The sequence below is a fragment of the Kitasatospora sp. NPDC032121 genome (assembly GCF_055580145.1).
Genome location: NZ_JBVILX010000001.1, coordinates 203,943 through 317,637, shown reverse-complemented (window position 1 = coordinate 317,637; position 113,695 = coordinate 203,943). Strand labels below are relative to the sequence as shown.

General features: G+C 73.1%; 101 protein-coding genes, 4 tRNA genes and 2 pseudogenes (1 of these 107 running past the window's edge). 80 read left to right on the top strand and 27 right to left on the bottom strand.

The genetic code is table 11. The features are described from left to right. Window positions 1-470, top strand: the 3' portion of a protein-coding gene (locus tag ACZ5OX_RS01440) for a hypothetical protein (RefSeq protein ID WP_465628057.1). Its footprint begins 145 nt before the window's first position; only the last 470 of its 615 coding nucleotides appear in the window; its start codon lies off the left edge, out of view; it ends in the stop codon at window positions 468-470. A gap of 20 nt (window positions 471-490) precedes the next feature. Here ACZ5OX_RS01440 and ACZ5OX_RS01435 read toward each other — a convergent pair whose 3' ends face one another. Further along, window positions 491-796 (bottom strand): ferredoxin, encoded by a 306-nt coding sequence (locus ACZ5OX_RS01435; RefSeq protein ID WP_392874377.1) that lies wholly within the window; start codon window positions 794-796, stop codon window positions 491-493. Window positions 797-1,082: 286 nt separating this feature from the next. Here ACZ5OX_RS01435 and arc point away from each other — a divergent pair, with 286 nt between their 5' ends. The 23 genes from arc (at window position 1,083) to ACZ5OX_RS01320 (ending at window position 24,199) form a co-directional block, all read left to right on the top strand. Next, the gene (arc, locus tag ACZ5OX_RS01430; RefSeq protein ID WP_402404822.1) at window positions 1,083-2,849 is read left to right on the top strand and encodes a proteasome ATPase; all 1,767 of its coding nucleotides are present in this window, start codon (window positions 1,083-1,085) and stop codon (window positions 2,847-2,849) included. A 227-nt stretch (window positions 2,850-3,076) separates the two neighbouring features. Then, entirely contained in the window at window positions 3,077-4,588 is a 1,512-nt protein-coding gene (gene dop, locus ACZ5OX_RS01425) for a depupylase/deamidase Dop (protein WP_465628055.1), read from the top strand. Between the two features lie 174 nt (window positions 4,589-4,762). After that, on the top strand, window positions 4,763-4,981 hold the full coding sequence (locus ACZ5OX_RS01420) for a ubiquitin-like protein Pup (protein ID WP_188299085.1): 219 nt from the start codon (window positions 4,763-4,765) through the stop codon (window positions 4,979-4,981). 162 nt (window positions 4,982-5,143) lie between these two features. Continuing rightward, window positions 5,144-5,986: a proteasome subunit beta gene (gene prcB, locus ACZ5OX_RS01415; protein ID WP_465628052.1), complete on the top strand. Its 843-nt coding sequence runs from the start codon at window positions 5,144-5,146 to the stop codon at window positions 5,984-5,986. A gap of 31 nt (window positions 5,987-6,017) precedes the next feature. Then, on the top strand, window positions 6,018-6,773 hold the full coding sequence (prcA, locus tag ACZ5OX_RS01410) for a proteasome subunit alpha (protein WP_392874388.1): 756 nt from the start codon (window positions 6,018-6,020) through the stop codon (window positions 6,771-6,773). A gap of 118 nt (window positions 6,774-6,891) precedes the next feature. Beyond that, complete coding sequence (pafA, locus tag ACZ5OX_RS01405) at window positions 6,892-8,253, top strand: Pup--protein ligase (protein WP_449791843.1); 1,362 nt, start codon at window positions 6,892-6,894, stop codon at window positions 8,251-8,253. 154 nt (window positions 8,254-8,407) lie between these two features. Then, window positions 8,408-9,397, top strand: coding sequence for an FKBP-type peptidyl-prolyl cis-trans isomerase (locus ACZ5OX_RS01400; protein ID WP_465628049.1), 990 nt, complete (start codon window positions 8,408-8,410; stop codon window positions 9,395-9,397). Window positions 9,398-9,645: 248 nt separating this feature from the next. Beyond that, window positions 9,646-10,959 (top strand): FKBP-type peptidyl-prolyl cis-trans isomerase, encoded by a 1,314-nt coding sequence (locus ACZ5OX_RS01395; RefSeq protein WP_465628047.1) that lies wholly within the window; start codon window positions 9,646-9,648, stop codon window positions 10,957-10,959. Between the two features lie 146 nt (window positions 10,960-11,105). After that, complete coding sequence (locus tag ACZ5OX_RS01390) at window positions 11,106-11,516, top strand: FKBP-type peptidyl-prolyl cis-trans isomerase (protein WP_449791840.1); 411 nt, start codon at window positions 11,106-11,108, stop codon at window positions 11,514-11,516. A gap of 177 nt (window positions 11,517-11,693) precedes the next feature. Continuing rightward, entirely contained in the window at window positions 11,694-12,668 is a 975-nt protein-coding gene (locus ACZ5OX_RS01385; protein ID WP_449791839.1) for a helix-turn-helix transcriptional regulator, read from the top strand. Between the two features lie 26 nt (window positions 12,669-12,694). Further along, entirely contained in the window at window positions 12,695-13,621 is a 927-nt protein-coding gene (locus ACZ5OX_RS01380; RefSeq protein WP_359901265.1) for a helix-turn-helix transcriptional regulator, read from the top strand. A 27-nt stretch (window positions 13,622-13,648) separates the two neighbouring features. Further along, complete coding sequence (locus tag ACZ5OX_RS01375) at window positions 13,649-13,855, top strand: hypothetical protein (RefSeq protein WP_375876040.1); 207 nt, start codon at window positions 13,649-13,651, stop codon at window positions 13,853-13,855. Window positions 13,856-13,876: 21 nt separating this feature from the next. Next, window positions 13,877-14,089 (top strand): hypothetical protein, encoded by a 213-nt coding sequence (locus ACZ5OX_RS01370; RefSeq protein ID WP_449791838.1) that lies wholly within the window; start codon window positions 13,877-13,879, stop codon window positions 14,087-14,089. Between the two features lie 200 nt (window positions 14,090-14,289). Further along, a complete protein-coding gene (tatA, locus tag ACZ5OX_RS01365; protein WP_392874409.1) occupies window positions 14,290-14,589 on the top strand; it encodes a Sec-independent protein translocase subunit TatA in 300 nt (99 codons plus the stop codon). A 127-nt stretch (window positions 14,590-14,716) separates the two neighbouring features. Beyond that, window positions 14,717-15,610 carry a twin-arginine translocase subunit TatC gene (gene tatC, locus ACZ5OX_RS01360; protein WP_449791864.1) on the top strand — a complete coding sequence of 298 codons (894 nt, stop codon included), beginning with the start codon at window positions 14,717-14,719 and terminating at the stop codon, window positions 15,608-15,610. Between the two features lie 159 nt (window positions 15,611-15,769). Further along, window positions 15,770-16,945, top strand: coding sequence for an NAD(P)/FAD-dependent oxidoreductase (locus ACZ5OX_RS01355; RefSeq protein ID WP_465628044.1), 1,176 nt, complete (start codon window positions 15,770-15,772; stop codon window positions 16,943-16,945). A gap of 89 nt (window positions 16,946-17,034) precedes the next feature. Beyond that, the gene (locus tag ACZ5OX_RS01350; protein ID WP_355250421.1) at window positions 17,035-17,352 is read left to right on the top strand and encodes a (2Fe-2S)-binding protein; all 318 of its coding nucleotides are present in this window, start codon (window positions 17,035-17,037) and stop codon (window positions 17,350-17,352) included. Further along, window positions 17,333-18,733, top strand: a complete 1,401-nt coding sequence (locus ACZ5OX_RS01345) for an FAD/NAD(P)-dependent oxidoreductase (RefSeq protein ID WP_465628042.1) — start codon at window positions 17,333-17,335, stop codon at window positions 18,731-18,733. The genes ACZ5OX_RS01350 and ACZ5OX_RS01345 overlap by 20 nt, the downstream gene beginning before the upstream one ends. A 131-nt stretch (window positions 18,734-18,864) precedes the next feature. Further along, window positions 18,865-19,728, top strand: a complete 864-nt coding sequence (locus ACZ5OX_RS01340) for a dihydrodipicolinate synthase family protein (protein ID WP_449791863.1) — start codon at window positions 18,865-18,867, stop codon at window positions 19,726-19,728. A 104-nt stretch (window positions 19,729-19,832) separates the two neighbouring features. Next, window positions 19,833-20,837 carry a proline racemase family protein gene (locus tag ACZ5OX_RS01335; RefSeq protein WP_392874424.1) on the top strand — a complete coding sequence of 335 codons (1,005 nt, stop codon included), beginning with the start codon at window positions 19,833-19,835 and terminating at the stop codon, window positions 20,835-20,837. A 49-nt stretch (window positions 20,838-20,886) separates the two neighbouring features. Then, window positions 20,887-22,242: an aldehyde dehydrogenase family protein gene (locus tag ACZ5OX_RS01330; protein WP_465628040.1), complete on the top strand. Its 1,356-nt coding sequence runs from the start codon at window positions 20,887-20,889 to the stop codon at window positions 22,240-22,242. Then, entirely contained in the window at window positions 22,242-23,270 is a 1,029-nt protein-coding gene (locus ACZ5OX_RS01325) for a proline racemase family protein (RefSeq protein WP_449791833.1), read from the top strand. The genes ACZ5OX_RS01330 and ACZ5OX_RS01325 overlap by 1 nt, the downstream gene beginning before the upstream one ends. Beyond that, a complete protein-coding gene (locus ACZ5OX_RS01320) occupies window positions 23,267-24,199 on the top strand; it encodes an ornithine cyclodeaminase family protein (RefSeq protein ID WP_392874432.1) in 933 nt (310 codons plus the stop codon). Before ACZ5OX_RS01325 ends, ACZ5OX_RS01320 begins: the two co-directional genes overlap by 4 nt. A 4-nt stretch (window positions 24,200-24,203) precedes the next feature. On the opposite strand, the gene ACZ5OX_RS01315 is transcribed toward ACZ5OX_RS01320, so the two are convergent. After that, window positions 24,204-24,533 carry a hypothetical protein gene (locus ACZ5OX_RS01315; protein ID WP_449791831.1) on the bottom strand — a complete coding sequence of 110 codons (330 nt, stop codon included), beginning with the start codon at window positions 24,531-24,533 and terminating at the stop codon, window positions 24,204-24,206. Window positions 24,534-24,703: 170 nt separating this feature from the next. Further along, on the bottom strand, window positions 24,704-25,261 hold the full coding sequence (locus ACZ5OX_RS01310) for a TetR/AcrR family transcriptional regulator (RefSeq protein ID WP_465628870.1): 558 nt from the start codon (window positions 25,259-25,261) through the stop codon (window positions 24,704-24,706). 239 nt (window positions 25,262-25,500) lie between these two features. Here ACZ5OX_RS01310 and ACZ5OX_RS01305 point away from each other — a divergent pair, with 239 nt between their 5' ends. Continuing rightward, a complete protein-coding gene (locus tag ACZ5OX_RS01305; protein ID WP_465628038.1) occupies window positions 25,501-26,382 on the top strand; it encodes an NAD(P)-dependent oxidoreductase in 882 nt (293 codons plus the stop codon). A gap of 215 nt (window positions 26,383-26,597) precedes the next feature. After that, window positions 26,598-27,314, top strand: coding sequence for a GntR family transcriptional regulator (locus ACZ5OX_RS01300; RefSeq protein ID WP_449791828.1), 717 nt, complete (start codon window positions 26,598-26,600; stop codon window positions 27,312-27,314). A gap of 171 nt (window positions 27,315-27,485) precedes the next feature. On the opposite strand, the gene ACZ5OX_RS01295 is transcribed toward ACZ5OX_RS01300, so the two are convergent. Both ACZ5OX_RS01295 and ACZ5OX_RS01290 read right to left on the bottom strand, forming a co-directional pair. Then, window positions 27,486-28,169 carry an ABC transporter ATP-binding protein gene (locus ACZ5OX_RS01295; RefSeq protein WP_465628036.1) on the bottom strand — a complete coding sequence of 228 codons (684 nt, stop codon included), beginning with the start codon at window positions 28,167-28,169 and terminating at the stop codon, window positions 27,486-27,488. Beyond that, window positions 28,166-29,242 (bottom strand): ABC transporter permease, encoded by a 1,077-nt coding sequence (locus ACZ5OX_RS01290; RefSeq protein ID WP_465628034.1) that lies wholly within the window; start codon window positions 29,240-29,242, stop codon window positions 28,166-28,168. Before ACZ5OX_RS01290 ends, ACZ5OX_RS01295 begins: the two co-directional genes overlap by 4 nt. 163 nt (window positions 29,243-29,405) lie before the next feature. Between ACZ5OX_RS01290 and ACZ5OX_RS01285 the strand changes: the two genes are divergently transcribed. The 4 genes from ACZ5OX_RS01285 (at window position 29,406) to ACZ5OX_RS01270 (ending at window position 32,496) form a co-directional block, all read left to right on the top strand. Next, complete coding sequence (locus ACZ5OX_RS01285; RefSeq protein ID WP_465628032.1) at window positions 29,406-30,611, top strand: sensor histidine kinase; 1,206 nt, start codon at window positions 29,406-29,408, stop codon at window positions 30,609-30,611. Then, a complete protein-coding gene (locus tag ACZ5OX_RS01280; RefSeq protein ID WP_465628030.1) occupies window positions 30,608-31,234 on the top strand; it encodes a response regulator transcription factor in 627 nt (208 codons plus the stop codon). Before ACZ5OX_RS01285 ends, ACZ5OX_RS01280 begins: the two co-directional genes overlap by 4 nt. A gap of 48 nt (window positions 31,235-31,282) precedes the next feature. Next, window positions 31,283-32,305, top strand: a complete 1,023-nt coding sequence (locus ACZ5OX_RS01275) for an NAD(P)H-dependent flavin oxidoreductase (RefSeq protein WP_465628028.1) — start codon at window positions 31,283-31,285, stop codon at window positions 32,303-32,305. Window positions 32,306-32,373: 68 nt separating this feature from the next. After that, complete coding sequence (locus ACZ5OX_RS01270) at window positions 32,374-32,496, top strand: hypothetical protein (RefSeq protein WP_465628026.1); 123 nt, start codon at window positions 32,374-32,376, stop codon at window positions 32,494-32,496. 35 nt (window positions 32,497-32,531) lie between these two features. On the opposite strand, the gene ACZ5OX_RS01265 is transcribed toward ACZ5OX_RS01270, so the two are convergent. After that, entirely contained in the window at window positions 32,532-33,995 is a 1,464-nt protein-coding gene (locus ACZ5OX_RS01265; RefSeq protein WP_465628024.1) for an aminopeptidase P family protein, read from the bottom strand. A 161-nt stretch (window positions 33,996-34,156) separates the two neighbouring features. On the opposite strand from ACZ5OX_RS01265, the gene ACZ5OX_RS01260 reads away from it, so the two are divergent. From ACZ5OX_RS01260 to ACZ5OX_RS01240, 5 genes are read left to right on the top strand one after another with little or no spacing between them, the layout of a single operon-like run. Continuing rightward, entirely contained in the window at window positions 34,157-35,905 is a 1,749-nt protein-coding gene (locus tag ACZ5OX_RS01260; RefSeq protein ID WP_465628022.1) for an ABC transporter substrate-binding protein, read from the top strand. A 13-nt stretch (window positions 35,906-35,918) separates the two neighbouring features. Next, the gene (locus ACZ5OX_RS01255) at window positions 35,919-36,881 is read left to right on the top strand and encodes an ABC transporter permease (protein WP_465628020.1); all 963 of its coding nucleotides are present in this window, start codon (window positions 35,919-35,921) and stop codon (window positions 36,879-36,881) included. Next, on the top strand, window positions 36,878-37,864 hold the full coding sequence (locus tag ACZ5OX_RS01250; protein WP_465628018.1) for an ABC transporter permease: 987 nt from the start codon (window positions 36,878-36,880) through the stop codon (window positions 37,862-37,864). Before ACZ5OX_RS01255 ends, ACZ5OX_RS01250 begins: the two co-directional genes overlap by 4 nt. Beyond that, complete coding sequence (locus ACZ5OX_RS01245) at window positions 37,864-38,865, top strand: ABC transporter ATP-binding protein (protein WP_465628016.1); 1,002 nt, start codon at window positions 37,864-37,866, stop codon at window positions 38,863-38,865. Before ACZ5OX_RS01250 ends, ACZ5OX_RS01245 begins: the two co-directional genes overlap by 1 nt. Further along, on the top strand, window positions 38,862-39,839 hold the full coding sequence (locus ACZ5OX_RS01240) for an ABC transporter ATP-binding protein (protein WP_465628014.1): 978 nt from the start codon (window positions 38,862-38,864) through the stop codon (window positions 39,837-39,839). Before ACZ5OX_RS01245 ends, ACZ5OX_RS01240 begins: the two co-directional genes overlap by 4 nt. Window positions 39,840-39,988: 149 nt before the next feature. On the opposite strand, the gene soxR is transcribed toward ACZ5OX_RS01240, so the two are convergent. Beyond that, window positions 39,989-40,462 carry a redox-sensitive transcriptional activator SoxR gene (gene soxR / locus ACZ5OX_RS01235; RefSeq protein ID WP_449791816.1) on the bottom strand — a complete coding sequence of 158 codons (474 nt, stop codon included), beginning with the start codon at window positions 40,460-40,462 and terminating at the stop codon, window positions 39,989-39,991. A gap of 60 nt (window positions 40,463-40,522) precedes the next feature. Here soxR and ACZ5OX_RS01230 point away from each other — a divergent pair, with 60 nt between their 5' ends. Then, window positions 40,523-41,980: an MFS transporter gene (locus ACZ5OX_RS01230; RefSeq protein ID WP_465628012.1), complete on the top strand. Its 1,458-nt coding sequence runs from the start codon at window positions 40,523-40,525 to the stop codon at window positions 41,978-41,980. A 68-nt stretch (window positions 41,981-42,048) separates the two neighbouring features. Here the strand turns inward: ACZ5OX_RS01230 and ACZ5OX_RS01225 are convergent, their stop codons facing one another. Beyond that, complete coding sequence (locus ACZ5OX_RS01225; protein WP_465628010.1) at window positions 42,049-44,412, bottom strand: immune inhibitor A domain-containing protein; 2,364 nt, start codon at window positions 44,410-44,412, stop codon at window positions 42,049-42,051. Between the two features lie 171 nt (window positions 44,413-44,583). Then, window positions 44,584-46,650 (bottom strand): S9 family peptidase, encoded by a 2,067-nt coding sequence (locus ACZ5OX_RS01220; RefSeq protein WP_465628008.1) that lies wholly within the window; start codon window positions 46,648-46,650, stop codon window positions 44,584-44,586. Between the two features lie 104 nt (window positions 46,651-46,754). On the opposite strand from ACZ5OX_RS01220, the gene ACZ5OX_RS01215 reads away from it, so the two are divergent. From ACZ5OX_RS01215 to cutA, 3 genes are all read left to right on the top strand, one after another. Then, window positions 46,755-47,927 carry an aminotransferase class V-fold PLP-dependent enzyme gene (locus ACZ5OX_RS01215; protein WP_465628006.1) on the top strand — a complete coding sequence of 391 codons (1,173 nt, stop codon included), beginning with the start codon at window positions 46,755-46,757 and terminating at the stop codon, window positions 47,925-47,927. A 162-nt stretch (window positions 47,928-48,089) separates the two neighbouring features. After that, entirely contained in the window at window positions 48,090-50,945 is a 2,856-nt protein-coding gene (locus tag ACZ5OX_RS01210; protein ID WP_465628869.1) for a DEAD/DEAH box helicase, read from the top strand. Window positions 50,946-51,612: 667 nt separating this feature from the next. Next, window positions 51,613-51,924 (top strand): divalent-cation tolerance protein CutA, encoded by a 312-nt coding sequence (cutA, locus tag ACZ5OX_RS01205; RefSeq protein WP_465628004.1) that lies wholly within the window; start codon window positions 51,613-51,615, stop codon window positions 51,922-51,924. On the opposite strand, the gene ACZ5OX_RS01200 is transcribed toward cutA, so the two are convergent. Next, a complete protein-coding gene (locus ACZ5OX_RS01200; RefSeq protein WP_465628002.1) occupies window positions 51,921-53,171 on the bottom strand; it encodes a helix-turn-helix domain-containing protein in 1,251 nt (416 codons plus the stop codon). The genes cutA and ACZ5OX_RS01200 overlap by 4 nt on opposite strands. Before the next feature lie 220 nt (window positions 53,172-53,391). On the opposite strand from ACZ5OX_RS01200, the gene ACZ5OX_RS01195 reads away from it, so the two are divergent. From ACZ5OX_RS01195 to ACZ5OX_RS01175, 5 genes are all read left to right on the top strand, one after another. Further along, window positions 53,392-53,940 carry an ATP-binding protein gene (locus ACZ5OX_RS01195; protein WP_465628868.1) on the top strand — a complete coding sequence of 183 codons (549 nt, stop codon included), beginning with the start codon at window positions 53,392-53,394 and terminating at the stop codon, window positions 53,938-53,940. A gap of 100 nt (window positions 53,941-54,040) precedes the next feature. Then, entirely contained in the window at window positions 54,041-54,991 is a 951-nt protein-coding gene (locus tag ACZ5OX_RS01190) for a hypothetical protein (RefSeq protein WP_465628000.1), read from the top strand. Between the two features lie 29 nt (window positions 54,992-55,020). Then, entirely contained in the window at window positions 55,021-55,629 is a 609-nt protein-coding gene (locus tag ACZ5OX_RS01185; RefSeq protein ID WP_465627998.1) for a P-loop nucleotide/nucleoside kinase family protein, read from the top strand. Then, complete coding sequence (locus tag ACZ5OX_RS01180; RefSeq protein ID WP_465627996.1) at window positions 55,616-56,149, top strand: class IV adenylate cyclase; 534 nt, start codon at window positions 55,616-55,618, stop codon at window positions 56,147-56,149. Before ACZ5OX_RS01185 ends, ACZ5OX_RS01180 begins: the two co-directional genes overlap by 14 nt. Before the next feature lie 13 nt (window positions 56,150-56,162). After that, a complete protein-coding gene (locus tag ACZ5OX_RS01175) occupies window positions 56,163-57,257 on the top strand; it encodes a radical SAM protein (RefSeq protein WP_465627994.1) in 1,095 nt (364 codons plus the stop codon). Between the two features lie 504 nt (window positions 57,258-57,761). Here the strand turns inward: ACZ5OX_RS01175 and ACZ5OX_RS01170 are convergent. The 3 genes from ACZ5OX_RS01170 to ACZ5OX_RS01160 form a co-directional block, all read right to left on the bottom strand. Further along, complete coding sequence (locus ACZ5OX_RS01170) at window positions 57,762-58,694, bottom strand: 5'-3' exonuclease (protein ID WP_465627992.1); 933 nt, start codon at window positions 58,692-58,694, stop codon at window positions 57,762-57,764. Window positions 58,695-58,723: 29 nt separating this feature from the next. Next, window positions 58,724-59,824: a cation diffusion facilitator family transporter gene (locus tag ACZ5OX_RS01165; RefSeq protein WP_465627990.1), complete on the bottom strand. Its 1,101-nt coding sequence runs from the start codon at window positions 59,822-59,824 to the stop codon at window positions 58,724-58,726. Window positions 59,825-60,018: 194 nt separating this feature from the next. After that, window positions 60,019-60,747: a gamma-glutamyl-gamma-aminobutyrate hydrolase family protein gene (locus tag ACZ5OX_RS01160; protein WP_449789555.1), complete on the bottom strand. Its 729-nt coding sequence runs from the start codon at window positions 60,745-60,747 to the stop codon at window positions 60,019-60,021. Window positions 60,748-60,957: 210 nt separating this feature from the next. On the opposite strand from ACZ5OX_RS01160, the gene ACZ5OX_RS01155 reads away from it, so the two are divergent. The 4 genes from ACZ5OX_RS01155 to ACZ5OX_RS01140 all read left to right on the top strand — a co-directional run bounded on the left by ACZ5OX_RS01155 (window position 60,958) and on the right by ACZ5OX_RS01140 (window position 65,868). After that, window positions 60,958-62,361, top strand: a complete 1,404-nt coding sequence (locus ACZ5OX_RS01155) for a glutamine synthetase family protein (RefSeq protein ID WP_465627988.1) — start codon at window positions 60,958-60,960, stop codon at window positions 62,359-62,361. Window positions 62,362-62,409: 48 nt separating this feature from the next. Further along, complete coding sequence (locus ACZ5OX_RS01150) at window positions 62,410-63,783, top strand: aldehyde dehydrogenase family protein (protein ID WP_465628867.1); 1,374 nt, start codon at window positions 62,410-62,412, stop codon at window positions 63,781-63,783. A 7-nt stretch (window positions 63,784-63,790) separates the two neighbouring features. Beyond that, window positions 63,791-64,591: a 3-oxoacyl-ACP reductase gene (locus ACZ5OX_RS01145; protein ID WP_449789552.1), complete on the top strand. Its 801-nt coding sequence runs from the start codon at window positions 63,791-63,793 to the stop codon at window positions 64,589-64,591. A gap of 110 nt (window positions 64,592-64,701) precedes the next feature. Continuing rightward, on the top strand, window positions 64,702-65,868 hold the full coding sequence (locus ACZ5OX_RS01140; protein WP_465627986.1) for a DUF2510 domain-containing protein: 1,167 nt from the start codon (window positions 64,702-64,704) through the stop codon (window positions 65,866-65,868). A gap of 136 nt (window positions 65,869-66,004) precedes the next feature. Here the strand turns inward: ACZ5OX_RS01140 and ACZ5OX_RS01135 are convergent, their stop codons facing one another. The 3 genes from ACZ5OX_RS01135 to ACZ5OX_RS01125 form a co-directional block, all read right to left on the bottom strand. Then, a complete protein-coding gene (locus tag ACZ5OX_RS01135; protein WP_465627984.1) occupies window positions 66,005-66,919 on the bottom strand; it encodes a lytic polysaccharide monooxygenase auxiliary activity family 9 protein in 915 nt (304 codons plus the stop codon). A gap of 242 nt (window positions 66,920-67,161) precedes the next feature. Further along, on the bottom strand, window positions 67,162-67,593 hold the full coding sequence (locus ACZ5OX_RS01130) for a hypothetical protein (protein WP_465627982.1): 432 nt from the start codon (window positions 67,591-67,593) through the stop codon (window positions 67,162-67,164). A gap of 59 nt (window positions 67,594-67,652) precedes the next feature. Further along, a complete protein-coding gene (locus tag ACZ5OX_RS01125) occupies window positions 67,653-68,876 on the bottom strand; it encodes an amino acid deaminase/aldolase (RefSeq protein WP_449789548.1) in 1,224 nt (407 codons plus the stop codon). A gap of 91 nt (window positions 68,877-68,967) precedes the next feature. Here ACZ5OX_RS01125 and ACZ5OX_RS01120 point away from each other — a divergent pair, with 91 nt between their 5' ends. Continuing rightward, the gene (locus ACZ5OX_RS01120; protein WP_449789547.1) at window positions 68,968-69,741 is read left to right on the top strand and encodes an SseB family protein; all 774 of its coding nucleotides are present in this window, start codon (window positions 68,968-68,970) and stop codon (window positions 69,739-69,741) included. A 75-nt stretch (window positions 69,742-69,816) separates the two neighbouring features. Here ACZ5OX_RS01120 and ACZ5OX_RS01115 read toward each other — a convergent pair whose 3' ends face one another. Further along, complete coding sequence (locus ACZ5OX_RS01115; protein WP_465627979.1) at window positions 69,817-70,191, bottom strand: DUF1844 domain-containing protein; 375 nt, start codon at window positions 70,189-70,191, stop codon at window positions 69,817-69,819. Window positions 70,192-70,656: 465 nt separating this feature from the next. Here ACZ5OX_RS01115 and infC point away from each other — a divergent pair, with 465 nt between their 5' ends. From infC to ACZ5OX_RS01070, 9 genes and pseudogenes are all read left to right on the top strand, one after another. Beyond that, on the top strand, window positions 70,657-71,382 hold the full coding sequence (infC, locus tag ACZ5OX_RS01110) for a translation initiation factor IF-3 (protein ID WP_465628866.1): 726 nt from the start codon (window positions 70,657-70,659) through the stop codon (window positions 71,380-71,382). A 143-nt stretch (window positions 71,383-71,525) separates the two neighbouring features. Beyond that, window positions 71,526-71,720: a 50S ribosomal protein L35 gene (gene rpmI / locus ACZ5OX_RS01105; protein WP_030286227.1), complete on the top strand. Its 195-nt coding sequence runs from the start codon at window positions 71,526-71,528 to the stop codon at window positions 71,718-71,720. Window positions 71,721-71,829: 109 nt separating this feature from the next. After that, window positions 71,830-72,225, top strand: coding sequence for a 50S ribosomal protein L20 (gene rplT, locus ACZ5OX_RS01100; protein WP_030055649.1), 396 nt, complete (start codon window positions 71,830-71,832; stop codon window positions 72,223-72,225). Window positions 72,226-72,323: 98 nt separating this feature from the next. Further along, the gene (locus ACZ5OX_RS01095; RefSeq protein WP_465627977.1) at window positions 72,324-73,190 is read left to right on the top strand and encodes a TrmH family RNA methyltransferase; all 867 of its coding nucleotides are present in this window, start codon (window positions 72,324-72,326) and stop codon (window positions 73,188-73,190) included. Window positions 73,191-73,308: 118 nt separating this feature from the next. Beyond that, window positions 73,309-74,412 carry a sensor histidine kinase gene (locus ACZ5OX_RS01090; RefSeq protein ID WP_392874529.1) on the top strand — a complete coding sequence of 368 codons (1,104 nt, stop codon included), beginning with the start codon at window positions 73,309-73,311 and terminating at the stop codon, window positions 74,410-74,412. A 126-nt stretch (window positions 74,413-74,538) separates the two neighbouring features. Beyond that, complete coding sequence (pheS, locus tag ACZ5OX_RS01085; protein ID WP_316520288.1) at window positions 74,539-75,660, top strand: phenylalanine--tRNA ligase subunit alpha; 1,122 nt, start codon at window positions 74,539-74,541, stop codon at window positions 75,658-75,660. Then, on the top strand, window positions 75,660-78,161 hold the full coding sequence (gene pheT / locus ACZ5OX_RS01080) for a phenylalanine--tRNA ligase subunit beta (RefSeq protein ID WP_465627975.1): 2,502 nt from the start codon (window positions 75,660-75,662) through the stop codon (window positions 78,159-78,161). The genes pheS and pheT overlap by 1 nt, the downstream gene beginning before the upstream one ends. A gap of 123 nt (window positions 78,162-78,284) precedes the next feature. Next, window positions 78,285-78,715 (top strand): annotated as a pseudogene (locus tag ACZ5OX_RS01075) (ATP-binding cassette domain-containing protein). Between the two features lie 170 nt (window positions 78,716-78,885). Further along, window positions 78,886-79,728, top strand: coding sequence for a chitosanase (locus tag ACZ5OX_RS01070; RefSeq protein ID WP_465627973.1), 843 nt, complete (start codon window positions 78,886-78,888; stop codon window positions 79,726-79,728). 73 nt (window positions 79,729-79,801) lie between these two features. On the opposite strand, the gene ACZ5OX_RS01065 is transcribed toward ACZ5OX_RS01070, so the two are convergent. After that, on the bottom strand, window positions 79,802-80,671 hold the full coding sequence (locus tag ACZ5OX_RS01065; RefSeq protein ID WP_465627971.1) for a 3-hydroxybutyryl-CoA dehydrogenase: 870 nt from the start codon (window positions 80,669-80,671) through the stop codon (window positions 79,802-79,804). Between the two features lie 304 nt (window positions 80,672-80,975). On the opposite strand from ACZ5OX_RS01065, the gene ACZ5OX_RS01060 reads away from it, so the two are divergent. Next, window positions 80,976-81,794: an SDR family NAD(P)-dependent oxidoreductase gene (locus ACZ5OX_RS01060; protein ID WP_465627969.1), complete on the top strand. Its 819-nt coding sequence runs from the start codon at window positions 80,976-80,978 to the stop codon at window positions 81,792-81,794. A 48-nt stretch (window positions 81,795-81,842) separates the two neighbouring features. On the opposite strand, the gene ACZ5OX_RS01055 is transcribed toward ACZ5OX_RS01060, so the two are convergent. After that, a complete protein-coding gene (locus ACZ5OX_RS01055) occupies window positions 81,843-82,748 on the bottom strand; it encodes a polysaccharide deacetylase family protein (protein ID WP_465627967.1) in 906 nt (301 codons plus the stop codon). Between the two features lie 214 nt (window positions 82,749-82,962). On the opposite strand from ACZ5OX_RS01055, the gene ACZ5OX_RS01050 reads away from it, so the two are divergent. The 3 genes from ACZ5OX_RS01050 (at window position 82,963) to ACZ5OX_RS01040 (ending at window position 85,086) form a co-directional block, all read left to right on the top strand. Then, entirely contained in the window at window positions 82,963-83,847 is an 885-nt protein-coding gene (locus tag ACZ5OX_RS01050; protein WP_465627965.1) for an SAM-dependent methyltransferase, read from the top strand. 135 nt (window positions 83,848-83,982) lie between these two features. Further along, window positions 83,983-84,534: an HD domain-containing protein gene (locus ACZ5OX_RS01045; protein WP_465627963.1), complete on the top strand. Its 552-nt coding sequence runs from the start codon at window positions 83,983-83,985 to the stop codon at window positions 84,532-84,534. A gap of 45 nt (window positions 84,535-84,579) precedes the next feature. Continuing rightward, on the top strand, window positions 84,580-85,086 hold the full coding sequence (locus tag ACZ5OX_RS01040; RefSeq protein ID WP_449789535.1) for an FBP domain-containing protein: 507 nt from the start codon (window positions 84,580-84,582) through the stop codon (window positions 85,084-85,086). A 57-nt stretch (window positions 85,087-85,143) separates the two neighbouring features. Here the strand turns inward: ACZ5OX_RS01040 and ACZ5OX_RS01035 are convergent, their stop codons facing one another. Together ACZ5OX_RS01035 and ACZ5OX_RS01030 are read right to left on the bottom strand one after the other, a co-directional pair. Continuing rightward, entirely contained in the window at window positions 85,144-85,518 is a 375-nt protein-coding gene (locus ACZ5OX_RS01035; RefSeq protein WP_465627961.1) for an RNA-binding S4 domain-containing protein, read from the bottom strand. Between the two features lie 36 nt (window positions 85,519-85,554). Next, entirely contained in the window at window positions 85,555-85,959 is a 405-nt protein-coding gene (locus tag ACZ5OX_RS01030; protein WP_392874567.1) for a VOC family protein, read from the bottom strand. A gap of 79 nt (window positions 85,960-86,038) precedes the next feature. Between ACZ5OX_RS01030 and ACZ5OX_RS01025 the strand changes: the two genes are divergently transcribed. The 16 genes from ACZ5OX_RS01025 (at window position 86,039) to cobA (ending at window position 106,259) form a co-directional block, all read left to right on the top strand. Next, window positions 86,039-87,250, top strand: coding sequence for a methyltransferase (locus ACZ5OX_RS01025; RefSeq protein ID WP_465627958.1), 1,212 nt, complete (start codon window positions 86,039-86,041; stop codon window positions 87,248-87,250). A gap of 94 nt (window positions 87,251-87,344) precedes the next feature. Further along, window positions 87,345-88,373: an N-acetyl-gamma-glutamyl-phosphate reductase gene (gene argC, locus ACZ5OX_RS01020; protein ID WP_465627956.1), complete on the top strand. Its 1,029-nt coding sequence runs from the start codon at window positions 87,345-87,347 to the stop codon at window positions 88,371-88,373. Then, the gene (argJ, locus tag ACZ5OX_RS01015) at window positions 88,370-89,542 is read left to right on the top strand and encodes a bifunctional glutamate N-acetyltransferase/amino-acid acetyltransferase ArgJ (RefSeq protein WP_465627954.1); all 1,173 of its coding nucleotides are present in this window, start codon (window positions 88,370-88,372) and stop codon (window positions 89,540-89,542) included. Before argC ends, argJ begins: the two co-directional genes overlap by 4 nt. Window positions 89,543-89,731: 189 nt before the next feature. Then, window positions 89,732-90,607, top strand: a complete 876-nt coding sequence (argB, locus tag ACZ5OX_RS01010; RefSeq protein WP_449789567.1) for an acetylglutamate kinase — start codon at window positions 89,732-89,734, stop codon at window positions 90,605-90,607. After that, window positions 90,604-91,836 (top strand): acetylornithine transaminase, encoded by a 1,233-nt coding sequence (locus tag ACZ5OX_RS01005; protein ID WP_465627952.1) that lies wholly within the window; start codon window positions 90,604-90,606, stop codon window positions 91,834-91,836. The genes argB and ACZ5OX_RS01005 overlap by 4 nt, the downstream gene beginning before the upstream one ends. A 23-nt stretch (window positions 91,837-91,859) precedes the next feature. Further along, window positions 91,860-92,408: an arginine repressor gene (locus ACZ5OX_RS01000; protein ID WP_360343103.1), complete on the top strand. Its 549-nt coding sequence runs from the start codon at window positions 91,860-91,862 to the stop codon at window positions 92,406-92,408. A gap of 114 nt (window positions 92,409-92,522) precedes the next feature. After that, a complete protein-coding gene (argH, locus tag ACZ5OX_RS00995) occupies window positions 92,523-93,947 on the top strand; it encodes an argininosuccinate lyase (protein ID WP_392874583.1) in 1,425 nt (474 codons plus the stop codon). A gap of 127 nt (window positions 93,948-94,074) precedes the next feature. Further along, a complete protein-coding gene (locus ACZ5OX_RS00990) occupies window positions 94,075-94,332 on the top strand; it encodes a sigma-70 RNA polymerase sigma factor region 4 domain-containing protein (protein ID WP_392874586.1) in 258 nt (85 codons plus the stop codon). A 207-nt stretch (window positions 94,333-94,539) separates the two neighbouring features. Further along, window positions 94,540-95,040, top strand: coding sequence for a GNAT family N-acetyltransferase (locus tag ACZ5OX_RS00985; protein WP_465627950.1), 501 nt, complete (start codon window positions 94,540-94,542; stop codon window positions 95,038-95,040). A 545-nt stretch (window positions 95,041-95,585) separates the two neighbouring features. After that, window positions 95,586-96,626 carry a methionine ABC transporter ATP-binding protein gene (locus ACZ5OX_RS00980; RefSeq protein WP_465627948.1) on the top strand — a complete coding sequence of 347 codons (1,041 nt, stop codon included), beginning with the start codon at window positions 95,586-95,588 and terminating at the stop codon, window positions 96,624-96,626. Continuing rightward, a complete protein-coding gene (locus tag ACZ5OX_RS00975; RefSeq protein WP_449789526.1) occupies window positions 96,623-97,354 on the top strand; it encodes a methionine ABC transporter permease in 732 nt (243 codons plus the stop codon). The genes ACZ5OX_RS00980 and ACZ5OX_RS00975 overlap by 4 nt, the downstream gene beginning before the upstream one ends. Window positions 97,355-97,410: 56 nt before the next feature. Beyond that, window positions 97,411-98,235, top strand: a complete 825-nt coding sequence (locus ACZ5OX_RS00970) for a MetQ/NlpA family ABC transporter substrate-binding protein (protein WP_392874598.1) — start codon at window positions 97,411-97,413, stop codon at window positions 98,233-98,235. Window positions 98,236-98,433: 198 nt separating this feature from the next. Continuing rightward, window positions 98,434-99,096 carry a GNAT family N-acetyltransferase gene (locus ACZ5OX_RS00965; protein WP_465627945.1) on the top strand — a complete coding sequence of 221 codons (663 nt, stop codon included), beginning with the start codon at window positions 98,434-98,436 and terminating at the stop codon, window positions 99,094-99,096. A 138-nt stretch (window positions 99,097-99,234) separates the two neighbouring features. Next, a complete protein-coding gene (cbiE, locus tag ACZ5OX_RS00960) occupies window positions 99,235-100,491 on the top strand; it encodes a precorrin-6y C5,15-methyltransferase (decarboxylating) subunit CbiE (RefSeq protein WP_465627943.1) in 1,257 nt (418 codons plus the stop codon). 483 nt (window positions 100,492-100,974) lie between these two features. Beyond that, entirely contained in the window at window positions 100,975-104,904 is a 3,930-nt protein-coding gene (cobT, locus tag ACZ5OX_RS00955; protein WP_465627941.1) for a nicotinate-nucleotide--dimethylbenzimidazole phosphoribosyltransferase, read from the top strand. A 107-nt stretch (window positions 104,905-105,011) separates the two neighbouring features. After that, a complete protein-coding gene (cobA, locus tag ACZ5OX_RS00950) occupies window positions 105,012-106,259 on the top strand; it encodes a uroporphyrinogen-III C-methyltransferase (RefSeq protein ID WP_465627939.1) in 1,248 nt (415 codons plus the stop codon). 52 nt (window positions 106,260-106,311) lie between these two features. Here cobA and ACZ5OX_RS00945 read toward each other — a convergent pair whose 3' ends face one another. Further along, window positions 106,312-109,053, bottom strand: a complete 2,742-nt coding sequence (locus tag ACZ5OX_RS00945) for a SpoIIE family protein phosphatase (RefSeq protein ID WP_465627937.1) — start codon at window positions 109,051-109,053, stop codon at window positions 106,312-106,314. A gap of 89 nt (window positions 109,054-109,142) precedes the next feature. Between ACZ5OX_RS00945 and ACZ5OX_RS00940 the strand changes: the two genes are divergently transcribed. Next, complete coding sequence (locus ACZ5OX_RS00940; RefSeq protein WP_392914150.1) at window positions 109,143-109,955, top strand: TrmH family RNA methyltransferase; 813 nt, start codon at window positions 109,143-109,145, stop codon at window positions 109,953-109,955. Window positions 109,956-111,086: 1,131 nt separating this feature from the next. Here the strand turns inward: ACZ5OX_RS00940 and ACZ5OX_RS00935 are convergent. Then, window positions 111,087-112,376, bottom strand: a pseudogene (locus ACZ5OX_RS00935) (serine/threonine-protein kinase); the annotation flags it as partial. Window positions 112,377-112,782: 406 nt separating this feature from the next. Here ACZ5OX_RS00935 and ACZ5OX_RS00930 point away from each other — a divergent pair. Further along, on the top strand, window positions 112,783-112,983 hold the full coding sequence (locus ACZ5OX_RS00930) for a hypothetical protein (protein WP_449789519.1): 201 nt from the start codon (window positions 112,783-112,785) through the stop codon (window positions 112,981-112,983). Between the two features lie 307 nt (window positions 112,984-113,290). Here ACZ5OX_RS00930 and ACZ5OX_RS00925 read toward each other — a convergent pair. The 4 genes from ACZ5OX_RS00925 to ACZ5OX_RS00910 all read right to left on the bottom strand — a co-directional run bounded on the left by ACZ5OX_RS00925 (window position 113,291) and on the right by ACZ5OX_RS00910 (window position 113,695). Next, a tRNA-Val gene (locus ACZ5OX_RS00925) sits at window positions 113,291-113,362 on the bottom strand. 41 nt (window positions 113,363-113,403) lie between these two features. Continuing rightward, window positions 113,404-113,475, bottom strand: a tRNA-Val gene (locus ACZ5OX_RS00920). Window positions 113,476-113,519: 44 nt separating this feature from the next. Next, window positions 113,520-113,591 (bottom strand) — tRNA-Val (locus tag ACZ5OX_RS00915). Between the two features lie 44 nt (window positions 113,592-113,635). Further along, window positions 113,636-113,695 (bottom strand) — tRNA-Val (locus ACZ5OX_RS00910).

The window sequence follows — 113,695 nt, the reverse complement described above, 5'->3', positions numbered from 1 at the left end:
CCGCCTCCCCGGCGACCGGCACCCCGGTGCCCACCCACGAGACCCCCAAGGCCCTCGCCGCGACCGCCGCCCCAGACCCGGCCCGGGCCCAACTCCCGCTGGACTGCGGTCCGTTCCCGGTCAAGACGACGCTGGTCGTGCCCGCGCGGCTCGGTGACGGACGCCCCGGCACGGTGGTCACCGCGCACTGCGCCACCGAGACCGGCACCCCGCCGGACGCCGTCTTCCTGCTCGGCTTCGGCCCGGGCGAGCGCCCCGAGGTGGTGGCCACCCTGCTCGCCGAACGCGAGAGCCTCACCGTGAGCCGGATCGCGGTGCGGTCGGACGGCGTCATCACCGGCCACGCGCAGGGGTATTCGAGCGAGGACGTGCCGCGGTTCCGGCCGGACGTCTCGGTCGACCTCACCTGGACGCACCGGGGCGGCGGCTGGGAACGCTCCCAGGCCGCCGCCCCGGTCTCCGCCGTGTGACGGACCGACTACGGACCCGACTACTCCGCGTCCGGCCCGTACACCTCGACCCGGTCGGCGACCCGGCGCACGTGGATGCAGTCGCCGGGGCACTCCTTCGCCGAGTCCACCACGTCCTGAAGGATCGTCAGCGGCACCGGGGCGGTCTCCCCGGGCTGCTGGCGCAGCTCGTCGTCAGGCCCCTTCACGTAGGCCAGCCCGTCGATGTCGAGCTCGAAGACCTCGGGTGCGTACTGCGCACAGATGCCGTCGCCGGTGCACAGATCCTGGTCGATCCACACCTCCAGCTCCTCGGCCGCTGCCGCCGTCTGCTCGGTCACCGACATGGTCCCCTGCCGTTTCTGTCCCGGGTCGCCCCTATTCCTGGAGCAATCCCGCCATTCGTACAACGATCGGACCTCCAGTTGTGGTCGCGATCGGATATCACTTCGCCCGACGATACATCTGGCCCGCTTTGGGCGGTGCGCGGTGGGTATCCCCCTTAGCAGAGGGGAAGCACGCTGGGGCGAAGATCGGACACGCCCGTTCCATCTTTCTTGATCTAGGGGTTTACGGACCCCTGGTCCCAGGTAGGGTCTGGAAGCGTCCAGCTCCCCGGAGGAGGTGAGGACCGTGGCAGCCCACGATGACGACTACAACCGCAGCACCGGCAGGCCCGCTCGTGGTTCCGACGAGGCCGCTCAGGTCTCGTACCTTGAGCAGGAAATCGCCGTGTTGCGCCGCAAGCTCGCCGACTCGCCGCGCAATTCGAGGATCCTCGAAGAGCGGATCGTCGAGCTCCAGACCAACCTGGCGGGCGTGACCGCCCAGAACGAACGGCTCGCCTCCACCCTGCGCGAGGCCCGCGACCAGATCGTGGCCCTCAAGGAGGAAGTGGACCGGCTCGCACAGCCCCCGGCCGGCTTCGGCACCTTCCTCGACGCGAACGAGGACGGCACCGCGGACATCTTCACCGGGGGGCGCAAGCTCCGCGTGAACGTCAGCCCCAACGTCGCCCTCGACGAGGTGCGGCGCGGCCAGGAAGTGATGCTCAACGAGGCCCTCAACATCGTGGACGCGATGGCCTTCGAGAACATCGGCGAGATCGTCACCCTCAAGGAGCTCCTGGAGGACGGCGAGCGCGCCCTGGTCCTCGGTCACACCGACGAGGAGCGCGTGGTGCGCCTCGCCGAGCCGCTGCGCGGGATGACCATCCGGGCCGGGGACGCCCTGCTGCTGGAGCCCCGCTCCGGCTACGTGTTCGAGGTCGTGCCGAAGTCCGAGGTCGAGGAGCTGGTCCTCGAGGAGGTCCCGGACATCGACTACCGCCAGATCGGCGGTCTGAGCAACCAGATCGAGCAGATCCGCGACGCGGTCGAGCTGCCCTACCTGCACGCCGACCTCTTCAAGGAGTACGAGCTGCGCCCGCCCAAGGGCGTGCTGCTCTACGGCCCGCCCGGCTGCGGCAAGACGCTGATCGCCAAGGCGGTCGCCAACTCGCTGGCGAAGAAGGTCGCCGAGGTCACCGGCCGCCCCCAGGGGAAGAGCTACTTCCTCAACATCAAGGGCCCCGAGCTGCTCAACAAGTACGTGGGCGAGACCGAACGGCAGATCCGGCTGGTCTTCCAGCGCGCGCGGGAGAAGGCGGGCGAGGGCACGCCCGTCATCGTCTTCTTCGACGAGATGGAGTCCCTGTTCCGCACCCGCGGCTCCGGGGTCAGCTCGGACGTGGAGAACACCATCGTCCCGCAGCTGCTCGCCGAGATCGACGGCGTGGAGGGCCTGGAGAACGTCATCGTCATCGGCGCCTCGAACCGCGAGGACATGATCGACCCGGCGATCCTGCGGCCCGGCCGCCTGGACGTCAAGATCAAGATCGAGCGCCCGGACGCCGAGGCCGCGAAGGACATCTTCTCCAAGTACCTCAAGGACTCGCTGCCGTTCCACCCGGACGACCTCAAGGAGCACGACGGCTCCGTCGAGACCACGGTGGCCGCGATGATCCAGTCGGTCGTGGAGCGGATGTACTCCGAGACGGAGGAGAACCGCTTCCTGGAGGTCACCTACGCCAACGGTGACAAGGAGGTCCTGTACTTCAAGGACTTCAACTCCGGCGCGATGATCCAGAACATCGTCGACCGGGCGAAGAAGATGGCCATCAAGGACTTCCTCGACCACGGCCAGCGCGGTCTGCGCGTCTCTCACCTGCTCGCCGCCTGCGTGGACGAGTTCAAGGAGAACGAGGACCTCCCGAACACCACCAACCCGGACGACTGGGCCCGCATCTCCGGCAAGAAGGGCGAGCGGATCGTCTTCATCCGCACGCTGGTCACCGGCAAGCAGGGCGCCGAGTCCGGCCGCTCGATCGACACTGTCGCCAACACGGGGCAGTACCTGTAAGCACGCGGTTGTCCGGGCCGGCAGCGGTCCCCGGAGCTGTACGCACCCCGTCCGGCTGTGGCGCCTCGCGGCCCCGCAGCCGGACGGCGCGTCTCCGGGCCCGCTGCTCGGCGCCGGGTTCTAGGCTCGACCCACCGTCCGCGGGCAGAGGCCGGCGTCGGTGTTGTTCGGCGGTACGTCAGCGTGCTCCGCCCGTCGGGGGCGGTGCACCGGGCAAGGAGGGCCGCATGACCGTACGGCGCGTGATGGGCATCGAGACCGAGTACGGGATCTCCGTGCCCGGGCACCCCAACGCCAACGCCATGCTCACCTCGTCCCAGATCGTCAACGCGTACGCGGCGGCGATGCACCGGGCACGGCGGGCCCGCTGGGACTTCGAGGAGGAGAATCCGCTGCGCGACGCACGGGGGTTCGACCTGGCCCGCGAGGTCGCGGACGCCAGCCAGCTGACCGACGAGGACATCGGCCTCGCCAACGTCATCCTCACCAACGGGGCCCGGTTCTACGTGGACCACGCGCACCCCGAGTACAGCTCGCCCGAGGTGACCAACCCGCGTGACGCCGTGCTCTGGGACAAGGCCGGCGAGCGGATCATGGCGGCGGCCGCGCAGCGCGCGCTGGAGCTGCCCAACGGGCAGAAGATCCACCTGTACAAGAACAACACCGACAACAAGGGCGCCTCCTACGGCACCCACGAGAACTACCTGATGAAGCGGGCGACACCGTTCGCCGACATCGTCCGCCACCTCACCCCGTTCTTCGTCTCCCGCCAGGTGGTCACCGGCGCCGGCCGGGTCGGCATCGGCCAGGACGGCTCGGCGCACGGCTTCCAGATCAGCCAGCGGGCGGACTACTTCGAGGTCGAGGTGGGCCTGGAGACGACGCTCAAGCGCCCGATCATCAACACCAGGGACGAGCCGCACGCCGACGCCGAGAAGTACCGCCGGCTGCACGTGATCATCGGGGACGCCAACCTCTCCGAGATCTCCACCTACCTCAAGCTGGGCACCACCTCACTGGTCCTGTCGATGATCGAGGACTCGTTCATCGCCGCCGACCTCGCCGTCGACCAGCCGGTGCGCACCCTGCACCGGGTCTCCCACGACCCGACGCTCAAGCACCTGATCACCCTGCGCAACGGGCGCAAGCTCACCGCAGTCCAGCTCCAGCTGGAGTACTTCGAGCTGGCCCGCAAGTACGTCGAGGACCGCTTCGGCACCGACGCGGACGAGCAGACGGTGGACGTGCTGGCGCGCTGGGAGGACGTCCTGGGTCGGCTGGAGCGCGACCCGATGTCGCTCTCCCGCGAGCTGGACTGGATCGCCAAGCGGGAGATCCTGGAGGGCTACCGCAGCCGGGACGCCCTGCAGTGGGACAATCCGCGGCTGCACCTGGTCGACCTCCAGTACAGCGACGTACGGCCCGAGAAGGGCCTCTACAACCGTCTGGTGGCGCGCGGCAGGTTCGAGCGGCTGCTCACCGAGGACGAGGTCGAGCGGGCCGTCTCCAAGCCGCCGGAGGACACCAGGGCGTACTTCCGCGGGCGCTGCCTGGAGCAGTACGCGGAGCACGTCGCGGCCGCCTCCTGGGACTCGGTGATCTTCGACCTGCCCGGCCGGGACTCCCTGCAGCGGGTCCCCACCCTGGAGCCGTTGCGCGGCACCCGCAACCACGTCAAGGAGCTGCTGGACCGCTGCCGCACGGCCGAGGACCTGCTCCGGGTGCTGGCCGGCGGGTAACTTTTCGATCACCATGGGTGAACGTCCGCCGAATGGGAATCATCCGGGGTGGCAGCGGGTGTTGGACAGGAAGCGCCACCGGCAAACCGGGAGCGGTAGTCGCACCTTGTGTATAGGGTCGGTGCAGCAAGCAACGACCGAACCGTGCCAGACGAATCGAGCGGGGTGAGGGAAATGGCGAGCAAGGACACCGGCGGCGGCCAGCAGCGGGCGAACCGTTCCTCCGAGGAGGTCGAGGAGCAGGCCGCGGAAAGCCAGAATTCCGACGACCTCAAGGAGCGCCAGGAAAAGCTGAGCGACGACGTCGACGCGGTGCTGGACGAAATCGACGAGGTCCTCGAATCCAATGCGGAGGATTTCGTCCGAGGATTCGTCCAGAAGGGCGGGCAATAGTCCGGCCCGGGCATTCCGGAATTCACGGTCGCGATCGTCCCCGGCGGCCGGGCGGAGAACACCGCCCGGCCGTCCGGCACCGGCCCCTCCACGCGTTCACGGTGATCGTCGGACGGGTAGGGTGCGGGCAGCGCGCGCTTCAAGCTACCTGGAAGGAATCGTGTGGAAGCCAACACTCGCGGCACCGGGCGTCTGCCGGCTGCCTTCCTGACCCCGGGGTCGTCGTCCTTCATCGACTTCCTCGCCGACCACCAGCCGGAACTGCTCCCCGGCCGCCGCGGGCTCCCCGAGGGCGTCATGGTCGAGGCCCCGCACGGGACCACGATCGTGGCCGCGGTGTTCGACGGCGGCGTGGTGATCGCGGGTGACCGGCGGGCGACCATGGGCAACGTGATCGCCCAGCGCGACATGGAGAAAGTCTTCCCGGCCGACGAGTTCAGCGCGGTCGGCATCGCCGGCACCGCGGGCCTCGCGATCGAGATGGTCCGGCTGTTCCAGCTGGAGCTGGAGCACTACGAGAAGATCGAGGGCACCACGCTCTCCCTGGAGGGCAAGGCCAACCGGCTCACCACCATGATCCGGGGCAACCTGGGCATGGCGATGCAGGGCCTCGCGGTGGTGCCGCTGTTCGCCGGCTACGACCTGGACCTCGGCCGCGGCCGGATCTTCAACTACGACGTCACCGGCGGGCGCTCCGAGGAGCGCGGCTTCACGGCCACCGGCTCCGGATCCGTCTTCGCCCGCGGCTCGATGAAGAAGCTCTACCGCGAGGACCTGACGGCCGACCAGGCCGTCACCATGGTCGTCCAGGCGCTGTACGACGCCGCGGACGACGACTCCGCCACCGGCGGTCCCGACCTCGCCCGCAAGATCTTCCCGATCGTCTCGCTGATCACCGAGGACGGCTTCCGCCGGCTCACCGAGGCGGAGGTCACGGAGGTCGCCGTCGCCATCACCGACGAGCGCCTGACCCGGCCCAACGGCCCGCAGGCCCCGCTGATCTAGCCACCCCCTCACAGGAAAGGGACGACCGCCGGTGTCGACACCGTTCTACGTCTCACCCCAGCAGGCCATGGCAGACCGCGCGGAGTACGCCCGCAAGGGCATCGCCCGCGGCCGCAGCGTGGTCGTGCTCACCTACGCCGACGGCATCGTCTTCGTCGCGGAGAACACCTCCAGGGCGCTCCACAAGGTCTCCGAGATCTACGACAAGATCGCCTTCGCGGCGGTCGGCCGCTACAACGAGTTCGAGAACCTGCGCATCGGCGGCGTCCGCTACGCCGACCTGCGCGGCTACTCCTACGACCGGGCCGACGTCACCGCCCGCGGCCTGGCCAACGTGTACGCCCAGACCCTGGGCACCATCTTCTCCTCGGTCGGCGAGAAGCCGTACGAGGTCGAGCTGATCGTGGCCGAGGTCGGCCGCACCTCCGACAACGACCAGATCTACCGGCTCACGCCGGACGGCTCGGTCGTGGACGAGAAGAACTACGTGGTGGTCGGCGGCAACGCCGACTCGATCGGCAACTACCTGGGCCAGCGCCACCGGGCCGGCATGAGCCTCACCGAGGCGGTGAAGCTCGCCGTGGACTCGCTCGCCCGGGACCCCAACGGCGGCAGCCCGCGCAGCCTCACGCCGGAGCAGCTGGAGGTCGCGGTCCTCGACCGCCAGCGGTTCCAGCAGCGCAAGTTCAAGCGGATCCTGGGCAACCAGCTGGGCCGGCTGCTCGACGGGGACCAGTCCGCCGAGGCGGACGACGAGGACAACCCGGCGGACGGCACGCCGGTGTAGCAGTTCCTGCGGAGTCCCGTACGGCGGCCTGCCGCCCGTACGGGACTCCGGTGCCCCTGCGGCGGCCCAGTCGTCGTGGAGGCGGTTTCGGACAGCTCCGACAGAGAATGGAGTGCTCATGGACCGCCGGATTTTCGGGCTGGAGAACGAGTACGGCGTGACCTGCACGTTCCGCGGGCAGCGGCGGCTGTCGCCGGACGAGGTGGCGCGGTACCTGTTCCGCCGGGTCGTCTCCTGGGGGCGCAGCAGCAACGTCTTCCTGCGCAACGGCGCCCGCCTGTACCTCGACGTGGGCTCCCACCCCGAGTACGCCACCCCCGAGTGCGACGACGTCGTCGAGCTGGTGACGCACGACAAGGCCGGCGAGCGCATCCTCGAGGGGCTCCTGGTGGACGCCGAGCGGCGGCTGCACGAGGAGGGCATCGCGGGGGACGTCTACCTCTTCAAGAACAACACCGACTCGGCCGGCAACTCCTACGGCTGCCACGAGAACTACCTGGTGGCCCGGCACGGCGAGTTCTCCCGGCTGGCCGACGTGCTGATCCCGTTCCTGGTCACCCGGCAGCTGATCTGCGGCGCAGGCAAGGTGCTCCAGACCCCGCGCGGCGCGGTGTACTGCGTCAGCCAGCGGGCCGAGCACATCTGGGAGGGCGTCAGCTCCGCCACCACCCGCTCGCGCCCGATCATCAACACCCGGGACGAGCCGCACGCGGACGCCGAGCGCTACCGCCGGCTGCACGTGATCGTCGGCGACTCCAACATGTCCGAGACCACCACGCTGCTCAAGGTCGGCTCCACCGACCTGGTGCTGCGGCTGATCGAGGCCGGCGTGGTGATGCGCGACCTCACCCTGGAGAACCCGATCCGGGCGATCCGCGAGGTCAGCCACGACCTCACCGGCACCCACCAGGTGCGCCTCGCCAACGGCCGGGAGGCCAGCGCGCTGGACATCCAGGAGGAGTACTACACCAAGGCCCTGGAGTTCGCCGAGCGCAAGGGCATCAACACCGGGACGGTCGCCCGGGTGCTCGACCTGTGGGGCCGCACCCTGGAGGCCGTCCGCACCGAGCGGCTGGACGGGGTGGCCCAGGAGATCGACTGGATCATGAAGTACAAGCTCATCGAGCGCTACCGCGAGAAGAACCAGATGAGCATGTCCAACCCGCGGGTGGCGCAGATCGACCTCGCGTACCACGACATCCACCGCCGCCGCGGCCTGTTCTACCTGCTCCAGGGCAAGGGCCAGGCGCAGCGGGTGACCACCGACCTCAGGACCTTCGAGGCCAAGTCGATCCCGCCGCAGACCACCCGGGCCCGGCTGCGCGGGGACTTCATCCGCCGGGCGCAGGAGCAGCGCCGGGACTTCACGGTGGACTGGGTGCACCTGAAGCTGAACGACCAGGCCCAGCGCACGGTGCTGTGCAAGGACCCGTTCCGTTCGGTGGACGAGCGGGTGGAGAAGCTGATCGCGGGGATGTGAACCCGCTGAGGCCGTGTGGTCACCAGGAGTGACCACGGTGGTGTGATCAAGGAGGCGTCCGGCCCCGGTGGTGTCTACCGGGGCCGGACGCGTGCCGGGCATACGCTGTCCGTCGAGTCAGGAGAGCCGACTTCGACCGACAGTTAGGACCACCGTGCGCCGCACCGCCGGTTTGCTTCTCACCCTGCCGCTGCTGCTCGCGGTCGCCTGCAGCAGTTCCCCCCCGGCGGCCGGCCCCGCGACGCCGACCACGGCGAGCGCCGCCCCGACGGTGCCGGCGCCGGTCGGCGAGGCGTCACCGATGCCCACCCTTTCGGGTGGCGGGTACGGCAGCAAGGCCACCATCACCATCCCCGAGGGCCAGCAGCCCAGCGGCCAGTTCGTGGTGAACACGGTCACCGAGGGCGAGCGGGCGACCGTCAACAAGGGCGACTGGGTGACGGTCAACTACACCGCCAAGGACTGGACCACCGGCAAGGACCTGCCCAGCTCGTACGACGCCAACGGCAAGCCGCAGCTCTACCAGGCCGGCAGCGGGCAGCTGGTGCCGGCGCTGGACCAGAGCGTGATCGGCAAGAAGGTGGGTTCCCGGCTGCTGGTGGTGGCCCCGCCGGCGGCGGCCTTCGGCGAGCAGGGCTCCGGCCAGCTGGGCGTCAACAAGGGCGACACGGTGGTGTTCGTGCTGGACATCATGGAGAGCCTGCCGCCGGACTCCACGCTGAGCGGGACGATGACCGAGCCGCCCGCGACGATGCCGCAGGTCAAGGACAACGGCAAGGCCCCGGCGACGATCACGGTGCCGGCCGGGCAGGCCCCGCCGACCGAGCTCCAGCAGGCCGTGCTGATCAAGGGCGAGGGCAAGCAGGTCAAGAGCGGGCAGACCCTGGTGGTGCAGTACACCGGGGTGCTGTGGGCCAACGGCCAGCAGTTCGACTCCTCCTGGACGCACGGTGGAGCCCAGGCGGTGCAGATCGGCACCGGCAGCGTGATCGAGGGCTGGGACAAGGGCCTGGTCGGGCAGAACGTCGGCAGCCGGGTCCTGCTGGTGGTGCCGCCGGCGCTCGGCTACCAGGACAAGGCGCAGGGCTCGGTGCCCGCGAACTCGACCCTGGTCTTCGTGATCGACATCCTCGAAGCGGTCTAGCGGCCGGGGGGCTGTGCCTGGGGGGATCCACCGGCACAGCCCCTCGAACTCACCCCGGGGATTCCGTACGCTTGGGCGGACGCTCGTACAACGAAGCGTCCGCCCTCATCCTGAGCTGTCATACTGCCCACGCACTGTGGCAGGCGCCGCCCGGCGCCGAGGCCTGGGGCGGGCGGTGCGACCGCAGGCCGGCGTGCCCACGCCGGGCGCAGACCTGGAAGACCTCGTGGCGAGATGGATGGGGAGTCATGACTGAGAAGACGCCGAGCCCGGGCGGGGCCGGCACCGCGGCGAACGACGGCTCTGCGGACCCGGCCGCCTCCCGTCCCGGCGGCCCGGTCGGCGGGGACCGCGAGTCGATCGTCGTCCCCCCGGCGATCCTGGCGCAGCAGGCCGGCTGGGCGCAGCCCGGCGAGGCGCCGCGCGCCCCGGGCGGCGGGACCAAGACGGACGACGCCCCGCAGATCTTCGCCTCGAGCGTGCGCAAGTCCGACACCTCGGAGGCCGGGTACGACGAGAACCCGCCCGGCGTCGGCAAGCTGGGCGTGATCCTCGGCACGGTGATCGCCCTGTTGCTGGTCGGCAGCGGCGTCACGCTCTACATGGTGAACAAGGACGGCTCCAAGGGCAGCGCCGCGGCCAAGCCGGACGCGGCCAAGACCGCGCAGCCCACGCCGACCGCCGAGCCGGTCCCGCCGATCAAGGACAGCGCCAAGGTGCTGCCGACGGTCGCCGGCGACTTCGGCAAGAAGGCCGAGATCCAGGTGCCGGGCGAGGCCTCCGACGGCTCCTTCGTGGTCAAGGTGCTCACCGAGGGCACCGGCGCCAAGGTCGAGAAGAACTCCTGGACCTCGGTGGACTACACCGCCAAGGACTGGAACACCGGCAAGGACATCCCGAGCTCGTACGACGCCAACGGGAAGCCGCAGATCTTCCAGGCCGGCACCGACTCGCTGATCCCGGCCCTGGACCAGGCCGTGATCGGCAAGAAGGCCGGCAGCCGGCTGCTGGTGGTGGCCCCGCCGGCCGCCGCGTTCGGTGCCCAGGGCAAGGCCGACATGTCGATCGGCCCCAAGGACGACCTGATCTTCGTGATCGACGTGCGCAACGCCAACGCGCCCGACTCCGTGGTGAGCGGAACGGTCACCCCGCCGCCGGCGGACTTCCCGCAGGTCAAGGACAACGGCAAGAAGCCGGCCGAGATCACCCCGGTGGCCGGGGCGAAGGACCCGACCGAGCTGAAGTCGCACGTCCTGATCAAGGGCACCGGGCCGGCGGTGGAGAAGGGCGAGAAGGTCGTCGTCCAGTACACCGGCGCGCTGTTCAAGGACGGCAAGGTGTTCGACTCCTCGCTCAGCAAGGGCCAGGCGTTCACCTTCCCGGTCGGCGGCGGCCAGGTCATCCAGGGCTGGGACCAGGGCCTGGAGGGCCAGACCGTCGGCAGCCGGGTCGAGCTGGTGATCCCCGCCTCGCTGGGCTACGGCGACAAGGGCCAGGGCGACATTCCGCCCGGCGCGACGCTGGTCTTCGTGGTGGACATCCTCGACGCCGGTCAGGGCTGATCCACTTTCGGGTGACAATGGTGCACGTGTGACCTTCGGGTCCGGCCGTGTGGCCGGACCCGGACGGGCGGCGGGTGCGCGTACGGTGGTTCGCCGAGACTTCTGTCGGGGCGGACCCGGTACGGGTGCCCGCCGCTTGGTCGTGAATGCAAGCGAATGTGAGAAGAGGGACTGTGAGCGTCAACCTCAACGAGAAGCCCGAGATCGACTTCCCGATCGGCGACGCCCCGACGGAGCTGCAGATCCGCGACATCGTCGTCGGTGACGGCGAGGAGGCCAAGCCGGGCCAGGTCGTCAGCGTCCGCTACGTCGGCGTGACCTTCGAGACCGGCGAGGAGTTCGACGCGAGCTGGAACCGGGGCACCGCTCCGTTCCAGTTCCCGCTGGGCAAGGGCCGCGTCATCAAGGGCTGGGACCAGGGCGTCGCCGGCATGAAGGTCGGCGGCCGCCGCGAGCTGACCATCCCGTCGCACCTGGCGTACGGTGCCCAGTCGCCGACCCCGGCCATCCCGCCGCACTCGACCCTGATCTTCGTGGTCGACCTGCTGGGCGTCTGAGCCTGCCGTGACCGTGGGCCGGACCCCTCCGGGGGCCCGGCCCACGGGCGTGTCCGGGGGCGTTCGCGGAGGCGGCTTTTGCAGCGCGTACCGCTACCGGTACGGTCGGTCCCGCCGGGTGGAGACCGCCCGGTTGGCGCACCCCGCGCGCGGCGCGGCACACCGGAAGGGTCAGCGATGGCGATCGCCAAGGCAGAGCGGCTGATGAATCTCGCCCTGTGCCTGATGAACACCAGACGTCCGCTCTCCAAGAAGGAGCTGCGGGAATCCATCGAGGCGTACCGCGAGGCCTGGCAGACCAGCAGCGAGGACGCCTTCAACCGGATGTTCGAGCGGGACAAGGACGACCTGCGCGAGCTCGGCCTGGTGATCGACGTCGACGAGAGCGCCCTGGACGGCGAGCTCGGCTACCTGGCCAGGGCCGACCGCAACCGGCTGCCCGAGATCGCCCTGGACGCCGAGGAGGCGGCCGCGCTGACCCTGGCCGCCCGGGTCTGGCAGCAGGCCAAGATGTCCGGCGCGGCCAGCGGCGCCCTGCAGAAGCTGCGCGCGGCCGGGGTGCCGTTCACCGAGGCCGAGGGCCGTACCGCCCTGGAGCCGCGCATCCCCGCCCGGGAGGCCGCGTTCGAGCCGCTGCTCACCGCCGCCCGGGACCGCCGTCCGGTCACCTTCGAGTACCGCAAGGCCGGCGCCGCCGCCGTCGAGCAGCGCAGCGTCGAGCCGTGGGCGCTGGAGTGCTGGCGCGGCCACTGGTACCTGGCCGGGTACGACCGCGACCGGGGCGACGCCCGGGTGTTCCGGCTCAGCCGGATCACCGGTCGGGTGAAGGCTCGGTCCGGGGCCTTCCTCGGCACCGTGCCCGAGCACGTGGACGTCCGGGCCACCGTGGCGAAGTTCGCGGGGGAGGGCGCCACCGCCACCGCGACCGTCCGGGTCCGCCGGGGCGCCGGCTTCCCGCTGCGCACCAAGGCGCTGAGCAGCACCCGGGTGGACGAGGCCTGGGACGAGCTGGAGATCCCGTACGGCAACGGGCTGGGCGCGGACCTGGCCGAGTTCGGGCCGGACGTGCTGGTGCTCGGGCCGGAGGAGCTGCGGGCGGATGTCGTCGACCGGCTGCGGGCGGTCGCGGGGCTTGAAGGAGAGAGCGCGTGAGCAACGCCATCGACCAGACGCGACGGATGCTGTCGCTGGTCACCTACCTGCGCGAGCGGCCCGGGGCCGAGGTCGCCGAGGTGGCCCGGGCGTTCGGGATCAGCGAGCGCGAGCTGATCGCGGACCTCAACGTGCTGCCGATGTGCGGCACCAGCTTCCGCGGCGGCGACCTGCTCGACATCGACACCGACGGCGAGCGGATCTGGTGGCACAACGTCGACGACGTGGCCCAGCCGCTGCGGCTGGCCGCCGACGAGGCGACCGCGCTGCTGGTGGCCGCCCGCGCGGTGGCCGGGCTGCCGGGCCTGCGGGCCGGGGACCGCGAGGCGCTCACCCGGGCCGTCGCCAAGATCGAGAACGCGGCGGGGGAGAGCGCCGAGGGCAGCGCCAGGGTCGGCGTGACCTTCGAGGCGGAGAGCCACGTCTTCGCCGACATCGACCGCGCGCTCAGCGAGGGCCGCCGGCTCTGGCTGCGCTACTACTCGCACGGGCGCGGCGGGATGACCGAGCGGGAGGTCGACCCGATCCGCCTGCTCACCGAGGGCCACACCTACCTCGAGGCCTGGTGCCGCACCTCCGAGGACCACCGGATGTTCCGGCTCGACCGGGTCGCCGAGATCCGCGTCCTGGACGTCCCGGCCGACCCGCCCCGGCGCGAGCCGCGCGACCTCAGCGGCGGGCTGGTCAACCCGGCGGCGGACGACCCGGAGGTGGTCGTCGAGGTCTCCTCCGGCGGACGCTGGGTGGCCGAGTACTACACCCACGACCGGGCCGAGGAACTGCCCGATGGCGGGCTGCGGATCACCCTGCGCAGCGCCGACCCCTCCCAGCTGCGCCCGCTGGCGCTGCGGCTGGGCCGGGACGGCCGGATCGTCTCGCCGCCCGAACTGGCCGAGCAGGCGCGCTCGGCCGCGCGGGAGGCGCTGGCCGCCTACGGGGAGGGGCGGGCCTGAGCGGTGGAACCCGGGACCAGATTCAAGGTGTACTGCTCCGAGTGCCGGGAGAAGGTGGAGCTCCCGGCCGAGGACTTCCGCCTGACCCTCGGCCGCACCCCGGCCCAGGCGCACTACAGCTTCGGCTGCCCGCGGTGCGGGGCGGCGGTGCGCAAGCCGGCCGGGGAGAAGATCGTCGAGGCGCTCACCGGGGCCGGGGTGCGCACCATGCGGCTCGTCCCGGCGGAGGGATGACCCCCGTATAGGGTGGGGCGCATGTCCTGGATGCTCGTCGCCGCCGTCCTGCTCGCCACCGCGGGCCTGCTGGTCCTCGGGGTCCTCGCGATCCGGCTCTGGCTGGACGTGCGGGCGCTGGCCAAGGGCGTGGACCGGGCCTCGCGGGCGCTGGCCGCGGCGGCCGAGGACCTGGCGGAGGCGATGCCGGCGGCGAACGCCCCGGTCGAGGAGCGGACCGTCCCGGTCGCGTAGTTCCGCATGGCACGGCCGGGCCGGCGGTGGTACGGGGGGCTGCTGCGCGGGTGGGGTCGGGTTACGCTCTGAGGTGGCTCCTGAACCGCGTTCCTGGGGCCGCTGTCCTGTTCGGGCGGCCGTCGTCGTGGCGTCATCCGCAGCGGTTACCATCCGCAGCGGACGGCCCGTCGGGCCGCCATGACTGAAGGTGGTCGCGCATGCGCATCTCGATGACCGCGATCGTGGTGATCGTGGTTCTCGCCATCGTGCTGTTCGGAGCCAAGCGGCTGCCGGACCTGGCGCGCTCGCTGGGCAAGTCGATGCGGATCCTGAAGAGCGAGGCGCAGGCGATGCGTTCGGACGGCGAGTCCGAGCAGCCGGCCCGGCCCGCTCCGGCTCCGGTCGACGGTGGTGCGGGCAAGACCATCCAGTCCGCCCCGGGCGCGGCGGCCACGGCCCGTCCGGTGAACGAGTCCGCCGCCGGGGCCTCCGCGCCCGACGGCGACCGCCCGCACTGAGTGCGGCGCACGTGACGTACGCGACTTCGGAGGCCCGTCGACCGGCGGGCCCCCACGCACGAGTTGAGGACCGGGGTTGAGCAAGCTCTCCAAGGCGCCGAAGGCGTCAAAGGATCCTGAGGGGCGGATGGCCCTCGCCGACCACCTGCGGGAACTGCGCAACCGCGTGGTCAAGTCGGTCCTGGCGATCGTGGTGATCACCATCGTGGCGGCGATCTACCACAAGCAGCTCGAGGACCTGCTGCTGAAGCCGCTGCCGCAGTGCAACACCCCGGAGCTGGCCAAGCACTACCACGGCAAGTGCGCCCAGGTCTCCAACATCGGCCTGACCGCCGGTTTCACCTGGATGCTGAAGGTGGCCCTGACGGCCGGTGTGGTCGCGACCGTGCCGATCTGGCTCTACCAGGTGTGGGCCTTCGTGGCGCCCGGCCTGCACAAGCACGAGAAGAAGTACACGTTCGTCTTCCTGCTCTGCGGGACGCCGCTCTTCCTGGCCGGTGTGGCCGTGGCCATCCTGGTGCTGCCGACCACGATCGACGTGCTGATCTCGTTCACCCCGAACAACACCACGCCGATCCTGCCGCCCGAGGACTACTTCGACATCGCCACCAGGATGGTGCTGGTCTTCGGCCTGGCCTTCGAGTTCCCGCTGCTGCTGGTGATGCTGAACGTCATCGGCATGGTCGGCGGCAAGCGGCTGCTGGGCTGGTGGCGCGGCATGGTCATGGGCATCACGGTGTTCGCGGCCTTCGCCACGCCGAGCGCCGACCCGCTGAGCATGCTGGCGCTGGCCGCGCCGATCTGGGCGCTGTACTTCATCGCGGTGGCGATCGCGCTCTTCAACGACAAGCGGAAGGCGCGCCGCAACCCGGACGCGGGGCTGGACGACGAGGAGGCCTCGCACCTGGACCTCTCGGTGCAGCCGGTGGCCGGTGCGGAGTCCGTCGAGGCCTCGGCGGCCCCGGCGGCCGGCGCGGCGGTGCCGGCGTCCCGCCGCGAGGAGATGGACGACATCACCTGAGCCGCCCGAACCGGTAGGCCCTGACGGAGCCCCGGTCCGCCGCTCTGCCGAGCGGTGGACCGGGGCTCCTCGGCGTTCGGGCCTTTCCGCTGGTCGGGGGTGCTCCCGGTTTCGGGCGGCGGGCTTGGCAGCTCTCATGGCATGTGACATATTACTGACGTGCTGAAGACCGAGAGACCTCCCCTGGATGTCGTCGTGGTCGGCGCCGGCGTGGTCGGCGCCGCCTGCGCCTACTACGCCGCCCGTGCCGGGCTCGCCGTCGCCGTCGTGGACCGCGGCCCGGTGGCCGGCGGCACCACCGGCGCGGGCGAGGGCAACCTGCTGGTCTCCGACAAGGAACCCGGCCCCGAACTCGACCTCGCCCTGCTCAGTACGCGGCTCTGGCGCGAACTCGCCGAGCGGCTCGGCCCGGCCATCGAGTACGAGCCCAAGGGCGGCGTGGTGGTCGCCTCCACCCCCGCCGGACAGGACGCGCTGCGGGCCTTCGCCGCCGGGCAGCGGGCCGTCGGGGTCGAGGCCGAGGAGGTGCCCGGCGAGCGGCTGCGCGAGCTGGAACCGCACCTGGCCGAGGGCCTGGCCGGCGGCTTCCACTACCCGCAGGACGCCCAGGTCCAGCCCGCCCTCGCCGCCGCCCACCTGCTGCGCGAGGCCCGCCGGATGGGCGCCCGGCTGATCACCGGGGAGAGCGTCACCGCCATCGACCGGGGCCCGGACGGCGCCGTGCGCGGCGTGCGGACCGACCGGCGCGGTCTGGCCGCCGGCGCCGTGGTGAACGCGGCCGGCACCTGGGGCGGCGAGGTGGCCGCACTGGCCGGGGTGGGCCTGCCGGTGCTGCCCCGGCGCGGCTTCGTGCTGGTCACCGAGCCGCTGCCGCGGGTCGTGCGGCACAAGGTCTACGCGGCCGACTACGTCGCCAACGTGGCCAGCGGATCCGCCGGGCTGGAGACCTCCGCCGTGATCGAGGGCACCCCGGGCGGGCCGGTGCTGATCGGCGCCAGCCGGGAGCGGGTCGGCTTCGACCGCACGCTCTCCCAGGAGGTGCTGCGCCGGCTGGCCGCCCAGGCCGCCGCGCTGTTCCCGGTGCTCGCCGGAGTCACCGTGATGCGCACCTACCGGGGCTTCCGTCCGTACCTGCCGGACCACCTGCCGGCCATCGGGGCGGACTCCCGGGTGCCCGGGCTGTACCACGCCTGCGGGCACGAGGGGGCCGGCATCGGGCTGGCCCCGGCGACCGGGCTGCTGATCAGCGAGCAGCTCACCGGCAAGCAGCCGGAGCTCGACCTCGCGCCGTTCCGGGCGGACCGGTTCCCCGTCGAGGAGAGTTCCGCCGAGTGACGGCCCGGCCGGGTGACGGCCCGGCCGGGCGACCACCGGCCCCACGACCGCCAGACATGAGATTCCGTCCAGGATTGGAGAAGCCGCCGATGCGCCGCCGCACCCCCGCCGGGCTGGTCGAGGCCGAGCCAGGGCCCGCCCACCACATCGAGTTCGACGGGCGGCCCGTCCCCGCGCTGCCCGGGCAGTCGATCGCCGCCGCGCTCTGGGCCGACGGCGTGCTCGCCTGGCGCACCACCCGGGTCGGCGGCAGGCCGCGGGGGGCGTTCTGCGGGATCGGCGCCTGCTTCGACTGCCTGGCCACCGTCGACGGCCGCCCCAACCAGCGCACCTGCCTGCTCCCCGCCGAGCCCGGCACCACCGTCACCACCCAGGAGGGCCACGGCCGTGCCGACCTCGCCGTCTGAGACCTTCGACCTCGTCGTGGTGGGCGCCGGCCCGGCCGGGCTGGCCGCCGCCGTCACCGCCGCCGACCTCGGGCTGCGCTGCGCCCTGCTGGACGGCGGGCAGAGCACCGGCGGGCAGTACTACCGCCACCCGGCGCCCGGCCTCGGCGCGGCCCGCCCCGACCGGCTGCACCACCACTGGTCCGCCTACACCGGTCTGGCCGGCCGGCTCGACGCGCACGAGCGCGCCGGGCGGGCCGCCTTCCTGGCCGGTCACCACGTCTGGGCGCTGGAGCGCACCGGCGACGGCTTCGCGGTGCACGTCACCCGCGGGCCGGGGAGCACCGACCGGGCCACCGTCCGGTCCCGGTCGGTGCTGCTCGCCACCGGCGCGTACGAGCGGCAGCTGCCCTTCCCCGGTTGGACCCTGCCCGGGGTGGTCACCGCGGGCGGCGCCCAGGCCATGCTCAAGGCCGGGCTGGTGCTTCCCGGGAAGCGGATCGTGGTGGCCGGCAGCGGCCCGCTGCTGCTCGCGGCCGCCTCCTCGCTGGTCACCGCCGGGGCCGAGGTGCCCGCGGTGGTCGAGGCCACCGCCTACCTCGGGTACGTACGGCGCCCCGGCGTCCTGGCGGGCGTTCCCGGCAAGCTGGTCGAGGGCGCCGGGCACGGTGGCGCGCTGCTGCGGCACGGGGTGCGGCTGCGCCCGCGCAGCGCGGTGGTCGAGGCGCACGGGACGGACCGGGTCACCGGCGTCACGGTGGCCCGGCTGGACGCGGACTGGCGGCCGGTGCCCGGTACCGAGCGTCGGATCGACTGCGACGCGCTCGCCGTCGGCCACGGCCTGCTGCCGCAGATCGACCTGGCCACCGAGCTGGGTGCGCGGACCGTGACCGGGCCGGACGGCGCCGTCGCGCTGGACGTCGACGCCCGGCTGCGCACCAGCGTGCCCGGCCTCTGGTCGGCGGGGGAGACCAACGGCGTCGGCGGCGCGGACCTCGCGCTCGCCGAGGGCGAGCTGGCCGCCCACGCGGTGGCCGGCGAGCTGCCCGCGGCCGCGCTGCTGCGCCGCCGCTCGCGGCTGCGGGCCTTCGCCGGGCTGATGGCCGCCGCCCACCGGCCGGGGCCCGGCTGGACCGGCTGGCTGCGCCCGGACACCGACGTGTGCCGGTGCGAGGAGGTGCCGGTCGCGGCGATCCGGGAGGCCGTCGACGAGCTGGGCGCGGGCGATCCGCGCACCGTCAAGCTGCTCACCCGGGCCGGGATGGGCTGGTGCCAGGGCCGGATGTGCGGTCCGGCCGTGGCCTGCCTGGCCGGTTCGGGTGAGCCGGGGCCGGACCGGCGGCCACTGGGTTGCCCGGTGCCGCTCTCCCAGTTGGCCGCCGGGCCCGCGCCCGAGGCGTAACGGGTCCGCCGTCGAACGGTGGGCCGGGGACCTTGTCTCCGGCCTGCCCGCTCTTGTAAAATGTCACACCTCATCAAGGAGTTCATGTGTCCATCACCCAGCACGACACCACCCGTCCGTGGCGCGGCATCATGGTCGCCACCACGCTTCCGCTGCGCCCGGACCACTCCGTCGACTACGACGCCTACGCCGAGCACGTCCGCTGGCTGATCGACTCCGGCTGCGAGGGCGTCGTCCCCAACGGCTCGCTGGGTGAGTACCAGACGCTCACCGCCGAGGAGCGCGCCAAGGTCGTCGAGGTCGCCGTCGAGGCGGCCGGCGACGGCTCCCGGGTCATGCCCGGCGTGGCCGCCTACGGCAGCGCCGAGTCCCGCCGCTGGGCCGAGCAGGCCGCCGAGGCCGGCGCCGGCTCCGTCCTGCTGCTGCCGCCGAACGCCTACCGGGCCGACCACGCCTCGGTGCGGGCCCACTACGCCGAGGTCGCCAAGGCCGGCCTGCCGATCGTGGCGTACAACAACCCGATCGACACCAAGGTCGACCTCGTCCCCCCGCTGCTCGCCCAGCTGCACGCCGAGGGCTCGATCGTCGCCGTCAAGGAGTTCAGCGGCGACGTCCGCCGGGCCTACGAGATCGCCGAGCTGGCCCCCGGGCTGGACCTGCTGATCGGCGCCGACGACGTGCTGCTGGAGCTGGCGCTCGCGGGCGCGGTCGGCTGGATCGCCGGCTACCCGAACGCCCTGCCGGCCGCGTCGGTGGCGCTCTACGACGCCGCCGTCTCCAAGGACCTGGAGAACGCGCTGCCGCTCTACAAGTCGCTGCACTCGCTGCTGCGCTGGGACTCCAAGACCGAGTTCGTCCAGGCCATCAAGCTCTCCATGGACATCGCCGGGCGCCCCGGCGGCCCGGTCCGCGCCCCGCGCCAGCCGCTCACCCCCGAGATCGAGGCGGCCGTCCGCGCGGCCACCGAGAAGGCGCTGGCCGACGGCCTGGTCTGATCCCCCCGCCCGGATGATTCCGGGCCCCGGGCCTCCGGGCCGGCTGCGGCGGCAGCCGGCCCGGCCCACCCCCACCATCCGAACCTGTACGGGAGTTGTGACCCATGCGGAGCCGTCACGTGTTCCACGCCGTCGACTCGCACACCGAGGGCATGCCGACCCGGGTGATCACCGGCGGCTTCGGCGTCATCCCCGGCGCCACCATGGCCGAGCGCCGGGTGCACTTCCAGCAGCACCTGGACCACTTCCGCACCCTGCTGATGTACGAGCCGCGCGGCCACGCGGCGATGAGCGGCGCGATCCTCCAGCCGCCGACCCGCCCGGACGCCGACTTCGGGGTGCTCTACATCGAGGTCTCCGGGCTGCTGCCGATGTGCGGGCACGGCACCATCGGGGTCGCCACCGTGCTGGTCGAGACCGGGATGGTCCCGGTGGTCGAGCCGGTCACCACCGTGCGGCTGGACACCCCGGCCGGGCTGGTGGTCGCCGAGGTGCACGTCGAGGACGGCGCGGCCAAGGCGGTGACCATCCGCAACGTGCCCTCGTACTCCGTCGCCCTGGACCGCAAGATCGAGGTGCCCGGCTACGGCACGGTGAACTACGACCTCGCGTACGGCGGCAACTTCTACGCCATCCTGCCGCTCGCCGAGTTCGGGCTGCCCTTCGAGCGCGAGCGCAAGCAGGAGATCCTGGACGCCGGCCTGGCGATGATGGACGCGATCAACGCGAGCCCGGACAAGCCGGTGCACCCGGAGAACCCGTCCATCCACAGCTGCCACCACGTCCAGCTGCTCGCCCCCGGCTCCACCGCCGAGCACTCTCGGCACGCGATGGCCATCCACCCCGGCTGGTTCGACCGCTCGCCCTGCGGCACCGGCACCTCGGCGCGGATGGCCCAGCTGCACGCGCGCGGCGAACTGCCGCTCGGGCGGGACTTCCGCAACGACTCCTTCATCGGGACCACCTTCACCGGGCGGCTGGTCGAGGAGACCGAGGTGGCCGGGCGGCCCGCCGTGGTGCCCACCGTCACCGGGCGGGCCTGGGTCACCGGCACCGCCCAGTACTTCCTCGACCCGAGCGACCCGTTCCCGGCGGGCTTCCTGCTCTGACCCCACCTACCTCCTTCGTCCCCGTACCTCCCTCGAAGGGCTGCTGGCTGTGACCATCACCTCGTACAACCCCGCCGACCCGGACGACCTCGTGGTCGCCGTCGAGGAGCCCGGCGCCGAGGCCGTGCGGGCCGCCGTCGGGCGGGCCCGGGCGGCGCAGGGCGACTGGCTCGCCGCCGGTGCGGGCGCCCGGTCGGCGGCGCTCGGCCGGATCGCGGACGCCGTGGAGGCGCACGCCCACGAGCTGGCCGCGCTGATCGTGCGCGAGGTCGGCAAGCCGTCGGCCGAGGCGCTCGGCGAGGTCGCCCGCACCGCGGCGATCTGGCGCTACTACGCGCAGGCCCCGTACGCGCCCTCCGGGGCCGTGCACGAGCCCGCCGCCGGGCCCGGGCTGCTGCTCACCCGGCGCCGCCCGTACGGGGTGGCCGGGCTGATCACGCCGTGGAACTTCCCGCTGGCGATCCCGACCTGGAAGGCCGCGCCGGCCCTCGCCGTCGGCAACGCGGTGGTGCTCAAGCCGGCGCCCGAGGCGACCGCCTGCGCGCTGCGGCTGGCGGAGCTGGCCGGGCTGCCCGAGGACGTGTTCACCGTGCTGCCCGGCGGGGCGGAGGAGGGCGCGGCACTGGTCGACGCCGTGGACGTGGTCTCCTTCACCGGTTCGACCGGCGTCGGCCGGGCCGTGGTGCGGGCCGCGACCGAGCGCGGGGTGCCGGTGCAGGCCGAACTCGGCGGGCTGAACGCCGCGCTGGTGCTGCCGGACGCCGACATCGCGCAGGCCGCCGGGCACATCGCCGCGGCCATCGCCGGGTACGCCGGGCAGAAGTGCACCGCCACCAGCCGGGTGATCGCGGTCGGCGCCGCGTACGAGCCGCTGCGCGAGGCGCTGGTCAAGGCGCTGGCGGCGGTCGACGACGCGGTCTGCGGGCCGGTGATCAACGCCGCGGCCCGGGAGCGGCTGACCGGCGCCGTCGCCTCGGCGGTCGAGTCCGGGGCCGTCGTCCTGGCGGGCGGCGGGGTGCCCGAGCGGGCCGGCTGGTACGTCGAGCCGACCCTGCTCACCGAGGTGCCGGCCGAACACCCGCTGGCGCGCGAGGAGTTCTTCGGCCCGATCGCGGTGCTGCACGCCGCGGCCGACCTGGACGAGGCCGTCACGCTGGCCAACGACACCCCGCACAGCCTCTCCACCTCCGTGCACACCCGCAGCCTGGACGTGGCGCTGGCCGCCGCCGACCGGCTGGACGCGGGCATGATCCGGGTCAACGCGCCGTCCAGCGGCGTCGACTTCCACCTGCCCTTCGGCGGGGCCAAGGGCGCGAGCCACGGCGACCGCGAGCAGGGGCAGGCGGCCCTGGACTTCTACACCGTCAGCCGGACCGTCAGCGTGCTGCCGGGCGGTGGCGCCTGATGTTCGTCCGCACCGTCGACTACCACACGGCCGGCGAGCCGTTCCGGATCGTGCTGGAGGGCGTGCCGCCGATCCCCGGCGACAGCGTCGCCGAACGCCGCGCCATCGCGATCGGCTCGGGCGGCAGCGCGACCTCTCCCCGGCCGAGCGCGCTGGACGACGTCCGGCAGCTGCTCAGCCGGGAGCCCCGTGGCCACGCCGGGATGTACGGCGGCTTCCTGGTGGCGCCTGACGACGACGAGGCGCACCTCGGCGTGCTGTTCTGGCACAAGGACGGCTACTCCACCGCCTGCGGGCACGGCACCATCGCGCTCGGCGCCTGGGCGGTGGACTCCGGGCTCGTCCCGGCCCCCGCCGACGGCGTGGCGCGGGTGCGGATCGACGTGCCGTCCGGCCGGGTCACCGCCCTGGTGCACCGGACCGGTGGGCGGACCACCGGGGTGACCTTCCGTAACGTGCCCAGCCGGGTGACCGCGCTGAAGCTGCCGGTGGAGACCTCGCGCGGCACCGTGGAGGTCGCCGTCGCGCACTCCGGCGCCTGCTACGCCTCGGTGCCGGCCGCCGCCCTCGGGCTCGCCGTGGAACCGGCCCAGCTGCCCGAACTCACCGCCGTCGGACGGGAGATCAGGGCGGCGCTGGCTGACGCGGAGGCGGTCGCGCACCCGACGGACGCCCGACTGTCGGGCGTGTACGGGGTGGTGCTGTACGACGAACTCCCTTCGGCGGACGGCGGGTTGAACCAGCGGAACGTCACCGTCTTCGCCGACGGCCAGATCGACCGCTCGCCCTGCGGCTCCGGCACCTCCGCCCGGCTCGCGGTGCTCGCCGCCGAGGGCCGGCTGGCCCCCGGCGAGCCGCTGCGGCACGAGTCGATCATCGGCACGGTCTTCACCGGCCGCTTCCTCGCGGGCGGCGACCCGTACGGCGAGGGCGTGGTCACCGAGGTCGGCGGGACGGCCCACCGCACCGGCGAGCACGGCTTCGTCCTGGAGCCGGGCGACGAACTGGGAGCGGGGTTCCTGCTGTGAGCCCCACCGCACCGCCCGGTACGGCCGTCGTGCCGCTCCGGTACGCCGTCGCGGGCACCGGCGGGGTCGGGCCCGCCGACGCGGTGGAGGCGATCGAGCGGGTGCTGCTGGACGGGTTCGACCCGGAGGCGGCACCCGCCCGGTCGGCCGTACCCGTCCCCGCCGGGGAGCTGCTGCTGATGCCGGCCGCCGCCGGGCCGTACGCCGGGGTGAAGATCGCCGGAGTCGCGCCCGCCAACCCCGAGCAGGGGCTGCCCCGGATCACCGGCAGCTACCTGCTGCTCGACGGGCCCACCCTGCAGCCGCTCGCCCTGCTGGACGGCGCCGCGCTCACCGCGCTGCGCACGCCCGCCGTCACCGCGGCCGCGCTGCGCCGACTGGCCGTCCCGGAGGCCGAGCACCTGGTGCTGTTCGGCTCCGGACCGCAGGCGTACGGACACCTGGACGCCCTGCTCGCCGTCCGCCCGCTGCGCCGGCTCACCGTGGTGGCCCGCAACGCCGAACGGGCGCAGGCCCTGGTGGCGTACGGGCGGGAGCTCGGACTGGCGGCCGAGGTCGGCGGCCCGCGGGCGGTCCGCGACGCGGACCTGGTGGTCTGCTGCACCACCGCGCGCACCCCGCTGTTCGACGGTGCGCTGGTGCCGGCGCACGCGGCGGTGGCGGCGGTCGGCTCGCACGAGCCGGACGCCCGGGAGGTGGACGAGCTGCTGGTCCGGCGGGCCGAGCTGTACGTGGAGGCGCGCGGCGTCGCGGCCCGGGAGGCCGGGGACCTGCTGATGGCGGGCGTGGCCGGGCGGCAGCTGTGGAACCTCGCCGAGCTGGTGCGCGGCGACGCGCTGGTGCCGGACGGGCGGCCGCGGTTCTTCAAGAGCGTCGGGATGGCCTGGCAGGACCTGGCCGTCGCGGCGGAGGTGCACCGGCGGCAGTAGCCGCTCAGTCTCCGTGGAAGGCCAGCCAACTGCCCGGGACGGCGGCGCAGTTGGCGAGCAGGTTGCGCAGGTCGCGGACGGCCGCCCGCTGCTCCTCGGTGGTGCAGCGGGCGAGCAGTGCGGTGGCCTCCTCGAAGGCGGCGCCGGCGTCCTGTTCGTTGAACAGCGTGTCGCCGTACGGGTCGATCCGGCCGAGCCGGTGGTGCGCCGGATCGGTGTGCCGGGCCAGGGCGATGGTGAGGGCCTCGCCGGGGCTCGAAAGGTGCAGCATCCGGGGGCGGGTGCGGCGGCCGTCGTTCGGGCGGCCGTCGTACAGCGCCATGTCGATTCCCACGTCGTTGCTCCTGGCTGTGGTCGGGAGTTGTGGAGCCGGAGCCGGCGCAGCGGGAGGGGATCCCCCGCTGCGCCGGCTCCTCACGTTTTCGGCTTCTCACGTTTTCCGGCCGGCTTCGGCGCCCCGGCTTCGGTGCCCCGGCTTCGGTGCCCCGGTGTCCGGTGCCCCGGTCAGGCCCGGTCGGCGGCGTAGGCGGTGACCAGCCGGGCCAGGTGCTTGCCGGTGACCAGCAGCGGCTCCTCGCTGCGGGCGACCTGGGCGGCGAGCTCGGCGCCCTCCAGGGCGCTGATCACCGTGCCGGCCAGCTCGCGGGCGTCCTCCTCGCCGATGCCGGCGGCGCGCAGCCGGTCCGTCACGAGGGCCCGCCAGTTGGCGAAGGCCTCGGCGACCGCCTCCTCGATCACCGGCACCCGGCCGATCGTCTCCAGGGCGGTGCTGGTGATCGGGCAGCCGTCCTGCCAGTCGGACCTGCGCAGTTCGGTGGCGAGCAGCCGGGTGCAGGAGGTCATCGCCGTGCCCAGGTCCGGCGAGGAGCCGAGCCCGGTGCGCAGCAGGACGGCGAACTCCTCGTCGCCGTGCCGGATCGCCTCGGCGGCCAGCTCCTGCTTGCCGCCGGGGAAGAAGTGGTAGACGGAACCGAGGGTGGCCTCGGCCTCGCGGGAGATCTGCTTGATCCCGGTGCCCTCGTACCCCTGGCGCTGCAGCAGTCGGGAGGTGGCCCGGACGATCCGCTCGCGGGTGCCGGGTTTCGCCTCGGCCGTCGCCTTGGTGCCGGCGCCGGTCTTCGCGCCGGTCTTCGGGCCGGTCTTCGCGTCGGTCTTCGCGTCGGCTCTCTCGGGCGTCTTCACGCCGCGATCCTAGCCGAGATTCTGAGTAGAGCGTTCGTTCCAGTCCTGTGCTAGCGTCGGCCCGGCGCTCTGAATAGAGCGTTCGTTCCAGAAGATCGGTCCAGTGGAGGGGAAGACGCATGTCCGTTGAGCGGCAGTCGAAGCGGTCCGTGACGGTGATCGGGCTCGGCCCGATGGGGCAGGCCATGGCCGGGGCGTTCCTGGACGCCGGGTACGACGTCACGGTGTGGAACCGCACGGCCGCGCGGGCCGGGGAGCTCGTCGCCCGGGGCGCGCGGTTGGCACCGAGCGCGGAGGCGGCGGTGGCGGCGAACGAGCTGGTGGTGCTCAGCCTCACCGACTACGACGCGGTGTTCCAGGTGCTGGAGGTGGTCGAGCCGGCGCTGCGGGGGAAGGTCGTCGCCAACCTCAGCTCGGACACCCCCGGGCGGGCCCGCGAGGCCGCCCGTCGGCTGGCCGAGCTCGGCGCCGTCCACCTGACCGGAGGGGTTCAGGTGCCGCCGTCGGGCATCGGCAACCCCGGGTCGTCCACCTTCTACAGCGGCCCGGTCGAGCCGTTCCAGCGGCACCGGGCCGCCCTGGAGGTGCTCACCGGGGCCGACTACCGGGGCGACGACCCCGGGCTGGCTCAGCTGTACTACCAGATCCAGATGGACCTGTTCTGGACCTCGATGGTCGGCTACCTGCACGCCACGGCGATCGCCGAGGCCAACGGGATCCCGGCCGACGAGTTCCTGCCGTACCTGAGCTCGACCGCCGCCTCGATGCCCGGCTTCCAGGCGTTCTACGCACCGCGGATCACCGCCGGGGACCACCGCGGGGACGTCGACCGGCTGGCGATGGCGCTGGCGAGCATCGAGCACGTCCGGCACACCGCGGAGGCCTCCGGGGTGGACGGCGCGCTGCCGGCCGTCCTGGCGGAGGCGGTCCGGCGCGGCGTCGAGGCCGGGAACGGCGCGGCGAGCCTGAGCACGCTGGTGGGGCAGTTCCGTCGGGCGTAGCCCTCCGTGCGGGCCCGGAGGTGGGCCCGAAGATCGTGTGCCGTCGGCCGTTGTCACGGCCGACGGCCGCTGTCACCATGGCTTTCGGGGCCGCGAGGGGGCGTCGCGGCGGGCTCGTGGCGGGCTGGTGACGGGTGTTCGAATCACTGGCTGTTGCGTACGCAACGTAACGTGACATTGTACGCTGGTGTTCTGCACCCACCCGGAGGAACACCATGGCCGACCTCAAATCCCGCACCCTGATCTCCGTACAGGAGCGGCTTCGCGACCAGGTCGCCCACGCACTCCGGGCGGCCCTGATCTCCGGCGAACTGCGCCCCGGCGTCGTCTACTCCGCACCCGCGCTCGCCGCCGACTTCGGCGTCTCCGCGACCCCGGTCCGCGAGGCCATGCTCGACCTCGCCCGCGAGGGCCTGGTCGAGGCCGTCCGCAACAAGGGCTTCCGGGTCACCGAGCTGACCGACCGCGACCTCGACGACTTCACCGAGATCCGCGCCCTGATCGAGGTCCCGACCGTCGGCCGGGTGGCCCGCACCGCCACCAAGGAGCAGCTGGAGCGGCTGCGCCCGCAGGCCGAGGCGATCGTCGCGGCGGCCGGCAAGCACGACCTGATCGGCTACCTGGAGGCCGACCGCCAGTTCCACCTGGACCTCCTGGGCCTGGCCGGCAACAGCCGGCTGGTCGAGGTCGTCGGCGACCTGCGCAAGCGCTCGCGCCTGTACGGCCTCAACCGGCTCGACGAGCGCGGCGAGCTGGTCTCCTCGGCCCAGGAGCACCTGGAGCTGCTGGACCTGCTGCTCGCCGGCGACTCGGCCGGGGCGGAGGCCTGCATGACCCGCCACCTCAGCCACGTCCGCTCCCTGTGGGCCGGCGAGGAGAAGCCCGCCGAGCCGGAGCCCTCGGCCCTGCGGCTCGGGGCCCGCCGGAGCTGAATCACTCGTTCGGGCGAGGCGCCGGGCGATCGTCGACCGGGCCGGACGACGGGTGATGGTGCTGACCGGGCCCGAGGGCGGGGAGTACCGGCAGAGAGTGGTGCGCCGTCCCGGGCAGCTGGTCGCGCTGCCCGGGACGGCGGTGAGGCTTCCGGTGGGGGAGTCGGCGGCTCAGACCGCCGCCGCGGGCAGCGTCAGCCGCCCGTCGTGGACCTCGGCGACCTGGTCGACGGCCGTCAGGTGGGTGCGGTCGTGGGTGACCAGGACGGTGGCGGTGGCCCGGCGGTGGGTGAGGTCGGTGATCAGGTCGAGGACGGCGGCGCCGCGTTCGTGGTCGAGGGCGCTGGTGGGTTCGTCCACCAGGAGCACCGTGGGGTCGTTCATCAGCGCGCGGGCGATGTTGACCCGCTGGCGCTGGCCGCCGGAGAGCTGGTGGGGGCGGCGGGCGGCCTGGTCGCGCAGGCCGACGGCGTCCAGGAGTTCCAGGGCGCGGGGCAGGGCGCTGCGCGGGGAGCGGCCGTCGAGGTGGGCCATCACCTGCAGCTGCTCCACGGCGGTGAGCGAGGGCAGCAGGTTGGCCTGCTGGAAGACGATGCCGATCCTGGTGCGGCGCAGCGCGGTGAGGTCCGCCCGGCTGAGGCCCGTGGTGTCGGTGCCGTCGATGACGACCTGCCCGGAGTCCGGGCCGATCAGGGTGGCGGCCACCGCCAGCAGGCTGGACTTGCCGGAGCCGGAGGGGCCGACGACGGCGGTGAGCGACCCCTTGGGGACGGTCAGCGAGACCTCGTCGAGGGCGGTCAGCCGGCCGTCGCCGTCCGGGTAGGTCAGGGTGATGCGGTCGAGTACAAGACTCATCGGGCGCTCCCCAGGGCGGTCAGCGGGTCGACGGAGGTGATCCGGCGGATGGACAGGGCCGCGCCGATCGCGCCGAGGGCGATCATGACGGCGGCGGGCAGCAGGACGGTCGGGGCGTCCAGCACGAAGGGGACGGCGGAGCCGATCAGCGCGCCGAAGCCGGAGGCGATCGCGGTGCCCAGCAGGGTGCCGAGCACCAGCAGCAGGACGGCCTGGCCGAGGGCGTCGCGCAGCAGGTAGCGGGTGGAGGCGCCGAGGGCCTTGAGGACGGCGATGTCGCCGCTGCGCTGGATCGTCCAGACGGTGAAGAACGCGCCGATCACCAGGGCCGAGATGGCGAACAGGAAGCCGCGCATCAGCTGGAGGGAGCCGTTCTCCGAGGTGTAGGAGCCGATCGCGGCGAGGGCGTCGTCGCGGGTGTGGGTCTCGGTGCCGTGGCGGGCGTCGGCGGCGGCCAGGTCGGCGCCCTTCGCCGTGTCGAGCGCGATGACGGTGGCGTGGCCGGCGCCGCCGGGGGCGAACTGCTGCCAGTCGGTGAGGCTGGTCCAGATCACCGGGGTGTGGCTGTACGCGGCGTCGCCGTCGACGGCGGCGACCCGCAGCGGGTGCCCGGCCAGGGTGAACTCGGCGCCGGCGGTGAGGCCGCCCAGGTTCTCCGCGGCGGTCTTGGACAGTACGGCCTGGCCGGCGGAGATCCGGCTGCCCTGCGGGGCGAGGCCGGAGCCCTCCGGGACGCCGAAGGCGGACAGTGCGGCGGTGCGCTGCCCGGCGGCGGCCTTGGTGGTGGTGATGCCGAGCGGCTGGGCGGAGGTGACTCCGGGCTCACGGGCCCAGGCCTGCCACTGTTCGGGGGTGACCTGGGAGTCGGTGAAGGAGAGCTTCTGCCCGTCGGCGGGCTTGCCGAAGACCAGGTGGTCGGCGGGCAGGCCGGTGATGGCGGAGATGTTCTGCCGGCCGAGCCCGGCGGTCAGCCCGGACAGCAGACCGACCAGGACGGTGATCAGCACGATGACGGTCCCCATCAGGGCGAACCGCCCCTTGGCGAACCTCAGGTCCCTCCAGGCGACGAACACGTTGGGCCTTCCTCTGCGCAGGTTCTCTCGACCCTTCCACCGTCCTGGACGACGGGGCCTCGGGGCATCGCGCGGGGGATTGCATCCTGGGCATCAAAGGGAAGATGCCGAGTTCAACCTTTTGATTGATGCCGGACCGGTGATGCCGACTTAGGCTGGACGGATGGCGACCGAACGATCCAGAACCACCCCCGTCGCCCGCGTCCTCCAGGTCTGCCTGCACCTGCTCGTTGCGGGCCTGCTCGTGCTCGCCGTCGGCCGGGCCGTCTTCGTCGACCGCAGCGGCGATCCCGCGGCCGTCGCCGCGGCGGCCACCGCGATGGCCGCCGTCTACACCGTCGGGCCGCAGCTGGCCGCCGTGCGCCGTTCGCGCCGGGCGGCCGCGCTCTGGCTGGTGCTGCTCGGCGTCACCTGGGCGGGCGTGCTGATCGCCACCCAGGACGGGGTCTGGCTGGCCTTCCCGCTGTACTTCCTGGAACTGCACCTGCTCGGGCGGCGCGGCGGCCTGGTCGCCGTCGGGCTGACCGCCGCCGCGTCGATCGCCGCGTGGTCCTGGCACCAGCACAGCTTCAGCTTCGCCGCCTCCATCGGGCCCGCGCTCGGCGCGGCCGTCGCCACTGCGACCGTGCTCGGCTACCAGGCGCTGTACCGGGAGAGCGAGGAACGGCGCCGACTGATCGACGAGCTCACCGCCGCCCGCGCCGACGCCGCCGCCGCGCACCACGCGGCCGGGGTGCTGGCCGAGCGCGAGCGGCTCGCCCGGGAGATCCACGACACCCTCGCGCAGAGCCTCAGCTCCATCCAGCTGCTGCTGCGGGCCGCCCAGCGGGCCCTGCCGGAGCGCACCGAGGCCGCCGCCGGGTACGTCGAGCAGGCGCGCCAGGCCGCGCAGGACAACCTGGACGAGGCCCGCAGGTTCGTCCGGGCGCTCACCCCGCCCGCGCTGGACGGGGATCCGCTGCCGGTCGCGCTGGAGCGGCTGTGCGCGACGACGACGGCGCACGGCACGCTGCCCGTCCACCTGCACGTCTCCGGCGACCCGGTCCGGCTGCCGGCCGCGCAGGAGGTCGCGCTGCTGCGGATCGCGCAGTCGGCGCTCGGCAACACCATCCGGCACGCGGCGGCGACCCGCGCCGAGGTGACACTCAGCTACATGGAGGGCGAGGTGGCGTTGGACGTGGTCGACGACGGGGCCGGGTTCGATCCGGCGGCGGTCGCGGGCCGCACCAGTGCGGAGGGCGGGTTCGGGCTGCCCACGATGCGGGCCAGGGCGCGGGCGCTCGGCGGCAGCTTCACGGTGGAGTCGGTGCCCGGCCAGGGCACGGCGGTGGCGGTGCAGCTGCCGGTCACCGCGGAGGCCGGCTCGTGATCGGGCTGCTCATCGCGGACGACCACCCGGTGGTGCGGGCCGGACTGCGGGCGGTGCTGGAGTCCGAGCCGGACTTCACCATCGTCGCGGAGGCGGCCACCGCCGAGCGGGCCGTCGAGCTGGCCGCGGAGCCGGGCGTGGACGTGGTGCTGATGGACCTCCAGTTCGGGCCGGGGTCGGCGATGAACGGGGCGCAGGCCACCGCGGCGATCACCGCCAGGCCGGGCGCGCCCCGGGTGCTGGTGGTCACCACGTACGACACCGACGCGGACACCCTGCCGGCCCTGGAGGCCGGCGCCACCGGCTACCTGCTGAAGGACGCGCCGCCGGAGGAGCTGGCCCAGGCCGTACGGGCCGCCGCGGCCGGGCGCAGCGCGCTGGCGCCCAGCGTCGCGGACCGGCTGCTGGAGCGGATGCGGACGCCGGCGGCGGCGCTCAGCGCCCGGGAGACCGAGGTGCTGGGGCTGGTCGCGGACGGGCTGGCCAACCAGGGGATCAGCCAGCGGCTGCACCTGAGCCAGGCCACGGTGAAGTCCCATCTGGTGCACATCTACACCAAGTTGGGGGTGGACTCGCGTACGGCGGCGGTGCGCGAGGCGCGACGGCGGGGGCTGATCCGCTGAGCGTAGGGTGGGAGCGGTCCGTGCCCGCCCGCAGCGTGAGGAGCCCCGATGGCCGTCGGCATCCATGACCTCGCCGTCCCCGTGATCGCCGCCCCGATGGCGGGCGGGCCCTCGACGCCCGAGCTGGTGGCGGTGGTGAACCGGGCCGGCGGGCTGGGGTTCCTGGCCGCCGGGATGAAGAGCGCCGCCGGGATGTCCGAACAGATCGCCGCGGTACGGAAGTCCGGCGACCGGCCGTTCGGGGTGAACCTCTTCGTGCCGGGCCCGCCCGGGGACCGGGCGGCCGTCGCCGCCTACCGGGAGCGGCTGCGGCCCGAGGCCGAGCGGTGGGACGTGACGCTGCCGGAGGAGGCCGAGCCGGACCGGGACGACTGGGAGGCCAAGCTCGCCGCGCTGGTCGCGGACCCGGTGCCGGTGGTCTCGTACACCTTCGGGCTGCCGACGGCCGAGGAGGCGGCGGCGCTGCGGGCGGTCGGGACGACCCAGGTCGCCACCGTCACCACGCCGCAGGAGGCGCGGGCGGCGCAGGCCCTCGGGATGGACGCGCTGTGCGTGCAGGGTCCGGAGGCGGGCGGCCACCGGGGCACCCACCGGGTGGCGGACGAGCCGGGGGACCTGCCGCTGCTCGAACTGCTGCCCGCCGTACGGGAGGTGACGTCGCTGCCGCTGGTCGCCGCGGGCGGGCTCGGCGACGGCCCGGCCATCGCGGCGGCCCTGCGGGCGGGCGCGGTGGCGGTGCAGCTGGGCACGGCGCTGCTGCGCTCCGACGAGTCCGGCGCCTCGGCCGCCCACCGGGCCGCGCTCGTCGAACTCCCGGAGACGGCCGTCACCCGGGCCTTCACCGGCCGCCCCGCCCGCGGCCTGCGCAACGCCTTCATCGACCGCTACGGCCCGTACGCCCCGCCCGCCTACCCCGAGGTCAACCGCCTCACCACCCCCCTGCGCGCCGCCGCCGCCCGCCGCGGCGACACGGACGCCATGCACCTCTGGGCCGGCACGGCCCACCACCTGGCCCGCACGGGCCCGGCGGAGCAGATCGTCGCGGAGCTGTGGCAGGCGGCGCGGGGGTAGTGGGTCGGGGCACGCAGGACGCGGCGTGTTGTCCCTCATCCTGGTCGCCGGCGACAAGAGAGGCGCGGGTGTCGCAGATCGAGCACGGGCAGGTGGACAGCCTGGACAACCTGCGGGCGTATTCGGCGGCGATCGGTGGCGAGGTCGAGGTGACGGTTCGGCGAGGGGAGCGGACGATCAAGGTGGCCTGACCGTCCGCTCCTGGCGATGTCTCCTGGTGATGTCCTTAGCTCAGCAGGTCGGACATCCAGGACTCGACGGCGTCGGCGGTGCGGGGGAGGGCGCCGGACATCAGGTGGGCGCCGTCGGCGGTGATGACCAGGTCGTCCTCGATGCGGATGCCGAGGCCGCGGAGTTCGGCGGGGAGGGTCTCGTCGTCGGGCTGGAGGTAGAGGCCGGGTTCGACGGTGAGGACCATGCCCTCCTCCAGGGTGCCGTCGAGGTAGCGGTCGGCGCGGGACCTGGCGCAGTCGTGGTAGTCGAGGCCGAGCATGTGGCCGCTGCCGCAGAGGGTGTAGCGGCGGTAGAGGCCGTTGTCCTCGGCGAGGGCCTCCTCGGCGGAGACGGGCAGGACGCCCCAGTCGGCGAGGCCCTCGGCGATGACGCGCATGGCGGCGCGGTGGAAGTCGCGGAACCGCGCCCCCGGGCGCAGGGCGGCGATGCCGGCGCTCTGGGCGGCGAGGACGAGGTCGTAGGCCTGGCGCTGGACCGGGGTGAAGGTGCCGCTGAGCGGGAGGGTGCGGGTGATGTCGGCGGCGTAGAGGGTGTCGGTCTCGACGCCCGCGTCCAGCAGCAGCAGGGAGTTCGGGTCGAGGGCGCCGTCGTTGCGGATCCAGTGCAGGACGCAGGCGTGGGCGCCGGAGGCGGCGATGGTGGTGTACGAGGTGCCGTTGCCCTCGGCGCGGGCGCGCAGGTCGAAGACGCCCTCGATCCAGCGTTCGCCGCGGTGGTGGCGCAGGGCGGTGGGCAGGGCGCGGACGACGTCCTCGAAGCCGGTGGTGGTGTGGTCGACGGCCAGTTGCAGCTGGCCGATCTCCCAGGTGTCCTTGACCAGGCGCAACTCGGAGAGGACGGCGGCCAGTTCGCCGTCCCGCAGGCCGTCGGCGGGCCGTTCGGTGGGCCGTCCGGTGGCCTCGTCGACCAGCGGGTCGGTGCCGGCCAGCACCCGGGTGGGCGGCTGGGGGCCGCTGAGCAGCTTGCCGAGGTCGTCGAGGTGTTCGGTGCGCACCCCGGTGAGGCGGGCCGCCTCGGCGAGGTCGGGCCGGGAGCCGACCCAGAACTCGCCGTAGCGGCGGTCGCGGTAGAACTCGCCGCCGTCGCGGGGGGAGCGCGGGCGCAGGTAGAGGATCGGCTCGTGGCCTTCGGGGCCGGCCGGTTCGAGGACCAGGACGTGGTCGGCCTGGTCCTCGCCGGTGAGGCCGGTGAGCCAGACGTACGCGCTGTGCGGGCGGAAGCGGTAGTCGAGGTCGTTGCAGCGGACCTTGAGCCGGCCGGCCGGGACGATCAGCCGTTCGCCGGGGAAGGCGGCGGAGAGCCGGGCGCGGCGGCCGGGGAAGCGGTCGTAGCCGGGGACCCGCCGGTCGGCGGGGAGGGGGGTGGCGGACCAGCTGGTGGCCATGAACGAGGCGAGCGCGGGGGAGACCGGGAGGTCGTGGCTTCCGGTGTTGAGGCCGGTCGTGGGGAGGGTCACCGGTGAACTCCTAGACGGGGCTGGGGAGATGCGGGCACGGACACAGCTCGGTAACGGAGGGCGTCACCTCTTGTGCAGTGCAATTTCACATTACTATGTTACGGGTCACACAGCGCAGCCGGCCAGATCGCTGGATCAGGCCCCCCACAGCGGAGTTGCACATGACCAGGCGCACCCACGCCGCCCTCGCGGCGGCCCTCGCGGCGACCCTCACCCTCGGCCTCGGGGCCTGCTCCAACGACAAGAGCGACAGTGGCGCCGACGCCGCCCCCTCCGACGGCAAGGGCCCGGGCGCGGCGTCCGGCTCGATCATCGGCGGCACCCCGGCCAAGGGCGGCACCCTCAACATCCTGACCAACCAGGACTTCGCCCACCTCGACCCGGCCCGCAACTGGGTGGTGCCGCACATGGACTTCGGCACCCGGCTGATCTACCGGACCCTGACCACCTTCAAGTCCGAGCCGGGCGCGGCCGGCAGCGAGATCGTCCCGGACCTCGCCACCGACCTCGGCAAGTCCTCCGACGGCGGCAAGGTGTGGACCTTCACCCTCAAGGACGGCCTCAAGTACGAGGACGGCTCGCCGATCAAGTCCGCCGACATCAAGTACAACGTCGAGCGATCCTTCTCCCCGGACCTCACCGGCGGCCCCGACTACGCGATCCAGTACCTGGCCGGCGGCGAGAACTACAAGGGCCCGCTGGGCGGCGAGCACCTGGCCGGCATCGAGACCCCGGACGACAAGACGATCGTCTTCCACCTGAAGCGCCCGGTCGCCGAGTTCTCCGACACCGTCACCCTGCCGACCTTCGCCCCGGTGCCGCAGTCCCAGGAGAAGGGCACCCAGTACGACGCGCGGCCGTTCTCCTCCGGCCCGTACAAGATCGAGACCTACGACCGCGGCAAGCAGCTGGTGCTGGTCCGCAACGACAACTGGGACCCGGCCACCGACACCGTCCGCAAGGCGTACCCGGACAAGGTCGTGGTCACCCAGGGCATCAAGGGCGGCCAGGCCGACGACCGGATCATCGCCAGCGACGGCGCCGACGCCAACGCCATCAACATGCCCTGGATGCAGCACGAGACCGTCGCCAAGGTGCTGCCCAAGGCGGACGTCAAGTCCCGCATGGTCGCCGAGCAGACCGGCTGTACCGACATGCTCTACATGAACACCGCCAAGGCCCCCTTCGACGACCCGAAGGTACGCGAGGCGATGATGTGGGCGGTCGACCGCGACGCCCAGGTGACCGCCTTCGGCGGCCCCGCGATGACCGACGCGGCGACCTCCTTCCTGCCGCCCGCGCTGGCCGGCGGCGTCAAGTCCGACCCGCTGAAGATCCCGGTGAGCGGCGACCAGGAGAAGGCCAAGAAGATGCTCCAGGAGGCGGGCAAGAGCGACCTCAAGGTCTCGCTCACCGTCTCGACCGGCGACAAGACCCGCGCCGAGGCGATCCAGCAGTCGCTGTCCAAGGCCGGCGTCCAGGTCACCGTGAACACGGTCGACGCGTCCGCCTTCGCCGACACCGTCGGCGACATCAAGAACGCCCCCGAGCTGACGCTCAACGGCTGGTGCCCCGACTACCCCTCCGGTGCGACGTTCCTGCCGTTCCTCTTCGACGGCCGCACCATCAAGGAGAAGGGCAACCAGGGCAACTACAGCCAGTTCAAGGACCAGGCCACGATGGACCGGATGGACCAGATCGCGGCCATGACGAACGTCGACGAGGCGAACAAGGCCTGGAAGCAGCTGGACGAGGACCTCATGAAGAAGGCCCCGGCCGTCCCGCTGCTCTGGCAGCGGCGCCCGCTGCTGGTCGGCACCAACGTGGCCGGCGCGTTCGGCAACTCGGGCTTCGCCGGCATGATCGACCTGGCCACGGTCGGCCTCAAGGACCCCGCCAAGGGCAAGTGAGGGACCGGCAGCCATGAGTACCACCACTGAGCCCGCCGCCGTGGCCGACGCCACGGCGGGGGGCGCCAAGAAGAGTGCCGGGCGCGGGCCCTGGCGGCTGGTCTGGGACCAGCTGTGGGCCAAGGGCTCGGCCCGGTTCGGGCTGATCACCGTCGGCGTGCTGGTCCTGGTCACCGCCCTGGCGGGGCCGCTCGGCTCGCTCGGCGGCTGGAGCCCGGAGGAGTTCGACAAGCGCTCGCTCGACCCGTACCTGGGCGGCCTGCCCAAGGGGGACTTCGGCGGCATCAGCACCCGGCACTGGCTGGGCGTCGAGCCGCTCACCGGCCGCGACCTGTTCGCCCGGGTGCTGCACGGCGGGCAGGTCTCCCTGCTGATCGCGTTCACCGCGACGGCCGTCGTCGTGCTCGTCGGCACCCTGGCCGGCATCGCGGCGGGCTACTTCGGCGGGCGCGTCGACACCCTGTTGTCCCGGCTGATGGACCTCACGATGTCCTTCCCCTCGCTGATCTTCATGATCGCGATGATGTCGGTGGCCAAGGACGTCAACCGGATCCTGCTGATCACCCTGGTGATCGGGCTGTTCACCTGGCCCGGCATCGCCCGGGTGGTGCGCGGGCAGACCCTCTCGCTCAAGCACCGCGAGTACGTCGAGGCCGCCAAGGTCGGCGGGGCGCGCTCCTGGCGCATCCTCACCCGGGAGATCCTGCCGAACGTCTCGGGCCCGATCATCGCCTACACCACCCTGCTGGTCCCCGGCATGATCGCCACCGAGGCCGCGCTCAGCTACCTCGGCGTCGGCGTCCGCCCGCCGACCGCGTCCTGGGGCCAGATGATCGCCGAGAGCATCGTGCACTACGAGACCGACCCGACCTACTTCCTGATCCCGACCGCCTTCCTGTTCGTCGCCGTGCTCGCGTTCACCCTGCTCGGGGACGCGCTGCGCGACATCCTCGACCCCCGGGGAGGCCGGTCGTGATCCTCTACCTCGGCCGCCGACTGCTCGGCGTGGTGGGCATCCTGCTCGCCATCTGCGCCATCACCTTCACCATCTTCTACCTGCTGCCCAACGACCCGGCCGCGGCCGCCTGCGGCAAGACCTGCAGCCCCGAGCGGCTCGCCGACGTCAAGGCGGCGATGGGCCTGGACAAGCCGGTCTGGGAGCAGTTCCTCGCCTACCTCGGCGGCATCTTCGCCGGCCGCGACTACGGCTCCGGCCCCAGCGCCGTGCACTGCGGCTTCCCCTGCCTCGGCTACTCCTACGAGTACGGGCTGCCGGTGTGGGACCTGCTCACCGACCGCCTGCCGGTCTCCGTCTCGCTGGCGCTCGGCGCGGCCGTGCTCTGGCTGGTCCTCGGCCTCGGCGCGGGCGTCACCTCGGCGCTGCGCAAGGGCAGGCCGGTCGACAAGGCGCTGATGGTGCTCTCCGTCGGCACCGCCTCGCTGCCGGTCTACTTCACCTCGATCATGCTGATCTGGGGCGTCGTCAGGACGGCCGGCCTGCTGCCCTACCCGGCGTACCACAAGTTCACCGAGAACCCCTTCGAGTGGGCCTCCAACCTGCTGCTGCCGTGGATCGCGCTGGCCCTGCTGTACGCGGCGATGTACGCCCGGCAGAGCCGCAACTCGATGATCGAGACGATGGCCGAGCCGTACATCCGCACCGCCCGGGCCAAGGGCCTGCCGTCGCGGACGGTCACCGTCAAGCACGGGCTGCGCTCCGGGATGACGCCGATCCTGACCATCTTCGGGATGGACCTCGGCGGGCTGCTGGCCGGTGCCGTCATCACCGAGTCGATCTTCGGCCTGCCCGGCGTCGGTCGGCTGTTCTACGACGGCCTGGCCCGTTCCGACCAGCCCGTCATCCTCGGCGTCACCCTGCTCGCGGCCTTCTTCATCGTCGCGGCGAACCTGCTGGTCGACCTGCTCTACGCGTTCGTCGACCCGAGAGTGAGGTACTGATGGCCGAGCTGTTGGAGGTCGAGGACCTCAAGGTCTCCTTCGACACCCCGCGCGGCACCGTCCGGGCGGTGGACGGGATCTCCTTCACCGTCGAGGCCGGACGGACCCTGGGGCTGGTCGGCGAGTCGGGCAGCGGGAAGTCCGTCACCTCGCTCGCCGTCATGGGCCTGCACCGCGGCGCCACCGTCACCGGCTCGATCCGGCTGAACGGCCAGGAGCTGGGCGGCCTGGGGGAGCGGGAGCTGGGCGTCGTCCGGGGCCGCCGGATCGCGATGATCTTCCAGGACCCGCTGTCCAGCCTGCACCCCTTCTACACCGTCGGGGAGCAGATCGCCGAGCACTACCGGGTGCACTTCAAGGCCAACCGCAAGGCCGGGCGGGCCCGGGCGGTGGAGATGCTGGCCGAGGTCGGCATCCCCGAGCCGGCCCGCCGGGTCGACGAGTACCCGCACCAGTTCTCCGGCGGCATGCGCCAGCGCGTCATGATCGCCATGGCGCTCGCCTGCGAGCCCGAGCTGCTGATCGCCGACGAGCCCACCACGGCGCTCGACGTCACCGTCCAGGCGCAGATCCTCGACCTGATCGCCCGGATCCAGCAGGAGCGCGGCCTCGGCGTCGTGATGATCACCCACGACCTCGGCGTGGTCGCCCGGGTCGCCCACGAGGTCCTGGTCATGTACGGCGGCCGGGCCGCCGAACAGGCCCCGGTGGACCGGCTGTTCGCACAGCCCGCGCACCCGTACACGCGCGGCCTGCTGGACTCGCTGCCGCGCCTGGACGACACCGACGACGCCCCGCTGAGGGCCATCCCCGGCAGCCCGCCGTCGTTGATCGCCCCCGCCCCCGGTTGCTCCTTCGCCCCGCGCTGCGCCCGCACCACCGCCGCGTCCGCCGAGGAGCACGCCCGCTGCCTGGCCGAGCGACCCCTGCTCGGCCCGCTCGCCCCAGGCCACCAGGCCGCCTGCCACCTGCCGCTGGTGCCGGAAGGGGTGTCGCGATGACTCAGCCGTTGCTCTCGGTACGGGACCTGGTGAAGACCTTCCCCGGCCGGCGCGGGCGCACCGGGCGGCCCGGTGCGCCGATCCGGGCGGTGGACGGGGTGAGCTTCGACGTCGGCGCGGGCGAGACGCTCGGGCTGGTCGGCGAGTCCGGCTGCGGCAAGTCCACCACCGGGCGGATGATCGTCCGGTTGCTCGACCCGACCTCGGGCACCGTCACCTTCGACGGCACCGAGATCGGCGGGCTCTCCCAGGCGCAGCTGCGCCCTCACCGGCGCGATCTCCAGATGGTCTTCCAGGACCCGTACTCCTCGCTCAATCCCCGGCAGACGGTGGCCCGGATCATCTCCGAGCCGCTGCTGGTCCAGGGTGAGAGCGCGACGGCCGCGCGCGAGCGGGCCGCCGAGCTGATGGAGCTGGTCGGGCTGATCCCCGAGCACCTGGACCGCTACCCGCACGAGTTCTCCGGTGGCCAGGCCCAGCGCATCGGCATCGCCCGCTCGCTGGCCACCTCGCCGCGGCTGGTGATCGCCGACGAGCCGGTCTCCGCGCTGGACGTCTCCATCCAGGCCCAGGTGGTCAACCTGATGGAGCGGCTCCAGCGGGAGCTGGGGCTGGCGTACGTGTTCATCGCCCACGACCTCTCGGTGGTCAAGCGGGTCTGCGACCGGGTCGCGGTGATGTACCTGGGCCGGATCGTGGAGATCGGCGACAAGGCCGAGGTGTACGGCAACCCCGCGCACCCGTACACCAGGGCGCTGCTGTCCGCCGTCCCGCTGCCCGACCCGGAGGCGGAGCGGACCAGGGAGCGGATCGTGCTGCTCGGCGACCCGCCGAGCCCGGCCGACCCGCCGCCCGGCTGCACCTTCCACCCGCGCTGCCCGAAGGCCCAGGAGCTGTGCCGGACCGAGCGGCCGCTGCTGAGGATCGCCGGGCCCGGCGAGCGGCAGGCGGCCTGCCACTTCCCGGAGGCCTGAGGCGTGTCCCGCGGATTCCGTCGGCCCCGGCCCGGATCCGCGGGACCCGGCCCGGGGCACCCATGACCCCCGGTCGGACGCGGCGGGGAACCCTGCGAGGGCCGCGTCCGACCGGGTTCCACCCTTCTTGCCCCGGTCCCTCTCCCGTCTCAGTCCTCGACGGGCAGCAGGCCGTCCCCCGGCAGCAGCCGGCGCGGGCCCGGCCCCTCGGCGGCCAGCTCGTCCCCCGGGTTGAGCACCCGGCAGCGGCGCAGCGACACGCAGCCGCAGCCGATGCAGCCGGTCAGCTCCTCCTCCAGCCGTTCCAGCTCGGCCCGGCGGGCGCGCAGCTGCTCGGCCCAGCGCCGGGAGATCCGCTCCCAGTCGTGCTTGCCGGGCATCCGGTCCTCGGGCAGTCCGGTGAACACCTCGGCGACCTCGGAGAGCGGGATGCCGAGCCGTTTGGCGACCAGGATGAGCGAGATCCGGCGCAGCACGTGCCGCCGGTAGCGGCGCTGGTTGCCCGCCGTGCGCTCGGAGGAGATCAGCCCCTGGTCCTCGTAGAAGCGCACCGCCGAGGTGGCGATCCCGGCCCGCCGGGCCACCTCGCCGACGCTCAGCAGATCGACCGGTGCGGTGGTCATGGCGGCTCCTCGGCGGTCGGTCTTGACTTCAAGTTTTGTTGAAGTCCTAGCGTACCGGACGTGACCGAATCAGTTGCCGCCAAGAACGACACGGCCCAGCCCGAGCTGGGAAGTTACCCCATGGAGTCGCCGTCCGCGGGAGCCACCGGAGGGTGGCGCGAACTCTTCTCCCGCCGCTACGCCGCCCCCGCCTCGATCCTGGCCGGCGGCGTCGCGCTGTACGCGATGAACCTCTACTTCACCGCCGCCCTGATGCCCTCGATCGTGGCCGACATCGGCGGCGAGCGGTACTACGCCTGGGTGGCCACCGGCTTCCTGACGGCCGCCGTCATCGCCTCGATGCTGGTCAGCCGGATGCTGGACCGGCTCGGTGCCGCCCGGGCCTACGTGCTGGGCTTCCTGGTCTTCGGCGCCGGCGCGGTGGTCAACGCGCTCAGCCCGTCGATGGCGGCGCTGATCACCGGCCGGGTGGTGCAGGGCCTCGGCGGCGGCCTGGTCGCCGGGCTCGGCTACGCCGTGATCCGCAGCGCCCTGCCTGAGCGGCTGTGGACCCGTGCGGCCGGGCTGGTCTCCGCGATGTGGGGTGTCGGTATCCTGGTCGGCCCGTCGCTGGGCGGGCTCTTCGCCCAGCTCGGCGCCTGGCGCGGGGCGTACGTCCTGCTGCTGGCCGCCGCGCTGGTGCTGGCGGCGCTGGCCCGCCGGGTGCTGCCCGGGCGCTCCGGCGCGGGGCACGGCAGCGGCCCGGTGCCGCTGCCCTCGCTGCTGCTGCTCACCCTGGCGGCGGCCGCCTTCAGCGTCAGCTCGACCGTGCCGAGCGGCTGGCCGACGGCGCTCTGCCTGCTCGCCGGGCTGGCGCTGCTGGCGGGCTTCGTCTCGGTCGAGCGGCGCGCGGCGGCGACGGTGCTGCCGCAGCAGACCTACCGGGCCGGCAACCCACTGAAATGGCTCTACCTGACCGTCGCGGTGCTCTGCGCGGGCGTGGTGACGGAGAACTTCATCCCGCTGTTCGGCCAGGAGCTGGGCGGGCTCTCCCCGCTGGTGGCCGGGTTCCTCGGTGCCACGACCTCGGCCGGCTGGACCACCGCCCAGCTGTTCAGCGTCGGCATCGAGTCGGCCCGCGGCCGGGCCCTGGCGATCCGCACCGCGCCGCTGGTGCTGGTCGCCGGCCTGCTGGTCTACGGGCTGTCGCAGACCGGGCACGCCTCCGGGCTGCGGGTCCTGCTGTGGGCGGTGGCGCTGTTCGGCGCCGGCACCGGGATCGGGCTGGCCTTCCCGCACCTGAGCGTGGCCGCGATGCGCAGCAGCAGTGACCCGGCCGAGGGCGGCAAGGCGGCCGCGGCGATCAACACCACCCAGCTGATCGCCTTCTCGGTGACCTCGGCACTGGCCGGCACGCTGGTCAACCTGGGCGGCGACACCCCGGTCGACTCGGCCCGGTACATGACCTTCGGGACAGCCGCGATCACCGTCCTCGGGGTGGCGACCGCGGCCCGCACCGCCCGCAGCCTGGGGAGGTGAGGACACAGACCGGCCCCGGATCCCTTTCGTCGGGGGGATCCGGGGCCGCTGTCACACGGTTGCGCGGGTCAGGAGGCCGGGCCGACCCGGACGGTGGTGATCTTCCCGCCCTGGGACTCCCGGACGACCTCGATCTTCGTGTTGGTGTCCGGCACCTTCACCGTCAGCTGCGGCGTCGCCGGGTCGCCGTACACCCCGGTGTGGTCGTTGAACACCGGCACGGCCGGCTTCGCCGGGACGCGCACCGCGACGCCGCCCTTGTGCAGGGTGAACGGCGTGGTCGGCTTGAGCGAGAAGGGCGCGTCGTACGTCTGCGCCCGCCCGTTGACCAGGGTGCCGTCGGCGAAGCGGACCGGCGCCGGGTGGGCGTCGACCGGCAGGATCAGCCCGCCGCCGGGGTGGTCCTTGGTGTTGTTGTCACCGTACGAGGTGTCCCACAGCCAGACCAGGACGCCCTCCTGGTACGGGTAGTTGTCCACCACGTTGGCCTTGCCCGCGACGCCGCCGTAGCCGAAGTTGTACGGGCCGGTCTTCAGGAACGCCCCGTAGCCGGTGTAGCGGCGGTTCTCGGCGAGGTACGCGCGCGGGTGCTGCTTGACGGCGGTGCGGCCGGTGATGACCGTGAAGCCGCCGGCCGTCCAGCCGCCCGTGCCGTTCTCGGCGCCGTCGGTGAACAGCACGGTGGTGCCGGCGGTGGCCTTCACGGCGTCCACCAGCACGCCCCGGCCGTGGGTGTTGCTGTCCGAGGTGACGTGGAAGCGCAGCCGCACCTGCTGCCCGAGGTAGCCGTCCAGCGGGATGTGCAGCTGCTTGAAGCCGCCGGAACTGCCGCTCAGGCCCGGGGTGTTGGCGTTGGTGTTGCCGATCGGGGCGCCGTCCACGGTGCCGCCGAGGGCGGTCCAGTGCTTGCCCTGGTCGGTGGAGGCCTCGACGGTCAGGAAGTCGTAGTCCTGCTCGGTGTCGTACCAGACCGCCGCGTCCAGGGCGGCCGGGCCGGCGGCGGTGCGCAGGTCGAGGTCCCGGGCGAGGGAGTTGTCGAGGTTGTCGCCGGTGTCGCTCCACCACTGCCGGCCGCCCTCGTACGGGTCGGCGAGGTCGGTGCTGGTGGTGCCGTCCGGCAGGTGGACCAGGACCGCCTGGGCCTGGTCGGTGTTGTAGCTGCTCACCCCGAGGGCGTGGGTGGAGCGGGTGGCGGCCTGCGCCTCGTCGTAGTCGAGCCAGCCGAACTGCAGCTTGCTCCAGGCGTCGAGGTCGCCGGGGTAGCCGCCGGTGGTGTTCGGGCCCTTGCCCAGGTAGGAGCCGGAGGACATCAGCGACCAGAAGTTGACGCTGTTGTCGCCGCCGCTGGTGGGGTACAGGTCGGGCAGGCCGAGGTTGTGGCCGTACTCGTGGGCGAACAGGCCGACGCCGCTGTTCTCGCCCGCCTGGACGTAGTCGTAGACGTACAGGCCGGTGTCGCCGACGGGGGCGCCGCCGATCCTGTTGCCCTCCGGGCCGGTCTGCCCGGTCGCGTCCGGGAAGGTCCAGCTGCGGTGCGCCCACAGCGCGTCGGCGCCCTGGGCGCCGCCGCCCCAGGTCTCGTCCACGCCCGCGTGCACCACGACGACGTTGTCCAGGTAGCCGTCCGGCTGGGCGAACTCGCCGTCCTTGTCGTGGTCGTAGCGGTCGTAGACGTCGTACTGGGCGAGCTGCGCCTTGATGTCGGCGGCGGAGCGGCCCTTGGCGATCTCGCCGTCGTACCAGGCCTTGACGGCGTCCCGGATGAACTCCTGGCCCTGGGTCCAGGCGCCGGAGCCCTGGGGGCCCTTGTTGCTGCCGTAGCGGGCCTCGTTGTACGGGACGGTGACCCAGTCGCTGACGGTGCCCTCGACGTCGTACCGGCCGGAGGACTGGGTGCGGTAGTAGTTGCGCATCGACACCGCGCCGGGCGTGTCGTCGAAGAACATCTTCTGGTAGTACGCGCGGTCGAAGTCCGCCGACCACAGAGTGTGGTTGTCGTCCTGGCCCGGCTTGGGGATCTGGTTGTGGCGCGGGCCGGGGGTGCCGCCGTAGCGCGCCTGGCCGTTCCACTGGGTGGTGTCGTCCACCTGGTCGCCGAACTGGGCGAGGATCACGAAGACCTTGTCCGTGCGCTGGTGGGCGAGTTGGACGTAGTCGTCGCCGATCTTCACCTTCGCCGGGGCCCGCTTGCCGGCGCTCTTGGCGACGGTGCCCTTGTTGAGCTGTTCCAGGGCCTTGCCGCGCAGCGCCTGGCGCTCGCGCTCCTGCGGGACCAGCGGTGCGGGCGGGGCCTCGGCGCCCTGCCCCGTGTCGGCGGGGGCGGCGAGGGCGGCGGGGGTCGGGGGTGCGGCCTGGGCGGGGGTGCCCAGCAGGGTGGCCGCTATCGCGCCGGTGGTGAGCGCGGCGGCGAGGGCGGCGGACAGTCTGCGCAACTGACCGTTCCTTTCCGGGGGATGGGGGTCCTTCGGGTCATCAGTCGGTGAAGCGCAGGTAATATTTCACATGTGACCGGTCACGTGGAAGAGGTCCGGGAGCAAGTGGAAGGGGCGCCGCACCCGGCGGTGCGACGCCCCTCGGCACTCCGCCCCGGGCGGAGCGACGGATCACTCCAAAGAGGCCCGCAGGAAGGCGAGTTCGGCCTGGGCCAGCTGCTCCAGCAGCCCGCCCGGGGTCATGTGGGTGGCGCCGGGCAGCGGCAGTACGCTGTGCGGGCGGCCGGCCCTGGTGAGCGCCTGGGAGAGCAGCAGGGTGTGCGAGGGGTGGACGTTGTCGTCCGCCAGCCCGTGGATCAGCAGCAGCGGCCTGGCCAGGCCGGGCGCGTCGGTGAGCAGGCAGTCGTCGGCGTAGCCCTCAGGGTTCTCCTGCGGCAGGTCCAGGTAGCGCTCGGTGTACGCGGTGTCGTAGAGCCGGAAGTCGGTGGGCGGGGCGCCCGCGCAGGCGGCGTGGAAGACGTCCGGGCGGCGCAGCACGGCGAGCGCCGCGAGGTAGCCGCCGTACGACCAGCCGCGCACGCCGACCCGGCCGAGGTCGAGGTCCGGGTGCTCCTCGGCGAGCGCGTGCAGGGCGTCGACCTGGTCGTCCAGCGTCACCCGGGAGAAGCGGCGGAAGATGGTCCGGCTGAACTCGGGGGAGACGAACGGGGTGCCGCCGTTGTCGACGGTGACCACCGCGAAGCCCTGGTCGGCCCACCACTGCTTGAGCTGCCAGCGGCGCGGCTCGTTGGCCACCGCCTGGTAGCCGGGCCCGCCGTAGACGTCCAGCAGGACGGGCAGCCGCCGGCCGGGGACGTGGCCGCGCGGGTACACCACGGCGGCGGGCAGGGCGCGTTCGGTGACCCGGGAGCGCTGCGGCTCCACCCGGTGGGGCAGCGGGGCACTGAGGTCGGTGAGCGGCAGCTCGCGGCCGTCGAGGCTGACGACGCGCCGGACGCCGCCGGCGTCGGCCGAGGTGAGCAGCAGGGTGTCGGCGGCGGCGAGGGCGGTGTGGGTGCCGGGGCCGGAGGTGAGCGGCTCGGGGGCGCCGCCGTCCGGGTCGATCAGGTGGACGTACTGGTCGAAGGGGTCTCCCTCGCCGGTCTCGCAGAGCAGCCGGCCGCGCAGTCGGCCGACGACCCGGCGGATCTGCAGGCCGGTGGTGTCCAGCGGCTTGCCGTCCAGCGCGAGGCCGCGGGCCTGCGGGGTGTCGTGGACGGTGAGCAGTCGGCCGTCGGCCAGCCGGGCGGGGGTTCCGGGCAGGTCGTCCACCCAGAACTCGTCGGTGGTGCGGGAGAGTTCGTCGGTCCTGCCGGTCTGCGGGTCGGCGCTCAGCAGCAGCACGTTCTGCTGCAGGCGGTCGGCGACGGTGAGCAGCACCTCCCCGTCGGAGGCCCAGGAGGCGGCGCAGACGTACGGGAACTCCTCGGCGTCCCAGTGCAGTCGGACCCGGGTGCCGTCGAGGCCGAGTACCCAGAGCTGGACGTCCGCGTTGGGGCCGCCGGCCTGCGGGTAGGCGAAGTCCTCGGGCGCCTCGCCGGGGTTCGCCGGGTCGGCGAAGTACCGCCGGGGGACGGCGGATTCGTCGACCCGGGCGGCCAGCAGCGCGCGGCCGTCCGGGCGCCACCAGTGGCCCCGGTGGCGGCCGAGCTCCTCGGCGGCGGCGAACTCGGCGACGCCCCAGCGGGCGCCGTCGGCGGGGGAGAGCGGTTCGAGGGCGGGGGTGACGAACAGGGCGTCCCCGGCGACGTAGGCGACGCGCTGCCCGGTGGCGTCCGGCCGGGGGTCGAACGCGGGCCCGGCGACCGGGAGTTCGTCGCTGGTGCCGGCGGCGGTGTCGGTGCGGAACAGCCGGCCGTCCAGGGTGAAGACGGCGGTGGAGAGGTCGGCGGTGGCGGCGTACGTGCCGATCCCGGCGGCGACCAGCCGGGTGCGCTCGCGCAGCCGGCGCTCGACGGCGGGCAGGTCGTCGCGCCGGCCTGTGCGGCCGGGCAGCAGCGCGGCCGGGTCGGCGACCAGCCGCTCCTCGCCCGTGGTGGCGTCGAGCAGGTGGAGGCGGTCGACCGGGTCCTCCGGACCGGTGGAGCGGAGCAGCAGCAGCCGGGTACCGTCCTCGGCGAAGGTGTACGCACGCGGCGCGCCGAAGGTGAACCGGCCGGTACGGGCGCTGAGGGCAAGGAAGGCGTCGGTGATGGTCACGGCCCGATGGTGGTCGCGAGGTGCGCGCCCCGACCAGTAGTCTGTCATGTGAAATGTCACACATCAGTGTGAGTGTCAGCCAGTGTCAGCCAGCGGAGGAAACCGTGACCGAGGACCTGCGGACCGCCGAACCCCCGGCCCCGTTGCCCGCCGCCGACGGGCTGTTCAGCGTGTCGCCGGGGGCGGCGCACCTGAACCACGGCTCGTTCGGGGCCGTGCCCGTCCCGGTGCAGCGGGCGCAGGAGCGCCTGCGCGTCGAGCACGAGCAGGACCCGGACGGCTTCTTCGCCGACCTCCCGGCCCGGATCGCCGCGGCCAGGACCCTGCTCGCCGCCGAACTGGCCACCGACCCGGACCGGCTCGCGCTGGTCTCCAACGTCACCGAGGCGGTCGCGATCGCCCTCGACAGCATCCCCTTCGCGCCCGGCGACCGGATCCTGGTCACCGACCACGGCTACGGCGCGGTGACGCGGGCCGCCGCCCGCAAGGCCGCCGAGACGGGCGCCGAGATCGTGGTCGCCCCCGTCCCCCTGGAAGCCCCCGACGAGCAGGCCGTCCGGGAGGCCGTGCTCGCCGCCGTGGACGACCGCACCACCGTCGCGGTCCTCGACCAGCTCACCTCGCCCACCGCCCGCCTGGTGGCCGGCCCGGCGCTGCTCGCCGACCTGCGCGCCCGCGGCGTCACCACCGTGGTGGACGGCGCCCACGCACCCGGCATGCTGCCCGCGCCGATCGACCCGAACGCCGACTTCTGGTTCGGCAACCTGCACAAGTGGGCCTTCGCCCCGCGTGCCACCGGGGTGCTCGCCGTCCGCCCCGAGTGGACCGCCCGGATCCGCCCGCTGGCGCTGTCCTGGGAGCACGACAAGGGCTTCCCCGGCAACGTCGAGTGGCGCGGCACCTGCGACTACACCCCCTGGCTGGCCGCCCCGGCCGGCTTCGAGCTGCTGCGCGGGCTCGGCCACGCGGCGGTGGCCGCCCACAACACCGCCCTCGCCGGGTACGGCCGCCGGGTGCTGGCCGAGCGGGCCGGCCTGGCCCCGCTGCCCGCGACGCCCGGGATGTGGATGAGCACCGTCCGGCTGCCCGCCGGGTACGGCGAGACCGAGCCGCAGGTGAAGGCGCTGATGGCCGAGGTGTGGCACCGGCTCGGCGCCCGGATCGCCGTCCGACCCTGGGAGGGCGGCGGGGTGCTGCGGGTCAGCGCACAGCTCTACAACCGGCCGCAGGAGTACGAGCGGCTGGCGGACGGGCTGGTGGAGCTACTGAAGGGCTAGCCGCTTCGAAGCCGGCACCGTTCCGATCACCCGGAGACATTTGCGAGCATGGAACCGGGGAGGAGTGATCCCGTCGCACGGAAAATCGGTGCCATCGATGTCAGTCCTCCCGGGTAACCTCTCGCTGAGATGCGAGATCACACCAACCACACCCGGACGGCGATGAACACCCCCGATCCAGAGCCCCAGGACGACCAGGAGCTCAGCCCCGCCGAGGCGTACGCGGCCAGCCGTCGCCGGGCCCAGGAGCAGGCCACCGCCCTGTACGGCTTCCAGCAGCTGTACGACTTCCCGCTGGACGACTTCCAGCTGGAGGCCTGCGAGACGCTGGAGGCCGGATCCGGCGTCCTGGTCGCCGCCCCCACCGGCTCCGGGAAGACCATCGTCGGCGAGTTCGCCGTGCACCTGGCCCTGGCCTCGGGCCGCAAGTGCTTCTACACCACGCCGATCAAGGCACTCTCCAACCAGAAGTACGGGGACCTGGTCAAGCGCTACGGCGCCGCCAAGGTCGGCCTGCTCACCGGCGACAACTCCGTCAACGGCGACGCACCCGTGGTGGTCATGACCACCGAGGTGCTGCGCAACATGCTCTACGCGGGCTCCAGCACCCTCGACGGCCTCGGCTACGTCGTGATGGACGAGGTGCACTACCTCGCCGACCGCTTCCGCGGCGCCGTCTGGGAGGAGGTCATCATCCACCTCCCCGAGTCGGTCACCCTCGTCTCGCTCTCCGCGACCGTCTCCAACGCCGAGGAGTTCGGCGACTGGCTGGACACCGTGCGCGGCGGCACCAAGGTGATCGTCTCCGAGACCCGCCCCGTGCCGCTGTGGCAGCACGTGATGGCCGGCAACCGGATGTACGACTTGTTCGCCAACCCCGACCGGGACGGCCGCCCCAAGAACAACCTCAAGAACCCCGGCAAGGCCGTCAACCCCGAGCTGGTCCGGCTCGCCCGCTCCGAGCTCGACCGCAACCCGCGCGACCGCTTCGGCCGCGGCCGGGGCCGCTCGATGCCCAACGGCCGTCCCGGCCGGGTCTGGACGCCGGGCCGGGTGGACGTCATCGACCGGCTCGACGCCGAGGGCCTGCTGCCCGCGATCACCTTCATCTTCAGCCGGGCCGGCTGCGAGGCCGCCGTCCAGCAGTGCCTCAGCTCCGGGCTGCGGCTCAACAAGGACTCCGAGCGCGCCCAGGTCCGGGCCGTCGTCGAGGAGCGCTGCGCCGACATCCCCGACGAGGACCTGCACGTCCTCGGCTACTTCGAGTGGCTGGACGGGCTGGAGCGCGGCATCGCCGCCCACCACGCCGGGATGCTGCCCCGGTTCAAGGAGGTCGTCGAGGAGCTCTTCGTGAAGGGCCTGGTCAAGGCCGTCTTCGCGACCGAGACCCTCGCGCTCGGCATCAACATGCCCGCCCGCTCGGTGGTCATGGAGAAGCTGGTCAAGTGGAACGGCGAGACCCACGCCGACATCACCCCCGGCGAGTACACCCAGCTCACCGGCCGGGCCGGGCGGCGCGGCATCGACATCGAGGGCCACGCCGTGGTCCTCTGGCAGCGCGGCCTCGACCCGGAGGCGCTGGCCGGCCTGGCCGGCACCCGCACCTACCCGCTGAAGTCCTCGTTCCGGCCCTCGTACAACATGGCCGTCAACCTGGTCTCCCAGTTCGGACGGCACCGCTCGCGCGAGCTGCTGGAGACGTCCTTCGCCCAGTTCCAGGCGGACCGCTCGGTGGTCGGCATCGCCCGCCAGGTGCAGCGCAACGAGGAGGGGCTGGAGGGCTACCGCGAGTCGATGACCTGCCACCTCGGCGACTTCGACGAGTACATGGAGCTGCGCCGCCGGCTCAAGGACCGCGAGAACGAGCTGGCCCGCGAGGGCACCAGCCAGCGCCGCGCGGCCGCCGTCGAGTCCATCGAGCAGCTGAAGCCCGGCGACGTCATCCACGTGCCCACCGGCAAGTTCGCCGGCCTCGCCCTGGTCCTCGACCCGGGCCTGCCGCCGGTCAACCGCTCCGGCCGGGGGGGCCCGCGCCACCCCGACTTCCAGGACGGCCCGCGCCCGGTGGTGCTCACCGCCGAGCGGCAGGTCAAGCGGCTCGCCATGATCGACTTCCCGCACCCGGTCGCCGCCATCGAACGGCTGCGCATCCCCAAGTCCTTCAACCCGCGCAGCCCGCAGTCCCGGCGCGACCTCGCCTCCGCCCTGCGCACCAAGGCCGGCCACCTGGAGCCCGAGCGCTTCCGGCGCGGCCGCGCGGCCGCCGCCGACGACCCGGAGATCACCCGGCTGCGCACCGAACTGCGCCAGCACCCCTGCCACGGCTGCTCCGACCGCGAGGACCACGCCCGCTGGGCCGAGCGCTACCACCGGCTGCACCGCGACACCGAACTGCTGGAACGCCGGATGCGCTCGCGCACCCACACCATCGCCCGCACCTTCGACCGGGTCTGCGCGCTGCTCACCGACCTCGGCTACCTCAGCGGGGACACCGTCACCGACGACGGCAAGCGGCTCGGCCGGCTCTACGGCGAACTCGACCTGCTCGCCTCCGAGTGCATCCGCGAGGGCGTCTGGAGCGGCCTGGCCGCCGCCGAACTCGCCGCCTGCGCCTCGGCGCTGGTGTACGAGGCCCGCCAGTCCGACGACGCCGGCGCCCCCCGGGTGCCGGAGGGCGCGGCCAAGGAGGCGCTCGGCAAGATGGTCCGGATCTGGGGCCACCTGGACGCCCTGGAGGAGCAGCACCGGATCAACACCGCCGAGGGCGTCGGCCAGCGCGAGCCCGACCTGGGGTTCGCCTGGGTCGCCTACCGCTGGGCGCTCGGCCACAACCTCGACCAGGTCCTGCGCGACGCCGACATGCCGGCCGGCGACTTCGTCCGCTGGACCAAGCAGCTGATCGACGTCCTCGGCCAGATCCAGGACGCCGCCGGCGAGGACGCCGAACTCCGCAGGACCGCCCGCAAGGCCGTCGACGGCCTCCGCCGCGGAATCATCGCCTACTCCTCGGTGGGCTGAGGCTTCCGGTAAGAGGGGCCCGCACGTTCACACCGAACGTGCGGGCCCCTTCGCTTTTCCACAATGAAGATGGGGGTGGGGAAGCGCCACCCCCCCACCCCCCCACCCCCCCACCCCCCCACCCCCCACCCCCCACCCCCCACCCCGGTGCGGCTTCGGCTTCGCCTCGCCGCTGGAGCTTCCACACCGTTGCGCAGGAAGTCGGCCCAGCCGACTTCCTGCGCAGAAAAACGCCTCTGCCCCCGCCGGCGGCGGGGGCAGAGGCATGTGACGGTAGAAGCGAGGATTCTTCCGTTGCCGCTTCGGCGGGGCCGAAGCGGCAACGGGATGAACGAATGAGGTGATGCCGACCGTCAGGACGTGGGAGGCATCGGGGCGAAGTAGTCGCGGAGCATCTCGGTGGTCCATGCGGGTTGGCGCACCGCGCCAGGGTGGCGGGTCAGATGGTGGCCGCCAAGTATTTGGCGGCGCGTGTCGGTCCACGGTGTCGATGAGAGGCACCTTCCGGCCGCGGTAGGGGGGACAGCGCGCTGCTGTCTGCAGGGCGACATCGCGGGACAACATGTACTTGTTTGTTCCTGTCGTGGGCAGGTCTGAGTTGACGCGTGCACTATCTCGCGTCCCCTGTGTGCCGAGTAGTGTCGCGGGCATGGCTGACTTTTTGATCATGATCACCACCGTCGACAGCGAGGCCGCTGGCGCCAAGCTGTCCCGCTCTGCAGTCGAAGCCGGTTTGGCTGCTTCAGGGCAGGTCACTGGGCCGGTCGCCACGACCTACCGACACCTTGGCGAGGTGTGCGAGGGCATCGAGTGGCAGGTGGCCTTCCGTACAACGAAGGATCGGGTGGCCGAGTTGGAGGGGCATGTCGTTGCGGAGCATCCGTACGACAGCCCAGAGGCGATCTCGCTGCCGATTCTGTCCGGACCGAAGCTCTATCTGGACTGGATCACCCGGGCGACGCGACCTGCGGGAGGCTAGGACGCCACGCTGCGTTCCAGGAGTTCAGCGACTGGCGAGAGCTGGCGGTGTTGTTGAAGTCGGTGGAGGAGAATGTGGGAGCGTCCGGCCGGGCGGGTCGAGGCGAGCCCTTGGGAGAGGTCGAGGATTTTGCCGGTGATCGCGGCGGAGTGCTCGATCTCTCCCGCGTCCAGATAAGCGGAGGCCAGCCAGGACAGGTAGAGGGCCTTGTCGCGGGCCATGGTGTCGTCGTAGCGGGACAACGCTGACTCCAGGGCGGGGATGGCTCGCAGCGGTCGGTGGAGCTCGGCCCAGCATCGGCCGGTCATGATGGAGATTTCGTCCAAGTTGATCCAGTACACCCAGTCCGGCTCCGGCCGGTCGGCCTCCTCGCGGATGGCTTCTTCGGCAGCAGCGAGAGCGCGTTCGGTGGCATTGGCGTTGCCGTTGGTGGCGTGCTGCCAGGCCAGGCGGTCCCACAGCAGGGCCCGCACCGCCGGTGAGGCGTCGCGTCCGGCTGTCTCGCAGGCCGCCGTGGCGAACTCGATCCCGGAGCCGCCTCCGGTGGCCCACTCCAGGTAGGCGAGGAAGGCGTAGGAGTTTCCCGCCAGCGAGCTGTCCTTGGCGGTCTGAGCTGCGGTCATCGCGGTCAGGTAGTGCGAACGCGCTTCGCCGTAGCGGCCCGCGTCGAATGCCGCCCACCCGGCGAGCTGGGCCTGTTCGGCACTGACACTCCGCAGGCCGGTCCCGGTGTTCTCGGTGCAGGAGCCTTCGTCGACCAGGCGGACCGTATCCCTCAGCTCCTTGCAGTACATGGCGTAGGTGTCTCCGCCACCCATGAAGTCGTCCAGGCGGCGCAGCCGCGCGGTTCGCGCGCGCAACTGTCGGGGCACGTCCGCGCCGAGCCTCCGCCCCGAGCCGAGGTAGTCGATCGCTGGTATCACCGCGATCCCGGTTCCCGCTGCCATGAACTGTCGCCGATTCACGTCCGGCTCCTTCGCCGTCTGCTTGTCTTGCCGCCTGATCCGTCGGGCCGCGATAGCGGCCCTGCGCAGTTCCTCCACCGGCACGTCGAACTCAGCAGCGAGAAGCTGCTGGGACGTTGGGTCGGGCAGGGCCTTCTCGGTCTCCCAGCGGGACACCGTTCCCTGTTCGATCGGGTGATTCCGGCGTTTCGACAGATCGCCGGCCAACTCCTCCTGCGTACGGCCGGTGGCTTTCCGCAGTCTCCGAAGCAGCGGGCCGATCGTCTCCACGTCGTCGCGCATGGTCATCCTCGCCGCCCCCGGGGGGTGTGCCGAACGTGTCCGACCATACTCGCCATATTTCTGAGCCATGTCCTGAAAACAGCCATGCCTCCTGGCCGATCCACCCAAAAGAGAACGGTAGTTGACTATCCGTCGGCTCCTCCTTGGAGGCAGCTTCCAGTCACACGGGTCCCATGCCCACTGGCCGATGGCCGCTTAGGGTTCCTAACCCCGGAGTTCGCTGACGTCCACGTCCCATCTTCGACGTCCCTGTACCACCGCCTTTCCCGCCGAGCTGGCGCAGATCGGTGCCATCCGTCGCTGGGCGAGGACGGTGGTGCCGAAGCTCGACCTCGACCTGAACGATCAGCAGCAAAGCAGTCTGTTGGAGGATGTGGAGCTCGTGCTGTCTGAGCTCGGCGCCAACGCCATCCTGCACGGCTGCGGCGGCGACCAGCCGGGCGTGAAGCTGACCGCCTCCCTGGCGTGCGCCCTGGGCGTGCTGCGCGTGTCCGTGGCGGACCCGGGTGGTGGCGGGCCCGAATACCGCCCGCCGAGCACCGAGGCGACCTGCGGCCGCGGTCTGAGGCTGGTCATGGGGGTCGCGTCCCGGTTCGGCGTCGAGAACCTTGCTGAAGGGGGCAAGGAGATCTGGGCCGAGATCGAACTGCCTTACCCGGCAGGGCCGGTGGTCGCCGTGGTCGAGCAGAAAGGCCGACGGATCGGCCGGCGGACTGAGGAGCCGTGCCCGGGCGCTGAGAGTCCCGCATTGGACCGGATACCGGCGTAGTCATCGCGCCTGCGGTCCGGTACGGCCCCATGGGGTTGTGGCCGTATCGGACCGCCCTCCCTTCCCGTCCATCCACCACTTCGTACCAGAGGACTGCGCCGTGAGCGTCGGACCGCGCACCAGAACGTTGCTCAAGACCGCCACCCCGGCCCGCAGATTGGACGTCGCGGCCTCCTTCGAGGCCCTGACGCAGGCCTGCGTCCTCACCGGAGACGACGTCGCGAAGGCCGAGCTGGTCAGCGACAGCCCGAACCACCTGTGGTCGCTGCCCGACTCCCGTGCGCTCGCCATCGTGCACCCCGACCCGGACGAGGCCTGGGCCCTGATCAAGAGCGCGCAGTTCCTGCGACAGCACCAGATTGCCGTCACCTCTCCCTGGTACACGGACGTCCGCGCGACCGCCGTAGGCCGGGCCGTGACCTTCTGGCAGGACCCAGGGCCACCGAGTACCGACACGTCCCTGTCCGGATGGGTGACCGCCCTCACCCATCGGATCGACCCCGGGACGGCCCCTTGGCTCAGAGAACACGACCCGTTCGCCGGCCTGTTGGACGGCCTGGACGACGCTCCGCTGAACGAGTCCGCCCGCCGGTTCCTGCGCGAGCACACCGCCCAGCTGCGCGAGGAGTGGGACTACCTCGACTGGCCGACACCGGACACCGTCATCCTCGGTATCCTCGGCATGGTCCCCTGTCACGACGACGGCGTCCACGTGGGACTCCTGCTGCGCCGCCCGCTCCGGCGCGGCCACCGGGAATGGGACCTGGTCGCCGCCCGCTGGCGCTCCGAACTGCTCATCGGCCCGCGTCAGGACCACCGGACCTACGCCGACACCTACCTCTCGTGCGAGCGCGAGGACCGGCTCCCGCAGCACCCCTACATCGGCGCCTGGTCCGGCTACCAGGTCGTACGCGACATCGTCGTCCTCACCGCGGTGATGGACACGGTGCGCCGCGCCCACCTGGACGCCAACACCCGTCAGGAAGTCGCCCACCGGGTCAAGTGCCTGCGCGGAGCCCACCCGGCCCCGTGGACCTGGGGGCCACGATGACAAGCCCGAACGAGGAGACGGAATTTCACATGGGCGTGGCCCGAGGGTTCTTCATCACCATCGACGGTCTCAGCGCGAGCGGGAAGAGCACTGTCGCTCCGCTGGTCGCCGCCTTGGTCAACGGGGTTCACCTCATCGACGGGACATTGCCGACGTTCCCCCGCATGCGTGCTGAGGTGGACGCCGCCGGCATCCTGTTAGCGCGGTTCCACTGGTGGATGATGGCCAACCACATCAAATCCGAGACCGCTCGAGCGCTTGTCGAGTCCGGTCGGACGGTGGTGGTCGAGTCCTACTTCCCGCGCACGATCGCCACGCACCGGGCGATGGGGCACGACTGCCTGCCGCGGTATCCGGACGGGGCCCTCGTCCCACACGTGCCGATTCTGCTGGAGGTGGATGAATGCGTCCGCCAGGAGCGACTTCGTCGGCGGGCCGAGCTGGGAACGCTGAGCTCCTGGCACCGGCGGGAGGAACCGAACGTGGCCGAAAGCTCCCGCGTGTACCGGGCGTTCGGGCTGCTGAGGGTCGACGGCACCGGGCGCACGCCTGATGAGGTGGCTCGCACCGTCGCCGATACCGTGCGCTCGCATGCTCGTACCGCATCGAGGAAGGCAACTTTCCGTGACCGCAATTGAGTTCGAGGCGAAGGTCCTCGGCATCGAGCCGGAGGCCATGCGCGTGCTCCTCGCCGAGGCCGGGGCCGAGCACCTGGTCGACCGGTTCCAGCGCCGCTACGTCTACGACATCCCCGGCCGGCCGGGTGCGTGGGTCCGGCTGCGTGACACGGGCACCGACGTCACCCTGTGCGTCAAGGAGATCCACTCCGACGCGATCGACGGTGTGACCGAAACGGAGACGACCGTCGGCGACTTCGACGCGATGAACACGCTCCTCGGCAAGCTCGGCTATCAGCCGAAGGCGTACCAGGAGAACCGCCGGTCCTCTTGGAGGCTGGCCGGTGCGGCCGTCGAGATCGACTACTGGCCGCTGATTCCCCCCTACCTGGAGATCGAGGGCGACAGCGCCGAACACGTCCACGCGACGGCCCTCGCGCTCAAGCTCCCTCTCGAGGAACTGACGAGCGAGAACACGACCAAGGTCTACCGCCGGTACGGGATCGACATCGAGTCGATCCCCCGGCTCACGTTCGAGTGACAGGAGAAAAGCCTTGTCAGCTACCCAGCGTCCTGCGGTCAGGATCGTCCGGGACAGGACCATCCGCATCAAGGTGATCGACGACTGCGGATTGGCCTGTACGTTCTGCCACAACGAGGGAACGCCGGTCACCGCCGACAATCAGGGCCGCACCCATCTGCCCTTCGTCGTGGGCCCGGGCCGGACCGGGCGCGTGTCGATCTACAGCGAGACGAACGGAGTCGGCTTCCTCGCCGCCAGGATGGTCCCGAACATGGCCTTCCGGCGGGCGGTGCGGACCGTGGCGAGGGCGTTCGACGCCGACGAGGTCCACCTCACGGGAGGGGAGCCCACGCTCCACACGGAGGTGCCCGCGCTGGTCGCGGCGCTCTCCGGTCTGGGGCTGAGCGTCGGGATGACCAGCAACGGGGATCGCGGCCGCCAGGTCATGCCGGAGTGTTCGGCGGCCGGCCTCAACCGGGTCAACGTGTCGGTCTTCGGCACGACCGCCGAAGAACTCCAGGCCGTTCAGTCCGAGCGCTTCAGGTCGGCGGGTCTGGCCGAGGCGAAGATCCGCGCGGCGGAGCAGACCATCCGTGCCGCTGTCTCCCATGGCGTGAAGGTCTCCGTGAACATCGTCGTTCCCGGAACGGCCCACGTCGGCCGGGTCGTCAACCTGGTGGAGTCCTACGGCCAGTTCGCGGACGTGCGGATGCTCACCAGCATCCAGGACGGGCCGGAGTCGGTCGCGGCGATCTCCGAGGTACTGGCCCGGGTCGGTGCGGAACCCGTGCTCCGGACGTTCACCGCCGGGACCTCCGACGAGCGCACCCTCTACCGCGCGCTCGGCAGCCGGGCGGTGTACGTGAAGCGGCTGCTGCCCGTGCGGCTCCCGGACACGTGTGCGTCGTGCCGGTTCAACAACGGCACGGACTGCGAAGAGGGTTACTACGGCATCCGCCTCTACCTCACCGAGCAGGGGGAGTACATGGTGGGCGTCTGCATCCAGCGCATGGACCTCTGCGTGCCTGTGGCGGAGCTGTCGAAGAGCGGGATCGTGGAGGAGGTGCTGGCCTTCAAGGACGCCGAAGTCCAGAGGCTGACGAGCCAGTACGGCGCCGCTGCCTGAGTGGTCGGCCTTGGCGACAGGGCTTTGCGGCCTCGCTCGGGTCGAGCGAGGCCGCTGGTCTCCGCAAGATTGCCTGCGATCTGTCGTTCGTCTGCTCAGGAAGGAGGCCCAGCCGCTCTCCTGAACGGACGAAGGCTTCGCGGCCCCTTTCCCCCTTCCACTGGCAGGGGCGCAGCCGATGTAGGTCGAGCGGCCGTAGGGTTCCGAGGATCCGGACCCCGTAGGGAGTTCCGTTGCCCGTTCGGACGTGCCGAAGTGGAAACGGAACAGGACGTCGTTTCGGCCGAGGTAAATCAGCCGTGTCAGTGGATGAGAGCCGGTGTGAGACCGCGAACTTCGCCTGGCGCAGGCACCTGCCGACCGGGCATCGAGCCGTAGCGGTAGGGCCCAGCCGGGGCGCTGTGCCCGAGTGATGGGGACTCGTGTCCTCGGTGGGAGAGCTCTCTCCATCGCTGAGGTCCGCACGTTCGCGTCGAACGTGCGGGCCCCGTCGCGAGTGTGGCCTCAGCGGGTGGCGAGGGCCTCGAGGAGGCGGTCGAGGGAGGTGCCGAGGCCCCAGCGGGCGGAGAGTTCCTCGAGGGTCATGGGGTAGAGGGGTTCGCGGGGGAGCGCCGGGTCGAAGGCCGGCAGTGGGGCGTCGTCGGCGACGCGGACGACCTTGGGGGCGACGTCGAGGTAGGCAGCGCCGTCGACGATGTTGCGGCGGCGGGCGGGGGTGAGTTTGGAGGCGACGTCGAGGGCGGCGGCGCGGATGGCCGCGAGGTCGCCGTACTCGTTGATCAGCTGGGCGGCGGTCTTCTCGCCGATGCCCTTGACGCCGGGCAGGCCGTCCGACGGGTCTCCGCGCAGGGCGGCCATGTCGGCGTACTGGGCGCCGCGCACGCCGTACTTCTCCAGCAGCACCGCGTCGTCGGTGACCTGGAGGTTGCCCATGCCCCTGACCGGGTAGAGCACGGTGATCCCGCGGGCGTCGTCCACCAGTTGGAAGAGGTCGCGGTCGCCGGTGACGATCTGCACGGGCCCGGTGGCGCGGGCGGTGAGGGTGCCGATGACGTCGTCCGCCTCGTAGCCGGGGGAGCCGACGCGGGCGATGCCGAGGGCGTCCAGCACCTGCTCGATCACCGGGACCTGCGGGGCCAGGGTGTCGGGCACCTCCTCCTCGCCGTCCTCGGCCGCCTCGGCGACCCGGTGGGTCTTGTAGGAGGGGACGAGGTCCACCCGCCACTGCGGGCGCCAGTCGGCGTCCATGCAGGCCACCAACTGGTCGGGCCGGTGGTCGTGGACCAGCCGGGCGATGAAGTCCAGCAGGCCGCGGACGGCGTTGACCGGCTCACCCTGCGGCGAGCGCAGGGTGTCCGGTACGCCGAAGTAGGCCCGGAAGTAGAGGCTGGCGGAGTCGAGCAGCATCAGTCGCGGTGCGGTCACGTGTCGAATCATGCCGTACGGGGATGACGGGCGGACGGTTCTCAGTGCTCGTGCGGGCCGGCGCGGTGGACCGGGCCGTGGGCGTCGGCGCAGTGTTCGGTGGCGGCGTCGGACGGGGTGGCGATCTGCAGCAGCGCGCCCGCCTCGTCCTCGCCGACGTGGTCGACCTGGAGGGTGGAGTGGGTGATGCCGTACTCGTCCGCGAGCCTGCGCTGCAGGGAACGCCGCACCGCGTGGCAGTCGCCGCCGGGGGTGACCAGGATGTGTGCGGACAGGGCGGGCTGGCCGGAGGTGATCTCCCAGATGTGCAGGTCGTGGATCTCCTCGACGAGCGGCTCGGTGACCATCCGGTCGGCCACCGTGTCCGGGTCGATCCCGGCCGGGGCGGCCTCCAGGAAGATCCGCCCGGAGTCGCGGACCAGCGCGGTGCCGGCCTTGAGCATCAGTGCGACGACGATCAGCGAGGCGATGGCGTCGGCCCGGGCGAAGCCGGTGGTCAGGACGACGGCGCCGGCGACGGCGGTGGCGATGAACGCGTACAGGTCGGTCAGCACGTGCTGGAAGGCGCCCTCGACGTTCAGCGAACTGCGGTTGGCCTTGGACATGCACCAGGCGGCCGCGAGGTTGACCACGATCCCGACCAGCGCGGTGACCAGCACCAGCGAGCCGGTGACCTCCGGCGGTTCGAACAGCCGGGTGATCGCCTCGTAGCCCAGCCAGGCCGACAGCACCAGCAGGGTGACGCCGTTGGCCTGCGCGGAGAGGATCTCGGCGCGCTTGAGGCCGTAGGTGTAGCCGCCCCGGGCCGGGCGGGCGGCGAGCCGCATGGCGACCAGCGCGAGCGCGATCGAGGCGGCGTCGGTGAGCATGTGCGCGGCGTCCGAGATCAGCGCCAGGGACTGGGCGGCGAAGCCGACCGCGACCTCGCCGGCCATGAAGACGACGATCAGGGTGAGGGCGCCGAGCAGCCAGCGTCGGTCCGCGTCGGCGGAGACGCCGTGCGAGTGGCCGCCGTGGCCGCCGTGGCCGCCTGAGCCGTGCGCGTGCCCACCAGAGCCGTGCGCGTGCCCGCCTGAACCGTGCGCATGCGAGTGCCTGTGGTCATGCGCATGATCATCGTGCGAATGCTCCTGCCCGGCCATGGAAGTCCTCTCTGGGCGCACGGGTGGGAAGAGGGGTGCGTTGCGACCGCCCCGCAACCGAAGTGAACCGCAGAATCGACAAAGATCCAAAGGCTGTACTGGTGACCGTTGTCGTTGCCGTTCCCTGGGGCGCACCCGGTGCGTTCCGCACCCCGTCGAACAGCCGAAATCCCCTTCCCCCGCGCCCAGTTGTGCTACCCCAGCATCAGTGTGTCGAGGACCGCCGCGGTGGCGGCCCTGACCAGGGCCCGCATCAGCCGCAGGTCGTCCCCCTGCTCCGGGTGCCACTGCACCCCGAGCGTGAACCCCGGCCCCTCCACCGCCTCCACCGTCCCGTCCGGCGCGTGGGCGCTCACCCGTAGACCCGACCCCACCCGGTCGACGGCCTGGTGGTGGAAGGTCGGCACCTCCAACTCGCTCTCCGGCAGCAGCCCGCCCAGCAGCGTCCCCGGCACCGGGCGCACCGGGTGCGAGCCGTAGCGCCCGGGCGTCCCGCCGTGCACGTCCACCGGCACCACGTCCGGCAGGTGCTGCACCAGCGTCCCGCCGCACACCACGTTCAGGATCTGCATCCCCCGGCAGACCGCCAGCAGGGGCATCCCCGCCGCCAGTGCCGACCGCAGCAGCGCGACCTCCCAGGCGTCCCGCTCCGGCGAGTCCACCTCCGTCGCCGGGTGGGCCGGCTCCCCGTAGTAGGCCGGGTCGATGTCCGGCCCGCCGGCGATCACCAGGCCGTCCAGCCGGGCCAGCACCTCCGGCGCGCGCTCCGGGGCGTCCGGCGGCAGCAGGACCGCGATCCCGCCGGAGTCCCGGACCTGCGCGGTGTACCGCTCGGGCAGCAGGGCCACCCGGCGGCCCCGCCAATCGCTCCAACTCGCGTCCACCAGGTAGGTGCTGACGCCGATCAAAGGCCTGCGATCCATGGCGCGCATTCTCCCCCCGAAGTGGCTGATCCACCGTCAGCCACGCGTGTCGGCGCGCCACGGGCGGCCGGTGTCGCGTCGGTTCCCGGCCGGACCCCCGCCCGTCCCCTCCCGACACCCGCCCGCCCTCTTCCGCCCCGCGAGCCGCAGGCCGTACGGTTCGCTGTGACCGCTTGATCTCGAAGAGTGATCGAGGAGGAGGGCTCGGCCATGCCCGACACGCCCGAACTGTCCGCACGGGCCGCCGCCGGCGCGCCGTCCCGGCCGCCGCTGACCCTGGACGGCCTGCGCACCCTGGTGGACGCCGGCGAGGTGCACACCGTCGCGCTCGCCTTCACCGACATGCAGGGCCGTCTCCAGGGCAAGCGCTTCGCCGCCCGGTTCTTCCTCGACGAGGTCGCCGAGCACGGCGCCGAGGCCTGCGACTACCTGCTGGCCGTCGACGTCGACCTGAACACCGTGGACGGTTACGCCTTCTCCTCCTGGGCCACCGGCTACGGCGACTTCGCGATGCGCCCCGACCTCGGCACCCTGCGGCTGACCCCCTGGCAGCCCGGCACCGCCCAGGTCACCGCCGACCTCGCCCGGCACGGCGGCCACCCGGTGGACGCCGCCCCGCGCCAGCTGCTGCGCCGCCAGATCGCCCGGCTCGCCGAGCACGGCCTGGCCGCCGACATCGGCACCGAGCTGGAGTTCCTGGTCTTCCGCGACACCTACGAGCAGGCCTGGCAGGGCGGCTACCGCGGCCTGACCCCGGCGAACCTCTACAACGTGGACTACTCGATGCTCGGCACCGCCCGGGTCGAGCCGCTGCTGTCCCGGATCCGCACCGAGATGGCCGGCGCCGGCCTGGTGGTGGAGTCCGCCAAGGGCGAGTGCAACCTCGGCCAGCACGAGATCGCCTTCCGCTACGCCGACGCCCTCACCACCTGCGACCAGCACAGCGTCTACAAGACCGGCGCGAAGGAGATCGCCGCCCAACTCGGTTGCGCGCTCACCTTCATGGCCAAGTACGACGAGCGCGAGGGCAACAGCTGTCACATCCACCTCTCGCTGCGCGACGCCGTCGGCGCCCCCGCCTTCGCCGACCGGGACGGCCGGATGACCGACACCATGCGGCACTTCCTGGCCGGCCAGCTGGTCGCGCTGCGCGAGTTCGGCCTGCTGTACGCGCCGAACATCAACTCCTACAAGCGCTACCGCCCGGGCTCCTTCGCCCCGACCGCCGTCGCCTGGGGCCGGGACAACCGCACCTGCGCCTACCGGGTGGTCGGCCACGGCCCCGGCCTGCGGATGGAGAACCGGGTGCCGGGCGGCGACGTCAACCCGTACCTCGCGGTGGCCGGGATGATCGCGGCCGGCCTGCACGGGCTGCAGCGCAAGCTGGAACTGCCCGCACCCTGCCTCGGCAACGCCTACGCGGTCGAGGAGTACGCCCGGGTGCCCGCATCGCTGCGCGAGGCGGCGGACCTGTGGGCGCAGAGCGCCCTGGCCCGGGAGGCCTTCGGTGACGACGTGGTCGACCACTACCTGAACATGGCCCGGGTCGAGCAGGCCGCCTACGACGGGGCGGTCACCGACTGGGAGCGCTACCGATCCTTCGAACGGATGTGACCCGTGACCGAGCCGGACGCGAACGTGAACGCGAACGTGAACGCGGACGTGGACGCGGACGCCGAAAGCAGCAGCAGCGTCCGCAACCCCGCCACCGGCGAGGTGCTCGCCACCGTCCCCGACACCACCCCCGGGCAGCTGGACGCGGCCGTCCGGCGCGCGGTGAGGGCCCAGGCCGGCTGGGCCGCGCTGGCCCCCGGCGAACGCGCCCGGCTGCTGCGCCGGTTCGCCGACCAGGTCGACGTGCACGTCCCCGAACTGGCCGCCCTGGAGGTGGCGCAGGCCGGCCACCTCCTGGCCAACGCCCACTGGGAGGCCGGCAACGTCCGGGACCTCCTGGAGTACGCGGCGGGGGGAGTGGAGCGGCTGACCGGCCGGCAGATCCCCGTCCCCGGCGGCCTGGACGTGACCTTCCACGAGCCGGTGGGTGTGGTCGGGGTGATCGCACCGTGGAACTTCCCGATGCCGATCGCCGCCTGGGGCTTCGCCCCCGCCCTGGCGGCCGGCAACGCCGTCCTGCTCAAGCCCGCCGAGGCCACCCCGCTGACCGCCCTGCGGCTGGCCGAACTCGCCCTCGCGGCCGGCCTGCCCGAGGGCCTGTTCCAGACCGTCCCCGGCGCGGGCGCCACCACCGGCCGGGCCCTGGTGGACCACCCGGCCGTCCGCAAGATCGTCTTCACCGGCTCGACCGTCGTCGGCAAGGAGGTCGCCGCCCGCTGCGCCGCCCACGCCAAGCGGGTCACCCTGGAACTCGGCGGCAAGAGCCCCAACATCGTCTTCGCCGACGCCGACCTGGCCCGCGCCGCCGACCCGATGTCCTTCGCCGACAACAGCGGCCAGGACTGCTGCGCCCGCAGCCGGATCCTGGTCCAGCGCGAGGTGTACGAGGACTTCCTCGCCCTGCTGCTGCCCGCCGTCGAGACCCTGCGCACCGGCGACCCGGCCGACCCGCAGGCCCAGCTCGGCCCGCTGATCTCGGCCGCCCAGGTCCGCCGGGTGTCCTCCTACGTCACCCCCGACCTGCCGGTGCTGGCCCGCGGAAAGGTCCCGGACGGGCCCGGCTACTGGTACCCGCCGACGGTGATCGCCCCCGGGGACCCGGAGGTCCCGGCCGTCACCGAGGAGATCTTCGGCCCGGTCGCCGCCGTCCTGCCGTTCACCGACGAGGCCGACGCGCTGCGGCTGGCCAACGCCACCCGCTACGGGCTGTCCGGCTCGATCTGGACCCGGGACGTCGGCCGGGCGCTGCGCCTGGCCCGGGGCGTACGGGCGGGCAACCTGTCGGTCAACTCGCACTCCTCGGTGCGCTTCTGGACACCCTTCGGCGGCTACGGCGAGTCGGGGGTGGGCCGCGAGCTCGGACCGGACGCGCTGCGCCACTTCACCGAGACCAAGAACGTCTTCATCCACAGCGAGGAGTGACAGCCCGATGAGCGAGAAGCACGCCGCGCGGGACGACGTCGTCTGCCGCCGGCTGGTCGGCCGCACCGCCGTGGTCACCGGCGCGGGCAGCGGGATCGGCCTGGCCGCCGCCCGGCGGCTCGCCTCGGAGGGCGCGAAGGTGGTCTGCGCCGACCTCGACGAGGAGACCGGGCGGGCCGCCGCGAAGCGGGTCGGCGGGCTGTTCGTGCACACCGACGTCACCGACCCGTACATGGTCGAGGCGTTGTTCGACGAGGCGTACGAGACCTACGGCAGCGTGGACGTCGCCTTCAACAACGCGGGCATCTCGCCGCCCGAGGACGACTCGATCCTGACCACCGGACTGGACGCCTGGCGGAAGGTCCAGGAGGTCAACCTGACCTCCGTCTACCTGTGCTGCAAGGCCGCGCTGCCGTACATGCGCCGGCACGGGCGGGGCTCGATCATCAACACCGCCAGCTTCGTGGCCCGGATGGGCGCGGCCACCTCGCAGATCTCCTACACCGCCTCCAAGGGCGGGGTGCTGGCGATGTCCCGCGAGTTGGGCGTGCAGTTCGCCCGGGAGGGCATCCGGGTCAACGCGCTCTCGCCCGGGCCGGTGGACACCCCGCTGCTGCGTGAGCTGTTCGCCGCGGACCCGGAGCGGGCCGCCCGCCGGCTGGTGCACATCCCGCTCGGCCGGTTCGCCCGGGCCGAGGAGATCGCCGCCGCGGTGGCCTTCCTGGCCAGTGACGACTCCTCGTTCATCACGGCGAGCGAGTTCCTGGTGGACGGCGGCATCTCCGGGGCGTACGTGACCCCGCTGTAGTCGCCGCGGGCGGCGCGGCCGGGGTTCTCACCGGAATCTCATCGAAAACCGCCGGAATTCCCGGCTGCGCTGATTTCGCGCTTATCCGGCTGCCTTTAGATTTCTCTACCGTGAGCGAGCAGATTCCCGCCGGGTGGTACCCGGACCCGAAGGACACCTCCGGCGACCCGAGGCCGCAGCGGTGGTGGGACGGCAGGGGCTGGACGGCCGACACCCGGCCCGCGCCCTCGGACGCCCCGACGCCGGGCGCCCCGGCGGGCACTCCGGACTCCCCGCAGGCGGGCACTGCGGACTCCCCGGCCGCGGAGCCGACGGGCGCCGCGGCCCCGCAGCAGGGGACGGCCGGCCGTCCCCGGGTGCTGGAGGGCGAGGTGCTGGACAGCGGCCCGACCGTCCGCTACCCGGAGCCGCCGCCCTTCGGCACCGCCTACGGCTCGCCCGCCGGGCCGCCGCGCAAGCCCCGGCGCAAGCCCTCCAAGCTGGTGGTCGCGACCACCCTCGCCGCCCTGCTCGGCCTCGGCGCGGGCTCGGGGATCACCTACCTCGCGATGGACGGCCACGGGGACCGCGCCCGGCGCAGCGCCCGCCCGGCGCCGCAGGACGGCTCCGGCCCGTGGGGCGGCATCCCGGGCTTCGGCGACCCCGGCGACGGCGGGAGCGGGGACGGCAAGGGCGGCAAGGGCGGCAACGGGGGCGGCAACGGCGGCGGCCGGACCCGCCCGAGCACCGACCAGGCGATCGACGTGGTCAACCGGATCGTCCTGCCGGTCCCGGACGGCTGGCAGGCCGGCACCACCGACAAGGGCTACGCCATGCTCACCGTCGGCTCGTACACCTGCGTGGACGGCAAGAGCGAGTGCTCCCTCGGCGGTGCGACCACCGGCCGGATCACCGGCGGCGGCACCGACGTCCAGGCGGCGGCCAAGGCCGACATCGCCTCGGCGGCCAAGGACTCGTACGGTGACCTCACCGGGCACCAGGAGCTCAAGTCCGAGGCCGTGAAGGTCAACGGCCAGGACGGCTACCTGGTCCGCTGGAAGGCGGACGCGGCCAAGGGCAACAGCGGCTACGTGCAGACCGTGGTCTTCCCGTCCGCCGACGGGAAGGCGCTGGTCTCGGTGCACTTCGGCTTCGACATCGCCGACAAGTCGCCGGACGTCGCGGTGATGGACACCATCGTCCAGGGCATCACCACCTACAAGGGCAAGCTCCCGGCCATCCCCGGCCTGCCCGGGACCGGCTCCGGCGGGCCCGGCGCCGGCGGCACCACCACCTGAGCCCCGCGCTCCTCACACCACACGGCGGCGGCCCACCCGGAGGGAAACCGGGTGGGCCGCCGTTCGTCGTCGCGCGGGGTGGTGTCACGGGACCGGGCCGGACGGGGGAGTGGCCGGCCCGGTCCCGTGCCCGGCGTCAGGATTCGCGTCGAACAGCCTCGACGCGACGGCGCCGGAGCACCATGCCGGCCCAGCCGACGCCGATCGCGGCGGCGCCGGCGAGCAGCAGCGGACCGGTGGCCGAGGTGCCGCCCACGGCCGCGGAGGCGGTCGGGATCACCCGGCCGGCCGGGGAGTCCGGGTCCCCGCCGTGGCCGTGGTGGGCGACCGTCGACTTGGAGGCGTCGGCCGCGATCTGGGCGTCGCTGGGCGCGGCCGGAGCCTGGGCGGCGAGCGCCGACACGGCGGTGGTGGAGGCGCCGAAGTCGACGTCGGAGCAGGAGTAGAAGGCCTCCGGGCTGTCGCTGCGCTGCCACACCGTGTAGAGGACCTGACGGCCGGTGCGCTGCGGCAGGGTGCCGGAGTAGGTGTAGGAGCCGTTGACGGCGTTGCGGTCGACCTGCACCTGGGCGACCGGGGTCGAGTCGAGGTCCGACCACTTCAGCGGCTTGGTGGGGTCGTAGCTCGGCTTGGTGATGTAGACGGTCTGGGTGCCGACGTGCGGCGCGGTGGTGCGGAACTGGAAGGTGAAGGCACCGGCCTTCACCGCGGTAGCCGGCCAGTCGGTGCGCGGCCAGTCCAGCGCCGCGTACTTGTCCCGGTTAGCCGAGCAGAGCTTGCCGTCCGGGATCAGCGCCTGGGAGTTGCCGTTGGCGTTGGCGATGTTGACCTCGTTCCAGTCGTACAGCGGCTGGGTGCCGCCGGCGGCGACGAGGTCCTTGCAGACCTGGGACACCGGGTGCTCGGGGCCCTCGGCGTAGCAGGCGGCGACGCGGCTCACGGGGTTGGTCATCGTGCCGTGGGCGCTGGCGGTACCGGCGGTGGCACCGGCCACCGCGACGACCGCGGCGCCGATCACGCCGACGGACAGGGCGGTTCGCTTGATGGACATGGGGTGGGGACTCCTCGACCGTCGTTCCGGGCGTGTGTGGGGGACCGGGCACGCCTGCCCGTTCGGGAGCCGCCGGCCCGGCGCGCGACCCCTGGGCCGAAGCGTAGGATTGGTCTGGACCAGAAGGCAATAGCCGCGCGTGCTGCGCTTGTTGACGGACTGTAGGCCCCCGAGCAGCGAAAAGGCCCGACGGACGGCTGTGGTTAGCCGTTCCATCGGGCCCCGTTAAGGCTCCGGAAAGGTCAGAGGTTCAGGTTGCCGTTGATCGTGTCGGCCTGGACGACCTTGCCGTGGCCGACCTGGAGGACGGTGCCGTGGACCGTCATGTCCTTGAGCTCGTTGTGGTACACGATGGGCGCCTGCTCGGTCGCCTTGGGCGCGAACTCGTCGAGGATGGAACGGAGTTCGACGGCCATGGCCGGGTCGTTGGCCAGCAGTCGGCGCAGCTTCGGCTGCCACTCGCCCTCGGCGCTCTGGAGGGCGGACTCGCGGCCGTTGTCCGGAGCTGCGGCCAACTCGGCCTGAGTCTCGTCCAGTTCTTCGGAGATCGACTCCGCCCTGCGGCCGAACATCGCGGCAACGCGCGGTTTGACCCGGTCCCAGGCCGAGGTGACCATGAGGCCGGCCAGGGCGGTCGCGCCCCTCGTGGCAATGTCGGTGAGCTCGGCGTCCATGCTGCTCCCTTGTCGTACCGCAGTGTCGGCACCACGGTAGGGCAAAGGCGGACAAGGCGTCAGAGGAACGTCTTTCCCTCGCCCCGGTACGTCGGCACGGTCCGTACGATCCGGTCGCCCTCGACCAGGTGCAGCTCGGCGAAGCGTTCGCACAGCTCGCCCGCCTTGGCGTGCCGGAACCAGACCCGGTCGCCGATCAGCAGGTCGTCCGCCGCCGAGCCGAGCAGCGGGGTCTGCACCTCCCCGGCGCCCTCCATCGGGTCGTAGCGAAGCCCGGCCGGCAGGTACGGCACCGGGGAGCGGTCCGGGCCGGCCGCGCCGGAGGCCGGGTAGCCGCCGCCGAGGACGGTCACCACGCCGAGGCCGGGGCGGCGCACCACCGGCTGGCCGAACAGCGCGGCCGGGCGGCCCCGGAAGGCGCGGTAGTTGTCGAAGAGCTGCGGCTGGTACAGCCCGGAGCCGGCCGCCACCTCGGTGACGGCGCGCTCGGCCACGGTGGACTCCACGCTGCCGGTGCCGCCGCCGTTGACGAACTCCAGGTCGGCCACCCGCCGCAGCCGCCGGACCGCCGCCGCGCGCCGCTCGGCCAGCTCCGTCCTGGCCTTGGCCTGCATCAACCGGATCAGCCCGGAGCGCACCGGCCGCCCGGGCACCCGGTCTCCCACCCCGGCGACGTGCCCCTCGTACGCCATCAGGCCGACCACCCGGAAGCCCCGGCGGCGCTGGACGAGCTCGGCGAAGGCGCCGAGGTCCTCGGGGGTGCGCAACGGCGAGCGGCGGGCGCCGACCCGGACCCGGCCGCCGAGCAGCTGCAGGGAGGTGTCCAGCTCCAGGCAGACCCGCACCTCGGCGTCGCCGCCGCGGGCCTCGTCGATCAGGTCCAGCTGGGCCGGGTCGTCCAGCACGACGGTGATCTCGCGGGCGGCCTCCGGGTCGGCGGTCAGCTCGGCGAAGCCGGCCCGGTCGGCGCTGGGGTAGGCGAGCAGGACGTCGCGGACGCCGGTGCGGGCCAGCCAGAGCGACTCGTCCAGGGTGAAGCTCATCACGCCGAGGAAGCCGTCCACGGCCAGCGCCCGGTCCAGCAGGGCCCGGCAGCGGATCGACTTGCTGGCCAGCCGGATCGGCTTGCCGCCGGCCCGGCGGACCAGGTCGGCGGCGTTCGCGTCGAACGCGGCGAGGTCCACGACGGCCACCGGACCGTCCAGGTGGGCGGTGGCGCGGTCGTACCGGAGGCGGTCGGACACCGGGGCGGGTGCGGTCGCGGGCGCGTCGAGGATCACCATGGGCGCAGGGTGCCACAGCGCGCTACCGGTGGGTAGGGGCCGCGTGCAGGGAAATGGGGCCGTCCGCGCGCGGTGGCATAGGGTCGGGCGGGTGGACCGCAAAGACTTCTCCAACCCGGCGTTCGTCGGCAAGAGCATCCCGAACCCCGGCTTCTCCGACGACGACGGCACCGCCGACCCGGCGCTCGCCGAGGCCCTCGCCCGCTGGTCCCAGGACCGCGCGGCCGAGCCGGAGGTGCTGGCGGCACTGCCCCCCACCCGGCTGATGGTCCCGATCGTCGCGATCCTCGGCGAGGTCGAGGTGAGCCCGGACGGGCACCGGCACGAGAAGACCAGCGACATGGCCGTCCCGGTGCTGGAGGCCCCGGACGGGCGCCGCGCGCTGCCGGCCTTCACGTCGCTCGAGGCGCTCACCCGCTGGCGCGCCGACGCCCGCCCGGCGCCGACGGCGGCCCCGCAGGCCGCGATGGTCGCCTACTCGGAGCGTGCCGACACCCTGCTGATCGACCCGGCCGGGCCGGTGGCGTTCCAGCTGAGCGGCGCCCGGCTGCGGGCGCTCGCGGAGAACCGCCCGTTCCTGCCGCCGGTCCGCGACCCGGAGGTGCGCGAGGCGGTCCGTGCGCTGCTGGCGGCCGAGCCGCAGGTGGTCAGCGGGCTGCTGGCGGCCTCGGAGGGCTCGGACGGGGTGCTCGCGGTGGTGTTCGACCCGGCGCTGGACCAGGCCGGGCTGCAGGCGGCCGCGCAGCGGGTCGGGCAGGCGGTGGCCGCCGACCCGGTGCTGCGGGTGCGGCTGGACCGGGGGCTGGACCTCGCGGTGCTGCCGGCGAGCGCGGAGCTGCCGGGGGAGCCGCTCCACAGGAGGTAGGGAACGGAGAAGGCCACCGGCTCGCGGGAGTCGGTGGCCTTCTCCGTTCCTCCTCGCGCGAGGAGGAACCGAGGCTCAGGAGTAGACCGGCCCGGTGAACTTCTCGCCCGGTCCGGCGCCCGGGGCGTCCGGGACGACGGACGCCTCGCGGAAGGCGAGCTGCAGCGAGCGCAGCCCGTCCCGCAGCGGCGCGGCGTGGAAGTTGCTGATCTCCGGGGCGCCGGCGGTGACGAGCCCGGCGAGCGCGGTGATCAGCTTGCGGGCCTCGTCCAGGTCCTTGTCCTTCTCGCCGCCCTCGGCGAGACCGCACTTGACGGCGGCGGCGCTCATCAGGTGCACCGCGACGGTGGTGATCACCTCGACGGCCGGGACCTCGGCGATGTCGCGGGTGAGGTCGTCGAAGCCGATCGCGTCGTCCGCGCCGGGGGTCTGGGTGGGCTCGCTGCTCAAGGGGGGCTCGTTCCTTCGTGCCGTGTGGGTACACGTGGAGCGTACAAGGGCCCCGGGGGACGCGGACGGGGCAGTGCGCCGGGGCGGAATAGCGTTCGACCTCCCGACGCTGTAAGCTTCGAGACTGACCGGCCGGGATCCCGTATGGGCACTCGGCCAGCAAGTGGAGGCTCCACTGAGGAGGCCCGAGAGGGCAACCGCGAAAGTCTCCCACCTGATCGGCCTTCGGGTCGACGGGTCCCGGTCCACGACGGGCGCCCCTGGTGCCGAGTCGCCGCAGCGCCCCTCACCGGGCGCAGCCCCCGGTTGTGTGGAGCCCCGCTTGTACCGAGCGGGGCTTTTTTCGTGTGGCGGTGTACGTACCGGACAGCGCAGCACGAATGAAGCCCCGCCCAGTGGTCGAGTCCACTACGTGCGACCGCCGTCCGACGGCCGCATCGCAGAAGGTGCAACCGAGGAGGCCCCATCAGCACCGAGCCCCGCATCAACGACCGGATTCGCGTCCCCGAGGTGCGACTCGTCGGTCCCAGCGGCGAGCAGGTCGGCATCGTGCCGCTTGCCAAGGCGCTGGAGCTCGCGCAGGAGTACGACCTCGACCTGGTCGAGGTCGCGGCGACCGCCCGGCCGCCGGTGTGCAAGCTCATGGACTACGGCAAGTTCAAGTACGAGTCGGCCATGAAGGCCCGTGAGGCGCGCAAGAACCAGGCGCACACGGTCATCAAGGAGATGAAGCTCCGGCCGAAGATCGACCCGCACGACTATGACACCAAGAAGGGTCACGTCGTCCGGTTCCTCAAGCAGGGCGACAAGGTCAAGATCACGATCATGTTCCGCGGTCGTGAGCAGTCCCGCCCCGAGCTGGGCTTCCGTCTGCTTCAGCGGCTCGCCGACGACGTCCAGGACCTGGGCTTCGTCGAGTCCTCGCCCAAGCAGGACGGCCGTAACATGATCATGGTCCTTGGCCCGCACAAGAAGAAGACCGAGGCGATGGCCGAGGCCCGCGCCCTCGCGGACGCCCGCAAGGCCGAGCGTCAGGGCCGCACCGCCGGCTCCGACGCCCCTGCGGAGGCCGAGGTCGAGGACGCCGTGACCGAGGATGCCGTGACCGAGGCGCAGGACGCCCCGGCCGAGGCGCCGGCCGTCGAGGCCGACGCTCCGGTCGAGGAGCCGGCCGCCTCCCAGGGCGCCTGAGCCTTCACCGGCCAGGAGGGCCCGGGAGACCGGCCCACAGGGTGACGGGGCGTCCCGCCCGGTCACCGCAGATCCATCCAGTTCACGCCCGCGTGGCGACCGCCGCGCGGGCGTGAACGGGACCGACGAGGAGATACGGCGAAATGCCGAAGCAGAAGACGCACAGTGGCGCCAGCAAGCGCTTCAAGATCAGTGGCTCTGGCAAGGTGCTGCGCGAGCGCGCCGGCCGCCGCCACCTCCTGGAGCACAAGCCCTCGACGCTGACCCGCAAGCTGGCCGGGACCGTCGAGATGGCCCCCGCTGACGCCAAGAAGATCAAGAAGCTTCTCGGCAAGTGATCGCCCTCCCGCCCGGCGCGAGCCGCGAGCGGGGCAGCTGATCCTTCCCGACCCATTCGAATGACGGACCGCGTGAAGTAGTCCGTGGTCCAACCCAAGGAGTAATCAAGTGGCACGCGTCAAGCGGGCAGTCAACGCCCACAAGAAGCGCCGGGTCATCCTGGAGCGCGCCAGCGGCTACCGTGGCCAGCGTTCGCGCCTGTACCGCAAGGCCAAGGAGCAGGTCACCCACTCGCTGGTCTACAACTTCAACGACCGCAAGAAGCGCAAGGGCGACTTCCGTCAGCTGTGGATCCAGCGCATCAACGCTGCGGCCCGTGCCAACGGCATCACCTACAACCGCTTCGTGCAGGGCCTGAAGGCCGCCAGCGTCGAGATCGACCGCAAGATGCTGGCCGACCTGGCCGTCAACGACCCGGGTGCGTTCGCCTCCCTGGTCGAGGTCGCCCAGAAGGCGCTGCCGGCCGACGTGAACGCCCCGAAGGCCGCCGCCGACGCCGCCTGATCTTCCGAGATCGGTTGAGCTCTGACCGGACCCGCAGGTTCGCCTGCGGGTCCGGTCCTGCTTTGCCCCCTCCTTCAGCGCCTCCGGAGAACGAGACCATGCCCAGCACCGACACCCCCCTGCTGACCTCCCTGCGCTCGCCGCGCGTCGTGGCCGCCCGCCGGCTGGCCAAGCGCAACCAGCGCACCAAGGAGCGCCGCTTCCTGGCCGAGGGCCCGCAGGCCGTCCGGGAGGCCATCGCCTTCGGCAGGCTGCCGGGCACCGGTGAGCACGCCGTGGTCGAGGTCTACACGACCGTGGAGGCCGCCGAGCGGCACGCCGGCATCGTCGAGGCCGCCCTGGCCGAGGGGCTGCCGGTGCTGACCGCCACCGACGAGGTGATCGCCGGGATCTGCGACACGGTGACCCCGCAGGGCATCGTGGCGCTCTGCCGCTTCATCGACACCCCGTTCGACGAGGTGCTCCAGGGCCGCCCCCAGCTGGTCGCGATCCTCGCCCACGTGCGCGACCCCGGGAACGCCGGCACCGTGCTGCGCACCGCCGACGCGGCCGGCGCGGACGCCGTGGTGCTCACCGACGCCTCGGTGGACCTCTACAACCCGAAGGCCGTCCGGGCCTCCGTGGGCAGCCTGTTCCACCTGCCGGTGGCGGTCGGCGTGCCGGTCGAGGAAGCCGTCGGCAGGCTGCGCGAGGCCGGCGTCCGGGTGCTCGCCGCGGACGGCGCCGGGGAGCGCGACCTGGACCGGGAGCTGGACGAGGGCACCCTGGGCGCGCCCGGCGCATGGGTGTTCGGCAACGAGGCGTGGGGGCTTCCGGAGGAGACCCGCGCGCTCACCGACGAGGTCGTGCGCGTCCCGATCCACGGCCACGCCGAGAGCCTCAACCTGGCCACCGCGGCGGCCGTCTGCCTGTACGCCTCGGCCCGCGCCCAGCGTTCGCCCGGCGGCTGCCGTTCGAACGCCTGACGCACCCCGGGGGCGCGTCCGGATCACCCCCTTGCAAGCCCTACTGCACGGGCTCGGGAGGCGCTAGGGTCTGCCTCTGTGGGGGGAACGGCACGGTGGGTAATCGGGGAGGCAACCCATGGTCGGCAGCGGGCCCGAGCTCGACCCGGACGACCTGCCGGACGGCCTGGTGGTCGCCGACGCGCTGGGCCGGGTGGTCTGCTTCAACCGGGTCGCGGCCCGGCTCACCGGCGTGCTCCCGCAGGCCGCGCTCGGCAGTGAGCTGGAGGACGTCCTCCCGCTGGAGGACCTGGACGGCCGCCGCTGGTGGCAGCTGACCGACCCGTACGGCGGCCTGGCCATCCGCACCCGCCAGCCGGAGCGCAACCTGCTGCTGCCCGGGGGGCGCGAGGTGCTGGTCTCCGCCCGGTACGTGCGCAGCGCGCCGGGCGGGCCGCTGGAGCGCCTGGTGATCGCCCTGCGCGGCACCGAGGCCAGGCGCCGCACCGAGCGCAGCCACGCCGAGCTGATCGCCACCGTGGCGCACGAGCTGCGCTCCCCGCTGACCAGCGTCAAGGGCTTCACGGCGACGCTGCTGGCCAAGTGGGAGCGGTTCACCGACGGGCAGAAGCGGCTGATGCTGGAGACCGTCGACGCCGACGCCGACCGGGTCACCCGGCTGATCGCCGAACTGCTGGACATCTCCCGGATCGACTCCGGCCGGCTGGAGCTGCGCAAGCAGGTGGTCGACCTGGCCGCGGCGGTGCGCCGGCACGTCGAGCGCAAGGTCGCCACCGGCATCCCCGAGGACCGCTTCGACATCCGGATCAGCGAGCCGCTGACCGTCCTGTGGGCCGACCCGGACAAGGTCGACCAGGTGCTCGCCAACCTGCTGGAAAACGCGGTGCGGCACGGTGACGGAACTGTCACCATCGAGGTGGCACCGGCCAAGGAGGTCGTCGAGGCGCCCCTCTGGGAGCGCGACGGCACTCCACCCCGCATCGTGGAGGGCACAGCGGTCACCGTGAGCGACGAAGGCGGCGGGATCCCCGAGGAGTCGGTGCCCCGCGTCTTCACCCGCTTCTGGCGCGGCTCCAAGCGCGGCGGCACCGGCCTGGGCCTCTACATCGTCAAGGGCATCGTGGAAGCCCACGGCGGCTCGATCCGCGTCGACCGAGCCCCGGGCGCCGGCGCCCGGTTCCGATTCATCCTGCCCGCCGGGGTCCCGGACTTCATGCTCTAGGGCTCCACGGGGGCGGGCTGCGGGGAAGCGGCGCCGAGCGGCGCTACACGCTGCGACTACACTCGACCTTTGGCGTTGACCCCAAGACCTTGAGCACGGACGAGCAGGAGCACGGGAAAGATAGAGATGTCGGCACCCAACAAGTCGTACGACCCGGTCGAGGTCGAGGCCCTCAAGCCCGAGGTGGTGGAGCAGGCGCGGGACGAGGCGATCGCCGCGTTCGCCGCCGCCGGCTCCCTGGACGAGCTGAAGCAGGCCAAGGTCGCCCACACCGGCGACCGCTCCGCGCTCTCGCTCGCGAACCGCGAGATCGGCGCCCTGCCCCCGCACGCCAAGGCGGCCGCCGGAAAGCTGATCGGCCAGGCCCGCGGGGCCGTCAACCAGGCCCTCGCCAAGCGGCAGGCCGAGCTGGAGGCCGAGCGGGACGCCCGCGTGCTGGTCGAGGAGGCGGTGGACGTCACGCTGCCGTACGACCGCGCCCCGCGCGGCGCCCGGCACCCGCTGACCACCATGGCCGAGCGCATCGAGGACACCTTCGTCGCGATGGGCTACCAGGTCGCCGAGGGCCCCGAGGTCGAGGCCGAGTGGCTCAACTTCGACGCCCTCAACCTGGGCCCGGACCACCCGGCCCGCTCGATGCAGGACACCTTCTTCGTCCAGGCCCCGGACGGCTCCGCCGACTCCGGCGTGGTGCTGCGCACCCAGACCTCCCCGGTCCAGGCCCGCACCATGCTCGACCGCGAGCCCCCCATCTACGTGGTCTGCCCGGGCCGGGTCTACCGGACCGACGAGCTGGACGCCACCCACACCCCGGTCTTCCGCCAGGTCGAGGGCCTCGCGGTGGACGAGGGCATCACCTTCGCCGACCTCAAGGGCACCATCGAGGTGCTGGTCGAGAAGCTGATCGGCGGCGGCCTGGAGCTGCGCTGGCGCCCCTCGTACTTCCCGTTCACCGAGCCGAGCGCGGAGATCGACCTCCAGTGCTTCGTGTGCCGCGGCGAGAGCGTCGGCAACCCGGACCGGCCGTGCCGGACCTGCTCCTCCGAGGGCTGGATCGAGCTCGGTGGCTGCGGCGTGGTCAACCCGCGGGTGCTGGTCGCCTGCGGTGTCGACCCCAACCGCTACAGCGGCTTCGCCTTCGGCCTGGGCCTGGAGCGGATCCTGATGAATCGTCACAACGTCGCCGACATGCGCGACATGGTCGAGGGTGACGTCCGCTTCACCCTCCCGTTCGGGATGGAGATCTGATGCGCGTCCCGCTTTCCTGGCTGCGCGAGTACGTCGACCTGCCGGCCGGCGAGACCGGTCGTGACGTCGCGGAGCGCCTGGTCCGGGCCGGCCTGGAGGTCGAGACCGTCGAGCAGCTCGGCGCGGACCTCAAGGGCCCGCTGGTGGTCGGCGAGGTGCTCTCCATCGAGGAGCTGTCCGGCTTCAAGAAGCCGATCCGGCACTGCTTCGTGAACGTCGGCGACGTCAACGGCACCGGCGAGCCGCAGGAGATCGTCTGCGGTGCGACGAACTTCGCCGTCGGCGACAAGGTCGTCGTCGTGCTCCCGGGCGCCGTGCTGCCCGGCCCGTTCCCGATCGCCGCCCGCAAGACCTACGGCCACACCTCGGCCGGCATGATCTGCTCCGCCCGCGAGCTGGGCATGGGCGACGACCACAACGGCATCATCGTGCTCCCGCCGGAGTACGAGGCCGGCACCGACGCCGTCGAGCTGCTCCAGCTCGTCGACGAGGTGCTCGACATCGCCGTCACCCCGGACCGCGGCTACTGCCTGTCCATGCGCGGCGTGGCCCGTGAGGCCGCCGCCGCGTACGGGCTGCCGCTGGCCGACCCGGCGCTGCTCGACGTGCCGCCGGCGAACTCCTTCGGCTACCTGGTGAAGGTCAACGACCAGGCCGGCTGCGACCGCTTCGTGGCCCGTACGGTCGTCGGCCTCGACCCGAACGCCAAGTCCCCGATCTGGCTCCAGCGCCGGCTGCAGAAGTCGGGCATCCGCCCGATCTCGCTGACCGTCGACATCACCAACTACGTGATGCTGGAGGTCGGCCAGCCGCTGCACGCCTACGACAAGCAGCGCGTGGACGGCCCGATCGTCGTCCGCCGGGCGGAGCAGGGCGAGGTGCTCACCACCCTCGACGGGGTCGAGCGCAAGCTCTCTGCCGAGGACCTGCTGATCTGCGACAACAGCGGCCCGATCGGCCTGGCCGGTGTGATGGGCGGCGCCTCCACCGAGATCCTCGACCCGGCCGCAGGCCCGGGCACCACCGAGGTGATCATCGAGGCGGCGCACTTCGACGCGGTCGCCATCGCCCGCAGCGCCAAGCGGCACAAGCTGCCCTCCGAGGCGTCCAAGCGCTTCGAGCGCGGCGTCGACCCGGAGGCCGCCCGCGCCGCCGCGCAGCGCGCCGTCGACCTGCTGGTCCTGATCGCTGGCGGTACCGCCGAGGCCGGGGTCACCGACATCGCCGCCCCGCACCCGGTGCGCACCATCACCATCGCCGCCGACCTGCCCGACCGGGTGGCCGGCACCGGGTACGGCCGCGAGACCGTCACCCGGCGCCTGCAGGAGATCGGCTGCTCGGTCTCCGGCGCCGACATCCTGGAGGTCACCCCGCCGACCTGGCGCCCCGACCTCACCGACCCGTACGACCTCGCCGAGGAGGTCATCCGGCTGGAGGGCTACGACAACGTCCCCGCCCGGATGCCCAACGTCCCCCCGGGCAAGGGCCTGACCGAGGCCCAGCGGGTGAACCGCCGGATCGGCGTCGCGCTGGCCGGGGCCGGCTACGTCGAGGTCAACAACTACCCGTTCCTCGGCGAGACCGCCTTCGAGGCGCTCGGCCTGGAGGCGGACGACCGGCGCCGCCGCACGGTGAAGCTGGTCAACCCGCTGAACGACGAGGAGCCGGCGCTGCGCACCACGCTGCTGCCGGGCCTGCTCGGCGCGCTGCGCCGCAACGTCGGCCGGGGCAACACCGACCTGGCGATCTTCGAGACCGGCACCGTCTTCCTGCCCAAGGACGAGCTGAGCGTGGCCCCGCGCCCGGCGGTCGACCACCGGCCCAGCGACGAGGAGCTGGCCGCGCTGGACGCCGCGCTGCCGGAGCAGCCGCGCCGCATCGCCGTCGCCCTCGCGGGCGAGCGGCTGCCCTCGGGCTGGTGGGGCAAGGGCGCCCAGGCCTCCTGGGCGGACGCCGTCGAGGCGGCCCGCACGGTGGCCCGGGCGGCCGGCATCGAGCTGACCGTCCGCCAGGGCCAGCTGGCGCCGTGGCACCCGGGCCGCTGCGCCGAGCTGCTGGTGGCGGGCACCGACCGGGTGGTCGGCCACGCCGGTGAGCTGCACCCGCGGGTCGTCAAGGCGCTCGGGCTGCCGGCCCGCACCGCCGCGATGGAGATCGACATCGACCTGCTCACCGCCGACGGCGCCGAGCGGGTCGGCGGCCCGACCGTCTCCGGCTTCCCGGTGGCGACCCAGGACGTCGCGCTGATCGTCGACACCGCCGTTCCGGCGGCCGAGGTCGAGGCCGCGCTGCGTGCCGGCGCGGGTGAACTGCTGGAGGCCATCCGGCTGTTCGACGTGTTCACCGGTGAGCAGGTCGGCGAGGGCAAGAAGTCGCTGGCGTACGCGCTGCGCTTCCGCGCGGTCGACCGCACCCTGACCGCCGACGAGGCCACCGCCGCCCGTGAGGCGGCCGTCGCCGAGGCCGTCGCCCGCACCGGCGCGGTGCTGCGCGGCGCCTGACGCGGCAGCCGGCGCGGCAGCGCCCGAGGAGGGCCCCGCCCCGGACCACGAGTCCGGGGCGGGGCCCCTTCCCTTTCCCGCCTCCTCCGCGGAGTTGACGGCACGTCCGTCGTTTCCGGGCACGTGGTGGCCCTGGTCGGCCCGAACGGCGCCGGCAAGACCACGCTGCTCGGCCTGGCCGCCGGACTGGCCCTGCCGAGCAGGGCGCGCTGACCGTCCTCGGTGACCAACTGCCCGGCTCCCCGCGCGCGTTGGACCGGGTCGGCTTCGTCGCCCGGAACGCCGGGCTCTACCCCGGCCTGCCGGTGCGCGACCTGCCGGCGATGGGCCGACACCTCAACCGCCGCTGGGACGAGGCCCGGGTCCGTACCCACCTGGACCTGGACGGCCTCGGCATCCCGCTGGACCGCAGGTACGGCCGGCTCTCCGGCGGCCGGCAGGCCCGGGTCCTGCTCGCCCCGGCCCTCGCCGAGCGGCCCGAACTCCTGCTGCCGGACGGGCGGTTGGCGTCCCTCGACCCGCTCGCCGGCACGACTTCATGGCCGTGCTGCTGACCGTGGTGGCCGAGGACGGGATGTCGGTGGTGTTCGCCCGGTCGACGGCTGCGATCCGCGGTTCCGAGGTTTCTTGAAGAAGTTCCGTCAAAACGCTTGCGGGAGTGCGGCCCGAGGGGTTTTCTTCTCGTTAGGAAAGTTTCCTAACCCACGAGGAATCGGAGCGTCCCATGCGCCCTCAGCCCCGTCGTGCCCTCCGCATCGCCCTCGCCGCCGCCCTGGTGGCCGCGCCGCTCACCGTCGCGGCCACCTCGGCGGCCCAGGCCGCCCCGTCGCCGGCCGCCGCCGTCCGGCTCGCGGGGGTCGGGCTGGACGACCCGCACAAGAAGGACATCGCCATGCAGCTGGTGTCCAGCGCGGAGAACTCGTCGCTGGACTGGAAGGCCCAGTACAAGTACATCGAGGACATCAAGGACGGCCGCGGCTACACCGCCGGCATCATCGGCTTCTGCTCCGGCACCGGTGACATGCTGGAGCTGGTCCAGCACTACACCGACCTCAAGCCCGGCAACGTCCTGGCCAAGTACCTGCCGGCCCTGAAGAAGGTCAACGGCACCGACTCGCACGCCGGCCTCGGCTCCGCGTTCGAGAAGGACTGGGCCGCCGCCGCCAAGGACACCGTCTTCCAGCAGGCCCAGAACGACGAGCGCGACCGGGTGTACTTCAACCCCGCCGTCAATCAGGCCAAGAGCGACGGCCTGCGCGCGCTCGGCCAGTTCGCCTACTACGACGCCATCGTCATGCACGGCCCGGGCAACAGCTCGGACAGCTTCGGCGGCATCCGCGCCGCCGCGATGAAGAAGGCCAAGACCCCCGCCCAGGGCGGCGACGAGGCCACCTACCTCAAGGCCTTCCTGGACGCCCGCAAGGTGGTCATGAAGAAGGAGGAGGCGCACTCCGACACCAGCCGGGTGGACACCGAGCAGCTGGTCTTCCTCAACGCCAAGAACTTCGACCTCAACCCGCCGCTGAAGTGGAAGGTCTACGGCGACAGTTACACCATCAACAGCTGACGCCGCACCGGACAGCGGGGCCCGGCCGCCGGTTCACGGCCGCCGGGCCCCGCTGTCCGGAAGCGCCGGAGTGTCAGGCGCTCGCGGTGTAGTCGTAGAAGCCCCGGCCGGACTTGCGGCCCAGCAGGCCCGCGTCCACCATCCGGGAGAGCAGCGGGGGAGCGGCGTACAGCGGCTCCTTGTACTCGTCGTACATCGACTCGGCGATCGAGACGATGGTGTCCAGGCCGATCAGGTCGCACAGCCGCAGCGGGCCCATCGGGTGGGCGCAGCCGGCCTCCATGCCCTTGTCGATGTCGGAGGCGGTGGCCACGCCCGACTCGAACATCCGCACCGCGGACAGCAGGTACGGCACCAGCAGCGCGTTGACCACGAAGCCGGCCCGGTCGCGGGCGCGGATCGGCTCCTTGCCGAGCACCTGGGAGGCGAAGGCCTCCACCCGCTCGGTGGTGGTCGCCGAGGTGGTCAGCGTGGGGATGACCTCGACCAGCTTCTGCACCGGCGCCGGGTTGAAGAAGTGCAGGCCGATCACCTGCTCCGGGCGGGTGGTGGCGGCGGCCAGCTTCACGATCGGGATCGAGGAGGTGTTGGAGGCGAGGATCGCGTCGCGGCGCTCGATCACCCGGTCCAGGGTCTCGAAGATCCCGACCTTGATGTCCTCGCGCTCGGCGACGGCCTCGACCACCAGGTCGCGGTCGGCGAAGTCGGACAGGTCGACGGTGAAGGACAGCCGGGCCAGCGCCTCGTCCCGCTGCTCGGGCGTCAGCTTGCCCCGCTTGACCGCCGTCTCCAGGGAGTTGGTCAGCCGGGTGCGGCCGAACTCCAGCGCCTCACCGCTGGCCTCCGACACCAGGACGTCCAGCCCGGCCCGGGCGAAGACCTCGGCGATGCCCGACCCCATCAGGCCGCAGCCGATCACTCCGACGCGCGCGATGTCACTCACTCAGTTGCCCTTCGACGGTGCTGGGGGTCGCCCAGCTACGGGTGGCCCAGCGAGCTGCTGGACGACGGGCCGGTGTACCGGAATGGGTGCACCGGTCACCGCCCCGACGACGTTACTACTCCGTACCGACCAGTAGGTCACCCCCTCCCCGGCAGGGTGCCACCGCCGGGAATCCCCCGAACGGGTGAGGCAGGGCCCCCGGTCCCGTGTGCCCGGGGCCGGCTCCGCCGCTCGGCCGACAGAATGCCGCAGACGGGGGCCGGGGCCGAAGCGGACAGGGCCGGGGGCGCGAAGGGAGCACAGCGTGTCGACGGGATCACTCGCAGGACAGGTCGCCCTGATCACCGGCGCCGGCCGGGGCATCGGCCGGGAGCTCGCCATCGGCCTGGCCGCCGAGGGGATGTCCGTCGGCCTGGTCGGCCGCACCCACGAGACCCTGACCGACACACTCAAGGAGTGCGTCAAGCGCGGCTCCCGGGGCGTCGCCGTGACCGCCGACGTCACCCGTCCGGGCTCGGTGCGCGAGGCGGTCCGGGTGATCGAGCGCGACCTCGGGCCGACCAACCTGCTGATCAACAACGCCGGCCTGGTCGACCGCGCCGAGGTGCCGCTCTGGGAGACCGACGCCAACCAGTGGTGGCAGGTGATCGAGACCAACCTGCGCGGCCCCTACAATCTGCTGCGCTGCGTGCTGCCCGGCATGGTCGCCCGCCGGCGCGGCCGGGTGATCAACCTCAACTCGGGCTTCGCGCTGCGCCCGGACGGCAACTACACCGCGTACGCCACCTCCAAGGGCGCGCTGCTCCAGCTCTCCGACAACATGGCGGACTCGCTCGCCCGCAACGGCATCGTGGTCCTCGACATCAGCCCGGGCGCGGTGGCCACCGACATGACCGCCGGGATGCCGATGTTCCGGGACACCACGGCCTGGGGCTCCATCCCGTACGTGGTGGCCGTCATCGTGGACGCCGCCCGCGGCCGCTTCGACGGGCTGCACGGCCGGTTCATCCACGCCGGCCGGGACAACCTGGAGGAGCTGGTCAACCGGGCCGACGCGATCCGCGCCGCGGACGCCCGCACGCTGCGGCTGCGCCCGTACAAGGACGACGACCCGATGGTCTGACCGGGTGTCCGGGCCGGAGCGTTCGGGTGCCCGGGCCGGGGCCGGGGGTCAGGCGCAGAGCTGGCTGGCGGTCACCGGCTTGAGCCCCGCCTTGGCCAGGCCGTCCAGGATCGCGGGCAGCGCGTCCACCGTGCACTGGTGCCCCATGTGCAGTGCCACCACCGAGCCGCCGCGCGCCGAGTTCAGCACCCGGCGCTGCAGCTCGGCGGCCGAGGGGTCGTTGTAGTCGCGCGGGTCCACGTCGAAGGACAGCACGTGCTCGTACCCGACCGCCTTGGCCTGCTCGCGCACCATCGGGGTGGCGTACTGCGCGGCGGAGGGGCGGAACCAGCGGCCGATCGAGCCGGTGAGCTTCTGCAGGCGCTCCGCGCACTGGGCGATCTCGGCACGGGCCTGCTCCGGTGTCATGGCCGAGATGTTGAGGTGGTTCTGGGTGTGGTTGCCCAGCTCGTGGCCGCCGTCCAGGATCCGCCGGGCCATCTGCGGCTGCTGGTCGAGCCAGCTGCCGACGACCATCACGGTCAGCCTGGCGCCGCGCTGCTCGGCGACCTCCAGCAGCGCGGTGGCCAGCTTCGGGTCGCCGCTGCCGTGGAAGGTGAGCGCCACGTTCCTGCCGGTGCGAGGCCCGTACGCGACCTCGACCGGGGTGCCCGGCGCGAGCGGCGGCAGCACCGGCGGGGCCGGCGGGGTGGACGGCTCGGCGGCGGCGGTCGGCTCGCCGTCGGGCCGGGCTTCCGCAGAAGCGGCGGCCGTGGCGGAGGCCGGGCCCTCGCCGCCGCTCCAGGCCGGGTCGGTGGTGTGCTGCGGGTCCACGGTGCCGGGGTGCGCGGCCAGCGCCCCCGGGTCGGCCCGGCGGAGGTTCCCGGTGCCGCAGGCTGTGAGCAGGCCACCCGCGGCGGCGAGGGCGGCGAGGCGGGCGGTGGAGCGCAGTACGGTGCGGCGGTCGGCAGTCATCGGCAGCCAGCATAGAGAGGACGGCTCCGGCGGGCGATCCGGTCCGTCCGGTCGGCCGGACCGGCCTTGACGTGCACACACTCTGTCGCCGGCAGTTGCGTAAACCTGAACTCCCGCTGTTTCCGCGCCGTGTCCTTGGATACGATCGCCGCGCACCGCGTGTTGACAGGCGGTGGCCAAACTCTTCCGGTATTGCGCATTGGGGGCGGACAGGATGTACGAGGACGGCGCGGCGACCGGCCGGGGCACGGACACCGAGTGGGACTGGGCCAGAAGCGACGACTGGCAGCCGCCGAGCGAGCTGGACACCGGCGTCCCGCACACCGCCCGGATGTACGACTACTACCTCGGCGGCAAGGACAACTTCGAGGCCGACCGCAAGGCCGCCCAGGCCGCGATAGCCGCCTACCCCGCGCTGCCGCTGCTGGCCCGCACCAACCGGCAGTTCCTCGGCCGCGCCGTGGAGTTCGTGGCGGGCCGGGGCGTGCGCCAGTTCGTCGACATCGGCACCGGCATCCCGGCCGTCGGCTCCACCAGCGAGGTCGCCCAGCGGGTCGCCCCGGACGCCCGGGTGGTGTACGTGGACAACGACCCGATCGTCGCCACCCACGCCCGCGCCCTGCTGGCGAGCCACCTCGCCGGGCACACCTCGGTGATCGAGGCCGACCTGCGGGACCCGGCCGCGATCCTCGGCCACCCCGCGCTGGCCGGCGCCATCGACCTCTCCCAGCCGGTCGCGCTGATGCTCGTCGCCGTGCTGCACTTCATCCGGGACGAGGACGGCGCCCAGCAGATCGTCCAGACCCTGCGCGACGCGCTCGCCCCCGGCAGCGCGCTGATCCTCTCCCACGGCAGCCCGGACTTCGCCTCCCGCGAGAGCGCCTCCGCGGGCACCCGCGTCTACCGCAGCGCCAGCGCCCCGCTCGTGCTGCGCCCCCGCGCCGGCGTCGAGCCCTTCTTCGGCGACTTCGAGTTCGCCGGCCCCGGGCTCGTCCAGCTCCCGCTCTGGCGCCCCACCGCGGGCCACGTCCCCACCACCGAACTCCCCGAGGGCTGGCAGGACGTGTCGGCGTACGCCGGCGTCGCCTTCAAGAAGTGACCTCAGCCGGCCTCCGGTAGTTCTCGGTCGTCCGCTCAGGTCCGGTCCCGGCGCCCCCCTCCTACGCCGGGACCGGACCGTCGAAGCCTACGGACCCCCACTGACAGTCCCTCACCGTCCCGGCTACCCTGCGGCGTGACCGCCACCGCCCTGCCGCCGCTGCCCCCGGACGCCGCCGAACTGCTGCGCGCCCTCGACGCCCCGCCCCGCCTGGTCGCCCACCTCGCCCTGGTGCACGAAGTGGCCGAGGAGATCACCGGGTTCTGCGCCCGCGAGGGCCTGGTCTTCGATCGCGAGGCTGTCCTCTACGGCGCCGCCACCCACGACATCGGCAAGACCATCCACCCCGAGGAGCTCTCCGCCCCCGGCTCCCGGCACGAGCCCGCCGGACACGCCCTGCTGCTCGCCCACGGCGTCCCCGAGCACCTCGCCCGCTTCGCCCGCACCCACGCGAGCTGGGACGGCCCCGGTGTCACCGTCGAGTCACTGCTGGTCAGCCTGGCCGACAAGGCCTGGAAGGACACGCGGGTCCGGGACCTGGAGGACCTGGTGGTCGAGCGCCTCGCCGCCGGCGGACGGGAGCGCTGGGAGGTCTTCCTCGCCCTGGACGACCTGCTCACCCGGATCGGCGAGGACGCCCCGCGCCGGCTCGCCGTCCAGGCCGCCCACCCGGTGCGGACCGGGTGAAAATCGGCGCGACACGGCCGGTCGGCGGGTGTTAGCTTCCGCGGCATGGAATCCCTGGGTGAGAACGAGATCCGCGCGTCCTTCGTCAACTGCTCCAAGGGCGAGGCCCGTCGGCTCAACCTGCCCCGGGGCCTGGCCGAACTGCCCTGGGAGAACCTGGACTTCCTCGGCTGGCGGGACCAGGGCGCGCCCGACCGGGCGTACCTGGTGGCGCCGTACGGGGGCGAGCTGGTCGGCGTGACGCTGCGCTCGCCGGTGATCCGGCGCAGCCTGACCAAGACCAACGTGTGCTCGCTGTGCATCACCTCGCACGCCGGGTCGGGGGTGGCGCTGCTCGCCGCCCGCCGGGCCGGGGCGGCCGGGCGCGAGGGCAACACGGTCGGCACCTACATCTGCGCCGACCTCGCCTGCTCGCTCTACGTGCGCGGGCTGAAGAAGTCCACCCTGGTCACCCGGCCCGACGAGTCGCTGCCGCTGGAGCTGCAGATCGACCGTACGGTGGCCAACCTCGACGGCTTCCTCGCCAAGGTGCTCGCCACCGCGGCCGCGTAACGGCTCCGCGGCTCTCCGCACCCGCGGCCCCGGCGTCCGGGGCCGCTCGGTGCCCGCTCAGTGCCCGCGCAGCTGGTCCAGCTCGCGGCGCTCCCGCTTGGTCGGCCGCCCGGTCCCGCGGTCCCGGGTCCCGGCCGCCGCGACGAACTCGCGCGGCGGCCGCGGCGGGCTATTGTCGACCAGGCACTCCGCCGCGGCCGCGGCGCCGACCCGCTTGCGGATCAGCTGCCGCACGACCACGACCCGCTCGTACCCCTCCTCGCGGACCCGCACCTCGTCTCCGGGCTTCAGTGCCTGCGCGGGCTTGGCCCGCTCGCCGTTCACCTTGACGTGCCCGGCGCGGCAGGCGGCCGCCGCCAGCGCCCGCGTCTTGACCAGCCGGACCGACCAGATCCAGCTGTCCACCCGCACGCTTCCCTCGTGTTCAGCCATCCTCGGAGCCTACCCAAGGCCGGGGGCCGGTCCGCCCTACGCGGCGCGCGGCGCCTCCTGGACCGCCCAGCCGTTCCCGTCCGGGTCGTTGAAGAACACGAAGTTGTTCCAGGCCTCGCCGTGCCCGTCGACCCGGCCCCCCGCCACGAAGTGCTGGACCGGGCTGACCTGCACGCCCCTGGCCTGCAGCTCGGCGTGCGCCCGCTCGATGTCGGGCACCACCAGCTGGAGCCCCTTGACCGAGCCGGGCGGCGAGTCGATCACCCCCTCGCCCACCACGATCGAGCAGGGCGAGCCGGGGGGCGTCAGCTGGACCACCCGGACCCCGTCCCGGAGCAGGGTGTCGTGGTTGACGGTGAACCCGGCCTGCTCCTCGTAGAAGAGCTTCGAGCGGTCCACGTCGGACACCGGGACCACCACGACTTCGAGTTTCCACTCCATCACCCTCACCCCTCTCGGTCGGGCCCTTCCAGTATCCGTCCGTAACCGCCGCCGGGAGGTCGGATAGCCTGAGAACACGATGAATCCCCAGACCACGCCCGCCGCGACCCCGCCGGACACCGCCTTCGCCACCCCGTGGGGCACCTTCGAACTCACCCGCTTCCCCGAGGATCCGCGCGAGCGGCTGCGGGCCTGGGACGCCGCCGACGAGTACCTGCTGCGCCACCTCGCGGGCGAGGCGGACAGCGCGGCCGGCGCCGCGACCGGGCTGGCCGACCGCACGGTCGCCGTCCTCGGCGACCGCTGGGGTGCGCTGACCACCGCGCTCGCCGACTACCGACCGTTCCAGATCACCGACTCCCACCTCGGCCGCCGGGCCACCCTGGCCAACCTGGCCCGGGCCGGCGCCGCCGTCGACGAGTCCCGGCTGCTCACCACCCGGGACACCCCGCCGGAGCGGATCGACGTGCTGCTGGTGCGCGTCCCCAAGAGCCTGGCCCTGCTGGAGGACCAGCTGCACCGGCTCGCCCCCGCCCTCCACGAGGACACGGTGGTGATCGGCACCGGCATGGTCACCGAGATCCACACCTCCACGCTCCGGCTCTTCGAGCGGATCCTCGGCCCGACCCGCACCTCGCTGGCCGCCCGCAAGGCCCGGCTGATCTTCTGCGCCCCCGACCGGGCGCTCGACCCCGGCCCCAACCCGTGGCCGCACCGCTACGCGCTGCCCCCGGACATCGGCCCCGTCTCCGGCCGTACCGTCGTCAACCACGCGGGCACCTTCTGCGCCGATCGGCTGGACATCGGCACCCGCTTCCTCCTCGCCCACCTGCCCGTCCCCGCCCCGGGCGCCCGCGTGGTGGACCTCGGCTGCGGCAACGGCGTGGTCGGTACGGCCGCCGCGCTGGCCGGGCCCGGCGCGGAGCTGGTGTTCGTGGACGAGTCGCACCAGGCGGTGGCCTCCGCCGAGGAGACCTTCCGCACCAACCTGGGCCCGGACGCCGCGGCCGAGTTCCTGACGGCCGACGCCCTGGCCGCGGACGCGGTGGCGCCCGGCTCGGTGGACCTGGTGCTCAACAACCCGCCGTTCCACTCCCACCAGGCCACCACCGACGCCACCGCCTGGCGGATGTTCACCGGCGCCAAGCGGGCGCTGCGGCCCGGCGGGGAGCTCTGGGTGGTCGGCAACCGCCACCTCGGCTACCACGTCAAGCTGCGCCGCCTCTTCGGCAACTGCCAACTCGTCGCCGGGAACCCCAAGTTCGTGGTGCTGCGAGCCGTGAAGCGCTGACCCCGCCACCCCGCCCCGGCGGGGGTCCGGCGCGAACTCCTTGCATGAATTTTCCGCCGCGCGTATATTCATGCCAAGACGAAGGAGGAACGCCATGGCATTGCGAGTCGCCGTCGCCGGCGCGAGCGGTTATGCGGGCGGCGAGGTGCTGCGCCTGCTGCTCGGCCACCCGGAGGTGGAGATCGGGGCGCTGACCGGCGGCTCGAACGCGGGCACCAGACTGGGCATGCTCCAGCCGCACCTCCTCCCGCTCGCCGACCGCGTCCTCGAGGCCACCACCTCCAAGGTGCTGGCCGACCACGACGTGGTGTTCCTGGCCCTCCCGCACGGCCAGTCCGCGGCCGTCGCCGAGGAGCTCGGCCCGAACGTCCTGGTGATCGACTGCGGCGCCGACTTCCGGCTCAAGGCCGCCACCGACTGGGAGCAGTTCTACGGCTCCGCACACGCCGGCACCTGGCCCTACGGCCTGCCCGAACTCCCCGGCCACCGCGCCGCGTTGGCGGGCAGCAACCGGATCGCCGTACCCGGCTGCTACCCGACGGCCGTCTCTCTCGCGCTGTTCCCCGCGTACGCCGCGCAGCTCGCCGAACCGGAGGCCGTGGTGGTCGCCGCCTCCGGCACCTCCGGCGCCGGCAAGGCCGCCAAGCCGCACCTGCTGGGCAGCGAGGTGATGGGCAGCGTCAGCCCGTACGGCGTCGGTGGCGTCCACCGGCACACCCCGGAGATGGCCCAGAACCTCTCCCCGCTGGCGGGCGAGCCGGTCACCGTCTCCTTCACCCCCACCCTCGTCCCGATGCCGCGCGGCATCCTCGCCACCTGCTCGGCCAAGGCCAGGCCCGGGGTGACGGCGCAGAGCCTGCGCGCCGCGTACACCGAGGCCTTCGCGGACGAGCCCTTCGTCCACCTGCTGCCCGAGGGGCAGTGGCCGCAGACCAGCAGCGTCTACGGCGCCAACACCGCCCTGGTCCAGGTCGCCCTGGACGCCGCCGCCGGGCGGATCATCGCGATCAGCGCGATCGACAACCTGGTCAAGGGCACCGCCGGCGGCGCGGTGCAGAGCATGAACATCGCCCTCGGTCTGCCCGAGGAGCTCGGCCTTCCCGTGAACGGAGTCGCACCGTGAGCAAGAGCACGAACGTCGGAGTGACGGCCGCCAAGGGCTTCCGGGCCGCCGGCGTGACCGCGGGCATCAAGGCCTCCGGCACCCCCGACCTCGCCCTGGTGGTCAACGACGGCCCTTCGCTCGCCGCGGCCGGCGTCTTCACCGCCAACCGGGTCAAGGCGGCACCGGTGCTCTGGTCCGAGCAGGTCCTCAAGGGCGGCCGGGTCTCCGCCGTCGTCCTCAACTCCGGTGGCGCCAACGCCTGCACCGGCCCGCTCGGCTTCCAGGACACCCACGCCACCGCGGAGAAGGTCGCCGCCGAGCTGGGCCTGAACGCGGGCGAGGTCGCCGTCGCCTCCACCGGCCTGATCGGCGTTCGGCTGCCGATGGACATCCTGCTCCCCGGGGTAGCGCTCGCCGCCGGCGAACTCGGCGAGGACGGCGGCGAGGACGCCGCGATCGCCATCAAGACCACCGACACGGTGCACAAGACCGCCCAGTACACCAGTCCGGCCGGCTGGACGGTCGGCGGCATGGCCAAGGGCGCGGGCATGCTCGCCCCGAGCCTCGCCACCATGCTGGTCGTCCTCACCACCGACGCCGACGTGGACGTCGCCGCCCTGGACACCGCGCTGCGCGGCGCCACCCGCACCACCTTCGACCGGATCGACTCCGACGGCTGCATGTCGACCAACGACACCGTGCTGCTGCTCGCCTCCGCCGCCTCCGGCGTCACCCCGGAGCAGGCCGAGTTCGCCGAGGCCGTCCGCACGGTCAGCGCCGACCTGGCCCGTCAGCTGATCGGCGACGCCGAGGGCGCGAGCAAGGAGATCCGGATCGACGTCACCGGCGCCGCCACCGAGGACGAGGCGGTCGAGGTCGCCCGGACGATCAGCCGCAACAACCTGCTCAAGTGCGCCATCCACGGCGAGGACCCCAACTGGGGCCGGGTGCTGGCCGCGATCGGCACCACCTCCGCCGCCTTCGACCCGAACGAACTGGACGTCGCCATCAACGGCGTCTGGGTGTGCAGGTCCGGCGGCGTCGGCGAGGACCGCGACCTGGTGGACATGAAGGGCCGCGAGGTCGTCATCACGGCGAACCTCAACGCCGGCCCCGCGGGCGCCACGCTGTGGACCAACGACCTGACGGCCGACTACGTTCACGAGAACAGCGCCTACTCGACCTGACCGGCGTCACTTCGTCCGCGACACCCTGAGCCGCGACGGCCCGAGTCGCGACACCCCGAGCCGCGACACCCCGAGCCGCGACATCCTCCCCCAGCCTCCGGCCGGGGGGACCCCCATCGACGAGGGAAACCCGTGCAGATCGCACCCAAGGGCGAACAGGCCCGCAACAACACCGCGTTGCCCAAGGCCATGACGCTGATCGAGGCTCTCCCGTGGCTGGAGCGCTTCCACGGCAAGACCGTCGTGATCAAGTTCGGCGGCAACGCCATGGTGGACGAAGGTCTCAAGGCCGCCTTCGCCCAGGACGTCGTCTTCCTCCGCTACGCCGGTCTGCACCCCGTCGTGGTGCACGGCGGCGGCCCCCAGATCAGCGCCCAACTCGACCGGCTGGGCCTGGAGTCGAGCTTCACCAACGGCCTGCGGGTCACCACCCCGGAGACCATGGACGTGGTCCGGATGGTGCTGGCCGGCCAGGTGCAGCGCGAGCTGGTCGGCCTGCTCAACGAGCACGGCCCGTTCGCCGTCGGCATGACCGGCGAGGACGCCCACACCATGACGGCGGTCAAGCGCTACGCGGTGGTGGACGGCGAGCAGGTCGACATCGGCCTGGTCGGCGACATCGTCAACATCGAGGCCGGCGCGGTGAAGGCGATGATCGCCGACGGCCGGATCCCGGTCATCTCCTCGATCGCCCGCAGCGCCGACGGCCACGTCTACAACATCAACGCGGACACCGCCGCCTCCGCGCTCGCGGTCGCGCTCGGCGCCGAGATGCTCGTCGTCCTCACCGACGTCGAGGGCCTCTACAAGGACTGGCCGAACTCCGACGACGTGATCAGCCAGCTCACCGCGACCGAGCTGGAGGAGCTGCTGCCCGACCTGGCCAGCGGCATGCTCCCCAAGATGGAGGGCTGTCTGCGGGCCGTCCGCTCCGGCGTGGGCACCGCCCGCGTGCTGGACGGCCGGGTCCAGCACAGCCTGCTGCTGGAGATCTTCACCGACGAGGGCATCGGCACGATGGTCGTGCCGGACGACGAGACGACCGTGATCGGGGGACTGGCATGACCGGCACGACCGGCGGCACCGGAGCGACCCACAACGAGCAGTTCACCGAGCGGTGGCAGCACTCCTTCACCGACAACTACGGCACCCCCCGCATCCCACTGGTGCGCGGCGAGGGCAGCAAGCTCTGGGACGCCGACGGCAAGGAGTACACCGACCTGCTCGGCGGCATCGCCGTTAACGCCCTGGGCACCGCCCACCCGGCCGTCGTCGAGGCGGTGAGCAGGCAGATCGCCACCCTCGGCCACGTCTCCAACCTCTTCATGGCCGAGCCCACCATCGCCCTCGCCGAGCGGCTGCTGGAGCTGGACGGCCGCCCCGGCGGCCGGGTGTTCTTCTGCAACTCGGGCGCCGAGGCCAACGAGGCGGCCTTCAAGATCAGCCGGCGGACCGGCCGCACCCACCTGGTCGCCCTCCAGGGTGCCTTCCACGGCCGCACCATGGGCGCCCTCGCGCTCACCGGCCAGCCCGCCAAGCAGGACCCGTTCCGCCCGCTGCCCGGCGACGTCACCCACGTCCCGTTCGGTGACGTCGAGGCGCTGCGAGCGGCCGTCACCACCGAGACCGCGGCCGTCTTCCTGGAGCCGGTCCAGGGCGAGAACGGCGCGATCCCGCTGCCGGACGGCTACCTGAAGGCCGCCCGCGAGATCACCCGGGCCACCGGCACCCTGCTGGTCCTGGACGAGATCCAGACCGGTGTCGGCCGCACCGGCCACTGGTTCGCCCACCAGGCGTACGAGGGCGTGGAGCCCGACGTGGTCACCCTGGCCAAGGCGCTCGGCGGCGGCCTGCCGATGGGCGCGGTGCTGGCCTTCGGGCCGGCCGCCGAGCTGCTCACCCCGGGCCAGCACGGCACCACCTTCGGCGGCAACCCGGTGGCCGCCGCGGCCGGGCTGGCGGTGCTGGACACCATCGAGTCCGAGGGCCTGCTGGAGCACGTCCGCAAGCTCGGCGAGCGGCTTCGCGACGGCGTCGAGGCGCTCGGCGACCCGCTGGTCTCGCACGTGCGCGGGGCGGGTCTGCTGCTCGGCATCGTGCTCACCGAGCCGGTCTCGGCCAAGGTCCAGGCCGTCGCCCAGGAGGCGGGCTTCCTGGTCAACGCGGCCGTCCCGGACGCCGTCCGGCTGGCCCCGCCGCTGGTGCTGACCGAGCAGGAGGCTGACGCCTTCCTGGCCGCGCTGCCGGGCATCCTCCGGACGGTGCGAGAGAGCGCCCCGGCCGATGCGAGCTGACCGTTGTCCGGGAGAATAATCACATGACCGCTTCCCACTCCGGCCCGTCCGCCACCGGCCCGACGCCGCAGGTCCCGCAGACCCGCACCGCGCGCCACCGGCGGATCGTGGACCTGCTCACCCGCCAGCCCGTGCGTTCGCAGAGCCAGCTCGCCAAGCTGCTCGCCGACGACGGACTCGTGGTCACCCAGGCCACCCTCTCCCGGGACCTGGACGAGCTGGGCGCGGTCAAGATCCGCAACCGGGACGGCGCGCTGATCTACGCCGTCCCGGCCGAGGGCGGCGACCGCACGCCGCGCGCGCCGATGGGGGAGTCGGCCAGCGAGGGCCGGATGGCCCGGCTGGCCGGCGAGCTCATGGTCTCCGCGACGGCCTCCGGCAACCTGGTGGTGCTGCGCACCCCGCCGGGCGCCGCCCAGTTCCTGGCCTCGGCGATCGACCAGGCCGAGGTGTTCGAGATCATCGGCACCATCGCCGGCGACGACACCGTGCTGCTGATCAGCCGGGACCCGGCCGGCGGCCAGGCGCTCGCCGACCACCTCATGCAACTCGCCCAGGCGAAGGCGCAGTAGCGTTCCGCCCCGAAGAACCCCGGCCCGACGGAGACCGTCCGGCCGGGGTTTGTTTTTCATACGGCGTCGTGCATACTTATGCCATCCACTGCACATGCATGAAGGAGCCAAGCGATGACCGCCGAGCAGTCCTCCGACGTCCGCCTCTGGGGCGCGCGCTTCGCCGACGGCCCGTCCGAGGCGCTGGCCAGGCTCTCGGCCTCGGTCCACTTCGACTGGCGCCTCGCGCCGTACGACATCGCCGGCTCCAAGGCCCACGCCCGGGTCCTGCACAAGGCGGGCCTGCTCTCCGACGAGGAGCTGGCCGGCATGCTGGCCGGGCTGGACCAGCTGCTCGCCGACGTCGAGGCGGGCACCTTCACCGGCACCGTCGCCGACGAGGACGTGCACACCGCCCTGGAGCGCGGCCTGCTGGAGCGCCTCGGCCCCGACCTCGGCGGCAAGCTGCGCGCCGGGCGCTCGCGCAACGACCAGATCGCCACCCTGTTCCGGATGTACCTGCGGGACCACGCGAAGACCATCGGCGGCCTGCTGCTCGACCTCCAGCAGGCCCTGGTCGGCCTCGCCGAGGCGCACCCGGACACCGCGATGCCGGGCCGCACCCACCTCCAGCACGCCCAGCCGGTGCTCTTCGCCCACCACGTCCTCGCGCACGTGCAGGCCCTCGGCCGGGACGCCGAGCGGCTGCGCCAGTGGGACGCCCGCACCGCCGTCTCGCCGTACGGCTCCGGCGCGCTGGCCGGCTCCTCGCTCGGCCTCGACCCGCAGGCCGTCGCCGCCGACCTCGGCTTCGAGGGCGGCTCGGTCGGCAACTCCATCGACGGCACCGCCTCGCGCGACTTCGTCGCCGAATTCGCCTTCGTGACCGCGATGATCGGCGTCAACCTCTCCCGGATCGCGGAGGAGGTGATCATCTGGAACACCAAGGAGTTCGGCTTCATCACGCTGCACGACGCCTTCTCCACCGGCTCCTCGATCATGCCGCAGAAGAAGAACCCGGACATCGCCGAGCTCGCCCGCGGCAAGTCCGGCCGGCTGATCGGCAACCTGACCGGCCTGCTGGCCACCCTCAAGGCGCTGCCGCTCGCCTACAACCGGGACCTCCAGGAGGACAAGGAGCCGGTCTTCGACTCCTGCGACACGCTGGAGGTGCTGCTGCCCGCGTTCACCGGGATGATGGCCACCCTCACCGTGCACCGGGAGCGGCTCGAGGAGCTGGCCCCGGCCGGCTTCTCGCTCGCCACCGACATCGCCGAGTGGCTGGTCAAGCAGGGCGTGCCGTTCCGGGTCGCGCACGAGGTGGCCGGTGCCTGCGTCAAGGTCTGCGAGGCCGAGGGCATCGAGCTGTCCGACCTGACGGACGAGCAGTTCGCCGCGATCTCCGAGCACCTGACGCCCGAGGTGCGCTCGGTGCTCAACGTCCACGGAGCCATCGCCGCCCGCAGCGGGCGCGGCGGAACCGCCCCCTCGGCGGTCGCGGTCCAGCTCGCCGAGGTGAAGGCGGACCTGGCGCGGCAGCAGGAGTGGTCGCGGGGCTGAGCCCCGACCCGGGGGCTGATCCCCGGCGCGACGGGGGAGGGGCGCGGCGGTCGGACCGGCGCGCCCCTCCCGCGTCCGCGCCTCGGCCCGGGCGTAACCGGCCCCGTCCCGGACCGTCATGCACGGTGTGTGCACCGCCCTTCCACCCGTCCCCTCCGCCGAGGACGTCTACCTCGCCGAACACCGCCGCCGCGTGGTCCGCGAGACCGTCGCCGCCCTGCCCGGCCGCTGCCCGCAGCTGATCGCCGCGCTCGCCGAGGACCCGCCGCCCACCTACCGTGAGCTCTCCGAGCGGCTCGACATGCCGCGCGGCTCGATCGGCCCCACCCGTTCCCGCTGTCTGGCCTGCCTGCGGATGCTGCTCCACGCGGAGCGGTACCCCTGAGCGCGGGCCCGTACGACCGGGCGCGGCGCACCCGGCCCGGCAGGTGACCCTCCTCACGTCCGCCCCCGCGAAGGTTGAGCGGAGCTGACACCCGGGTAGAGCGCTGGCGAACGCAGCTCTTGACGGTGGCGCGATCGCTCGGATACTGAGCGTGAGCGCGCGCCACCCTCTGCGCGCCGGGCACGACGACTGGGGAGGCCCCTCCACATGGGCATGAGCGTGATCATCTCGGCTGCTGAGGCCGACGACGCGGAGCAGATCCTCAAGCTCCAGTACCTCGGCTACCAGCCCGAGGCCGAGCTGTACGGCGACTGGGCGATCGAGCCCCTGACGCAGAGCCTGGAGAGCCTGCGCGCCGAACTGTCCGAGCAGCACTTCCTGGTGGCCCGGCTGGGCGACGAGGTGGTCGGCACCGTCCGCGGCCGGGTCGGCGCCGACGGTGTCGCCCGGATAGGACGCCTGGTCGTCCACCCGCGGATGCAGCGCCACGGCCTCGGCGGCCGCCTGCTGGACGCGCTGGAGCGCCGCATCGCCCAGGACGGCCCGGTGAGCGCCTACCGGCTGTTCACCGGCCACCGCAGCCTCGGCAACCTGCGGCTGTACGCTCGACAGGGGTACCGGCAGACCGAGGTCGAGCAGGTCAACAGCCGGCTGAGCTTCGTCCACCTGGAGAAGCCCGCCGCGACCGCGCTCGCCGCGACGGCCTGAGCCCGCCGCCCCGCGCACGCCTCCCGGCGCCGCCACCATCCGGACCACCGGTGGCGGCGCCGAGTCATGTCTCCGCTGGTCAAAGCGTTGCATGTCCGCATTGCGGACAGCTCGGCCAAAAGATTGGGCGGAATTCGACCCATCTGTTTTACTGGCTCACATGACTGCGACGACGAACTGGACCCCCACCGGCACCCTGCCGGCAGGTGAGCGTGCCATGTGTCGTCGAATGTGTCACTGCTGAGGGCCATCGCCCCCGGCACCTGCTGAAGGTGCCCCTCCCTCGCGCCCCGAAGCGAGACTCCGGCGCCGCTCCCGCCCGTGCGAGCGCGCCGTTCCTCCCGGACCCCTCCCTCGGCCGTGCCCGCCCACCCGCGGGCCGGGTGACTCGTCAGGGCCACGCCGTCGCGCGGCCCGGCCCTGCCGCGGCCACGACCGAGGGAGTCGAGTCCGGATCCCCCCGGCGCAACGCCGTGACGCCGTCGACCGCACGCCGGTCGGACGGTCGATCCACGCCGCCCGCCCCCGACCCACGGAAAGCCGCTGTGATCACCACCACGGACCTGACGAAGGTCTACCGTTCCCGAGGCCGCGAGGTGACCGCCCTCGCCGGCGTCGACCTGCACGTCCGCCCGGGCGAGGTCTACGGAGTCGTCGGCACCAGCGGTGCCGGCAAGTCCACCCTCATCCGCTGCGTGAACATGCTGGAGCGCCCGACCTCCGGCACGGTCACCGTGGACGGGCTCGAGCTCACCGCACTGTCCGGCGGCGAGAACCGGGCCGGCAGGGAACTGCGCGAGGCCCGCCGCCGGATCGGCATGGTCTTCCAACACTTCAACCTGCTCTCCTCGCGGACCGTGCAGCAGAACGTCGAACTCCCGCTGGAGATCGTCGGACTGGACCGCACCGAGCGCCGCCGCAAGGCCGCCGAACTGCTCGACCTGGTCGGCCTCGGCGACAAGGCCCGCAGCTACCCGCACCAGCTCTCCGGCGGCCAGAAGCAGCGCGTCGGCATCGCCCGGGCGCTGGCCGGCGACCCCAAGGTGCTGCTCTCCGACGAGGCCACCTCGGCGCTCGACCCGGAGACCACCCGTTCGATCCTCAAGCTGCTGCGCGACCTCAACCAGCAGCTGGGCCTCACCGTCCTGCTGATCACCCACGAGATGGACGTCATCAAGTCCGTCTGCGACTCCGCCGCCCTGATGCGCGGCGGCCGGGTGGTCGAGTCCGGCGAGCTCACCGACCTGCTGGCCCAGCCCGGCTCGGAGCTGGCCCGCGAGCTGTTCCCGCTCGGCGAGTTCGGCACCGGCCGCCCCGCCTCCACCGTGCTGGAGATCACCTTCCAGGGCGACAGCTCGGCCCAGCCGTTCGTCTCCCAGCTCGCCCGCACCTACCAGATCGACATCAACATCCTCGGCGCCGCGGTGGAGACCATCGCCGGCCGGACGGTCGGCCGGATGCGGGTCGAGCTTCCCGGCAGCCACCAGGACAACGTGGTGCCGATCGGCTACCTGCGCGAGCAGGGCCTGCAGGTGGCCGTCCTCGACACGGACGGCGTCGGTGTGACGAACGGAGCGGTGGCATGACCTGGGACCAGATGCAGGAGCTGATGTGGCCCGCCACCCTGGAGACCTTCCAGATGGTCGGCGTGTCGACCGTGTGCACCGTCCTCCTCGGACTGCCCCTCGGCATCCTGCTGGTGCTCACCTCCAAGGGCGGGGTGCTCCAGAACCAGCCGGTGAACAAGGTGCTCGGCGCGGTCGTGAACCTCACGCGCTCGATGCCGTTCATCATCCTGATGATCGCGCTGATCTCCTTCACCCGCTGGCTGACCGGCAACTCCCTCGGCTGGCAGGCGGCCACCGTGCCGCTGACCGTCGGCGCGATCCCGTTCTTCGCCCGGCTGGTCGAGACCTCCGTCCGTGAGGTCGACCGCGGCCTGGTCGAGGCCGTCCACGCGATGGGCGGCGGCACCTGGACCCTGGTCCGCAAGGTGCTGGTCCCCGAGGCCCTCCCCGGCATCGTCGCCTCCGTCACCACCACGGTCATCGCGCTGATCGGCTACTCCGCGATGGCCGGCACCGTCGGCGGCGGCGGCCTCGGCGACCTCGCCTACCGGTACGGCTACCTGCGGTTCGAGACCACCTTCATGTGGATCATCGTGGCGGAGATCGCGGTCATCGTCACCGTGATCCAGCTGGCCGGCGACTACGCCGTGCGCCGGCTGGGCAACCGCGGCCACGGCGGCGGACGCACCCGACTGCTGCGCAACCGCCCCGCCGCCCCCGCCGACGAGGACCTCGTCGCCCCCTAGACCTCCCTCGTCCGACCCGGACGCGGCTCCCCGTTCCACGCAGAAAGGCACTTTTCGTGCGCAACGCCCTGAAGTTCACCAGCATCCTCGCCACCGCCGGCGTCGCCCTCTCGCTCGCCGCCTGCGGCAGCTCCGGGTCCTCCTCCTCGGACCCGAACGCGCCGCTCAAGGTCGCGGCGACCCCCACCCCGCACGGTCAGATCCTGAAGTTCGTCAAGGACAACCTCGCGGAGAAGGCGGGCCTCAAGCTCGACATCAAGGAGGTCACCGACTACGTGACCCCCAACACGGCGGTGCAGGACGGTTCGGCCGACGCCAACTACTTCCAGCACCTGCCGTACCTGGAGGACTTCAACAAGAAGAACGGCACCGACCTCGTCTCGGTCGAGAACGTGCACCTGGAGCCGCTCGGCGCCTACTCCAAGAAGGTCAAGTCGCTCGCCGACCTGCCGGACGGCGCCACCGTGGGCCTGCCGAACGACGCCACCAACGAGGGCCGCGCACTCAAGCTGCTCGCCGACAACAAGCTCATCACCCTCAAGGACGGCGCGGGCACCGCCGCCACCCCGGCCGACGTCACGGGCAACCCGAAGAACCTCAAGTGGAAGGAGCTGGAGGCCGCCCAGCTGCCCCGCTCCTACTCCGACCTGGACGCCGCCGTCATCAACAGCAACTTCGCGATCCAGGCCGGCCTGAAGCCGACCACCGACGCCCTGGTGCTGGAGAAGGCCGAGAACAACCCGTACGCCAACATCCTGGTCGTCAAGAAGGGCAAGGAGAACGACCCGCGGGTGAAGAAGCTGGAGGAGCTGCTGCACTCCGACGAGGTCAAGAAGTACATCGCCGACACCTTCCAGGGCTCGGTCATCCCGGCCTCCTGAGCCGAACTCCGTCCGACGCCCCGATCCCGACCGGGCCCCCGCCGCACCTCGGCGGGGGCCCGGTCGGGCAGTATGCGGCAGGGACGCTCCGGCCGGCCGCGTTCTGACGTACCGTCGTGCGGGCGGCGCACCGCGTGGCATCCGGGGCACGACGGAGGCGTACGGTGTTGTGTTCACGACCCGGCGAGGAGAGACGGCATGGCAGCGAGCTTCCCCGAGACCGCCATCAGCACCGAACGGCTGCTGCTGCGCCCCCTGGCGGAGGACGACGCCCCCGGCCTGGCCACGATGATGGCCGACGACCTCGTCCTCGCCTGGACGGACCTGCCCCACCCCTTCACCGAGGCGTACGCGGCCGAGCTCGCCCGCACCCTCGCCCCCGCCCACCGGGCCGCCGGACGCGGCATCGTCTTCGCCGTCACCGAGCACCTGACCCAGCGCCTGGTCGGCCTGGTCGAGCTGCGCAACACCGACTGGCGGCTGCGCAGCACCGAGATCTCCTACGTCACCGCCGTCTGGGCGCGCGGCGAGGGCTACGCGCCGGAGGCCGTCCTCGGCGTCGCCCAGTGGCTGTTCGAGGACCGCGGCTTCCTGCGCCTGGAGCTGCGCACCGCCGCCGGGAACACCGCCGCCCAGCAGGTCGCCCAGAAGGTCGGCGGGATCAGCGAGGGCGTGCTGCGCAGCGCCTGGATAGTCCGGGGGGAGTCCGGCGAGGCGGTGGGGGCACCTCCCGGCCGCCAGGCCGGGGGAGAGAGCCGCAGCGACCTCATCCTGTGGAGCCTGCTCCCGGAGGACCTGGAGTCGCCCGAAGCGCACCGCGCCGGCTGGCACGGCGACCACCGCTACGTGCTGCGCGACTGATCGTCCCCGCCCCCGTTCACCCGACGCGGACATGTGTGCGAGATGTCGGGCTCCGGGGTACCACACCCGGTAGCCTCTGGACCGCACCGCACGACAGCGGATCGAGTGGCGCACCGAGGCGAGGGAGAACGGCCGCAGATGGCTGACCGGATCACGGTCATCGGGTGGGACGGCACACCGCTGACCGAGGCCGCCGGCGCGGCCCTGGCCGCGGCGACCCTGGTGGCGGGCGCCCCCTACCAACTGAACGCGCTCCCGGTGCCGGAGTCCGCCGAGCGGATCACCCTCGGCAACGTCCGGCAGGCCGCCCGCAGGATCGCCGAGCACCGCGGCGCCGCCGTCGTGGTCGCCGAGGGCGACCCGGGCTTCTTCGGAGTGGTGCGCACCCTGCGCCGCCCCGAGTTCGGCCTCGAACTGGAGGTGCTGCCCGCCGTCTCCTCGGTGGCCGCCGCGTTCGCCCGGGCCGGCATGCCCTGGGAGGACGCCCAGGTGGTCAGCGTGCACGGCGGACGGCTGCGCCGCGCCGCCAACATCTGCCGGGCCCACCCCAAGGTCGCGGTGCTCACCGCGCCGGGCGCCGGGCCCGCCGAACTCGCCCTGATGCTGCGCGGGGTGCACCGGACCTTCGTGGTCTGCGAGGCCCTCGGCACCCCCGAGGAGGACGTCACCGTCCTCACCTCCGACCGGATCGCCGACCACGTCTGGCGCGACCCCAACGTGGTGCTGGTGATCGGCGGCGGCGCCCAGGCCACGGCGGTGGACGAGGCGGCCGGCTGGCTCGCCGGGCGCCCGGTCGGCTACCCCGGCGTGGAACGCGGCTGGGCGCTCCCCGGTGACGCCTACGCGGGCGCCGGGCGCACGGAAGGCGAGCCGGGCGCGCCCGAGGCACTCCCCGCCCATGTGCGCGCCCTGGTGCTGGCCCGTCTGGGTGCACGTCCCGGGGACCTGGTCTGGTCGGTCGGTGCCGGCAGCGGCGCCCTCGCCGTGGAGGCGGCCCGGTTCGGTGCCGCGGTGGTCGCGGTCGAGGGCTCCCGTTCGGCCTGCGCCCGGCTGACCGTCAACGCCCGCCGCTACGGCGTCGAGGTGGAGGCGGTGTACGGGAGCGGACCCGAGGTGCTGGGCGGCCTGCCGGAGCCGGACGCGGCCGTGGTGGAGTCCGGCGGCCTGGACGTGGTGCGCGCGGTGCTGGCCCGCCGGCCCGAGCGGTTCGTCGCACTGCCCCGGACCCTCGCCGAGGCGGAGGAGGTCCGCCGGGCGATCGCCGGGGCGGGCTACCGGGCGGACGGCGCGCTGCTCCAGGCGACCCCGCTGCGGCCGGTGGACGAGGGCGACGGGCTGGCACTGGGCGCGGGCACGACCGGCGCGCTGGTGCTCTGGGGTGAGCAGATCGTGTGAAGGCCCTGGGCGCGCTCCGGTGCCGTCCGCTGCCGTCGACGGTGATCCAGGTCGCATCCGGACACCGATTCGAGAGGTGACCGCGCGGTGCCGGTAGTGTGACGTCCTGGGCGGCTGCATCGGTCGGCGACCCACCCGATTCGGTCGGTTTGTCACCTTTTTGACGTGGTGCAATCCGATTCCGCTCGGAGTGTGGGCAATTCGACGGGCCTCGTGCCGGACCTGGAGAATGCCGTATGGTCCGGTGCGGTCGTGCCGGTTGCTCCGGGTTGTCGTTGTTTCAGACGATGCGCCGCCCCGTACGGGCGGTGCGCCGGGCCGGGGTGCCGCAGCGCGCCGGATGGACTTGGGCCGCAGCGCCACGGCGCGGCGGCCGCGTGTGGTTAGGGGCGGGTCGGTGCTGGTTCGGCCCGTGCGGATGGGCGCTGCGATCGGTGATCGTGTCGCTGAGGGCGCGGCAGCGGCCTGGAAGGAGCTTTGACAATGACCGATGGCGGCCACGTCCCGGGCGAGGGACTGCCCGAGCACCTGCACGCCGGGCCTGACCCGCTCGGCGGACCGGAGGGCGTCGCGGGCGTTGCACCCCTCCACGGCGTCGCGACGGACGGCGGTGTGATCCCCAACCCGGCGGCCCCGGTCGGCGGCGTCCCCGGTGCGATGCCCCCGGGCTCGGGGGCCATCCCGCCGCAGGGCCAGCACGGCTACGGCGTTCCCGGCGTGCCCCAGCCCGGTCACCCGGGCGAGGGCTGGGCCGTCGACCAGGGCGCCCCGCGCCCGGCCTTCCACTTCCTCGACCAGCCGGACGGGTTGGACGACGAGGACGACGTGCTGCTGATGCCGGGCCCGCAGGGCTCCTGGGGCGAGCCCGCCGCGGCCGTCCCGGCCGATCAGATGCCGCTCGCGCCGCAGCAGGACGGCACCCCGGTCGAGCCGTCCTGGCCGCCGGTGGACCCGCCGGTGCTCGGCGCCGAGCACGCCGTCCAGCAGCAGCCCGTCCAGGTGCAGCCGCAGCAGCCGATGACGCAGGCTCAACAGCCGCGCCGGCCGCTGCACGCCGGTCCGCCGATCCCGGACCCGTCGCTGATGACCGGCCAGGTGCCGGTCCGCTCGCTGGCCGACCGCGGCCCCTCCCAGGGCGGCACGCCCGCGCACGGCATCCCGGTGGTCGGCCGCCCGCCGATGGCCGAGGCCGCCGCCCAGGCTCAGGCCGCCGCGCCGCAGGCCGTCCCGGTGGCTCCGGCCGCTCCGGCGGCCCAGGGGATCCCGGTCGTCGACGGGCAGCAGCTGCCGCAGACGACGGACTTCCAGCAGGCCCACGGCGCCCAGCAGGTGCCGCTGGCCGCGCCGCCGGTCGAGACCGCGCTGGCCGTCGAGACGGTCGGGGCGATCGAGGTGATCGAGGTCGTCGAGCTGCCGGAGGCCGTCCAGGCCGCCCCGGCCCAGCCCGCGCAGGACGTGACGGCGGCCCAGGCCGCCGAGACCGTGGCGGTCGTCGAGACCGCCGCGGAGGCCGTCGCGGTCGCGCCGCAGGCCGTCGTGGCCGAGCAGGCCCAGCCGGCGGCCGGGGTTGCCGAGGCGCCCGTGGCCGAGGCTGTCGCCGTCGAGGGCGTCGCCGCTGAGGGCACCGCGGTCGAGGGCGTCACCGCTGAGGGCACCGCCGTCGAGGGCGCTGCCGTGCCCGCCGAGCAGCCCGAGGCCGTGGCCCCGGCCGGTCAGCCGCGCCGGATCTCCGCCTTCCTCGCCGCGCCCACCCCGCACGGCCTGCCCAAGGTCGAGGCGGCCCAGCAGGCTCCGGTCGTCCAGGAGACGGCCCCGCAGCAGTCCGCGCCCATAGCGGCTGCCGAGGCCCCGCAGGCCGTGGAGACCGCCGAGGCCCCCAGCGCCGAGGTCGTGGCGGGTGCCGAGCCCGCCCCGGCTGTGGAAGCCGCCGAGGTCGCCGAGGCCGCCGAGCAGGCCCCCGCCGCCGAGGCCGCGCCGGAGGCCGCCGCCGAGCCGGTCGCGCAGACCGCCGCGGGCACCGGCGAGATGCCCTCCGGCCAGGCCGTCACCGAGCCCGCCGTCGCCGAGGCCGAGCCCGCTGTCGCCGAGGCAGAGCAGCAGCAGGCCGAGGTCCCGGCCGAGCCGGTCGCGGAGCGGCCCGTGGAGGCGCCCGCGGAGGCCGACGTCACCGCCGTTGCCACCGCTGCCGAGCCGGCCGCCGAGGCACCCGCCGAGGCCGCCCCCGAGGCGGAGCCGGCGCAGCCCGCCGAGGCCGCTGAGGAGCCCGCCGCCGAGGCCGCCGCGCCCGCCGAGGAGGCCGTACCCGCCGAGGGCGTCGCCGAGCAGCAGGCCGCCGCCCCCGAGGCGGAGACCCCCGCGGAGCAGGCCGCCGAGCCCGCCCAGAGCCAGACCCAGGCCCCGGCCGAGGTCGAGGCCGAGCCCGCCGTCGCGGAGCCCGTCCAGGAGCAGCCTGCCGAGGCCGAGCCCGTCGGCGAGCAGGCCGCCGAGGCGACGGCGGAGCCCGTCGAGCAGCCGCAGGCCGAGCAGCCCGCCGCGGAGACCCCCGCGGAGCAGGCCGCCGAGGCGTCCGAGGCCGCCGAGGCCGTCGCGGAGCAGCCCTCCGCCGAGGAGGCGCAGGAGGCGCAGGAGCAGCAGCCCGAGGAGCCTGCCGAGCCGCGCGGCCCGGCCGCCCCCGGCTACGACGAGGCCGGCCGCGAGGCCGTCCACCAGGTGATCCGCGAGCGCCGCGACGTGCGCAACGGCTTCCGCCCGGACCCGATCCCGCACGAGGTGCTGATCCGCGTCCTGGAGGCAGCCCACACCGCGCCCAGCGTCGGCTACTCGCAGCCCTGGGACTTCGTGGTGATCCGCTCGGCGAAGACCCGCCGGCGGATGCACGCCCTGGCCGAGCGCCAGCGCGAGGCGTACGCGGACTCGCTGCCCAAGGGCCGGGCCAAGCAGTTCAAGGAAATCAAGATCGAGGCCATCCTCGACACCCCGGTCAACATCGTGGTGACCGCCGACCGCACCCGTGGCGGCCGGCACACCCTGGGCCGGCACACCCAGCCGCAGATGGCCCCGTACTCGGCCGCCCTGGCCGTCGAGAACCTGTGGCTGGCCGCCCGCGCCGAGGGCCTGGGCGTCGGCTGGGTGAGCTTCTTCGACGACGAGGAGCTGGTCCGCGAGCTCGGGCTGCCCGAGCACCTGGAGGTCGTCGCCTACCTGTGCGTCGGCTTCGTCGACGAGTTCCCGGACGAGCCCGAGCTGGAGCAGCAGGGCTGGGCCAAGAAGCGTCCGCTGTCCTGGGTCGTCCACGAGGAGCAGTACGGCAACCGCGCGCTGCCCGGCGAGGAGCCGCAGAGCCTGCTCGCCGAGACCCTGCGCGGCATCCGCCCGCTGGACGCCAAGGCGCTCGGCGAGGCCTGGGACCGGCAGAAGCGGATGACCAAGCCGGCCGGCTCGCTCGGCATGCTGGAGATCATCTCCGCCCAGCTGTGCGGGCTGTCCCGCAAGTGCCCGCCGCCGATCCCTGAGCCCGCCTGCGTGGCGGTCTTCGCGGCCGACCACGGCGTGCACGCCCAGGGCGTCAGCCCCTGGCCGCAGGAGGTGACCGCCCAGATGGTCGCCAACTTCCTGGCCGGGGGAGCGGTGATCAACTCCTTCGCCAAGCAGATCGGCACCGAGGTCTGCGTGGTCGACGTCGGCGTCGCCGCCGAACTGCCGGAGGCCGTCCAGCAGGGCCGCGCGACCGGTCTGCTGCCGCGCAAGGTCCGCCCCGGCACCGCCGACATGACCCAGGGCCCGGCGATGACCCGCGAGGAGGCCCTCAAGGCCATCGAGGTCGGCATCGAGACCGCCCGCGACCTGGTCGCGGCGGGCAACAAGGCGCTGATCACCGGCGACATGGGGATCGCCAACACCACCGCCTCGGCCGCCCTGATCTCGGTGTTCACCGGCCTCGACCCGGCCGAGGTCACCGGCCGCGGCACCGGCATCGACGACGAGACCCACGCCCGCAAGGTCGAGGTCGTCCGCGCCGCGCTGGCCCTGCACCAGCCCGACCCGAGCGACCCGGTCGGCGTCCTCGCCGCCGTCGGCGGCCTGGAGCACGCCGCCCTGGCCGGCTTCCTGCTGGGCGCCGCCTCGCTGCGCACCCCGGTGGTCCTGGACGGCGTCATCGCCGGTTCGGCCGCGCTGGCCGCCAAGGCCATCGCCCCCGAGGTGCTGGCCGCGTGCATCGCCGGCCACCGCTCCGCCGAGCCGGGCCACCAGGCCGCGCTGGCGAAGCTCGGCCTGCGTCCGCTGATCGACCTGGACCTGCGGCTCGGCGAGGGCACCGGTGCTCTGCTGGCCCTGCCGCTGGTGCAGAGCGCTGCCCGGGCGATGCACGATGTAGCCACCTTCGACTCCGCCGGGGTCACCGAGAAGGCCTGAGGCACCCCGTCACCGCTCCGCGGACCGGCCCGAGGGCGCGCCGGACCGCGGAGCGGTGACGTGCCGTACCGTCCCCACACCCTCACCCCCGATCAGGAGCACCGCCGATGACCGCGCCCACCCCGCACCCGAGCACCGAGGGCCGCACCCCCTACCCGGTGGGCCTGCTGCTGGCCGGCCGCCGCGTCGTCGTGGTCGGGGGAGGCCAGGTCGCCCAGCGGCGGCTGCCCGCCCTGATCGCCACCGGCGCCGACCTGCACCTGATCTCGCCCGCCACCACCCCGGCCGTCCAGGCCATGGCCGACGCCGGCGAGCTCACCTGGCACGCCCGCCCGTACCGGGACGGCGACCTGGCCGACACCTGGTACGCCCTGGTCGCCACCGACGACCCGGCCGTCAACGCGGCGGTCAGCGCCGAGGCCGAGCGCGAGCGGGTGTTCTGCTCCCGCAGCGACGACGCCGCCGCGGCCACGGCCTGGACCCCGGCCAGCGGCCGCGACGCGGGCGCCACCGTCGCCGTCCTCACCGGCGACCCGCGCCACTCCGCCGCCCTGCGCGACGCCATCGTGGACGGCCTGCGGGACGGCTCGCTGGCCGCCCGCCAGTACCGCTCGCGCGGCGCCGGCGTGGCCCTGGTCGGCGGCGGCCCCGGCGACCCGGACCTGATCACCGTGCGCGGCCGCCGGCTGCTCGCCGACGCCGACGTGGTCGTCGCCGACCGCCTCGCCCCGCGCGAGCTGCTCGCCGAACTGCCCGAGCACGTCGAGGTGATCGACGCCTCCAAGATCCCGTACGGCCGGTTCATGGCCCAGGAGGCGATCAACCGCACCCTGGTCGAGCACGCCAAGGCCGGCAAGTTCGTGGTCCGGCTCAAGGGCGGCGACCCGTACGTCTTCGGCCGCGGCGGCGAGGAGCTGCTGGCCTGCGTGGAGGCCGGGCTGCCGGTCACCGTGGTGCCCGGGATCTCCAGCTCGATCAGCGTCCCCGCGGCGGCCGGCGTCCCGGTCACCCACCGCGGCATGACCCACGAGTTCACCGTGATCTCCGGTCACGTCGGCCCGGACGACGAGCGTTCGCTCACCAACTGGGAGGCCGCGGCGAAGATGAGCGGCACCCTGGTGCTGCTGATGGCCGTGGACAAGATCGGCGCGATCGCCGCCCGGCTGGTCGAGTACGGCCGTCCGGCGGACACCCCGGTCGCCGTCGTCCAGGAGGGCACCACCGCCGCCCAGCGCAGGGTGGACGCCACCCTGGGCACCGTCGCCGCGGTGGTCGAGGCCGAGGGCGTCAAGCCCCCGGCGGTCATCGTCGTCGGCGACGTCGTCAACGTGCTGGCCGCGGCCTTCCAGCCGTAAGGCCGCACGGGAGCGGTCCTCCCGGGAGTGGGAAGTCGGCCCGGCCGACTTCCTACTCCAGCGGCTGCTCCGTCCAGATGACCTTCCCGGTCGCCGTGTAGCGCGTCCCCCAGCGCTCCGCGAACTGCGCGACCAGGAACAGCCCGCGCCCGCCCTCGTCCTCGGTCGCCGCGTACCGCAGGTGCGGCGAGGTGCTGCTGCCGTCCGACACCTCGCAGATCAGCGAACGGTCCCGCAGCAGCCGTACCCGGATCGGCCGGGCGCCGTACCGGATCGCGTTGGTCACCAGCTCGCTCAGGATCAGCTCGGTGACGAACGCCGACTCCTCCAGCCCCCACGCCGTCAGCCGCTCCGCCACCGCGGCCCTGACCTGGCCCACCGCGGCCGGGTCGGAGGGCACCTCCCACTGCGCCACGTGGTCCGGCGCCAGCACCCTGGTCCGGGCCACCAGCAGCGCGATGTCGTCCTGCTGGTGCGCCGGCAGCAGCGCCGCCAGCACGTCCGCGCAGGTCTGGTCCGGGGAGCGCGGCGGCCCGGCCAACACCGCCCGCAGCAGCTCCAGCCCCGCGTCGATGTCCCGCTCCCGGTCCTCCACCAGTCCGTCCGTGTACAGCACCAGCCGACTGCCCTCGGCCAGCTCCAGCTCGGCGGTCTCGAACGGCAGCACCGCCAGACCCAGCGGCGGCCCGGTCGGCAGCTCCGGGAACACCACCCGGCCCTGCGGGTCCACCACGGCCGGCGGCGGGTGCCCGGCGCTGGCCAGCGTGCAGCGCCGGGACACCGGGTCGTAGATCGCGTACAGGCAGGTCGCCCCGGCCAGCTCCGCGCGCTCGCCGCCCGCCGCCTCGTCCTGGTCGATCCGGTTCACCAGCTCGTCCAGGTGCCCCAGCAGCTCGTCCGGCGGCAGGTCCAGGGTCGAGAAGTTGTGGATCGCCGTGCGCAGCCGGCCCATCGTCGCCGCCGCGTGCAGCCCGTGCCCCACCACGTCCCCGACCACCAACGCCACCCGCGCGCCCGGCAGCGGGATCACGTCGAACCAGTCGCCGCCCACCCCGGCCTGGGCCGGCAGGTAGCGGTGCGCCACCTCCAGCGCCGACTGCTCCGGCAGGGTTCGGGGCAGCAGGCTGTGCTGGAGCGTCACCGTCATGGTGTGCTCCCGGGTGTAGCGGCGGGCGTTGTCGATGCACACCGCCGCGTGCGCCACCAGCTCTTCGGCCAGCGCCAGGTCCTCCGCCTCGAACGGCTCCGTCCGCTGCGCCCGCCAGAACCGGGCCACCCCCAGCAGCACCCCGCGTGCCCGCAGCGGCACCCGCACCAGCGAGTGCACCCCGTACGCCAGCACCTGCGCCGACCCCTCGGGGTCCTGCTCCCGCCACCGGCCGGCGTCCGTCAGGTGCGGCTCGACGGCCGGCTCCCCGCTGTGCAGGGCCACCGCCAACGGGGTCGAGGGCACCACGTCCAGCACCGTGCCGACCGGGTAGAACGGCGCGTCGTCCGCCACCCCCGCCACCGCGACCCGACGCATCCGCCCCAGCGAGGGGCCCGGCGGCGGCTCCTCGCCGGTCAGCACCTGGTCCGCCAGGTCCACCGTGACGAAGTCCGCGAACCGCGGCACCGTGACCTGCGCCAGCTCCTGCGCCGTCCGCGTCACGTCCAGCGTGCTGCCCACCGTGACCCCGGCGTCGTACAGCAGCCGCAGCCGCCGCTGGGCGCGCTCGGCCCGGCCGGACAGCGCCGCCAGCTCGGTGGAGTCGCGCAGCGTGGCGACGCAGCCGGGCGGACCGCCGGGCCGGTCGATCAGCCGGACGTTCATTGCCAACAGCCGCTCCCCGGACAGCACCACCTGGTCGGTCACCGGGCGCCCGGCGGTCAGCAGCTCCAGCGGCTCCTGCTCCAGGCCCAGCCCGCTCACCGGACGGCCCTCGGCGTCCGGCGGCAGGTTCAGCAGCCGGCGCGCCTCGTCGTTGCAGAGCAGCAGCCGCCCGTCCCCGCCGACGATCATCACGCCCTCGCGCACGGCGTGCAGCACCGCGGAGTGGTGCTCGTACATCCGGGTCATCTCGACCGGGCCCAGCCCGTGCGTCTGGCGCCGCAGCCGCCGGCTGATCAGCGCCGTCCCGAGCGTGGCCAGCCCCACCGCGGCCGCCGCCGCGCCCAGCACCACCGGCAGCTGCCGCTCGCTGGCGCTGCTGATGTTCCTCAGCGTGACGCCCGCCGAGACCGCCCCGACCACCGAGCCGTCCGGCGCGTGCACCGGGACCACCGCCTGCACCAGCTGGCCGAGGGTGCCCGTGACGTGCTGGGTCACCACCTGCCCGTGCAGCGCGGGCTCGTAGACGCCGATGAACTTCTGGCCGATCCGGGCCGGGTTCGGATGGGTGTAGCGGATGCCGTGGTCGTTCAGCACGACGATGAAGTCCACCCCCGAGGCGACCCGCGCGGCCTCCGCGCTCGGTTGCAGCAGGGCCGTCGGGTTCGGGGAGCGCAACGCGTCGACGATGCCCGGGGAGTTGGCGAAGGTCTGGGCCACCGCCACCGAACGGTTGCGCGCCTCGTGATCGGCGTCGTTGCGCGACTGCACCACCAGCGCCACCGCGGCCGCCGCCACCAGCAGCAGCACGACCACGACCTGGAGCGCGAACACCTGTCCCGCCACCGACCGGCGCCACACCAGCCACCGCGGCTTCGCGCGCGCCAGTTGTGGCCGACCGTGTGGGCCCCCACCGGGGGAGCCGGCGGAGTCAGTGGCACCAGAGGCCGACGGAACCCAGGATCGGCCCGGATTTCGGGCCATACGGTCATATTTGCACTACGACCAGCCGGGGACCACCCCGCTCCCTCGGCCGTTTGGCCTTCCCCGCCCGGGCTTGGCAAGATCGCAGGGTGTCCGAACCCCGCACCATCACCGACCCCGCCGACCCCCGCCTCGCCGACTACACCGGCCTCACCGACGTCGAGCTGCGCCGCCGGCGTGAACCCGCCGAGGGCCTCTTCATCGCCGAGGGGGAGAAGGTCATCCGCCGCGCCCTCGCCGCCGGCTACCGGATGCGGTCGATGCTGCTCACCCCCAAGTGGCTGGAGGTGATGGGCGACGTCATCGCCGAGGCCGACGCCCCCGTCCACGTGGTCGAGCCCGCCCTCGCCGAAGCCGTCACCGGCTACCACGTGCACCGCGGCGCCCTCGCCTCGATGGAGCGCAAGCCCCTCCCCGACGCCGCCGAGGTGCTCGCCGGGGCCCGCCGGGTCGCCGTGCTGGAGGGCCTGGTCGACCACACCAATCTCGGCGCCATCTTCCGCAGCGCCGCCGCCCTCGGCATGGACGCCGTCCTGCTCTCGCCCGACTGCGCGGACCCGCTCTACCGGCGCGCCGTCAAGGTCTCCATGGGCGCTGTCTTCGCGGTCCCGTACGCCCGCCTGGACCCCTGGCCCGCCGCCCTCGACACCGTCCGCGAGGCCGGCTTCACCCTGCTCGCCCTCACCCCCGCCGACACCGCCGTCGACCTCCACACCCTCACCCCGCACGGCCTCCCCAAGGCCGCCCTCATGCTCGGCGCCGAGGGCGACGGCCTCACCCCCCGCGCCATCGCCGCAGCCCACCACCCCGTCCGCATCCCCATGGCCCACGGCATCGACTCCCTCAACGTCGGCGCCGCTGCAGCCGTGGCCTTCTACGCCGTCACCACCCCCACCCCCTGACCCCGCCCCCGCATGAGAAGTCGGCCCACCCGACTTCTCATGCGCGCGCCCTTTCCCCATCCCGCCCGGCGCCCGCCTCCACAGCGCCCTCCCGCCGCAGGAGCCCTTGCTGCGCGAGAAGTCGAGTCGGCCGACTTCTTGTGCGGGCCACGCAGCCGGTGCCCGCCGCCGCAGCGCCCCTCGGCACGGCCCCGCGCCGGAAGTCGGCCCGTCCGACTTCTCGTGCGTGTGCCTTCTCTTTCCTACCTGGCGCCCGCCTCCCAGAGCTCTCCCGCCGCGTGCTGCTGGCGCCCCGATAGGGGCTCTTGCTGCGCGAGAAGTCGACCGGGCCGACTTCTCGGGTGTGCGGCCTTGCCCGGGCCATACGGGGGTGCCTGGCTGTGGTGGTTCTCGGGGCGGACGGCACCGGAAGTCGGCCTGGTCGACTTCCGGCGCGCTCTGCACGCCGCGCCTCGTCGCTCCGCCGGATGTCGCCCGGCCCGGCTTCTCGTGGCGCGGGTGTCAGCCGATGGGGGAGGTGGGTGGGGCCGCGGCGGCGGCGGGGGGAGGGGTGGTGGCGCCGGGCCAGGATTCGTCGAGGGTGCCGTCGGGGCGGACGGCGTAGCGGGTGGAGGTGACGGTGCCGGTGGCGGCCGCGCGCTCCTCGCGGACGACCGTGCTGCCGTCCAGCCGCCAGGTGGCCGCCGCCTGCGGGTCCGCCACCGAGGTGCGGGAGGTGACGGCGACGGGGGTGTCTCCGGTGAAGGTGTAGAGCTGGACGAGGTCGACCGAGGTGGAGCCCTCCGCCCGCCGCAGGACGACCACCGCGGCCGGTAGGCCCTTGTACCTGGCCGGCAGCACCGCGCTCAGCGCGACCTGCGGCCCGGCCCCGACGGAGTGCCCGTTCTGCAGCGCGATGGCCGGCCCGCCGGCTCCGTCGGGGTAGCTGTGGTTGGGCCAGTCGACCGCCGGTACCGGTGCCTGCGGCGGCGTCAGACCGGCGTCGGCACCTGCGCGCGCCGCGGCCGGGAGCGGCGCGGTCGCGGCCGGCGGTGCGACGTCCGCCGAGGTCCCCGGCACCGCCTGCGCGCCGCCGGAGCCCGTGGTCGCCACCGCCCCGGTCGGCGGCCGCACGCTCCGGTTGTCCCGGTTCTCGCACCCCTGAGCCGCGGCGATGGCCAGCGCCACTCCGATGGTCACCGTGACGAAGACGACCAGCCGCTGCCGGAGCAGCCGCTGCCGGGCGGTGCCGGGCCGTCCACCGGGGGCGGGGGTGTGCTGGCGGTCCCGGGGGCGCGCCCGGTCGCGGGGGCCGGGCCCGGAGCCGGGGCGGGCCGGCGGTGGGGTCTGGGGACGGTCCGGACGCTCCCGCAGCGGGCGGGTCACCGGTGTCGGCTCGGGCCGGGGGGCGGGTGCGGCCGGCCCCTGCTGCGGGCGGCGCCCGGCGGCTCCGGCCGCCTGTGCGCCGGGGCGGCCCGCGGCCGCCCTGGCTCGTGCCGCGGCGGGCGGCTCGGGGGAGCGTCCGGGGGCCGGTACTCCCTGACGGCCGTTCTCCTGCCGGGCCGGAGCCGGCGCGGCCGCGCCCCGCCCGGGCCGCGTCGCGCGGGTGCTGCCGCCCGCCGCCCCGCGCGCCGCCAGTTCGCTGAGCCGCTCGTGCAGCGCGGCGGCCCCGGGCCGCTCGGCGGGCTCCTTGGCCAGGCAGGCGCGGATCAGCGGCGCCAGTTGCGGCGGTACGGCCGAGAGGTCGGGCTCCTCGTGGACGACCCGGTACAGCATCACTTCGGAGGACGCCCCGGAGCCGAACGGGGTGTCCCCGGTGAGGGCGTACGCGAGGGTGGCGCCGAAGGCGAACACGTCGGTGGCGGGCGTGACGGCGGCCCCGCGTACCTGCTCGGGCGCGAGGAAGCCGGGGGAGCCGACCGCGGTGCCGACGTGGGTGAGCGTGCTGGCGCCGCGCGACCACGCGATGCCGAAGTCGATGATCCGCGGGCCCCGGGGCGAGAGCAGGATGTTGGAGGGCTTGAGGTCCCGGTGGACCACGCCGGCCTCGTGCACCTTGACCAGTCCGTCGGCCAGTGCGGCCCCGATCCGGGCCGCCTCGGGCCAGCTCAGCGGGCCTTCGTCGCCGACCCGCTTGTAGAGCGAGGGCCCCGGCACGTACGCGGTGGCCAGCCAGGGGCGTTCGGTCTCGATGTCCGAGCCGACCACGCGCGCGGTGCAGCCGCCCCGGATCCGGGAGGCGGCGGCGATCTCGCGGGCGAAGCGGGTGCGGAACTCCTGGTCCTCGGCGAGCTCGGCGCGGATCAGCTTGAGGGCGACGCGCTGCCCGCGGCGGTCGGACCCGAGGTAGACCACGCCCATGCCGCCGGCGCCCAGTCGCCGGTGCAGGCGGTACGGCCCGACGATGCGGGGGTCCTCACGCCTCAGCCGCATCATCGCCATGTTTCGTTCCCCGTCAGCCGGTGGGTGAGGCCCCGTCGGTTGGGCCATCGTCAGTTCCTGTCTGGCACAGCTTACGGACTGCCCGCTGCGGTGTGCTGATACGCAACACCTGAAGCCACCGTGCGATTGTCCGATCTTGCGCTGACCTGCAGGTCGCAGGGGTGTCGAAGCGCTTCTCGGGGTTCCCCCTCAGGGTTCCCCCGGGGGTCGGATGAGCCTCCCGTCCCCCTGCGGTAGTAGGCCCCGAGTCTGATCGTCATCCTCCCGGACGTCCGAGGAACAGTACGACGGCATGACGCCCGGAGGACCCCCCGACCAATAGCGTTGTGCTCAGCGGTGGACGGGGAGCTCGTCCCCCGAGGTAAGCCGTCCACCGCGCCAACTCGACCGGATCAGGAGCAAGGACATGGCACCGCAGCTCACGGGAACCCCCCGCCGCCGTCGGCCGGCCTTCGTCCAGTCCCGGTCCGCCGAGCAGCCCACGCGGCACCCCGCCGTGGCGCTGGCCATGGCCCTGCCGTGCGCCGTGCTCCTGGTGCTGCTCTTCGGCGGGTGGGAGCAGATGGCGAGCCAGGCCCAGGCCGTCGCCGATCTGATCGCCCGCTGAGCAGGAAGAAGGACACCGGCCCCCGAGGCCGGTCGAAGACGGGCACCGAACCCCTGGGGACGGGGAGCGGTGCCGCCGGGGAGGCCGCGGCCGCGATGACACGCGGACGGGCGAGGAGCGGCGCGCAGAGCGCCCCGGCAGGCGGAGATGCCGCGTGCGGACGTCGGTGAGGGCGTCCGTACGCGGCTCTTCTCTTTTCGTTCCCCGACGCTTCCCGGCACACGGCACGGCGGTAGGGCAGGGCCGCAGACAGACGACAAACGGCCGGGGCCGCGACCCTGATGGATCGCGGCCCCGGCCGTTACTGTGCGCGATACTGGGATTGAACCAGTGACCCCTACCGTGTCAAGGTAGTGCTCTCCCGCTGAGCTAATCGCGCCTGGTATGGCGGTCCTGCAGCAGACCCCGGTGGGTCCGACGTGCGCGATACTGGGATTGAACCAGTGACCCCTACCGTGTCAAGGTAGTGCTCTCCCGCTGAGCTAATCGCGCCTGATGTGGCGGTGTTGCAGCAGACCCTGAAGGGCCCGTTACTGTGCGCGATACTGGGATTGAACCAGTGACCCCTACCGTGTCAAGGTAGTGCTCTCCCGCTGAGCTAATCGCGCCTGGTGCGGCGGTCCTGCAGCAGACCCCGGTGGGTCCGACGTGCGCGATACTGGGATTGAACCAGTGACCCCTACCGTGTCAAGGTAGTGCTCTCCCGCTGAGC

What these genes read in the sequence shown, in the direction of transcription:
- ACZ5OX_RS01435 (WP_392874377.1), bottom strand. Translation starts at nt 796, where the DNA reads ATGTCGGTGACCGAGCAGACGGCGGCAGCGGCCGAGGAGCTGGAGGTG.
- dop (WP_465628055.1), top strand. Translation starts at nt 3,077, where the DNA reads ATGACCGTACGGCGCGTGATGGGCATCGAGACCGAGTACGGGATCTCC.
- ACZ5OX_RS01420 (WP_188299085.1), top strand. Translation starts at nt 4,763, where the DNA reads ATGGCGAGCAAGGACACCGGCGGCGGCCAGCAGCGGGCGAACCGTTCC.
- pafA (WP_449791843.1), top strand. Translation starts at nt 6,892, where the DNA reads ATGGACCGCCGGATTTTCGGGCTGGAGAACGAGTACGGCGTGACCTGC.
- ACZ5OX_RS01395 (WP_465628047.1), top strand. Translation starts at nt 9,646, where the DNA reads ATGACTGAGAAGACGCCGAGCCCGGGCGGGGCCGGCACCGCGGCGAAC.
- ACZ5OX_RS01390 (WP_449791840.1), top strand. Translation starts at nt 11,106, where the DNA reads ATGCAAGCGAATGTGAGAAGAGGGACTGTGAGCGTCAACCTCAACGAG.
- ACZ5OX_RS01385 (WP_449791839.1), top strand. Translation starts at nt 11,694, where the DNA reads ATGGCGATCGCCAAGGCAGAGCGGCTGATGAATCTCGCCCTGTGCCTG.
- ACZ5OX_RS01380 (WP_359901265.1), top strand. Translation starts at nt 12,695, where the DNA reads ATGCTGTCGCTGGTCACCTACCTGCGCGAGCGGCCCGGGGCCGAGGTC.
- ACZ5OX_RS01370 (WP_449791838.1), top strand. Translation starts at nt 13,877, where the DNA reads ATGTCCTGGATGCTCGTCGCCGCCGTCCTGCTCGCCACCGCGGGCCTG.
- tatA (WP_392874409.1), top strand. Translation starts at nt 14,290, where the DNA reads ATGCGCATCTCGATGACCGCGATCGTGGTGATCGTGGTTCTCGCCATC.
- tatC (WP_449791864.1), top strand. Translation starts at nt 14,717, where the DNA reads ATGGCCCTCGCCGACCACCTGCGGGAACTGCGCAACCGCGTGGTCAAG.
- ACZ5OX_RS01350 (WP_355250421.1), top strand. Translation starts at nt 17,035, where the DNA reads ATGCGCCGCCGCACCCCCGCCGGGCTGGTCGAGGCCGAGCCAGGGCCC.
- ACZ5OX_RS01340 (WP_449791863.1), top strand. Translation starts at nt 18,865, where the DNA reads ATGGTCGCCACCACGCTTCCGCTGCGCCCGGACCACTCCGTCGACTAC.
- ACZ5OX_RS01335 (WP_392874424.1), top strand. Translation starts at nt 19,833, where the DNA reads ATGCGGAGCCGTCACGTGTTCCACGCCGTCGACTCGCACACCGAGGGC.
- ACZ5OX_RS01325 (WP_449791833.1), top strand. Translation starts at nt 22,242, where the DNA reads ATGTTCGTCCGCACCGTCGACTACCACACGGCCGGCGAGCCGTTCCGG.
- ACZ5OX_RS01305 (WP_465628038.1), top strand. Translation starts at nt 25,501, where the DNA reads ATGTCCGTTGAGCGGCAGTCGAAGCGGTCCGTGACGGTGATCGGGCTC.
- ACZ5OX_RS01300 (WP_449791828.1), top strand. Translation starts at nt 26,598, where the DNA reads ATGGCCGACCTCAAATCCCGCACCCTGATCTCCGTACAGGAGCGGCTT.
- ACZ5OX_RS01295 (WP_465628036.1), bottom strand. Translation starts at nt 28,169, where the DNA reads ATGAGTCTTGTACTCGACCGCATCACCCTGACCTACCCGGACGGCGAC.
- ACZ5OX_RS01285 (WP_465628032.1), top strand. Translation starts at nt 29,406, where the DNA reads ATGGCGACCGAACGATCCAGAACCACCCCCGTCGCCCGCGTCCTCCAG.
- ACZ5OX_RS01275 (WP_465628028.1), top strand. Translation starts at nt 31,283, where the DNA reads ATGGCCGTCGGCATCCATGACCTCGCCGTCCCCGTGATCGCCGCCCCG.
- ACZ5OX_RS01260 (WP_465628022.1), top strand. Translation starts at nt 34,157, where the DNA reads ATGACCAGGCGCACCCACGCCGCCCTCGCGGCGGCCCTCGCGGCGACC.
- ACZ5OX_RS01255 (WP_465628020.1), top strand. Translation starts at nt 35,919, where the DNA reads ATGAGTACCACCACTGAGCCCGCCGCCGTGGCCGACGCCACGGCGGGG.
- ACZ5OX_RS01245 (WP_465628016.1), top strand. Translation starts at nt 37,864, where the DNA reads ATGGCCGAGCTGTTGGAGGTCGAGGACCTCAAGGTCTCCTTCGACACC.
- ACZ5OX_RS01240 (WP_465628014.1), top strand. Translation starts at nt 38,862, where the DNA reads ATGACTCAGCCGTTGCTCTCGGTACGGGACCTGGTGAAGACCTTCCCC.
- soxR (WP_449791816.1), bottom strand. Translation starts at nt 40,462, where the DNA reads ATGACCACCGCACCGGTCGATCTGCTGAGCGTCGGCGAGGTGGCCCGG.
- ACZ5OX_RS01210 (WP_465628869.1), top strand. Translation starts at nt 48,090, where the DNA reads ATGAACACCCCCGATCCAGAGCCCCAGGACGACCAGGAGCTCAGCCCC.
- cutA (WP_465628004.1), top strand. Translation starts at nt 51,613, where the DNA reads ATGATCACCACCGTCGACAGCGAGGCCGCTGGCGCCAAGCTGTCCCGC.
- ACZ5OX_RS01200 (WP_465628002.1), bottom strand. Translation starts at nt 53,171, where the DNA reads ATGCGCGACGACGTGGAGACGATCGGCCCGCTGCTTCGGAGACTGCGG.
- ACZ5OX_RS01185 (WP_465627998.1), top strand. Translation starts at nt 55,021, where the DNA reads ATGGGCGTGGCCCGAGGGTTCTTCATCACCATCGACGGTCTCAGCGCG.
- ACZ5OX_RS01170 (WP_465627992.1), bottom strand. Translation starts at nt 58,694, where the DNA reads ATGATTCGACACGTGACCGCACCGCGACTGATGCTGCTCGACTCCGCC.
- ACZ5OX_RS01165 (WP_465627990.1), bottom strand. Translation starts at nt 59,824, where the DNA reads ATGGCCGGGCAGGAGCATTCGCACGATGATCATGCGCATGACCACAGG.
- ACZ5OX_RS01160 (WP_449789555.1), bottom strand. Translation starts at nt 60,747, where the DNA reads ATGGATCGCAGGCCTTTGATCGGCGTCAGCACCTACCTGGTGGACGCG.
- ACZ5OX_RS01155 (WP_465627988.1), top strand. Translation starts at nt 60,958, where the DNA reads ATGCCCGACACGCCCGAACTGTCCGCACGGGCCGCCGCCGGCGCGCCG.
- ACZ5OX_RS01145 (WP_449789552.1), top strand. Translation starts at nt 63,791, where the DNA reads ATGAGCGAGAAGCACGCCGCGCGGGACGACGTCGTCTGCCGCCGGCTG.
- ACZ5OX_RS01135 (WP_465627984.1), bottom strand. Translation starts at nt 66,919, where the DNA reads ATGTCCATCAAGCGAACCGCCCTGTCCGTCGGCGTGATCGGCGCCGCG.
- ACZ5OX_RS01130 (WP_465627982.1), bottom strand. Translation starts at nt 67,593, where the DNA reads ATGGACGCCGAGCTCACCGACATTGCCACGAGGGGCGCGACCGCCCTG.
- ACZ5OX_RS01125 (WP_449789548.1), bottom strand. Translation starts at nt 68,876, where the DNA reads ATGGTGATCCTCGACGCGCCCGCGACCGCACCCGCCCCGGTGTCCGAC.
- rpmI (WP_030286227.1), top strand. Translation starts at nt 71,526, where the DNA reads ATGCCGAAGCAGAAGACGCACAGTGGCGCCAGCAAGCGCTTCAAGATC.
- ACZ5OX_RS01095 (WP_465627977.1), top strand. Translation starts at nt 72,324, where the DNA reads ATGCCCAGCACCGACACCCCCCTGCTGACCTCCCTGCGCTCGCCGCGC.
- ACZ5OX_RS01090 (WP_392874529.1), top strand. Translation starts at nt 73,309, where the DNA reads ATGGTCGGCAGCGGGCCCGAGCTCGACCCGGACGACCTGCCGGACGGC.
- pheS (WP_316520288.1), top strand. Translation starts at nt 74,539, where the DNA reads ATGTCGGCACCCAACAAGTCGTACGACCCGGTCGAGGTCGAGGCCCTC.
- pheT (WP_465627975.1), top strand. Translation starts at nt 75,660, where the DNA reads ATGCGCGTCCCGCTTTCCTGGCTGCGCGAGTACGTCGACCTGCCGGCC.
- ACZ5OX_RS01070 (WP_465627973.1), top strand. Translation starts at nt 78,886, where the DNA reads ATGCGCCCTCAGCCCCGTCGTGCCCTCCGCATCGCCCTCGCCGCCGCC.
- ACZ5OX_RS01055 (WP_465627967.1), bottom strand. Translation starts at nt 82,748, where the DNA reads ATGACTGCCGACCGCCGCACCGTACTGCGCTCCACCGCCCGCCTCGCC.
- ACZ5OX_RS01050 (WP_465627965.1), top strand. Translation starts at nt 82,963, where the DNA reads ATGTACGAGGACGGCGCGGCGACCGGCCGGGGCACGGACACCGAGTGG.
- ACZ5OX_RS01040 (WP_449789535.1), top strand. Translation starts at nt 84,580, where the DNA reads ATGGAATCCCTGGGTGAGAACGAGATCCGCGCGTCCTTCGTCAACTGC.
- ACZ5OX_RS01035 (WP_465627961.1), bottom strand. Translation starts at nt 85,518, where the DNA reads ATGGCTGAACACGAGGGAAGCGTGCGGGTGGACAGCTGGATCTGGTCG.
- ACZ5OX_RS01030 (WP_392874567.1), bottom strand. Translation starts at nt 85,959, where the DNA reads ATGGAGTGGAAACTCGAAGTCGTGGTGGTCCCGGTGTCCGACGTGGAC.
- ACZ5OX_RS01025 (WP_465627958.1), top strand. Translation starts at nt 86,039, where the DNA reads ATGAATCCCCAGACCACGCCCGCCGCGACCCCGCCGGACACCGCCTTC.
- argC (WP_465627956.1), top strand. Translation starts at nt 87,345, where the DNA reads ATGGCATTGCGAGTCGCCGTCGCCGGCGCGAGCGGTTATGCGGGCGGC.
- argB (WP_449789567.1), top strand. Translation starts at nt 89,732, where the DNA reads ATGACGCTGATCGAGGCTCTCCCGTGGCTGGAGCGCTTCCACGGCAAG.
- ACZ5OX_RS01005 (WP_465627952.1), top strand. Translation starts at nt 90,604, where the DNA reads ATGACCGGCACGACCGGCGGCACCGGAGCGACCCACAACGAGCAGTTC.
- ACZ5OX_RS01000 (WP_360343103.1), top strand. Translation starts at nt 91,860, where the DNA reads ATGACCGCTTCCCACTCCGGCCCGTCCGCCACCGGCCCGACGCCGCAG.
- argH (WP_392874583.1), top strand. Translation starts at nt 92,523, where the DNA reads ATGACCGCCGAGCAGTCCTCCGACGTCCGCCTCTGGGGCGCGCGCTTC.
- ACZ5OX_RS00985 (WP_465627950.1), top strand. Translation starts at nt 94,540, where the DNA reads ATGGGCATGAGCGTGATCATCTCGGCTGCTGAGGCCGACGACGCGGAG.
- ACZ5OX_RS00975 (WP_449789526.1), top strand. Translation starts at nt 96,623, where the DNA reads ATGACCTGGGACCAGATGCAGGAGCTGATGTGGCCCGCCACCCTGGAG.
- ACZ5OX_RS00965 (WP_465627945.1), top strand. Translation starts at nt 98,434, where the DNA reads ATGGCAGCGAGCTTCCCCGAGACCGCCATCAGCACCGAACGGCTGCTG.
- cbiE (WP_465627943.1), top strand. Translation starts at nt 99,235, where the DNA reads ATGGCTGACCGGATCACGGTCATCGGGTGGGACGGCACACCGCTGACC.
- cobT (WP_465627941.1), top strand. Translation starts at nt 100,975, where the DNA reads ATGACCGATGGCGGCCACGTCCCGGGCGAGGGACTGCCCGAGCACCTG.
- cobA (WP_465627939.1), top strand. Translation starts at nt 105,012, where the DNA reads ATGACCGCGCCCACCCCGCACCCGAGCACCGAGGGCCGCACCCCCTAC.
- ACZ5OX_RS00945 (WP_465627937.1), bottom strand. Translation starts at nt 109,053, where the DNA reads ATGGCCCGAAATCCGGGCCGATCCTGGGTTCCGTCGGCCTCTGGTGCC.
- ACZ5OX_RS00930 (WP_449789519.1), top strand. Translation starts at nt 112,783, where the DNA reads ATGGCACCGCAGCTCACGGGAACCCCCCGCCGCCGTCGGCCGGCCTTC.